The following is a 112,137-nucleotide window of genomic DNA, read 5'->3' on the forward strand; positions in this document are numbered from 1 at the left end:
GGCCTGCTGGTGACCGAGCTGATGGGCCAGGGCCTGAATCTGGTCACTGGCGACTATTCCCGTGGTGCGGCGGGCTTCTGGGTGGAGAACGGCGAGATCCAGTTCCCGGTGCAGGAAGTGACCATCGCCGGCAACCTGCGCGACATGTTCCGCCAGATCGTCGCGGTCGGTCGCGATCTGGAGCGGCGCGGCAATATCTGCACCGGCTCGGTGCTGATCGAGAAGATGACCGTCGCTGGTAGCTGACAGCCGCTGATGCGCGGCCCGACCGGCCGCGCACGTTCTGCCATTGACGATCCCGCTTGAGCGGCGGGTCGCCTTGCACATGAAAGCCCACACATTCTATGTATTGATTATTTTTCTCAAAAGAGAATTAATATCATTAATTGATTGGGTGGGTGTCCATGTTCTATCCCTTTTTCACGCCTTGTCCGAACTGCTGGCGTTGGCAGGGTTTTCTCGTGCGCTGCGCCCTGCGGCCCGATGAGCCGCGCCTGCTCGATTTCCACGAATGGCATGGTCGGCAGCTGGTGGAGCGCGGCCTGCTGGATGCCTGGCGCGTCTCGCGCATCACGCTCGAACTCTTGCTCGACACCGCCTGCGACCCGGCGTTGCCCTGGCACTGGCGCTCCCTTTGCCTGGATCGCGCCTACCGGCCGTTGCGCGTGATGCAGCAGCAGGCACTCGATCCCGCGCGTCAGCGCAGCCTGGGCATGCTGCTCAATCGCCTGGCAACGCTGCGCCTGGAACCCTCCCTCTCTTTCACCGAATCGGCAAAAGGACATCCTTATGAGTGAAACCCTCAGCGGCACCCGCATCGAACGTGACAGCATGGGCGAGCTGGAGGTGCCGAGCGCGGCGCTCTACGGTGCGCAGACCCAGCGTGCGGTGAATAATTTTCCGGTTTCAGGGCAGCGCATGCCGGGGCCCTTCATTCGTGCACTGATCCTGGCCAAGGCCGCTGCAGCGCGGGCCAACGTCGAGTTGCAGCAACTCGATCCGCTGATGGGCGATGCCATTGTGGGTGCCTGTCAGCAGTTGCTCGACGGCGATTTCATGGCGCATTTTCCGGTGGACGTGTTCCAGACCGGCTCCGGTACCAGCTCCAACATGAACGCCAACGAGGTGATCGCCACCCTGGCAAGTCGCATCCTTGGCGATAGCGTCAGTGCCAACGATCACGTCAATTGCGGCCAGAGCAGCAACGACATCATCCCCACGACCATCCATGTCAGCGCAGCCATCGAACTGCATGAACGTCTGCTCCCGGCGCTCGGCCACCTGCTCAAGGTGCTGTGCGAAAAATCCCTGGAGGTTCAGCCGTACATCAAAACCGGGCGCACGCATCTGATGGATGCCATGCCGGTGCGCATGAGTCAGGTGCTGGACGGCTGGGGGCAGCAAATTCAGGCCAATGTCGAGCACCTGCGGGCATTGCAGCCCAGCGTGCAGGCGCTGGCCCAGGGTGGCACCGCGGTCGGTACGGGCGTCAATGCACATCCTCGTTTCGCCGAGCAGTTCTGCCTGGAGTTGGGCCGCCTGACGGGGGTTGATTTCACCTCCGGCAACAACTTCTTCGCGCTGATCGGCTCGCAGGACACGGCCGTGGCCGTATCCGGCCAGCTCAAGACTACCGCCGTATCGCTGATGAAGATCGCCAACGATCTGCGCTGGATGAACTCGGGGCCGCTGGCCGGACTGGCGGAAATCGAGCTGGAAGCCCTCCAGCCCGGCTCCTCGATCATGCCCGGCAAGGTCAATCCGGTGATACCCGAGGCGGTAGCCATGGTGTCGGCGCAGGTGATCGGCAACGACTCGGCCATCGCCATCGCCGGCCAGTCCGGCAATTTCGAACTCAACGTCATGCTGCCGCTGATTGCCGACAATCTGCTCTACAGCATTCAGTTGCTGACCAACGCCAGTCGTCTGCTGGCTGATCGGGCCATTTCCAGCTTCAAGGTCAACCAGCCCAAGCTCAAGGAAGCACTGGATCGCAACCCGATTCTGGTGACGGCGCTGAACCCGATCATCGGTTACCTCAAGGCCGCCGAAGTCGCCAAGTAGGCCTACCGCGAGGGACGGCCGATCATCGAGGTGGCGCTGGAACATACCGACCTGTCGCGAGTGCAGCTCGAGCAGCTGCTCAACCCGGAAAAACTCACTGAAGGCGGCCTCTGAGTCGCTTTCGTCCCGGAAACTGCTCACGTGCCCGCTCGGCCAGACAGCGTGCAGCCGGGCCGGTAAGTCGTGGACGGGTTCTTACCAGGAGGTCTGTCATGGAGCACTGGAAAACCATCATCGAAACCGGCAACCGCTGTTTCAGCGAAGGCGACTGGGTCACGGCCCGCGAACTCTATCTGCAGGCGTTGGCCGAGGCTCAGGTGATGTTCGGGCGCTGGCCTGATCACAACATGGCGGTGGCAGCCTTCGTAATTTCCCATCACAACCTGGCCGATTTGCATTTGGCGCTGGGACAGCCGGAGGAGGCTGCGGAAAACCTCTGCGCCAGTCATGAGCGCCTGTTGCAGACCCTGGCCGACAGCCAGCAGCCGCAGGCTCTGCGCGAAGTCGCCCTGCACCACAGCCGCCGCACCTACGTCGAGCTGTTGCAGTTCATCGGCGAGCACGGCGCCTTCCCTCGCACCGATCGTTTGCTGGGCGCTTCGCAGCGCCATGCCTGGCAGCGCCAGTCGGTCAATCCGGCCAGCCAAGGCCGCCACTATCACTGAAGGAGATCGTCCATGCCCTATAGCCTGCCCGCACTGCCATACGCTTACGATGCCCTGGAACCGCATATCGATGCGCAGACCATGGAAATTCATCACGTCAAACACCACCAGACCTACATCAACAATCTGAACGCGGCCCTGGAAGGGACGTCCTATGCACAAGAGCCGGTGGAAGAGCTGCTGAGCCGCTGGAAGGAATTACCGCAGAACCTGCACGCCGCATTGATCAACCAGGGTGGGGGACATGCCAACCACACACTGTTCTGGACGGTCATGTCGCCTTCTGGTGGGGGTAAGCCCGACGGTGAGCTGGCGACAGCGATCGATGCCGAGCTGGGCGGCTTCACGGCGTTCCAGGACGCCTTTACCAAGGCCGCTCTGAGCCGGTTTGGCAGTGGCTGGGCATGGCTCAGCGTGACGTCGGAGAAAAAACTCGTGGTAGAAAGCAGCGCCAACCAGGACAGCCCCTTGATGCATGGCAACACTCCGATCCTCGGGCTGGATGTGTGGGAGCACGCTTACTACCTGCGCTATCAAAATCGCCGGCCGGAGTACATCGGGGCCTTCTACAACGTCATCGACTGGCGTGAAGTGGCGCGTCGATACCGGCAGGCCCTGAGTTGAATGTACGGATATCCCAGGTGATGCGAGCCCCGCTGACTTCCCTTCCCAGCCTCAATGGCCGAGTTCTGCGTTATTTGCTCGGTGGTGCCATCCTGTTTTGCGGTGGGTTGTTGCTCTTCGTTCAGTCGGCCGCGCTGATCGACCAGAGCGTGCAGCCGCAACTCATGCGAGCGATGCAGGCTGGCCTGCTGTGTGCAACGGGGACAGCGCTGGGCGCCTTGCCGGTGCTGTTCATGGGCGAGCTGTCGCAGCGCTGGCGCGACAGCCTGCTCGGTTTCGGCGGCGGCGTCATGCTGGCAGCGACAGTGTTCTCCCTGCTCACCCCGGCATTGGACGTGGCGGCGGAGCAGGGATTTACGCCTTGGGGGGCGGGCGTCATGGCCAGCATCGGCCTGCTGCTGGGCGCCGCAGCACTGCTGGGCCTGGGTAAGCTGCTCGAGGAACGGCGTTACCTGTCTGATCCACAGGCGGGGCCGGGACCGGGCGCGCTGCTGTTCGTGATTGCCATCATGTTGCACAACGTGCCGGAAGGCATGGCTGTCGGAGTCGCTGCGGGAGCCGGACTGGCTGGCGCCGGTGGCCTGGCGATCGGCATTGCCCTGCAGAACGTCCCCGAAGGGCTAATCGTCGCTTTGGTGCTGGCCAGTGCGGGAGTGAGTCGCGGCAAGGCGGTACTGATCGGTGCCGCGTCCGGATTGGTCGAACCGCTGTTCGCGGTACTCTGCGCATGGCTGGTCAGTGTCTCGCAGGTGCTGTTGCCTTGGGGGTTGGCGCTTGCCGCTGGCGCCATGCTGTTCGCGGTCATTCACGAAATCATCCCCGAGTCGCACGGTAACGGGCACCGTGGCGATGCCAGCCTGGCGCTGACGGCGGGCTTCTGCGTAATGATGGTGATGGATACGGCGCTGGCTTGAGGCGGTCTCGGTGCGCCTCATTCGCCTTCGTCGAAGTAGTTTTCGATGAGGCCGACCAGAGCGTCCATGGCCTGCTGGTCCTGCTCGCCTTCGGTATGCAGGTGCACACAGGTGCCCTTGCCCGCAGCCAGCATCATCACTGCCATGATGCTCTTGCCGTCCACCAGGCTTTCGGCGCTACGGCCGATTCGCACCTGGCAGGGGTAGGTGCTCGCCACGCCGACGAACTTCGCCGCGGCGCGGGCGTGCAGGCCGAGCTTGTTGATGATGGTGATTTCACGTGCGGGCATCGCGGCATGGCTCCTTAGCTGAGGTCGCGGTGGCGCACCTGGACGTTCTTCAGCGAGTCTTTGAGTGCCTGGCTCAGGCGGTTGGCCAGATACACCGAGCGGTGGTGACCACCGGTGCAACCAATGGCGATGGTGACGTACGCGCGGTTGCTGGCGGCGAAGCGCGGCAGCCATTTTTCCAGGTAGGCGAGAATGTCCTGATACATCTCCTCGACCTCCGGTTGCGCCGCCAGGTAGTCGACCACTGGTTGATCCAGGCCGGAATAGTCGCGCAGCTCAGGCTTCCAGTAAGGGTTGGGCAGGCAGCGTGCATCGAACACCAGATCGGCGTCGACCGGCATGCCACGCTTGAAACCGAAGGACTCGACGAGAAAGGCGGTGCCGGTCTGCGTCTGGCCGAGCAGGCGCAGCTTGAGCGTATCGCGCAGCTGATAGAGGTTCAGCCTCGTGGTATCGATCTTCAGATCGGCGCGATCGGTGATCGGTGCCAGCAGCTGACTTTCGTAGGCGATGGCCTCGCCCAGCGAGCGGTTGTCGTTGGTCAGCGGGTGGCGTCTGCGGGTTTCCGAGAAGCGTTTGAGCAGCGTCTCGTCTTCGGCGTCGAGGTAGAGCACGTCGCAGCGGATGTTGCGCTGGCGTACTTCTTCGAGCAGCTCCGGGAAGCGCTTGAGCTGGCTCAGCAGGTTGCGTGCATCGATGGAAACGGCCACCTGCGGCAGCAGCATATCGCTGTGTGGCAGGAAGCGCTCGGCGAGGTCGGGCAGCAGGCCGGCCGGCAGGTTGTCGATGCAATAGAAACCGTTGTCCTCAAGTACATCGAGGGCGGTGCTCTTGCCCGAGCCGGAGCGACCGCTGACGATGATCAGGCGCATGTCATTGACCGTTCTGAATGTCCACCACGACCTGATAGAGATCTTCGCCGCTGTTGGCCTGGCGCAGACGTTCGCGTACTTCCTGGCGATCGAGCATGCTGGCGATCTGGCGCAGCAGTTCGAGGTGCGCGTCGGTTGCCGCTTCCGGCACCAGCAGGACGAACAGCAGATCGACCGGCACGCCGTCGATGGCGTCGAAGTCGACCGCGGTGTCGAGGTGCAACACGGCGCTGATCGGTGCACTGCAGCCGGCCAGGCGGCAGTGGGGAATGGCAATGCCGTTGCCGAAGCCGGTGGAACCGAGCTTCTCGCGGGCGATAAGGCTTTCGAAGATGTCCTGGGCATCCAGGTCGGGCAGGTCGCGGGCAACCAGGTTGGCGATCTGTTCGAGCACGCGTTTCTTACTGCCGCCCGGCACGTTCACCAGGGAACGGCCGGGGGTCAGGATGTTTTCAAGTCGGATCATGGATGGGGAATGTTAGCGGGCCGTGGCGCCTTGCAGACGCTCGAGCTGCTTTTCCTTGTGCTTGATGAGTTGACGGTCGAGTTTGTCGGCCAACAGGTCGATGGCAGCGTACATGTCCTGATGTTCGGCATTGGCGACGACTTCGCCGCCGGCGACATGCAGGGTGGCTTCGATCTTCTGCTTGAGTTTCTCGACCTCCATGGTCACCTGAACGTTGGTGATCTTGTCGAAGTGGCGTTCCAGTCGGCCCAGTTTCTCGCCGATATAGTCACGCAGGGCGTCGGTCACATCCAGCTGATGTCCACTGATGTTGACTTGCATACCGCTTTCTCCTTGTTGCCTTGTGTAAGAGACGGGTCTGGTTCGACCCGCCGCCGGAACACTCTGGCCTGAAGACCCTGGGCCTTCAGTCGATCTGGCCTACATCAGTCGCTTGCGCTCACTGGAGGGCGCGATACCGAGGGACTCGCGATACTTGGCGACCGTCCGACGGGCGACTTGGATGCCTTGTGCCTCCAGTAAACCAGCGATCTTGCTGTCACTCAACGGCTTTTTCGCGTTTTCTGCCGCAACCAGTTTCTTGATGATCGCGCGGATCGCGGTGGACGAGCATTCGCCGCCTTCGGAGGTGCTGACGTGGCTGGAGAAGAAATATTTCAGCTCGTAAATGCCGCGCGGGGTGTGCATGAATTTCTGCGTGGTCACGCGCGAAATGGTCGACTCGTGCATGCCGACCGCTTCGGCGATGTCGTGCAGCACCAGAGGCTTCATCGCCTCGTCGCCGTAATCGAGAAAGCCGCGTTGGTGCTCGACGATCTGCGTGGCCACCTTCATCAGCGTCTCGTTGCGGCTCTGCAGGCTCTTGATGAACCAGCGCGCTTCCTGCAGCTGGTTGCGCATGAAGGTGTTGTCGGCGCTGGAGTCGGCGCGTTTGACGAAGCCGGCATACTGCGGGTTGACCCGCAGGCGCGGCATGGCTTCCTGGTTCAGCTCCACCAGCCAGCGGTCGTTGTGCTTGCGCACGATCACGTCCGGAACGACGTACTCCGGCTCGCTGGATTCGATCTGCGACCCCGGGCGCGGATTCAGGCGCTGGATCAGGTCGATGACCTGGCGCAGTTCGTCTTCCTTGAGCTTGGTGCGGCGCATCAGCTGGGCGTAATCGCGGCTGCCGAGCAACTCGAGATAATCGCTGACGACGCGCTGGGTCTCGTTCAGCCAGCTCGTATTGGCAGGCAGCTGGCGCAATTGCAGCAGCAGGCATTCGCGCAGGTCGCGGGCACCGATACCGGCCGGTTCGAACTGCTGGATGCGGTGCAGCACCACTTCCACTTCGTCCAGCTCGATATCCAGCTCTGGGTCGAAGGATTCGGTCACTTCCTCGAGGGTTTCCTCGAGATAACCATCGTTGTTGATACAGTCGATCAGGGTGGCGGCGATCAGCCGGTCCTTGTCCGACATGGGGGCCAGGTTCAGTTGCCAGAGCAGATGGCTCTGCAGGCTCTCGCCGGTGGAAGTGCGGGTGGTGAAGTCCCACTCGTCATCATCGTTGCTGGGCAGGCTGCTGGCGCTGGTCTGGTAGATGTCTTCCCAGGCGGTATCGACTGGCAACTCGTTGGGGATGCGGTCGCCCCATTCGCCATCCTCCAGGTTATCCACCGTCGGAGTGGTCTCCTGGTAGCTCTCTTCCTTGCTCGGGGCGGGAGCGGCGCTTTCGGCGCCATCAGCCATCGGGTCGCTGTTGTCGAAGTCGTCGCCATCTTCCTGGCGCTCGAGCATGGGATTGGATTCCAGCGCCTCCTGGATTTCCTGTTGCAGGTCCAGGGTCGACAGTTGGAGGAGGCGGATAGCCTGTTGCAGCTGCGGGGTCATCGTCAGCTGCTGGCCCATCTTGAGGACTAGCGATGGTTTCATTGCAGACCTTAATTTACTGGCGAGTTACGCCTTCCACATCAGGGCGCCGAAGCGCCGCCAGGAAGCAAATTATATGCCTGAATTTCTCGTTCTTGCCTAGGGGTTGCAATATTTCTGTAGCGAAATAGCGGCGATCTACAGGCAGTGTGAAGGCGCAGTATTTTCACGCAGCCTGCTACAGGCGGAACTCGTGGCCCAGATAAACTTCCTTCACCGTCTGGTTGGCGAGGATGGTCTCGGCGTCACCTTCGGCGATCAATTGCCCATCATTGACGATGTAAGCGGTTTCGCAGATATCCAGGGTCTCGCGCACGTTGTGATCGGTGATGAGGATGCCGATGCCCTTGGTCTTGAGGTGATGGATGATCTGCTTGATGTCGCCCACCGAAATCGGGTCGACACCGGCGAAGGGTTCGTCGAGCAGGATGAACTTGGGATTGGTCGCCAGGGCGCGGGCGATCTCCACGCGGCGTCGCTCGCCACCGGACAGGCTCATGCCGAGGCTGTCGGCGATGTGGTGGATATGGAACTCCTGCAGCAGGCTGTCCAGTTCCGCCTGCCGCCCGGCGCGGTCCAAGTCCTTGCGCGTTTCCAGAATGGCCATGATGTTGTCGGCCACAGACAGTTTGCGGAAGATCGAGGCTTCCTGCGGCAGGTAGCCGATGCCGGCGCGCGCGCGGCCGTGCATGGGCTGGTGGCTGACGTCGTGGTCGTCGATCAGCACGCGGCCCTGATCGGCGCGCACCAGGCCGACGATCATGTAGAAGCAGGTGGTCTTGCCGGCGCCATTGGGGCCGAGCAGGCCGACGATCTGACCGCTTTCGATGCTCAAGCTGACGTCACGCACGACCTGGCGGCTCTTGTAGCTTTTCGCCAGGTGTTGGGCTTTGAGAATGGCCATTACTGTTGCTGATCCGCGGGTTTGTTCTTCGGCTGGATGACCATGTCGATGCGCGGGCGCGGCGTGCTGACGTTGCCGCCCGTGGCGCGACCGGCATTGACGATCTGGCGGCGGGTGTCATAGACGATCTTCTCGCCTTCGAAGGTATTGCCTTCCTGAATCACCTTGGCCTGGTCGATCAGTACGATGCGCTCGTTGCTGGCGAAGTACTGGATGGTCTTGCCGTAGGCCTTGACGATGTCCTTGTCCACGGCTGGCTTCTGCTCGTAATAGGCCAGGTTGCCCACCGAGGTGAAGACGTCGATATCGCCACTGGCGGTCTGCGTGATGGTCACGGTGTCGCCGGTGATCTTCAGGGTGCCCTGGGTGATGATCACGTCGCCGCGATAAACCGCGACGCCCTGCTTGTCATCCAGTTCGGCGCTGTCGGCCTGGATGCGGATCGGCTGGTCGCGATCCGATGGCAGTGCCCAGGCAGCCGCGCTTCCCAATGCGGCGCTGAGGCTGAGAATCAGGGGGAGGGTATTAACGAACCTCATGCTGGCCTCTTACGTTGGACTGCAGGAGCATCCTGCCGTCATTCAAGTACGCTTTCATTCCTTGTGCCGTGGTCACCCCGTTGGCCGCGACGATTCTAACGGCTTGCTCGGTCTGCGCATATTCCTTGTCGGGAATAACGGTCATGCGGCTACTGGTGATGATGGTTGGACGGTCCTTGGCATCGGTGCGGGCGATGCGCACGTCGTCGATCAGTTCCACCTCGACGCCGCCGGGCGAGACTTCGGCACGCTGGCTGGTCACTTTCCAGGGCAATTCGGTGCCGCGGTAGAGGTCCAGCTTGGGCGTGTCGATCAGGGTGATGTCGGTACTCTTGACGTGTTCGAGCTTGTCCGCGGTCATGCGGTAGTGCAGTTTGCCGTCATCCTGGAACTGCACGGTGCGTGCGCCGACCACATAGAAGTCGATGACATTGTCATCGCCGTTCTGCTGGGCTACGCGGGCGCTGTCCGGCGCGAGGTTCCAGTAGCCGAGAGCGGCCACCACCACTGCGATCAGCGCGAAGATCAGAGTATTGAGAAGTTTACGCGGCATGCTGTTCTCTATAGATAGGCGGCCTGGGCCGCTTCCAGTGTGCCCTGGGCACGCATGATCAGTTCGCAGAATTCCCGCGCCGCACCGTCACCGCCACGCGCCTGGGTCACGCCATGGGCATGCTGGCGCACGAAACTGTCGGCGCTGGCCACGGCCATGCCCAATCCGACACGGCGAATCACCGGAAGGTCCGGCAGGTCGTCGCCCAGATAGGCAACTTCTTCATAGCTTAGGCCGAGTTCGGCGAGCAGGCCGTCGAGCACCACGAGTTTGTCCTCGCGGCCCTGGAACAGGTGCTGGATGCCGAGGTTGTTGGCGCGGCGCTCCACTACCGGGGTCTTGCGGCCGCTGATGATGGCGGTGCGCACGCCCGAGTTGATCAGCATCTTGATGCCGTGACCGTCGAGCGTATTGAAGGTCTTGAACTCGCTGCCGTCTTCGAGAAAGTACAGGCGGCCGTCGGTGAGCACGCCATCGACGTCGAAGATCGCCAGTTTGACGGCGCGGGCGCGTTGCAGCAGGTCGTTCATCACATTACTCCGGCGCGCAGCAGGTCGTGCATGTTGAGGGCGCCGACCGGCTTGTCTTGGTCGTCGACCACCACCAGCGCGTTGATCTTGTGGTCTTCCATGATCTTCAGGGCTTCGGCGGCGAGCATCTCGGCGCGGGCGGTCTTGCCGTGCGGGGTCATGACCTCGTCGATCGACGCCTGGCGTACGTCGATGCCCTTGTCCAGGGTGCGGCGCAGATCGCCATCGGTGAAGATGCCGGCCAGGCGGCCGTCTTCTTCCAGTACCACGGTCATGCCCAGGCCTTTCTGGGTCATTTCCAGTAGCGCGTCGCGCAGGCTGGTGCCGCGGCGCACGCAGGGCAGCGCATCGCCCTTGTGCATGACGTTTTCCACCTTGAGCAACAGGCGACGGCCAAGGGCGCCGCCCGGATGGGAGAAGGCGAAGTCTTCGGCAGTGAAACCGCGCGCTTCCAGCAAGGCGATGGCCAGGGCATCGCCCAGCACCAGGCTGGCGGTGGTCGAGGAGGTCGGCGCCAGGTTCAGCGGGCAGGCTTCCTGCGATACGCGGGCATCGAGATTAACCTCGGCGGCTTTGGCCAGGGGCGAGTCGGGGTTGCCGGTCATGCTGATCAGGCGGATGCCGAGGCGCTTGATCAGCGGCAGCAGGGTGACGATCTCGGCGGTCGAGCCCGAATTGGACAGGGCCAGGACGATGTCGTCCTTGGTGATCATGCCCATGTCGCCGTGGCTGGCTTCGGCCGGATGGACGAAGAATGCCGTGGTGCCGGTGCTGGCCAGGGTCGCGGCGATCTTGTTGCCGATGTGCCCGGACTTGCCCATGCCGACCACGACCACGCGTCCCTTGCAATTCAGAATGAGCTCGCAGGCCTTGATGAAATCGGCATCGATACGGGGCAACAGCTCCTGCACCGCTTCGAGTTCGAGGCGAATGGTGCGCTGCGCGGAGTCGATCAGGTCGCGGGTCTGGTTCATTGGGCTGAGCTGTCGGGCGAAAAAAGACGGGGATTATAACGGGAAAAGCTTTCTGCGCTCACCTCTGCTTTAAGCAGCCTATGTCGAAGCTGTCGCAAGTCTGAACGCCGTATTGTGGCGCTATTGGGCGGCATGTCCGGCAAATGCTATAGTTCGCGGCCATTTTGGCCCCCTCTGGCCGGCGCGTGTCCTGGCATCGGGAGGCGGCGTCTGCAAGGAAGGCCTGGTTTTCGAGGAGTTCAGATGAGCGCCGAGCACGAGTACGTGATCGAGTTGCAGGGCGTCAGCTTTCAGCGCGGCGCGCGGTCGATTTTCGATAAGGTCGACATCCGCATTCCGCGCGGTAAGGTCACCGGCATCATGGGCCCCTCCGGCTGCGGCAAGACTACCTTGTTGCGTCTGATCGCCGCCGAGCTGCGCCCCTCCGCAGGCGATGTTCGCGTCGAGGGCGTGAGCCTGCCGAAGCTGTCGCGGGACGAGCTGTTCGACATGCGCAAGCAGATGGGCGTGCTGTTTCAGAGCGGCGCGCTGTTCACCGATCTCGACGTGTTCGAGAACGTGGCGTTCCCGCTACGTGTGCACACCAAGCTTCCGGAAGAGATGATTCGCGACATCGTCCTGATGAAACTGCAGGCCGTTGGCCTGCGCGGCGCGCTGGAACTGATGCCGGACGAGCTATCCGGCGGCATGAAACGTCGTGTGGCGCTGGCCCGCGCTATCGCTCTCGATCCGCAGATTCTGCTTTATGACGAGCCGTTCGTCGGCCAGGACCCCATCGCCATGGGCGTGCTGGTGCGCCTGATTCGTCTGCTCAACGATGCGCTGGGGATCACCAGTGTAGTGGTCTCTCACGATCTCGCGGAAACCGCCAGCATCGCCGACTACATCTACGTAGTCGGTGACGCTCAAGTATTGGGGCAGGGCACGCCGGCCGAGCTGATGGAGTCGGATAATCCGCGTATTCGTCAGTTCATGAAGGGCATTCCGGACGGCCCGGTGCCGTTCCATTTTCCAGCGCCGGACTACCGCGAAGATCTGTTGGGGAGAGGTTGATGCGTAGAATTTCACCGCTCGAACGGCTGCGGCTGTTCGGTCGTGCGGGTATCGATGTGGTCGCGACGCTGGGGCGCTCGGTGCTGTTCCTGGTCGGCGCGCTGTTCGGCCGCAGTCGCGCCGGCAAGCCGTTGCAACTGTTGATCAAGCAGCTGTTCGCGGTCGGCGTGATGTCGCTGGCGATCATCGTCGTTTCCGGCGTTTTCATCGGCATGGTGCTGGCCCTGCAGGGCTACAACATCCTGGTCAGCTATGGCTCCGAGCAGGCGGTCGGGCAGATGGTCGCCCTGACCCTGCTGCGTGAACTGGGGCCGGTGGTCACTGCGCTGCTGTTCGCCGGTCGCGCAGGTTCGGCGCTGACCGCCGAGATCGGCAACATGAAGTCGACCGAGCAGCTCTCCAGCCTGGAGATGATCGGTGTCGACCCGCTCAAGTACATCGTCGCGCCACGGCTGTGGGCCGGCTTCATCTCGATGCCGCTGCTCGCGATGATCTTCAGCGTCGTCGGCATCTGGGGCGGGGCGATGGTCGCCGTGGACTGGCTGGGCGTCTACGAGGGATCGTTCTGGTCCAACATGCAGAACAGTGTTTCCTTTTATGACGATGTGCTCAACGGCGTGATCAAGAGCATCGTCTTCGCCTTCGTGGTGACCTGGATCGCCGTGTTCCAGGGCTACGACTGCGAACCCACTTCCGAGGGCATCAGCCGCGCGACCACGCGCACCGTGGTGTATGCCTCGCTGGCCGTGCTTGGCCTGGATTTCATTCTGACCGCTTTGATGTTTGGAGACTTCTGATGCAAAACCGCACGCTGGAGATTGGTGTCGGCCTGTTCCTCATGGCCGGTGTGCTGGCCCTGCTGCTGTTGGCCCTGCGCGTCAGCGGCCTGAGCGTCGGCAGTGCAGGCGATACCTACAAGGTCTACGCCTACTTCGACAACATCGCCGGGCTGACCGTGCGCGCCAAGGTGACCATGGCCGGCGTGAGCATCGGCAAGGTCACTGCCGTCGATCTGGATCGCGACAGTTACATGGGCCGAGTGACCCTGGAGCTCGATGGCAACGTCAATAACCTGCCCGAGGATTCCACCGCGTCGATCCTGACTGCAGGTCTGCTCGGTGAGAAGTACATCGGTATCAGCGTCGGTGGTGACGAGGAGGTGCTCAAGGACGGCAGTACCATCCACGACACGCAGTCCTCGCTGGTGCTGGAAGACCTGATTGGCAAATTCCTGCTTAATTCGGTCAATAAAGATGAAGCCAATTGATGAGGGCTCCTGACATGTTCAAGACCGTGCGTAATTCCCTGCTGGCGTTGCTTGCCGCCATGCCGCTGCTAGCCGTCGCCGCGCCAAGCGCCCACGAGGTGGTGCAGCAGACCACCGATACCCTGCTGGCCGACCTCAAGGCCAACAAGGAGCGCTATCGCAGCGATCCCAATGCGTTCTATGAGTCGCTCAACGAGATTCTCGGCCCTGTGGTCGACGTCGATGGCATCTCCCGTGGCGTGATGACCGTGCGCTACTCGCGCCAGGCCTCGCCCGAGCAGATGAGCCGCTTCCAGGAGAACTTCAAGCGCAGCCTGATGCAGTTCTATGGCAACGCCCTGCTCGAATACAACAACCAGGACATCCGCGTACTGCCGGCCAGCGGCAAGCAGGACGCCGAGCGCACGTCGGTCGGCATGGAAATCCGCGACGGCAAGGGCGTGGTCTATCCGCTGTCCTACACCATGGTTTCCCAGGATGGCACCTGGAAGCTGCGCAACGTGGTGATCAATGGCATCAACGTCGGCAAGCTGTTCCGCGACCAGTTCGCCCAGTCGATGCAGAACAACCGCAACGATCTGGACAAGGTCATCGACACCTGGGCCGATACCGTGGCCAGGGCGCGCCAGGCTCGGGGCGAGTCGTGAGTCAGGCGAGCATCAGCGAGCGCGCCGCTGGGCAACTGCAGCTCAGTGGTGTGCTCGATTACCGCACCGGCCCGCAGTTGCGTGAGCAGGGCGCGCGTTTGATCGCCGCCAGCAGCGCCGCGCAGCTGACGCTCGACTGCAGTGCGGTGGAGAAATCCAGCAGCGTCGGTCTGGCGCTGCTGCTGGCGTTCGTTCGCGATGCGCGCAAGGCAGGGCGTGAGCTGTCGATCGGTGCGCTGCCCGAGGACATGCGCGAGATCGCCCAGGTCGGCGGTCTGCTGGAATTGCTGCCGCTGCAACCGTGAAGCGCTTCCCGTCGTTCCGTCAGCACCGCTGCTGGCGGGGTTCGCAGGCGGGAGGCTTTTTTGTATGATGGCCGACCCGCGGGCGTAGGTAGCCCGAATGCGTCAGTCGAGGTCGAGCATGCAGGCTGCAGAAGTAAAAAGCCTCCTAGAGGAAAAACTCCCGAACACCCAGGTGGAAGTCGAAGGCGAAGGCTGCAACTTCCAGCTCAACCTGATCAGCGACGAGCTGGCTGCACTCAGCCCGGTCAAGCGTCAGCAGCAGATCTACGCCCATCTCAATGCCTGGATCGCCAGTGGCAGCATCCACGCCGTGACCATGAAATTCTTCAGCCAGGCCGATTGGGCCGCGCGTTCCTGAGCCTGCGGGCGACGAGATTCCTATGGATAAACTGATCATTACCGGCGGCGCTCGCCTCGATGGCGAAATCCGCATTTCCGGTGCGAAGAACTCTGCGCTGCCGATTCTGGCTGCCACCCTGCTGGGCGACGCTCCCGTCACCATCTGCAACCTGCCGCACCTGCACGACATCACCACCATGATCGAGCTGTTCGGTCGCATGGGCATCGAGCCGGTGATCGACGAGAAGCTGGCGGTGGAAGTCGACGCCCGCGCGATCAAGACTCTGGTTGCACCTTACGAGCTGGTAAAGACCATGCGCGCCTCGATCCTGGTGCTCGGCCCGATGGTCGCCCGTTTCGGTGAGGCCGAAGTGGCGCTGCCGGGCGGTTGCGCCATCGGTTCACGTCCGGTCGACCTGCACATCCGCGGCCTCGAGGCGATGGGCGCGATCATCGATGTCGAAGGCGGCTACATCAAGGCCAAGGCGCCGGAAGGCGGCCTGCGCGGCGCGCACTTCTTCTTCGACGTGGTCAGCGTGACCGGTACCGAGAACATCATGATGGCCGCGACGCTGGCCAAGGGCCGCAGCGTGCTGGAAAACGCCGCGCGCGAGCCGGAGGTGGTCGACCTGGCCAACTGCCTGATCGCCATGGGTGCGAAGATCCAGGGTGCCGGCACCGATACCATCATCATCGACGGCGTCGAGCGCCTGCATGGCGCGCGCTTCAGCGTGATGCCCGACCGTATCGAGACCGGTACCTACCTGGTCGCCGCTGCCGTCACCGGTGGCCGCGTCAAGGTCAAGGATGCAGACCCGTCGACCCTGGAGGCCGTGCTTGCCAAGCTGCAGGAAGCGGGCGCCGAGATCACCACCGGCCCGGACTGGATCGAGCTGGACATGAAGGGCAAGCGGCCGAAGGCCGTCAACCTGCGCACCGCGCCGTACCCGGCGTTCCCCACCGACATGCAGGCGCAGTTCATCGCTCTGAATGCCGTGGCCGAAGGCACTGGCACCATCATCGAAACCGTTTTCGAAAACCGCTTCATGCACGTCTACGAGATGCTGCGCATGGGCGCCAACATCCTGGTCGAAGGCAACACGGCTGTTGTCACCGGCGTCGAGATGCTCAAAGGCGCCCCCGTGATGGCGACCGACCTGCGTGCGTCGGCGAGCCTGGTGCTGGCTGCGCTGGTGGCCGAAGGCGATACTCTGATCGACCGCATCTACCACATCGACCGTGGCTACGAGTGCATCGAAGAGAAACTGCAACTGCTCGGTGCCAAGATCCGCCGAGTGCCGGGCTAAGTCTCCATTGCTGTAAGACCGCACCGATTGGTGCGGCCGCTTCCGCTCAAGGAAACCGTTTCATGCTGACCATCGCCCTGTCCAAAGGCCGCATTCTCGATGACACCCTGCCGCTGTTGGCGGCTGCCGGTATCGAGCCGACCGAGAACCCGGACAAGAGCCGCAAGCTGATCATTCCGACCACTCAGGATGACGTGCGCCTGTTGATCGTGCGTGCCACCGACGTGCCGACCTATGTCGAGCATGGCGCCGCCGACCTCGGCGTGGCAGGCAAGGACGTGCTGATGGAGTACGGTGGCCAGGGCATCTACGAGCCGCTGGATCTGCAGATCGCCAAGTGCAAGCTGATGACCGCCGGCAAGGTCGGTGCGCCGGAGCCGAAAGGACGCCTGCGTGTGGCCACCAAGTTCGTCAACGTTGCCAAGCGCTACTACGCCGAGCAGGGCCGCCAAGTCGATATCATCAAGCTGTACGGCTCGATGGAGTTGGCGCCGCTGGTGGGCCTGGCCGACAAGATCATCGACGTGGTCGACACCGGCAACACTCTGCGTGCCAACGGCCTGGAACCGCAGGAAATGATCGCCACCATCAGCTCTCGGCTGATCGTCAACAAGGCGTCGATGAAAATGCAGCACGCGCGCATCCAGGCGCTGATCGAAACCCTGCGTGGCGCCGTCGAGGCGCGACACCAAGGCTGACTCTTTTCGCGACCTCTGGTCGCGGCAGCCTATCCGTGTCATAGCCATTTTTCTTGGGTGCCCGCACGGTGGGCTTGCTACATTACGGGCGCCCGAGAAAAACGCCATTTAATGAGGCTTTCGCTATGACCGCACCCGTTGCCATCCGCCGACTCAACGCCGCCGACACGGACTTCGCGCGTCATCTGGATCATCTGCTGTCCTGGGAAAGCGTCTCCGACGATGGCGTCAACCAGCGCGTGCTGGAAATCATCCAGGCCGTGCGCGAGCGCGGCGATGCCGCTCTGGTCGAGTACACCCAGCGTTTCGATGGCCTTGAGGTCGCCTCCATGGCCGACCTGATCCTGCCGCGCGAGCGTCTGGAGCTGGCCCTGACCCGCATCAGCGCCGAGCAGCGCCAGGCCCTCGAGGTCGCCGCTGAGCGCGTGCGCAGCTACCACGAGAAGCAGAAGCAGGACTCCTGGCGCTACACCGAAGCCGACGGCACCGTGCTGGGTCAGAAGGTCACGCCGCTGGACCGCGCCGGCCTTTACGTGCCGGGCGGCAAAGCCTCCTATCCGTCTTCGGTGTTGATGAACGCGATTCCTGCCAAGGTCGCCGGCGTGCCCGAGGTGGTCATGGTGGTGCCGACCCCGCGCGGCGAGATCAACGAGATCGTCCTGGCTGCGGCTGCCATCGCCGGCGTCGACCGCGTTTTCACCATCGGTGGCGCCCAGGCCGTCGCCGCGTTGGCGTATGGCACCGAGAGCGTGCCGCCGGTGGACAAGATCGTCGGCCCCGGCAATATCTACGTGGCCACTGCCAAGCGCCACGTGTTCGGCAAGGTGGGCATCGACATGATCGCCGGCCCGTCGGAAATCCTGGTGGTCTGCGACGGCCAGACCGATCCGGACTGGATCGCCATGGACCTGTTCTCCCAGGCAGAGCACGACGAGGATGCTCAGTCGATCCTGGTCAGCCCGGATGCCGCTTTCCTCGACAAGGTTGCCGAGAGCATCGCCAAGCTGCTGCCGACCATGGAGCGGGCCGAGATCATCCGCACCTCGCTGGAAGGCCGTGGCGCGCTGATCCAGGTGGCGGACATGGCCCAGGCCATCAAGGTGGCCAACCACATCGCGCCGGAGCACCTGGAGCTGTCGGTGGCCGACCCGGAAGCCTGGTTGCCGCAGATCCGCCACGCCGGCGCCATCTTCATGGGCCGCTACACCGCAGAAGCCCTGGGCGACTACGTGGCCGGCCCGAATCACGTGCTGCCCACTTCCGGTACTGCGCGCTTTTCCTCGCCGCTGGGGGTGTATGACTTCCAGAAGCGCTCGTCGATCATCTTCTGCTCGCCGGACGGCGCATCGGAACTGGGCAAGAGTGCTTCGGTGCTGGCCCGTGGCGAGTCGCTGACCGCGCACGCACGCAGCGCCGAGTACCGCATCAAAGAGTGACCCGAACCGCGTAGGAGCGAGTTCTGCTCGCGAACGCCATTTTCGCGAGCAAGCTCGCTCCTACAAAAGCAACGCGAACCGCATTCGAGGAGAGAAGGGCAGATGAGCAAATTCTGGAGCCCCTTCGTCAAAGACCTGGTGCCCTACGTGCCGGGTGAGCAGCCCAAGCTGAGCAAGCTGGTCAAGCTCAACACCAACGAGAACCCCTATGGCCCGTCGCCCAAGGCTATCGCGGCGATGCAGGCCGAGGTCAACGACGACCTGCGTCTGTATCCGGACCCCAACGGCGAGCGCCTGAAGCAGGCGGTGGCCGATTACTACGGCGTGCAGCCGGCCCAGGTGTTCGTCGGTAACGGTTCCGACGAAGTCCTGGCGCATGCCTTCCACGGCCTGTTCCAGCACGATGCGCCGCTGCTGTTCCCGGATATCAGCTACAGCTTCTACCCGGTTTACTGCGGCCTGTATGGCATCGACTTCGAGCAGGTGGCGCTGGATGATGAGTTCCAGATCCGCGTTGAGGATTACGCCAAGCCGAACGCCGGCATCATCTTCCCCAACCCCAACGCGCCGACCGGCTGCCTTCTGCCGCTTGAGGCCATCGAGCGTCTGCTGCAGAACAGCCCGGATTCAGTGGTGCTGGTAGACGAGGCCTATATCGACTTCGGCGGCCAAAGTGCCATCGCTCTGGTCGACAAGTACCCGAACCTGCTGGTCACCCAGACCTTGTCCAAGTCGCGTTCGCTGGCCGGTCTGCGCGTCGGCATCGCGGTCGGTCACCCGGATCTGATCGAGGCGCTGGAGCGGATCAAGAACAGCTTCAACTCCTACCCGCTCGATCGCATGGCCATCGCCGGTGCGGCAGCAGCGTTCGAAGATCGTGATTATTTCGAAAAGACCTGCCAGCAGGTGATCGCCAGCCGCGAGGTGGTGGTCGCCGGCTTGCAGGGTCTGGGCTTCGACGTACTGCCGTCAGCGGCCAACTTTGTCTTCGCCCGTCATCCGGGCAAGGATGCCGCGAGTCTGGCGGCAGGATTGCGCGAGCAGGGCGTGATCGTGCGTCACTTCAAGCAGCAGCGCATCGCTCAGTTTCTGCGTATCACCATCGGTACGGCGGAGCAGAATCAGGCTCTGCTGGACGCCCTGCAAGGCCTGTAAGCCAGGCAGCAGGTTGCAAAAAAGCCGGTGACGCTCACGCGCCACCGGCTTTTTCATGCGCTTTCCGCGGGGATCACTCGTGATGCGGTTCGCCGAGGAAAGTCAGCGAGGTGAACAGACCGCGGCTTTCGATGTTCGGATCGTTCTTCACCGGCAGGTAGACCGAAGCGCTGATGATGTTCAACCCTTCGTTGCGCACCATGACCTGAGCGCGGCCCTCGGCATCGGTCTTGGCGCTGACCTGGTGCGGCGCGCCACGGTAATCACCAACCAGCTCGACGCCTGCGAGCGGCTTGCCGTCGGCCAGCACGCGTACCGGCAGCGGCTTGCCCGGGCCGACCTTGAGCGGATCGGTCTCCGGAACGATGACCAGTTTCAGCGCCTTGAGATCGGGGAGCTTGGCGCCTTCGGCGTAGATCGCCAGGCTGTATTTGTAGGTGTGCAGTGACTCGGTGGAGTCCGGCACCTGGCTGCGACCCTGGTTGACCCACTTGCCGTCGGGGGTTTTCGACCAGGCGCCATTGTCCAGCGCCACACCGAGCACGGCGGGTTTCTTCAAGGGCTGCAGGCGGGCGTGGTCGGCCAGGCGTTCGACGGTTACCGGAATCATCTTGCCGGCAACATCGTAGGCCCAGGCGCCGCTGATCTTTTCTGCCTTGAAGGCGTTATCTTCGGCACCGTGGCCATAGACCACTTCGATGTTGCCGCGTCGCTCTTCGGTCCACAGGCCGTGGGCGAGAGCGCCGCTGCTGGCGAACAGGCCGGCGAGGAGCAGGTAGGCAGGAATACGCATGTGAATCTCCGATTCAGAGGTTGAGGGTCAGGCTGACACTGAGGTTGCGTGGGTCGCCGGGTATTACCCAGACGTTGTTGAACGCGCGTTCGTAGTACTTGCGGTCGAACAGGTTATTGAGATTCAGGCCCAGGCTCAGATCGTTCGTCGCCTGCCAGCGGGCGAGCAGGTCGACCGTGGTGTAGGCCGGCAATTCGAAATCGCTGCCGGTCTGCCCGGAACGGTCGCCAACGTAGGTGATCGCTGCCCCCAGTTCGGAACCCTGCAGCGCGCCGCCCTGGAATTGGTAAACGCTCATCAGGCTGGCGCTGTTGCGAGCGATACCAAGCAGGTCGCTGCTCTCGGGGATGCTGTTGTCCTTGGTTACCTCGGCGTCGATATAGGCGTAGGCGCCGATCACCCTTAGGGCGTCGCTGAGCTGGCCGCTGACCTGCAGATCCAGGCCCTGGCTGCGGGCCTTGCCGGCGGCGACACTGTCGCCGGGGTTGTTCGGGTCGGCGGTCAGCACGTTTTCCTTTTCGATATGGAACAACGCCACGGTGGCGCCGATGCGCCCGTCTGCCAGGTCGAGCTTCAGGCCGGTCTCGTAGCCGAGACCTTTCTCCGGCTTGAACACCTGGCCCTGGGCACCGATGGCGTTGGGCTTGAACGACATCGAGGCGTTGGCGAACACGCCGACTTCCGGAGTCAGCTGATAGAGCACGCCGGCGCGCGGTGTGGCGACATCCTTGCTCTGCTCGTTGCTGACCCGTGTGCTGCGGTTCAGCGCGGTCTGCTCGAAACGCTCCAGACGCACGCCGAGCAGGCCGCTCCAGCGCTCGCTGAAGCTGATCTGGTCCTGCAGGTTGAGGGCGTAGCTTTCCGTGTGCTCGTGAAAGTCGTTGGGGTTTACGATGGGGGGCTTGGGCTGGCCGTAGATCGGGTTATAGATGTCCAGACCGTAGCCCAGGCCGGTGACGCTTTGCGGGTATTTCTGGCTGTTACGGTAGTTCTCGTATTCGAGGCCCAGCAGCGTCTGGTGCTGCCAGCCGGCCCAGTCGAACTGACCGTGCAGCTCGGCCTGGGTGATGCTGTCGTTCCACTCGAAGCTGCGCTCGCGGTAAAAACGAGTGACCTGATCACCGATCAGCCGCGACGTCTCGGAGCTGTTGCCATCCAGCGTGCCCTGGCTGTAATGGCTGGCCAGACGCATTTTCCAGGCATCGTTCAGGTAGTGTTCGAGGCTCACCTGCAGCAACTGGTTGTCGTTGCGAATCTTGCCGTCGTTGGGCTCGCCGAGGAAGGTAGAGCGCTTGACCACTCCCGTCTTGCCGTCGACGGCGGGAATGCCACGGTCGAATACCGCATCGGTGCGCGAGAACTCGCTGTCGATCATCAGCAGGGTGTCAGGCGACAGTTGCCAGCTGAATGTCGGGTTGACGATCTGCCGTTGATTGCCGACGTGATCGCGAAAGCTGCCGTTGTCCTCCACCGCCAGGTTGACCCGCGAGAGCAGCGTGCCCTCATCGTTCAGCGGGCTGTTGACGTCGAGGCTGCTGCGGTAGCGATCCCAGCGCCCGGCACTGGCCTTGAACTGAGTGAAAGCTTCGAGCTGCGGGCGCTTGGTGACGATGTTGACCAGCCCGCCGGGATCGCCACGCCCGTACAGCGCGGCGGCCGGCCCCTTGAGCACTTCCAGGCGCTCGATGGCCGAGGCGTCCGGCGAGCTGTAGCTGCCGCGGTTGATGGCGAAGCCGTTGCGATACAGCTCGCCAGTGGTGAAGCCGCGCACGCTGTAGTTGAGAAAGGTCAGGCCGCCAAAGTTGTTCTGCCGCGACACGCCGCCGGCGAAGTCCAGGGCGCGATCGATACGGCTGCTGCCAAGATCTTCCAGCACCTGCGCGGGCACCACGCTGATGGCCTGAGGAATCTCGCTGATCGGCGTATCGGTGCGGGTGGCGCTGGCCGAGCGTTTGGCGCGGTAGCCCTGCACCGGCCCATCGGCCTGTTCGCTGGGGGCGCTGATGATGCTGTCAGCGAGTTGGGCCGGAGATTCTGCGGCAACGACCCAAGGTGTTAGCAGGCTGCCGGCAAGCAGGGCGGTGGTGGCGCGCAAGGGAATCTCCCGAGAATTGTAATTAATGTAATAACATTACAATAACCTCAACCGAGAAAAGTTCCCACCTGAAAATGCTGGTTGATCAGTTGCCGTTAACGGGAGGGCGGATACCGATCTCGGCGGTCAGCTGCAGCGGCTTGCCGTTGCGTAGCACCTCAATGCTGATCTTGTCACCTGGCTTGGTGCGCGCCACCTGGTTCATCGAGCGGCGGCCGTCGCTGGCCGGTTCGCCATCGATGCTGAGAATCAGGTCGCCCGGTTGCAGACCGGCCTTCTGTGCCGGGCCGTCACGGTAGACGCCAGCGACGACGATGCCGGGGCGGCCATCGAGGCCGAAGGATTCGGCCAGTTCCGGCGTCAGCGGCTGCACCTCGACCCCCAGGTACCCACGAATTACCTGGCCATGCTCGATGATGGCGCGCATCACCTCCATCGCCAGCTTCACCGGGATGGCGAAACCGATGCCCTGCGAGCCGCCGGACTTGGAGAAGATCGCCGTGTTGATGCCAACCAGGTTGCCGTGCGCATCGACCAGCGCGCCGCCGGAGTTGCCCGGGTTGATGGCCGCGTCGGTCTGGATGAAGTCTTCGTAGGTGTTGAGGCCCAACTGGTTGCGCCCGGTGGCGCTGATGATGCCCATGGTCACGGTCTGGCCCACGCCGAAGGGGTTGCCGATGGCCAGGGTGACGTCGCCGATGCGAATGCTGTCGGAGCGGCCTAGGGTGATGGCCTGCAGATTGGGCAGGTCGATCTTCAAGACTGCCAGATCGGTTTCCGGGTCGTTGCCGATCACCCGCGCCAGGGTTTCGCGCCCGTCCTTGAGGGCCACGACGATCTGATCGGCGCCACTGACCACATGGTTGTTGGTCAGCAGGTAGCCTTCCTTGCTCATCAGCACCGCTGAGCCCAGGCTCGACTCCATACGCTGCTGGCGTGGCAGGTTGTCGCCGAAGAAGCGGCGGAATGTCGGGTCTTCGAACAGTGGGTGCGCCGGTTTGCTCACCAGCTTGGTGGTGTACAGGTTGGCTACCGCCGGCGAAGCAGTGTCGACGGCCTCGGCGTAGGACACCGGCCCTTCCTGCAGGCGGCTGTAGATGGGTGCCTGCACCAGTTGCACGTCCTGGCTTGGCAAGCCTACCCATTGCGGGTAGCGCTGGATCAGCAGCAGTGCGAGCAGCACACCAACCAGCAGGGGCCAACCGAGAAAACGCAGTGCCTGGGGCATCGAGACAATCCTGAGAGTTGCAGGGGCCAAATTCGGCCCTTAAGGTGGCGCATTATAGTGAGGTGCTCGCCAATTAGGCAGCGGCCCGCAACAGCTTGAGAGGAATCTTAATGGCCATTGCCCTGTCCACGTTGGTGGAAGAAGCTGACGCTTTTCTGAACGCGTCGCGCATCAGCGATTACTGCCCTAACGGCCTGCAAGTCGAGGGGCGTCCGCAGGTCAGTCGTATCGTCAGCGGCGTCACCGCCAGCCAGGCTCTGATCGAAGCCGCCATCGACGCCGAGGCCGATGTGCTGCTGGTCCATCACGGCTATTTCTGGAAGGGTGAAAACCCCTGCGTCACCGGCATGAAACAGCGTCGTCTGAAAGCGTTGCTGGCTCATGACATCAGCTTGCTGGCCTATCACCTGCCGCTCGATGTTCATCCCGAAGTGGGCAATAACGTGCAGCTCGCTCGGCAGTTGGGCATCGTCGTCGAGGGCCCGCTGGAGCCGGAAAACCCGCGCACCGTTGGCCTCGTCGGCTCGCTGACAGAGCCGATGAGTGCTATCGATTTCGCCCGTCACGTACAGCAGGCGCTGGGGCGTGAGCCGCTGCTGGTGGAAGGCGAAGGCCTGATCCGCCGGGTCGGCTGGTGCACGGGGGGCGGGCAGGGCTATATCGATCAGGCGATCGCCGCTGGTGTCGATCTTTACCTGACCGGCGAAGCCTCGGAGCAGACATTCCACAGCGCGCGGGAGAATGGCGTGAGCTTCATCGCTGCAGGCCACCATGCCACAGAGCGCTATGGCGTGCAGGCGCTGGGCGATTATCTGGCGCGGCGTTTCGCCCTTGAACACCTGTTCATCGACTGCCCGAATCCGGTCTGAAGCGTCTGAACGCGCAGGTATAACCCTAGATCGTTTCGGTCTAACCAGCGTCCTGAGTATAAGCAGACGCTGTGATAGAGTGCGCGCTCGTCCACGGCCCGCCGGCCCCATAACAGCAAACCGTGAGTAGCCATGCTCGACAAACTGACGCACTTGAAACAGCTCGAGGCGGAAAGCATCCACATCATTCGTGAAGTGGCCGCCGAATTCGACAACCCGGTGATGCTCTATTCCATCGGCAAGGATTCAGCCGTGATGCTGCACCTGGCCCGCAAGGCATTCTTCCCCGGCAAGCTGCCGTTCCCGGTGCTACACGTCGATACGCGCTGGAAATTCCAGGAGATGTACCGCTTTCGCGAAAAGATGGTCAGTGAATACGGCCTGGATCTGCTGACCCACATCAACCCCGACGGTGTGGCACAGGACATGAACCCCTTCACCTACGGCAGTGCCAAGCACACCGACGTGATGAAGACCGAAGGTCTCAAGCAGGCGCTGGACAAGTACGGCTTCGATGCCGCCTTCGGTGGCGCGCGCCGCGACGAAGAGAAGTCGCGCGCCAAGGAGCGCGTGTATTCCTTCCGCGACAGCAAGCACCGTTGGGACCCGAAGAACCAGCGCCCCGAGCTGTGGAACGTGTACAACGGCAAGGTCAAGAAGGGCGAGTCGATCCGCGTCTTCCCGCTGTCGAACTGGACCGAGCTGGACATCTGGCAATACATCTACCTGGAGCAGATCCCAATCGTGCCGCTGTACTTCGCTGCCGAGCGCGAAGTGATCGAGAAGAACGGCACGCTGATCATGATCGATGACGAACGCATCCTCGAGCACCTCACCGACGAGGAAAAGGCGCGCATCCAGAAGAAGAAAGTGCGTTTCCGCACCCTGGGCTGCTACCCGCTGACCGGCGCGGTGGAGTCCGAGGCGGAAAGCCTGACCGACATCATCCAGGAAATGCTCCTGACCCGGACTTCCGAGCGCCAGGGCCGCGTGATCGATCACGACGCCGCCGGGTCGATGGAAGAGAAGAAACGTCAGGGCTATTTCTGAGGATCACGCACCATGAGTCACCAATCCGATTTGATCAGCCAGGACATTCACGCCTACCTGGCTCAGCACGAGCGCAAGGAACTGCTGCGCTTCCTCACCTGCGGCAACGTCGATGACGGCAAGAGCACGTTGATCGGCCGCCTGCTGCACGACTCCAAGATGATCTATGAAGATCACCTGGAAGCCATCACCAAGGATTCCAAGAAGAGCGGCACCACCGGCGAGGAAGTCGACCTGGCGCTGCTGGTCGACGGCCTGCAGGCCGAGCGCGAGCAGGGCATCACCATCGATGTCGCCTACCGCTACTTCTCCACCGCCAAGCGCAAGTTCATCATCGCCGACACCCCCGGCCATGAGCAGTACACGCGCAACATGGCCACCGGCGCCTCGACCTGCGACCTGGCCATCATCCTGATCGACGCCCGTTATGGCGTGCAAACCCAGACCAAGCGCCACAGCTTCATCGCGTCCTTGCTGGGCATCAAGCACATCGTCGTCGCCGTCAACAAGATGGATCTGAAGGATTTCGACCAGGGCGTGTTCGAGCAGATCAAGGCCGACTACCTGGCCTTCGCCGAGAAGATCAACCTGCGTCCGACCACCCTTGAGTTCGTGCCGATGTCGGCGCTCAAGGGCGACAACGTGGTCAACAAATCCGAGCGCTCGCCCTGGTACAGCGGCCAGTCGCTGATGGAAATCCTCGAAAGCGTGGAAGTGGCGGGTGATCGCAACTTCGACGACCTGCGCTTCCCGGTGCAGTACGTCAACCGCCCGAACCTCAACTTCCGCGGTTTCGCCGGCACCCTGGCCAGCGGCATCGTGCGCAAGGGCGATGAGGTCATGGCGCTGCCTTCGGGCAAGACCAGCAAGGTCAAATCCATCGTCACCTTCGAGGGCGAGCTGGAGCATGCCGGCCCGGGCCAGGCGATCACTCTGACTCTGGAAGACGAGATCGACGTTTCACGCGGCGACATGCTGGTGCATGCCGACAACCGCCCGCAGGTCACCGACAGCTTCGAGGCCATGCTGGTGTGGATGGGCGAAGAGCCGATGCTGCCGGGCAAGAAATACGACATCAAGCGCGCCACCAGCTACGTGCCCGGCTCGATCCCCAGCATCGTTCATCGCGTTGACGTGAACACCCTGGAGCAGGGCGCGGCAAGTGAGCTGAAGCTCAACGAGATCGGCCGGGTGAAGATCGCCCTGGACGCGCCGATTGCCCTGGATGGCTACGAGTACAACCGCACCACCGGTGCCTTCATCGTCATCGATCGCCTGACCAATGGCACCGTCGGCGCCGGCATGATCATCGCCGATCCGGTCGCCCATGGCGGCGGTCAGCATGGCCGTCTGGCCCATGTGTCGACCGAGGAGCGCGCCTCGCGCTTCGGCCAGCAGCCGGCCACCGTGCTGTTCAGCGGCCTCTCCGGCGCGGGCAAGAGCACCCTGGCCTATGCGGTCGAGCGCAAGCTGTTCGACATGGGCCGCGCCGTGTACGTGCTCGACGGGCAGAACCTGCGCCATGACCTGAACAAGGGTCTGCCGCAGGATCGCGCCGGCCGCGCCGAGAACTGGCGCCGTGCCGCCCATGTAGCGCGCCAGTTCAACGAGGCGGGGCTGATCGCCCTGGCAGCGTTCGTCGCCCCGGATGCCGAGGGCCGCGAGCAGGCCAAGGCGCTGATCGGCAGCGAGCGTCTGGTCACCGTCTACGTCCAGGCCTCTCCGCAGATCTGCGCCGAGCGTGACCCGCAGGGGCTGTATGCCGCCGGTGGCGACAACATCCCCGGTGAAGGCTTCCCCTATGACGTACCGCTGGATGCCGATCTGGTGATCGACACCCAGACTCAGTCGGTCGAGGAGGGCGTCAAGGCGGTGCTGGATCTGTTGCGTAGCCGCGGCGCGATCTGACGGTCGCCTGCTGAACGAAAGCCCCGCCCTCGTGCGGGGCTTTTTCGTTCTGGGGGGCGGTGAGGATGCAGTGCAGGGGGGCCGACAGGCGTGCGGCAACCCTCTAGCGCCTAGGGCACTATCGATGGGCCGACGAGCATTCGCGGACAAGTCCGCTCCCACAACAGCACCACCGCTCCCCCTGTGGGAGCGGACTTGTCCGCGAAGGTCATGGCGCCTGGCTGGAGGCTGAGGCTGTTCTTGCAGGGGGCGCGGCGATCCGCTTTTCCACAGACTCTTTGAGCGGATGACCGGGATGAAGCTGCGCGCGACTGCGGATGACCCGCCGCCGGTGCCAACGAAAAAGCCCCGCATTGCGGGGCTTTGTGTTCTAGCCGGACGTGCAGGTTGGTTACTTCTTCAACCCGTAGCTTTCGTCCAGCATGCCGGGGCCATCGCTCTTCGGCGCATAGTCCTTGGGCATTTCGTGGTTCTTCGGCGGCGTCAGGCGCTCGCGCTTTTCACTCGAGTCTGTGCTGTTCAGGGTGGCCAGCAGGCGCTGGCGGGTCAGTTCGTCCAGGGCCAGGCGGTTGGCACCGTCGGACAGGTGCTCCTGCACGTCCTGATAGCTCTGGGTAAGTTTCTTAACCAGGCTGGCGGTGGTGTTGAAGTGGGTCACCACTTCGCTCTGGTAGGCCTCGAAGCGCGCCTGCATTTCATCCATCTGCCGCTGCGTACGGCCAGGTGCAGCATTGGGGGCCAGGCGGGCGAGCACAAAGCCCACGGCGATGCCGACCACCAGGGTCAGAGCGGGTATCAACCAGGCTGTAACGGTCTGTTCCACGAGTCCTTCCTCTCAAAACGGCTTTGCTTTACGTTAGCGGCTTGAGCCTGTGCTGTATACGACCAGAACCTGCTCGGAGTTTATTGCATGTTGGCAATGCTGGGTAAAAACAGGTTCGGAATGCTCATGTACAACAGTACACTGCGTTTCCTCTCCTGTTTTGCCTTGCATTGCGCGAGCGTGTGAAACGCTGAACAGGGTCATTTGCCGCACAGGCAGTTTGCTAGACGAGTCGACCCGATGTGGGGTCACGGAGTTCAGTGTTGCTCAGTCGCGAAACCCCTCTTTTCATTCAGGGCCCGGTAGGCCAACTCGAAGCCCTTCTACTGGAGGTGCCTGACGCCCGGGGCGTGGCGTTGGTCTGCCATCCCAACCCGGTACAGGGCGGCACCATGCTCAACAAGGTGGTGTCCACGCTGCAGCGTACCGCGCGTGACTGTGGTTATCACACGCTGCGGTTCAACTACCGCGGTGTTGGCGCCAGTGCCGGCAGTCACGACATGGGCACTGGCGAAGTGGACGACGCCGAAGCCGTCGCTGCCTGGCTGCAGGAAAAGTACCCGAATCTGCCTATCACCCTGCTGGGCTTCTCCTTCGGCGGTTTCGTGGCGGCTGCGCTGGGCGCTCGCCTGGAGGCACAGGGCGTTACGCTCAGCAAGCTGTTCATGGTCGCACCGGCGGTGCATCGTCTGACGGCCGATACGCCACCGGCCAGCCAGTGTCCGCTGGTGGTGATCCAGCCTGACGCCGACGAAGTGGTCGAGCCGCAGGCGGTCTACGAGTGGTCGGCCAATCTCGGGCGTGCCCACGAGCTGTTGAAAGTGGCAGAATGCGGTCACTTTTTTCACGGCAAGCTGACGGATCTGAAGGATCTGCTGTTGCCTCGACTGTAAGTTTTCCAGCCATTTCTAAGCGAACGTCATGACCACCCGTATCCTTACCGGTATCACCACCACCGGCACGCCGCACCTGGGCAATTATGCCGGCGCCATCCGCCCGGCCATTGCGGCCAGCCGCGACCCGCAGATGGACTCGTTCTACTTCCTCGCCGACTACCACGCGCTGATCAAGTGCGATGACCCGGCGCGCATCCAGCGCTCGCGTCTGGAGATCGCCGCCACCTGGCTGGCGCTGGGCCTGGATACCGACAAGGCGACTTTCTACCGTCAGTCCGACATTCCCGAGATTCCCGAGCTGTGCTGGCTGCTGACCTGCGTCGCCGGCAAGGGCCTGCTCAACCGTGCCCATGCCTACAAGGCCTCGGTGGACAAGAATATAGAAGCCGGTGAAGACCCGGACGCCGGCGTGACCATGGGCCTGTTCAGCTACCCGGTGCTGATGGCGGCGGACATTCTGATGTTCAACGCGAAGAAGGTGCCGGTGGGGCGCGACCAGATCCAGCACGTGGAAATGGCCCGTGACATCGGCCAGCGCTTCAATCACCTGTTCGGCAAGGGCAAGGACCTTTTCGTGCTGCCCGAGGTGGTGATCGAGGAGGAGGTGGCGACGCTACCGGGCCTCGACGGGCGCAAGATGAGCAAGAGCTACGACAACACCATCCCGCTGTTCGGCACCGCGAAGCAGCTCAAGGATGCCGTGGCGCGCATCGTTACCGATTCCAGGCTGCCGGGGGAACCCAAGGACGCCGAAGGCTCGCACCTGTTCACCCTGTACCAGGCCTTCGCCAGCCAGTCGCAGCAGGCCGAGTTCCGCGCTGACCTGGAAGGTGGCCTGGCCTGGGGCGAGGCGAAGAATCGCCTGTATCAGCTGCTCGAAGACACTCTGGGCGAGGCGCGCGAGCGCTACAACGCGCTGATCGCCAAGCCGGCCGATTTGGAGGACATTCTCCTCGCCGGCGCCGCCAAGGCGCGCAAGATCGCCACACCATTCCTCGGCGAACTGCGCGAGGCGGTGGGCTTGCGCTCGTTCCGTGAGCAGGTGCAGGTGGCTACTGGCGAGAAGAAGAAAGCCAGCAAGAGCGCACGCTTCGTCAGCTTCCGCGATGACGACGGCAGCTTCCGCTTCCGTCTGCTGGATGTCGATGGCGAGCAACTGCTGTTGTCGAAATCCTTCGCCGATGGCAAGTCGGCCGGTATGGTCAACAAGCGCCTGCAGTCCGGCGAAGCGCTGGATGTGCGTGCCGATGGTCTGGCGTTCTCGGTATGGATTGACGGTGAAAACGTGGCAGGCAGCCCCGAATTTGCCGACGGTCAGGCCGTGGAAGCTGCCATCGCCCGCCTGCGTGAGGCGCTTGCGCCGCAGGATTGAAGTAGCCTGGATGAAATCCGGGGCGGGTACCGCCAAGACTCCCGGATTGCATCCGCGCTACGGCCATGATTGCCAACAAACGGGGGCGTCGCTAAAGTGACGCCCCCGTTTTTACTTGCCGGCCGAGAGCCTGTTTAAAGGCTCGCGAGCTAGAGGCATGCAAGGCAGAGACAGGCGAGGACGCGGAGTGTACTGGTGTACATGAGCATTCGACCGGGCTGGCGTTCCAGACTGTTTCTAACGCAGCAGGCCCGACGCGCAGCAGACTTTGAACAGGCTCTAACGAATCATGACCCCTCTCGAGCGTTATCAGGCCGACCTCAAGCGGCCCGACTTCTTCCATGATGCGGCCCAGGAAAATGCCGTCCGCCATCTGCAGCGTCTATACGACGATCTGATCGCGCGCGACCAGGGCAAGTCCGGGCTGATGGGCAAGCTGTTCGGCAAGAAGCCGCAGGGGCCGGTCAAGGGCCTTTACTTCTGGGGCGGCGTGGGACGCGGCAAGACCTATCTGGTCGACACCTTCTTCGATGCGCTGCCGTTCGAGCAGAAGATGCGCACCCACTTCCACCGTTTCATGAAGCGCGTGCACGAGGAAATGAAGACCCTCAAGGGCGAGAAGAATCCGCTGACCATCATTGGCAAGCGTTTCGCCGACGAGGCGCGGGTGATCTGCTTCGACGAGTTCTTCGTCAGCGACATCACCGACGCGATGATCCTCGCCACACTGCTCGAAGAGCTGTTCAAGAACGGTGTGTCGCTGGTCGCCACCTCCAACATCGTTCCGGACGGCCTGTACAAGGATGGCCTGCAGCGTGCGCGCTTCCTGCCAGCCATCGCTTTGCTCAAGGAACATACCGATATCATCAACGTCGACAGCGGCGTCGACTACCGCCTGCGTGCACTGGAGCAGGCCGAGCTGTTCCACTACCCACTCGGGCCGACGGCGGAGGAGAGCCTGCGCAAGAGCTTCCAGAGCCTGCTGCCCGACTGCACGCACATGGTGGAGAACGAGGCGCTGATGATCGAGAACCGCGCGATCAACGCCGTACGTGTGTGCGAGGACGTGGCCTGGTTCGAGTTCCGCGAACTCTGCGACGGCCCGCGCAGCCAGAACGACTACATCGAGCTGGGCAAGATCTTCCACGCGGTGATTCTGGCCAACGTCGAGCAGATGGGCGTGGCCAAGGACGACATGGCGCGGCGCTTCATCAATCTGGTGGACGAGTTCTACGACCGCAACGTCAAGCTGATCATCTCTGCCGAGGTGGAGCTCAAGGATCTCTACACCGGCGGCCGCCTGAGCTTCGAGTTCCAGCGTACGCTGAGCCGTCTGCTGGAAATGCAATCGCACGAGTTCCTCTCGCGGCCACACCGCCCCTGAGAAACTGACGAGCCACGATAAATAGCGACCAAGTCAACGCTGTTCACCAAGGCTGCATGTGCCTGGCTCCCCTCGCCCGTTTGTGGGAGAGGGGTTGGGGGAGAGGGCTGAAATACAGCAAGGCTGTCAGTTCCTCCGCCCCAACCCTTTTTCCGAAGAGGTGAGGGACTGATCGCGTTCGGCCGCTTACGTGAACAGCGTTACGCCTGCGGGCGTGCCTTACGGCCTTCGGTTTCTCGCTAGCTTCTGCTGAGGCTAAGCCAGCAGATTTGCACATAAGCCATTTCCCGCTTCCATGGCAGTGGCCGCCTTGCTCGTTGCCGCGAGTTGTCTTTGCTGTCGCCTTACACCTACGTCAGATAGCTGGCGAACTCGACGGGCAGGGCGACGCTTACTCCTGTTTTTCCTTCTGCTGAAATTGCCGGCGGTACTGGTTCGGCGACAGGTCGGTGTGCTGGCGGAACAGGCGTGCGAAGAAGCTGGCGTCGTCGTAACCAACTTCGTAGCTGATGGTCTTGATGCTCTTGCGTGTGGAGGAGAGCAGGCTCTTGGCGGTTTCGATGCGCAGGCGCTGCAGGTAGTGCAGCGGTTTGTCGCCGGTAGCGCCCTGGAAGCGGCGCATGAAGTTGCGGATGCTCATGCCATGTTCACGGGCAACATCCTCGAAGCGGAACTTGTCGGCGTAGTGCTCCTCTAGCCAATGCTGGATCTGCAGCACAGTGACGTCCTGATGCAGCTTCTGCCCGCCGAAGCCGATGCGTCCCGGCGTATAGCTGCGCTGCACCTCGTAGAGGATGTCGCGTGCCACGCCTTGGGCCACGCCTGCGCCGCAGTAACGCTCGATCAGATAGATGTACAGATCGCAGGCCGAAGTTACGCCGCCGGCGCAATACAGGTTGTCGGCATCCGACAGATGCTTGTCCTGGTTGAGCAGGACCTTGGGGAAGCGCTCGGCGAACTCGCGGAAGAAGCGCCAGTAGGTAGTGGCCTCCTTGCCGTCGAGCAGGCCAGCTTCGGCCATCCAGAATACGCCGCTGGCTTCCCCGCAGATCGCCGTGCCGCTTGCATGCTGACGCTTGAGCCAGTCCAGCACCTGCGGGTAACGACGGCTGAGCGCATCGAAGTCGTCCCAGAAGGCCGGCAGGATGATCACATCGCAGGCGTCCAGGCCGCTATCGACCGAAACGCGTACATTGCTGAAGCTGTTCACCGGCTGGCCGTCGGGGCTGACCAGGTGGATTTCGAAAGGCGGCTTAAGGTCAAGACCCTGTTGCTTGGCATAGCGAACGCCAGCCATGTGGAAAAAGTCTTTGGCTTGCATCACCGTAGAGGCGAACACACCGTCGGTGGCGAGAATGCTGACGCGCCGTAAGGCGCCTGACTGATGATTAACCATATGTTGTTTTTATAAAGGCTAAGTGGTCACTGGGTGGCTGGATCGTCTTATTTTTTGGCGCTTGTGTCCAGTGTAAGCAAGCGTTTGCTTGGCTAAAGTCGAGCGCTGATTCCTCGATGACTACAGGTAGCGCCATGATTCCCAGAACCCTATTCAGCTCCGACCATGAACTGTTCCGAGACAGCGTGCGCAAGTTTCTCGAGCAGGAAGCGGTGCCTCATCATCATCAGTGGGAGAAGGACGGCCATATCGATCGGGCGCTGTGGAACAAGGCGGGTGAGGCCGGCATGCTCTGCTCGCATATCCCCGAAGAGTACGGCGGCATGGCCGCTGACTTCCTCTACAGCACCGTGGTGATCGAGGAGATCGGTCGTCTGGGGCTGACCGGTATCGGCTTCTCGCTGCACTCGGACATCGTCGCGCCGTACATCCTGCATTACGGCAGCGAGGCGCTGAAGCAGCGCTACCTGCCCAAGCTGGTGAGCGGCGAGATGGTCACCGCCATCGCCATGACCGAGCCGGGCGCCGGCTCCGACTTGCAGGGTGTGAAGACCACCGCTGTGCTCGATGGCGACGAGTACGTCATCAACGGCTCGAAGACCTTCATCACCAACGGCTGGCTGGCCGATCTGGTCATCGTCGTGGCCAAGACCGACCCCAAGGCCGGCGCCAAGGGCACCAGCCTGTTCCTGGTAGAAGCCAGCACGCCGGGCTTCTCCAAGGGCAAGCGCCTGGAAAAAGTCGGCATGAAGGCGCAGGACACCTCCGAGCTGTTCTTCCAGGATGTACGCGTACCCAAGGAAAACCTGCTGGGTCAGCCGGGCATGGGCTTCGCCTACCTGATGCAGGAATTGCCGCAGGAGCGTCTGACCGTCGGCATCGGCGCGCTGGCTTCGGCCGAGGCGGCGCTCAAGTGGACACTGGACTACACCCGCGAGCGCAAGGCTTTCGGCAAGGCCGTGGCGGATTTCCAGAACACACGCTTCAAGCTTGCCGAGATGGCGACCGAAATTCAGGTCGGCCGGGTGTTCATCGACCGTTGTCTGGAGCTGCACCTGCAGGGCAAGCTCGACGTGCCGACTGCGGCGATGCTCAAGTACTGGACCACAGACCTGCAGTGCAAGGTGCTCGACGAATGCGTGCAGCTGCACGGCGGCTACGGCTTCATGTGGGAGTATCCGATTGCGCGCGCCTGGGCTGATGCGCGGGTGCAGCGTATCTATGCCGGTACCAACGAGATCATGAAGGAGATCATTTCCCGCTCGTTGGTGTAATGGGGTAGTGGTTCACGGGGCGAACTCAGGCGTCGCCTCGCGGCTCCAAGGCAGAAATGCCTGGAGAACCTCATGACCCGATTGAGTGATCTGGCCGCCGCCCCCTTCGCCGATTGGGACGGCAGTCCGGCGACTGCCCGCGAATTGCAGACGCAACTGGCCCGGCAAGTACGGCTGGAGGACGATTATCCGCCGCTACGGCGCCTGGCGGGCGTGGATGTCGGCTTCGAGGAGGGCGGCGCCATCACTCGCGCTGCCGCAGTGCTATTGGACGCCGATACTCTCGAACCGCTGGCCGAATGCGTGGCGCGCATCCCCACCAGCATGCCCTACGTGCCGGGGTTGCTGTCCTTTCGCGAATTACCCGCTTTGCTTCGAGCATTGGCTGATCTGCCGCAGGAGCCGGATCTGGTCTTCGTCGACGGTCACGGCATCGCCCATCCGCGCGGCCTGGGCATCGCCGCGCACCTGGGCGTGGTCAGCGGCTTGCCGACCATTGGCGTGGCCAAGAAGATTCTCACCGGACATCACGCCGAGCTGGATGAGGCGCGTGGTGCGCGCGTCGAGCTGCTGAGCAGGAGAGGCGAGCGAATCGGCTGGGTGTTGCGCAGCAAGGATGGTGTGCGACCGCTGATCGTCTCTCCGGGCAATCGGGTCAGTCTCGAGCGAGCGCCGGAGCTGGTCATGGCCTGCGTCAGGCGCCACCGCCTGCCCGAGCCGACCCGCCTTGCTGATCGCCTGGCCTCGCGACGCGATGCCAGGAACGATCAGCCCTCTCTTTTTTAGGGCGCGGGGTTGGGCTGCGCCTTGTGAATCGCCTCGATACCGGCAAGCACCTCTTCGGAGAGTTTCAACCCGGCGCTGGCGATGTTGCTGTCCAGCTGCTCCAGGCTGGTGGCACCGATGATGTTGCTGGTCACGAACGGCTGTGCGGTAACGAAAGCCAGGGCCATCTGCGCCGGGTCCAGGCCATGCTCGCGGGCCAGGGTCACGTAGCGGGAGGTGGCTGCGATGCTCTGCGCATTGTTGTAGCGCTGGAAACGTTCGAATAGTGTCAGGCGCGCGCCGGAGGGTTTCTCGCCACCTTCGTACTTGCCGCTGAGCATGCCGAACGCCAGCGGTGAATAGGCCAGCAGACCGCATTGTTCACGGATGGCCACTTCGGCCAGGCCGACCTCGAAGCTGCGGTTGAGCAGGTTGTACGGGTTCTGGATCGATACCGCGCGCGGCCAGCCGCGGCTCTCGGCCAGTTGCAGGAATTTCATGGTGCCCCAGGGTGTTTCGTTGGACAGGCCGATGTGGCGAATCTTGCCGGCCTTGATCTGCTCGTCGAGCACTTCGAGCGTTTCTTCCAGCGGCGTGAAATCAACGTCCTTGTGTTTGTAGTCGAGCTGACCGAAGAAGTTGGTCGGGCGCTCAGGCCAGTGCAGCTGATACAGGTCGATCCAGTCGGTCTGCAGGCGCTCGAGGCTGGCATCCAGCGCGGCGACGATGTGCTGGCGGTTGAATTTGAGCTGGCCATCGCGGATGTGGCTGATGCCGTTGCCGGGGCCGGCGATCTTGCTGGCCAGAATCCAGTCGGCTCGGTCGCCGTGGCGCCTGAAATAGCTACCGATGATCTGCTCGGTCTTGCTATAGGTTTCGGCGCGTGGCGGTACCGGGTACATCTCTGCGGTATCGATGAAATTGATGCCGCTGGCCTTGGCCCGCTCGATCTGGGCATGGCCTTCGCTCTCGCTGTTCTGCTCGCCCCAGGTCATGGTGCCCAGGCACAGTGCGCTGACATCGAGATCGGTTCGGCCTAGCTTGCGGTATTCCATGAAGTGCTCCTTGGCTAAAAGAGTCATACAAGCAGGTTGAAATTTTTTTCGCAATCCGGATAATCCGGCACCTCTTTCTGCGGTGGAAGTGATGCGCCGCCTGCCGAAGAATCTTGCCGTATTGTGGACGCGCTGACCCGAGCCCCCGATAGCGTCCGTATGCGGCTGCCTTTGACTTGTCAAAGTACGCACTATCCAGTAAGATCCGCCGTCTATTTTTGCTGGGCGGCCCCTGAGGCTATAAAGAATGAAAACTTTTACTGCTAAACCGGAAACAGTAAAACGCGATTGGTTCGTCGTTGATGCTGCTGGTCAGACCCTGGGTCGTCTGGCCACCGAAATCGCGAGCCGTCTGCGTGGCAAGCACAAGCCTGAGTACACCCCGCACGTTGATACCGGCGACTACATCGTCGTGATCAATGCCGAGCAGGTGCGTGTAACTGGTGCCAAAGCCAGCGACAAGAAGTACTACTCCCACTCCGGTTTCCCGGGCGGCATCAAAGAGATCAACTTCGAGAAGCTGATCGCTCGTGCTCCTGAGCGCGTGATCGAGACCGCGGTCAAAGGCATGCTGCCGAAGAACCCGCTGGGTCGCGACATGTACCGTAAGCTGAAGGTGTACAAGGGTGCCGCTCACCCGCACACCGCTCAGCAGCCCCAAGAACTGAAGATTTAACGGAATAGTTCATTATGTCGGCGACTCAAAACTACGGCACTGGCCGTCGCAAGACCGCAACCGCGCGCGTTTTCCTGCGTCCGGGCACTGGTAACATCTCGATCAACAATCGCAACCTGGATACCTTCTTCGGTCGCGAAACCGCTCGCATGGTCGTGCGTCAGCCGCTGGAGCTGACCGAGACCGTCGAGAAGTTCGACATCTTCGTCACCGTTGCCGGTGGTGGTGTCAGCGGCCAGGCCGGTGCCATCCGTCACGGCATCACCCGCGCTCTGATCGAGTACGACGAGACCCTGCGCAGCCCGCTGCGTAAAGCCGGTTACGTCACTCGTGACGCCCGTGAAGTCGAGCGTAAGAAAGTCGGTCTGCGCAAAGCGCGTAAGCGTCCGCAGTACTCGAAGCGTTAATCGCGTCTACGCTTCCAAAAGCGCCCAGTTTCCTTACGGAGCTGGGCGTTTTTTATGGGTCTGGATAATTGCTGCGACAACGTGCCGCATACGCGCAAGCCGCACGCGCCAAGGCTTTCGCCAGTCTCTTCGGGGGTAATTACCTTGTCAGAAAAGGGGCTTTTCTTTACCATTTGGCGAATTTTTTGCGCGGCCCGATTTTTACTTAGTAGAGGCCTGAACAACAGGCCACAAAGCTGATGGGAGACGACTGAATGAGCAATGACGGCGTGAATGCAGGCCGGCGTCGCTTCCTGGTTGCAGCCACCTCCGTGGTGGGTGCAGCAGGGGCGGTAGGTGCTGCGACTCCGTTCGTGGGGTCATGGTTCCCCAGTGCCAAGGCCAAGGCGGCCGGTGCACCGGTGAAGGTGAACGTCGGCAAGATCGAAGCAGGTCAGCAGATGGTTGCTGAATGGCGCGGTCAGCCGGTGTTCATCGTGCGCCGTACCGAGGAGATTCTGGCCAACCTGACCAAGATCGAAGGTAGCGTTGCGGATCCCGAGTCGGCTGCTTCCGTGCAGCCTGAGTACGTGGATAAGAAAACCCGCTCGATCAAGCCGGAACTGCTGGTGCTGGTAGGTCTTTGCACCCACCTTGGCTGTGCGCCGTCCTTCCGCCCGGAAGTCGCCCCGGCTGACTTGGGCCCGGACTGGGTAGGTGGCTATTTCTGCCCCTGCCACGGCTCGCGTTACGACCTCGCCGGCCGCGTGTACAAGGCCCAGCCTGCACCGCTGAACCTGCCGGTGCCGCCGCACACCTACGAAACGGATGATGTAATCGTCATCGGTGTGGACCAGGAGAACGCGTGATGAGCAAATTCATGGAATGGGTGGATGCGCGCTTCCCCGCCACCAAGATGTGGGAAGACCATCTCTCCAAGTACTACGCCCCGAAGAACTTCAACTTCTTCTACTTCTTCGGCTCGCTGGCACTGCTGGTGCTGGTCAACCAGATCGTTACCGGTATCTGGCTGACCATGAGCTTCGAACCTTCGGCCGAAGGCGCTTTCGCCTCCGTCGAATACATCATGCGTGACGTCGAATACGGCTGGATCCTGCGCTATCTGCACTCCACCGGCGCTTCGGCGTTCTTCGTGGTGGTCTACCTGCACATGTTCCGCGGTCTGCTCTACGGCTCCTATCAGAAGCCGCGCGAGCTGGTGTGGATCTTCGGCATGCTGATCTATCTGGTGCTGATGGCCGAAGCCTTCATGGGCTACCTGCTGCCGTGGGGCCAGATGTCCTACTGGGGTGCCCAGGTGATCATCTCGCTGTTCGGTGCCATCCCCGTGATCGGTGACGACCTGACCCAGTGGATCCGTGGTGACTACCTGATTTCCGGCATCACCCTGAACCGCTTCTTCGCCCTGCACGTGATCGCGCTGCCGATCGTCCTGCTCGGCCTGGTGGTGCTGCACATCCTGGCGCTGCACGAAGTCGGCTCGAACAACCCGGACGGCGTCGACATCAAGAAGTTCAAAGACGAGAACGGCGTGCCGCTGGACGGTATCGCGTTCCACCCGTACTACACCGTGAAGGACATCGTCGGCGTAGTGGTCTTCCTGTTCGTGTTCTGCTTCGTGGTGTTCTTCTTCCCGGAAATGGGCGGTTACTTCCTCGAGAAGCCGAACTTCGAAGCGGCCAACCCGTTCAAGACCCCTGAGCATATCGCTCCGGTTTGGTACTTCACTCCGTTCTACGCGATTCTGCGTGCGGTACCGGACAAGCTGCTCGGCGTCATCGCTATGGGTGCTGCCATCGCCGTGCTGTTCGTGCTGCCTTGGCTCGACCGCAGCCCGGTCAAGTCGATGCGCTACAAGGGTTGGCTGAGCAAGATCTGGCTGGTGGTGTTCTGCATCTCCTTCGTCATCCTGGGCGTGCTGGGTGTGCTGGCTCCGACCCCGGGTCGTACCCTGCTGTCGCAGGTGTGCACCTTCCTGTACTTCGCGTACTTCATCCTGATGCCGTTCTACACCAGGATGGAGAAGACCAAACCGGTTCCGGAAAGGGTGACTGGCTGATGAAAAAGCTCTTTGCTGCATTTGTTTTCGCTGCGCTGCCGGCCCTCAGCTTTGCCGCCGGTGGTCATGATGTGCAACTGGACAAGGTCGACATCGACCTGACCGACAAGGCTGCCATGCAGGACGGCGCACGTACTTTCGCCAACTACTGCATGGGCTGCCACTCGGCCCAGTACCAGCGTTACGAGCGCGTTGCCGATGACCTCGGCATCCCGCATGAAATCATGCTGGACAACCTGGTGTTCAACGACGCCAAGATCGGCGACCACATGAAGATCGGCATGAAGCCGGACGATGCCAAGGCCTGGTTCGGCGCAGCGCCGCCTGATCTGACCCTGGTCGCTCGTGTGCGTGGCAACGACTGGCTATACACCTACCTGCGTACTTTCTACGCCGACCCGACCCGTCCGCTGGGCTCCAACAACAAGGTGTTCCCGAACGTCGGTATGCCTAACGTGCTGGTCGGCTTGCAGGGCAATCAGGTCATCGGTTGCAAGCAGGTTCAGGTCGTCACCGACGGCAAGAAGCAATTCGACCCGCTGACCGGTGCGCCGATCACTCACGAGGCCTGCGATCAGCTCACCATCGAGCCGAACACCGGCAAGCTGAGCGAGGCGGAGTTCGACGAGAAGATCAAGAACCTGGTGACCTTCCTGGCCTACTCGGCCAACCCGGTCAAGCTGAAATCCCAGCGCATCGGCACCTACGTGCTGCTGTACCTGGCGTTCTTCTTCGTGTTCGCCTACCTGCTCAAGCGTGAGTATTGGAAGGACGTTCACTAAGTCGTTCGAGCTGCATGAGACCTGCGCGCCCTGAGGGGCGCGCAGGTTTTTCTGCCCTGCCATTTCTGGCGGCTGCCTTAGGGCACCGTGTCTGCGACGAAAAAATTGCTCCGGCAATTTTTCCTGTTTCTGAATAATCAAAAAGCGAGGAGGATCGCCATGGCGGTGACCAACAGGTTGACCTGCTACTCCGACCCCGCCGACCACTATTCCCATCGCGTGCGTCTGGTGCTCGCCGAGAAAGGTGTCAGCGTCGAGATCATCGATGTCGAGCAGGGCCGCTGTCCGCCCAAGCTTGCCGAAGTCAATCCCTATGGCAGTTTGCCGACCCTAGTCGACCGTGACCTGGCGCTGTACGAGGCGTCCGTGGTGATGGAGTATCTCGACGAGCGCTATCCGCATCCACCGTTGTTGCCGGTCTATCCGGTGGCGCGGGCCAATAGTCGCCTGCTGATGCACCGCATCCAGCGCGACTGGTGCGTGCTGGTCGATCGTATTCTCGACAAGCGCAGCAAGGAGGCTGAGCGCCAGCTGGCGCGCAAGGAGCTGCGCGAGAGCCTGACAGGTGTATCGCCACTGTTCGCGGACAAGGCATTCTTCCTCAGCGAGGAGCTGAGTCTGGTGGATTGTTGTCTACTGCCCATTCTCTGGCGTTTGCCGGTGCTGGGTATCGAGCTGCCGCGTCCGGCCAAGCCGCTGCTCGACTATATGGAGCGCCAGTTCGCCCGTGAGGCCTTTCAGGCCAGTCTTTCCGCAGCCGAGCGCGCAATGCGCTGAGAAGGAGGAACTCATGAATTCCAGTCGTCCCTACCTGGTTCGCGCCCTGTACGAATGGATCGTCGATAACGATTGCACGCCGCACCTGCTGGTCAATGCCGAGCACCCCGGGGTGCAGGTGCCATCTGGCTTCGCCAGTGACGGCCAGATCGTGCTCAATGCCTCGCCCAGTGCCGTGCGCCATCTGCACATGGACAATGAGGCGGTGAGCTTTGAAGGGCGCTTCGGCGGTGTGGCGCACAGTCTCTATATCCCTGCTGCAGCGATCCTGGCGATCTATGCGCGGGAGAACGGTCAGGGCATGGTTTTCGATATGGAGCCGTCGATTGCTGGCGGCCCGGAGGAGCCGGGGCCGGATGATGACGGTCCGTCCGGTGACGAGCCGCCGCGTCCCAGCGGCCGACCCAGCCTCAAGGTGGTGAAATAGGGTTGGAGCGTAATGCTGTTCACATAAGAAAATGGTCGAGCGCGATCAGTCCCTCGCCCCTCTGGGGAGAGGGTTAGGGCGGGCCGCGTTCGGCGAGGGGAAAGCTAGTAGTTTGCGGTGCTGTCAGCCCTCTCCCCCAGCCCCTCTCCCATAAATGGGAGAGGGGAGCCAAACGCATGCAATCTTAAGTGAACAGCGTTAGGGTAGGAGCGAGCTCTGCTCGCGAATCCGCTCGACGCAAAAGCTTCGCGAGCAGAGCTCGCTCTTTCAAGAAGCAATCTTTGCCGCACACGAAAACGGGCGCCCTAGGGCGCCCGTTCTTGTTCCGCAGCTTAAGACGGCTTCAGTTGGTGTATTCGAACAGGCGCACGACCCGCTGTACGCCTGATACACCCTGTACGACGCGGGTGGCAGCGTTGGCTTCTTCACGCGTCACCAGGCCGAGCATATAGACGATGCCGTTCTCGGTGACGACCTTCACGCGTGCGCTCGGCACATTACTGTCGGCCAGCATCTGGGTCTTGATCTTGGTGGTCAGCAGCGAGTCGTTGCTGCGCGCCAGCAGGGATGCCGGTTGCTGCACCTGCAGTTCGTTATAGACCTTCTTCACGCCCTGTACGCCACGAGCGGTCTGCGCGGCGCGATCCTTGAGCTCACTGCGTGGGGTTTGCCCGGCGAGCAGAATCACGCCGTTGTAGCTGGTGACCACGATGCGCGAGGTCGGGCTGGACAAGTCGGCATGAGCGTTGCTGATACGCGAGGCGACCTCCGGGCCGAGGAACTGGTCGTCGATCTTGTTGCCGATGCTGCGGCTGCCGCAGCCCGCCAGGCTCAGGGTAACGGCCAGGGCGGCCAGAATCAGGGCGGAACGCTTCATTCTTCACTCCCAAACAATTGACTGTCGATCAGGTCGCACAAGCAGTGGATGGTCAGCAGGTGGACTTCCTGGATGCGTGCGGTGGCTTTGGCTGGAACGCGGATCTCGACGTCTTCCGGCAGCAGCAGCGAGGCCATGCCCCCGCCATCGCGGCCGGTGAGGGCGACGACGATCATTTCGCGGTCATGCGCAGCTTGAATGGCCTGGATGACATTGGCCGAGTTGCCGCTGGTGGAAATTGCCAGCAGCACGTCGCCGGGTTGGCCGAGCGCGCGGATCTGTTTCGAAAAAACCTCGTTGTAGCTGTAGTCGTTGGCGATCGAGGTGATGGTCGAGCTGTCGGTGGTCAGGGCAATGGCCGGCAGGCTCGGGCGCTCACGCTCGAAGCGATTGAGCAGCTCGGAGGAAAAGTGCTGGGCATCGCCGGCAGAACCGCCGTTGCCGCAGGAAAGAATCTTGCCCTCGTTGAGCAGCGCCTGGACCATCACCAGGCTGGCGTGCTCGATATAGGGTGCCAGGACTTCCATGGCCTGTTGCTTGGTGTCGATGCTGGCTTGGAAGAGCTGGCGGATTCGGGATTGCATGTCCATCGGTTAAACCTTGAATGTACGGCCGTCAGGCGTCGAAGGCGTTCTTGATCCAGTCGAGGCGAGTGGCGCCGTCAGTGCTGATGGCGACCACATCGAAGCGGCAGGAGTAGCGGGCCCAGCGTGAGTGTTGCTGGAGGAAGAGTTCTGCGGCGATGACCAGCTTGCCACGCTTGCGCGCATCGATGCTCTCCAGGGCGCCGCCCCAGGCGCTGTGGCGGCGGGCGCGGACTTCGACGAATACTACTGTATCGCCGTCGAGCATGACCAGATCGAGCTCGCCACGCCGACAGCTCCAGTTCTGTTCGATCAGGCGCAGGCCGTTACGTTCCAGATGCTGACGAGCCGCCTGTTCGGAGGCTCGGCCCAGATCGTTGTGTGTGCTCAATTGATGCTGTCGGGTAGGCGCTGAACCTGGCCGTCACGGAACTCGGCCCAGGGCAGCTGGCGTTCGATGCGCTGCGTGGCATTGAGGCTGAGACTGCCGGACAGGCCGTCGATGCGCGACTCAGGCAGCGCCTTGAGCTGGCCCAGGCGCGGGGCCAGGCGATAGGCGTCGACGCCCATGGCGTACAGGCGACCCAGGCTGCCGCCTGCCTGCGGCCACTGGTTCATGACTTCCTGGCGCAGCGGTGCGTGAGTGTCGAGCAGCCAGGGGGTTTCGCAGAAGCGAATGCCTTCGAGGTCCTGATACTGAGCCTGGCTGTGCGCGCCGGTGAACAGGTGCGAGGTGGCGTAGACCGGCACGTCGCCGGCGTACTGGAAGGCCAGGGTGGGCTTGATCTGCTGCGCCTGTTGCGGTGTGGCGGCAAGGAAAATGAAGTCGATGTCCTGGCGGCGCGCCGGTTGCGCGTCCAGGCTGGTGCCCAGGGTGTTTTGCAGGCGGCGTGCACGGGCCTCGCTCTCGCGCAGTTGGAACAGGTCGGCGATCTGGCGGGCCAGCTCCACGGGCTGGTCGACGTGCTCGGCGGCGATCAGCGTACCGCCCTGGGCTTGCCAGCTCTGGCGGAAGGCATCCAGTACACGATCACCCCAATCACCACGCGGCACCAGGGCGACGGCGCGGCGCATGCCGTCGTTCCAGGCGCGGCGCGCGACCTCGCGGGCCTCGTCCTCGGCCGCCAGGCCGAACTGGAACAACTGCGCGGGGCCTTCCTGGCCAGCATCGCTGTAGTTCAGGGCGAGGGTGGTGATGGGCAGTTGCTCGCGATCGCTGAGTTGCTTAACCAGTGGTTTTTCCAGTGGGCCGACCACCAGTTGCACGCCGTCGGCCTGCGCCTGCTGGTAGAAGGCGTCAAGCGAGCCGATGCGCGAACTGTCATAGAGTTTGATATCCGGCGGGTTCTGTCCGGCCTGCTGGGCTTCGTAATGTGCGGCGAGGAAACCGTCGCGCAGTGCGCGGGCAACACTGGCAAGCTGACCTTCCTGTGGCAGCAGCAGGGCGATGCGGGTCAGCGGCTGGCTGGCCAGTTCGCGCAGCTTGCCCAGTGCTTCGGGCAGTTGCTCGGCAGCCGGGTGCTGCGGGTTCTGCGCGACCCACTGGTCGATGGCGGCTTGCTGCTGTTCGAGCGTGGCGCTGCTCTTGGTCAGCTGAGCCAGCGCCAGCCAGCCGGCCAGGTCGCTGTCGGCGCCGGCAGAGGTTTGCGCTGGCAGAGTGGACACCAGTGCCCAGATATTCTCGTGGTTGTCATGGGCGGCCTGGCCACTCAGCAGTGGGGCGATGAACACGCGTTCGCGGGCGGCGGCCAGAGTCTGGCCGTCGGCTTCCAGGGCGCGTGCGCGAACCAGCTGGGTGCGAATCTGTTGCTCGACCGGCAATTCGCCCAGGCGCTCCAGGCTGGGATGCTGCAGCGCTTTCAGCGCGCTTTGCGGTTGCCGGCGGGCCATGGCCAGCTCCGCCTTCAGGGTACTGGCGAAGATCTGCTGCGCGGGCTGCAGGCTGGTGATATCGAGCTGCTCGAGAATGCGTGTGGCACGCGCCACGTCATTTTGCTGGTAGCTCTGGTCGGCTGCCGACAGGCGCAGCAGGGCGGCCTGTTCCGGTTTGCTCTCGGCGGCTTGCTGGAGCATCTGCTCGATGCTCGCTTGTGGCGTACGCGGCAACTGGCCCAGGTCGTTGGAGGGCGAGCTGGCGCAGGCGGCGAGCAGGCCAGCCAGGAAAAGAGCGGAAAGAGGACGCAGGCTAGCGATCATCGGGTCATCCTGATACTTGAGCAAATCAAGCGGCGATTGTACCCAAGCCCCGAGATCGGTGCGATGCCGCAGGGGCGGAACCGGCTAGAATGAGCGCTCATTCAATTAACGAGGTGTTTCCAGTGAGTCAGCCCGCAGTCGCAAGCGTCCAGCCCGGCAGCCTTTATGTGGTCGCCACGCCGATCGGCAACCTGGATGACATCAGTGCGCGGGCCTTGCGGATTCTGCGCGAGGTAGCGCTGATCGCCGCGGAGGACACTCGGCATTCGGCGCGCCTGCTGCAGCACTTCGGCATCGCAACGCCGTTGGCTGCCTGCCATGAGCACAACGAGCGCGACCAGGGCGGCCGCTTTCTGGCGCGATTGCAGGCAGGGGAAGATGTGGCGCTGATTTCCGATGCCGGTACGCCGCTGATTTCCGATCCGGGCTATCACCTGGTGCGCCAGGCGCGTGCCGCCGGCTTCGCAGTGGTACCGGTGCCGGGTGCCTGCGCGCTGATCGCGGCGCTGTCGGCCGCTGGTCTGCCATCCGATCGCTTCATCTTCGAAGGTTTCCTGCCAGCCAAGGCGGCAGGTCGCCGGGCGCGCCTGGAGCAGGTGCGCGAGGAGCCGCGCACGCTGATCTTCTATGAGGCGCCGCACCGTATTCTGGAGTGCCTGCAGGATATGCGCGACGTATTCGGCGCCGAGCGCCTGGCATTGCTGGCGCGTGAGCTGACCAAGACCTTCGAGACTCTGCAGGGGCTGCCGCTGGCCGAACTGTGCGAGTGGGTGGGCGCAGACAGTAATCAGCAGCGTGGCGAGTGCGTGGTGCTGGTGGCGGGCTGGCAGGCGCCGGAAGGCGAGGAGGCGGTCAGCGCCGAAGCGCTGCGCGTGCTCGATCTGCTGATGGCGGAAATGCCCCTCAAGCGGGCGGCAGCGCTGGCGGCGCAGATCACCGGCGTGCGTAAGAACCTGCTGTATCAGGTGGCGCTGGAGCGCCAGCTGTAGGAGCGGCTTTAGCCGCGAATAGGGCAGGAGCGATGGTGGCCCATTCGCGGCTGAAGCTGCTCCTACGCCAATGGTCGCGGCGTGCTTTTTCTTGCAGCTTGTAGCTTGGCGCTTGCCGCTTTGTTACCCTTGCCGGCGGAGAGTCGATCGGACAGTCGCTGCCTTCGCAAGAAGGGGGAGGAAAGTCCGGGCTCCATAGGGCAGAGTGCCAGGTAACGCCTGGGAGGCGTGAGCCTACGGAAAGTGCCACAGAAAATAACCGCCTAAGCGTTTCGGCGCCGGTAAGGGTGAAAAGGTGCGGTAAGAGCGCACCGCACGGCTGGCAACAGTCCGTGGCTAGGTAAACCCCACTCGGAGCAAGACCAAATAGGGTTCCATCGGCGTGGCCCGCGCTGGAACCGGGTAGGTTGCTAAAGGCGTGCAGTGATGTACGTCGTAGAGGAATGGCTGTCCTCGACAGAACCCGGCTTACAGATCGACTCTCCTCCTTCCTCCCTTCTTGTTTTGCGCTTCTATCCCTCGCTGTTCTGATACCGAAAAATTCTTACTCTTAATAAATTACTTTAAGTTCGATTTTCAGCTCGCTGGAATGGCTGGAATTTGCCTGTCCTAGGCCGGCCCTGGCATCCCTTTTCCCCTCGCTTTTGTTCGCTAAATCTCCGTCCTGTAAGGATTTTTCCCTTTCGTGGCGCCTTGACGGTGGGGCGTAGGCGTTTCTATAGTGTGCGCAAGTGGTGAAAAGTGGCATGAAGTGGGTTTTTATGGGCAAGGAAAGCTAATTACAGGGGAAGCGCAGCCGTGTTTCGCGGAGCTAACGCCATCAGTCTCGACGCCAAAGGGCGCCTCGCGATGCCGAGTCGGTATCGTGACGAGCTCGTTTCGCGTTGTGCAGGCCAGCTCATCGTAACCATCGACATCAATGACCCCTGCCTGAACATCTATCCCCTGGTCGAGTGGGAGCGGATCGAGGAAAAGCTCAGCGTGCTGGCCTCTCTGGATGAGAAGAACCGGATCCTGCAGCGCCTGCTGGTGGGGAACGCGGTAGATCTCGAAATGGACGGCAGTGCGCGCATCCTGATCCCGCCGCGCCTGCGTGAGCACGTCAAGCTGGACAAGCACGCAATGCTGGTCGGCCACCTGAACAAGTTCCAGTTGTGGGATGAAGAAACCTGGAATGCCCAAGCTGCAAACGACCTGGCCGCCATCAAGCTGCCGGGAGCCCTTTCCGATGAACTGCGTAGCCTGATCCTGTGACCATGACCGACAGCAACTTCCGCCATATCACCGTGCTGCTCGACGAAGCCGTCGAGGGGCTCGCCGTGCGCGCTGATGGTTGCTATATGGATGGCACCTTCGGACGAGGGGGGCATAGCCGGCTGATCCTGCAGAAGCTCGGGCCGGGAGGGCGGCTACTGGGGTTCGACAAGGATCCCCTGGCGATAGCCACCGGGGAAGCATTGGCGGCCGAAGACGGCCGCTTTGTCGTTGTGCAGCGCAGTTTTGCGGAACTCGGCGACGAAGCTGTTGTCCGCGATCTTCGCGGTCAGGTCTCCGGCATCCTTCTGGACCTCGGTGTGTCCTCGCCGCAACTGGATGACCCGGAACGCGGCTTCAGCTTTCTCAATGACGGCCCGCTGGACATGCGCATGAATCCGGATGCCGGCGTGAGTGCCGCTGACTGGATCGCCACGGCGGATGAAGACGAAATCGCCCGCGTGATGAAGGACTACGGCGAGGAGCGTTTTGCCAAGCGCATGGCGCGCGCTGTGGTGCAGCGCCGTGCCGAGCAGCCGTTCACCCGCACCGCTGATTTGGCGAAAGTCCTGACCGATGCCAATCCCGCCTGGGAAAAGGGCAAGAACCCGGCGACTCGCGCTTTTCAGGGTATCCGCATTCACGTCAACAACGAGCTCGGCGATCTCGAGCGCGGGCTCGAGGCTGCGCTGGAAACGCTGGAGGTGGGCGGCCGTCTGGTGGTGATCAGCTTCCATTCGCTGGAAGACCGTATCGTCAAGCAGTTCATGAAACGCCAGGCCAAGGGCGAAGCGGACAAACTGCCGCGCGACCTGCCGATCATCCCGAAAGCCTTCGAGCCGCGTCTGAAGCTGATCGGCAAGCCGGTCTATGCCGCCGAAGCCGAACTCAAGGCCAACCCGCGCTCGCGCAGCGCGGTGATGCGCATCGCGGAGAAGTTGCGGTGAGCCGCCGGCTGATCAAATCCATGCCCAATGGCAGCTTTCTGATGCTGCTGTTGTTCGTCGCCATTCTGGTTTCTGCCGTGGCCGTGGCCTACAGCGCGCACTGGAATCGCGTATTGCTCAACGAGCTGTATGGCGAGCTGAGCGTGCGCGACAAAACCCAGGCCGAGTGGGGCCGGCTGATTCTCGAGCAAAGCACCTGGACTGCGCACAATCGCATCGAGGCTTTGGCCAGCGAACAGCTGAAAATGCACATTCCCGACCCTGCCGCCGTGCGCATGGTGCGTCCATGATCGGTCTCGAAGGCGCACTCTATCCCTGGCGTTTCCGCCTGGTGCTGGTGCTGCTGGCACTGATGGTCGGTGCCATCGCCTGGCGCATGCTCGATCTGCAGGTGCTCGACCATGATTTCCTCAAGGCTCATGGCGATGCCCGTAGTGTTCGGCATATCCCGATTCCTGCCCACCGCGGCCTGATCACCGACCGCAACGGGGAGCCGCTGGCGGTCAGTACGCCGGTGACCACCTTGTGGGCAAATGGCAAGGAGCTTCAGGTCGGTCGTGAGCAGTGGCCGGCGCTGGCTGCGGCCCTGGGTCAGGACCCGGCCAACTTCGCCGCGCGCCTGGAGCAGAACAAGGAACGCGAGTTCATGTACCTGGTGCGCGGCCTGACCCCGGAGAACGGTCAGCGCGTGCTGGACCTGAAAGTGCCGGGCGTCTATGCCATCGAAGAATTCCGCCGTTTCTACCCTGCAGGCGAAGTTGCCGCACATGTCGTCGGCTTCACCGACATCGACGATCGTGGTCGCGAGGGTATGGAGCTGGCCTACGAAGACTGGCTGGCCGGTGTGCCGGGCAAGCGCCAGGTGCTCAAGGACCGTCGCGGCAAGCTGATCAAGGATGTACAGGTCGCGCAGAACGCCAAGGCTGGCAAGGCCCTGGCGTTGTCCATCGACCTGCGCCTGCAGTACCTCGCCCATCGCGAGCTGCGCAATGCGCTGCTGGAAAACGATGCCAAGGCCGGCAGCCTGGTGATGGTCGACGTGAAAACTGGCGAAGTGCTGGCGATGGTCAACCATCCGACCTACAACCCGAACAACCGCCGCAGCCTGACACCGGCCGCCATGCGCAACCGCGCCATGATCGACGTGTTCGAACCCGGCTCTACCATCAAGCCGCTGTCGATGGCCGCTGCCCTGGAGTCCGGCCGCTGGAAGCCCAGCGATATCGTCCAGGTCGGCAATGGCACCCTGCAGATCGGTCGCTACAGCATTCGCGACGTTTCCCGTACTCAAGGTCCGGCGCTGGATCTGACCGGCATCCTGATCAACTCCAGTAACGTCGGCATGAGCAAGATCGCCTTCGACGTAGGCGGAGAGAACATCCATCACGTACTGAGCAACCTTGGCTTCGGCCGTGACACCGGCCTGGGTTTCCCAGGTGAGCGGGTCGGCAATCTACCCAATCACCGTCAGTGGCGTCAGGCGGAAACGGCCACGTTGTCCTACGGCTATGGCCTGTCGGTGACCGCCGTGCAGCTGGCGCATGCCTATGCAGCACTGGCCAACGGTGGCGGCATGACGCCGCTGTCGATGATTCGTGTGGACAGCAAGCCGAGCGCGTTGCAGGTGGTGCCGCCTGAGGTGGCCAAGACCCTGCAGGGCATGTTGCAGCAGGTGGTCGAGGCGCCGCGTGGTGTGTTCCGCGCTCAGGTGCCGGGCTACCACGTCGCTGGCAAGAGCGGCACGGCGCGCAAGACCAACGCCGGGGCCAAGGGCTACCAGACCAACTCCTATCGCTCCCTGTTCGCGGGCTTCGCCCCGGCACAGGACCCGCGCATTGCGCTGGTCGTGGTGATCGACGAGCCCGGCAAGGGCGCCTATTACGGCGGCCTGATCTCCGCTCCGGTGTTCAGCCGGGTGATGGCCGGCTCGCTGCGCTTGATGAACATTGCGCCGGACAATCTGCCGCCGCCCGAGCAGAAGATGGCGGCCGCTGGCCAGGGAGGGCGCAACTGATGCCCATGCCACTCAACCAGTTTCTGCCGGCTGCCGAGAGCAGCGTGCTGATTCGTGAACTGACTCTGGATAGCCGCAAGGTGCGTCCGGGTGATCTGTTCCTGGCCGTGCAGGGTACCCAGCAGGATGGTCGCGTGCATATCGCCGATGCCATCGCCCGTGGCGCAGCCGCCGTCGCCTTTGAGGCAGAAGGCGCCCCGGCTCTGCACGCCGATAGCACCGTGCTGATCCCGGTAAAAGGTCTCGCCAAACAGCTTTCGGCCATCGCCGGGCGCTTCTACGGTGAGCCGAGCCGTGCCCTGTATCTGGTCGGCATTACCGGGACCAACGGCAAGACCAGTGTCAGCCAGTTGCTGGCGCAGGCGCTGGATCTGCTCGGCCAGCCGTGCGGCATCGTTGGTACTTTGGGCAACGGTTTCCATGGCGCGCTGGAGCAAGGCAAGCACACAACGCCCGATCCGGTCGGCGTGCAGGCCACTCTCGCGTCGCTCAAGCAAGCCGGTGCCCGCGCCGTGGCCATGGAAGTGTCTTCCCATGGTCTGGACCAGGGCCGTGTCGCCGCACTGGAGTTCGACGTTGCGGTGTTCACCAACCTGTCGCGTGATCACCTCGATTACCACGGCAGCATGGAGGCTTATGGCGCAGCCAAGGCCAAGCTGTTCGCCTGGCCAAATCTGCGTTGCCGGGTGATCAACCTCGATGACGCCTTCGGCCGTGAGCTGGCGGCGCAAACGCACGAGTCGCGCCTGATCGGCTACAGCCTGAACGATGCTGGCGCCTTCCTTTATTGCAGCGAAGCGCACTTCGATGATCACGGCGTGCGCGCGCGGCTGGTGACGCCGCGTGGCGAGGGCGTGCTGCGCAGCAATCTGCTCGGCCGTTTCAACCTGAGTAATCTGCTGGCCGTGGTCGGTGCGCTGCTCGGGCTGGACTACGCACTCGACGAGATTCTCAAGGTTCTGCCGCAGTTGCAGGGCCCGGCTGGCCGCATGCAGCGCCTCGGTGGCGGCGACAAGCCGCTGGTAGTGGTCGATTACGCACACACCCCCGATGCTCTGGAGAAAGTCCTCGAAGCCATGCGCCCGCATGTGGAAGGGCGTCTGGTTTGTCTGTTCGGCTGTGGCGGCGATCGCGATAGTGGCAAGCGTCCGTTGATGGCCGCCGTTGCCGAGCGCCTGGCCGATGTGGTGTGGGTGACTGATGACAACCCGCGTACCGAAGAGCCGGCGCAGATCGTTGCCGATATCCGCGCGGGCTTCGCAGCACCGGAGCAGGTGCAGTTCATTCACGGTCGTGGCGATGCCATTGCGCGTCTGATCGCCCAGGCCGAGGCTGCCGACGTGCTGGTGCTGGCAGGCAAGGGTCACGAGGATTACCAGGAAATCATGGGTGTGCGTCAGCCGTTCTCCGACCTGATCGAAGCGAACAAGGCCCTGGCGGCCTGGGAGGCGGCTCATGCTTAAGCCCTGGCTGCTTAGCGAAGTCGCCGCGGACCTAAATGCGAGCGTGATTGGCGCCGATGTCGCGTTTTCCGCCGTGGGCACCGACAGCCGCACCATCACCGCTGGCCAGTTGTTCGTGGCGCTGACCGGGCCGCGTTTCGACGGCCACGACTACCTGGCCGAAGTCGCCGCGAAGGGCGCAGTTGCTGCACTGGTCGAGCGTGAAGTGGAGGGAGCACCGCTGCCGCAGTTGCTGGTGGCAGATACCCGCATGGCGCTCGGTCAACTGGGCGCGCTGAATCGCCAGGCCTTCACCGGCCCGCTGGCGGCTGTTACCGGCTCCAGTGGCAAGACCAGCGTCAAGGAAATGCTCGCGTCCATTCTGCGCGCCGGCCTGAACGGTGCGGTGCTGGCCACCCGTGGCAACCTCAACAACGATCTCGGCGCACCGCTGACCCTGTTGGAGTTGGCACCGGAGCATCGCGCCGGCGTGATCGAACTCGGCGCCAACCATGTCGGCGAGATCGCCTACACCGTCAGCCTGACCCGGCCGCAGGTGGCGATCATCACCAATGCCGGCAATGCCCATGTCGGCGAGTTCGGCGGTCCGGAAAAGATTGTCGAGGCCAAGGGCGAGATTCTCGAGGGCCTGCCGAACGATGGCGTGGCCGTGCTCAACCTGGATGACAAGGCCTTTATCACCTGGCAGCGCCGCGCGGCTGGCCGACAGGTATGCAGCTTCGCGCTGCGCGATACCCGCGCCGACTTCCACGGCAGCGATCTGGCACGCGACGAGCGTGGTTGCCAGGGCTTCACTCTGCGCAGCCCGCTGGGCAGCGCGCGTATTCAACTCAACCTGCTGGGCGAGCACAACGTGGCCAATGCACTGGCTGCCTGCGCCGCGGCTCATGCCCTTGGCATGCCGTTGGTCGCCATGGTTCAGGGGCTGGAAAATCTGCAGCCGGTCAAGGGCCGCGCCGTAGCGCAGCTGGCGCCGAACGGCGTTCGGGTTATCGATGACAGTTACAACGCCAACCCCGTGTCTATGTGCGCGGCGGTGGATATACTCGCCGGCTTCTCCGGTCGCACCGTCCTGGTGCTGGGAGACATGGGCGAGCTGGGCGAATGGGCCGAACAGGGTCATCGCGATGTCGGCCGCCATGCCGCGGGCAAGATCGATGCGCTGTATGCCGTCGGCCCGCTGATGCGTTTTGCTGTCGAGGAGTTCGGCTCAAAAGGCCGCCACTTCGTCGAACAAGCCGAGCTGATCGAAGCGCTTCACGCCGAGCAGGCCGGCAGCACACTACTAATCAAGGGTTCACGCAGCGCAGCCATGGACAAGGTCGTGGCGGCGCTGTCTGGCATATCTGTATCTGGGGAGAGTCACTAAATGCTGCTGCTGCTGGCAGAGTACCTGCAACAGTTTTACAAGGGCTTCGCGGTCTTTCAGTACCTGACCCTGCGCGGCATCCTTGGCGTGCTCACCGCCTTGGCGCTGTCGCTGTGGCTCGGTCCGTGGATGATCCGCACCCTGCAGGTGCGTCAGATCGGCCAGGCCGTGCGTAACGACGGCCCGCAATCGCACCTGTCGAAGAAAGGCACGCCGACCATGGGCGGCGCGCTGATCCTCACCGCCATCGCCGTCAGCACCCTGCTCTGGGCCGACCTGTCCAACCGCTACGTGTGGGTGGTGCTCGCCGTTACCCTGGCGTTCGGCGCCATCGGCTGGGTCGATGACTACCGCAAGGTGATCGAGAAGAATTCGCGCGGCTTGCCGAGTCGCTGGAAGTACTTCTGGCAGTCGGTGTTCGGCCTGGGCGCTGCCTTCTTCCTTTATATGACCGCGCAGAATCCGGTGGAAACCACGCTGATCCTGCCGCTGCTGAAAGACGTCAGCATTCCGCTGGGCATCGGTTTCGTGGTGCTGACCTACTTCGTCATCGTTGGCTCGAGCAACGCGGTGAACCTTACCGACGGCCTCGATGGCCTGGCCATTCTGCCCACCGTGATGGTTGGCGGCGCCCTGGGTATCTTCTGCTACCTGTCGGGCAACGTGAATTTCTCCGAGTACCTGCTGATCCCCTACGTGCCGGGTGCCGGTGAGCTGATCGTGTTCTGCGCCGCGCTGGTTGGCGCCGGCCTGGGCTTTCTGTGGTTCAACACCTATCCGGCGCAGGTCTTTATGGGCGACGTCGGTGCGCTGGCGCTGGGCGCCGCACTGGGCACCATCGCCGTGATCGTGCGCCAGGAAGTGGTGCTGTTCATCATGGGCGGCGTTTTCGTCATGGAAACCCTGTCGGTGATCATCCAGGTCGCCAGCTTCAAGTTGACCGGCAAGCGCGTGTTCCGCATGGCGCCGATCCATCACCATTTCGAACTCAAGGGCTGGCCCGAGCCACGCGTGATCGTCCGTTTCTGGATCATCACCGTGATTCTCGTGCTGATCGGCCTCGCCACCCTGAAACTGAGGTAATTGAGCGTGTCGTTGATCGCTTCCGACCAGTTCCGCATCGTTGTCGGTCTCGGCAAGAGCGGCATGTCCCTGGTGCGCTTCCTGGCGCAGCAGGGCGTGCGCTTCGCCGTGGCCGATACGCGCGCGAACCCGCCGGAGCTGGAAACGCTCAAGCGCGATTACCCGCAGGTGGAAGTACGTTGCGGTGAGCTGGACGTGGATTTCCTCTGCCGCGCCTCGGAGCTGTACGTGAGCCCGGGCCTGGCCGTGGCCACGCCGGCATTGGCCGAAGCCGCTGTGCGTGGGGTGAAACTGTCCGGCGACATCGACCTGTTCGCGCGTCATGCCAAGGCGCCGATCATCGCCATCACCGGCTCCAACGCCAAGAGCACCGTCACCACCCTGGTGGGCGAAATGGCGACTGCCGCCGGTAAGCGCGTGGCCGTAGGCGGCAACCTCGGCACGCCGGCGCTGGACCTGCTGGCCGACGACGTCGAGCTGTACGTGCTGGAGCTGTCCAGCTTCCAGCTGGAAACCACCGATCAGCTCAACGCTGAAGTAGCCACCTGCCTGAACATCAGCGAAGACCACATGGACCGCTACAGCGGCCTGCCGGCTTATCACCTGGCCAAGCACCGGATCTTCCGTGGCGCTCGTCAGGTGGTGATCAACCGTGACGACGCGCTGTCGCGTCCGCTGATCGCCGACCAGGTGACCAGCTGGGAATTCGGCCTGGGCAAGCCCGACTTCAAGCGCTTCGGCCTGCTCGAAGAGAGCGGCGAAAAGTGCCTGGCGTTTCGTTTCGAGGCGCTGCTGCCGGTGAGCGAATTGAAGATTCGCGGCGCACACAACCAGTCCAACGCCCTGGCAGCCCTGGCGCTCGGTCACGCCGTCGGCCTGCAGATGGAGGCGATGCTCGCCACGTTGCGTCAGTTCGCCGGTTTGCCGCACCGCTGCCAATGGGTCGGTGAGCGCGCCGGGGTGAACTACTACGACGACTCCAAGGCCACCAATGTCGGTGCTGCACTGGCGGCCATCGAAGGCCTCGGCGCGGATATCGCCGGCAAGCTGGTGCTGATCGCAGGTGGCGATGGCAAGGGTGCAGATTTCTCCGCACTGAAGGCGCCGGTTACGCGCTTCTGCCGCGCCGTTGTGCTGCTGGGTCGTGATGCCGAGCGCCTGGCCGGGGCATTGGGCGATGCTGCGCCGCTGGTGCGGGTGGCAACGCTCGATGAAGCCGTGCAGCGCTGCAGCCAACTGGCCGAGGCCGGCGATGCCGTGCTGTTGTCGCCAGCTTGCGCCAGCCTGGACATGTTCAAGAACTTCGAAGAGCGCGGACGCCTGTTCGCCCAGGCCGTGGGAGGGCTGTCCTGATGCTGGCCTTCCTGCGCGTTCGCCCTTCGCCGCTGCTGGGTCGCGGCTTCGATGTCGACTTCCCGATGCTGGCTGGTTGCCTCGGCCTGCTCGGCCTGGGCCTGGTTATGATCACCTCGGCTTCGTCGGAAGTGGCGGCGGCGCTGTCCGGCAACCCGCTGTATCACATGATTCGCCACCTGGTTTATCTGGTCATCGGTCTCGGCGCAGCCGGCATCGTGCTGATGATTCCGATGAGCTTCTGGCAGCGCTATGGCTGGATGCTCCTGCTGGCGGCGTTCGGCCTGCTGGTGTTGGTGCTGATCCCCGGTATCGGCCGAGAGGTCAACGGTGCGCGGCGCTGGATTGGCTTCGGCGCCTTCAACGTGCAGCCATCGGAAATCGCCAAGGTCTTCGTGGTGGTCTACCTGGCCGGCTATCTGGTGCGTCGCCAGGAAGAAGTGCGCGAAAGCTGGATGGGCTTCTTCAAGCCGTTCGTGGTGCTGCTGCCGATGGCTGGCCTGCTGCTGCTGGAGCCGGACTTCGGTGCCACCGTGGTGATGATGGGCTCGGCCATGGCCATGCTGTTTCTCGGCGGCGTCGGCATGCTGCGCTTCGGTTTGATGGTGGCCTTGGCGGTCGGTGCCGTGTTCGTGCTGGTGCAGACCCAGGAATATCGCCTGCAGCGTCTGATCACCTTTACCGACCCCTGGGCCGACCAGTATGGCTCGGGCTACCAGCTGACCCAGGCGCTGATCGCCTTCGGTCGCGGCGAATGGTTCGGCGTGGGCCTGGGCAACAGCATCCAGAAGCAGTTCTACCTGCCGGAAGCGCATACAGACTTCGTTTTCTCGGTCCTGGCCGAGGAGCTGGGCTTTGTCGGCGCGCTGGCGACCCTGGCGCTGTTCGTCTTCGTCTGCGTGCGCGGCCTGTATATCGGTTTGTGGGCGGAGAAGGCCAAGCAGTTCTTCTCCGCCTATGTGGCCTACGGCCTGTCCTTCCTGTGGATCGGCCAGTTCCTGATCAATATCGGGGTGAACACCGGTCTGCTGCCGACCAAGGGCCTGACCCTGCCGTTCCTCAGCTACGGCGGCTCGTCGCTGGTGATCTGCTGCGTCAGCCTGGCGGTTCTGCTGCGTATCGAATGGGAACGGCGCAACGTACTGGGCAACGAGGATATCGAGTTCAGCGAAGAGGATTTCGCCGAGCCGAACAAGGAGGTCGCCCATGCGCGGTAATGTCCTGATCATGGCTGGCGGCACCGGCGGCCACGTGTTCCCGGCGCTGGCCTGCGCGCGCGAGTTCCAGACCCGCGGTTACAGCGTGCACTGGCTAGGCACGCCGCGTGGCATCGAGAACGAACTGGTGCCGCAAGCCGGCTTGCCGCTGCACCTGATCAACGTCAGCGGTCTGCGTGGCAAGAGCAAGCTGTCCCTGCTCAAGGCGCCGTTCCAGTTGCTGCGCTCGCTGCTGCAGACGCGCCGAATCGTGCGCGAGCTGCAGCCGGTATGCGTGCTGGGCATGGGCGGCTATGTCACCGGCCCAGGTGGTCTGGCTGCGCGTATGGCCGGAGTGCCGCTGGTGATCCACGAGCAGAACGCCGTGGCCGGTACCGCCAACCGCGTGCTGTCGCGTATCGCCACGCGCATCTGCGAAGCCTTCCCGAATACCTTCGGCGCATCCGACAAGCGGCGCACCACCGGTAATCCGGTGCGTGAAGAGCTGTTCCTGGAAACGCCGCGCGAGCCGCTGGTCGGTCGCAAGCCGAAACTGCTGGTCCTCGGCGGTAGCCTGGGGGCCGAGCCACTGAACAAACTGTTGCCGGCCGCGCTGGGGAAAATTGCCGCTGACGTTCGTCCGCAGGTGTTCCACCAGGCCGGTAAACAACATGCCGAAATCACTGCGGAGCGTTATCGCGATGCTGCGGTCGAAGCCGAGGTCGCGCCCTTCATCAAGGACATGGCTCGCGCCTACGGTTGGGCCGATCTGGTGGTTTGCCGCGCTGGCGCACTGACCGTCAGCGAGCTGGCCGCCGCAGGTCTGCCGTCGTTTCTGGTGCCGCTGCCGCACGCGATCGACGACCACCAGTCCCGCAATGCCGAATACCTGGCGAAGGAGGGCGCAGCTGTCCTTCTTGCGCAACATGCCACTGACGCGGACACGCTTGCCGCGCAGCTCACCGAGGTTCTGATGCACCTGGAAAAACTCAATGTCATGGGCGCCACCGCGCGTCGCCTGGCCAAGCCCGATGCAACCCGCACGGTGGTCGACATCTGCCAGGAGGTGATGCGTGGCTAAGTCGCCTGCTGCGGTCAAGGCTGAAGTGCGGCGCATGCGTCGTATCCGCCGCATTCACTTCGTCGGTATCGGCGGCGTCGGCATGTGCGGGATCGCCGAAGTGCTGCTCAACCTAGGTTACGAAGTGTCCGGCTCGGACCTCAAGGCCTCGGCCGTGACCGAGCGCCTGGAAAAGTTCGGCGCGACCATTTTCATCGGGCATCGCGCAGAGAATGCCGAGCAGGCTGACGTGCTGGTGGTCTCCAGCGCCGTCAACACCAGCAACCCGGAGGTTGCCACCGCACTGGAGCGCCGTATTCCCGTGGTGCCGCGCGCCGAGATGCTCGCCGAACTGATGCGCTACCGCCACGGTATCGCGGTGGCCGGCACCCATGGCAAGACGACCACCACCAGCCTGCTGGCTTCGGTGTTCGCCGCCGGCGGCCTGGACCCGACCTTCGTCATCGGTGGCCGCCTGAATGCGGCCGGTACCAATGCCCAGCTCGGCTCCAGCCGCTTCCTGATCGCAGAAGCGGACGAGAGCGACGCCAGTTTCCTGCATCTGCAGCCGATGGTTTCGGTGGTCACCAACATCGACGCCGACCACATGAGCACCTATGGCGGCGACTTCAACAGGCTGAAGAAGACCTTCGTCGAGTTCCTGCACAACCTGCCGTTCTATGGCCTGGCCGTGCTCTGCGTCGACGACCCGGTGGTGCGCGAGCTGCTGCCGCAGGTCGGTCGCCCGACCGTGACCTATGGCTTCTCCGAAGATGCTGATATACGTGCGATCAACGTACGTCAGCAAGGCATGCGCACCTATTTCACCGTGCTGCGCCCGGACTGCGAGCCGCTCGACGTGTCGGTGAACATGCCGGGCAATCACAACGTGCTCAATGCACTGGCAACCATCGCCATCGCCAGCGACGAAGGCATCGACGATGCCGCCATCGTCAGCGGCCTGGCGGACTTCCAGGGCGTCGGCCGGCGCTTCCAGGTCTACGGCGAACTGCCGGTGGATGGCGGCAGCGTGATGCTGGTGGACGACTACGGTCATCACCCGCGTGAAGTGGCTGCGGTGATCAAGGCCGTACGCGGCGGTTGGCCGGAGCGTCGCCTGGTCATGGTCTACCAGCCGCACCGCTACAGCCGTACCCGCGATCTGTACGACGACTTCGTGCAGGTGCTCGGTGAGTCCAACGTGCTGTTGCTGGTTGAGGTGTACCCGGCCGGCGAGGAGCCGATTCCGGGCGCCGACAGCCGTCAGCTGTGCCACAGCATTCGTCAGCGCGGCAAGCTCGACCCGATCTACGTCGAGCGTGGCGCCGACCTGGCGCCGCTGCTCAGACCCCTGCTGCGCGCCGGCGACATTCTGCTGTGCCAGGGCGCTGGCGATATCGGCGCGGTGGCGCCGCAATTGATCAAGCACCCACTGTTCGTGGGGGAGTCGAAATGAGTTTGCACAGTACCCTCGATCCCAAGGCGTTCGGCCGCGTCGCCGTGCTGTTCGGTGGCAAGAGCGCCGAGCGCGAGGTGTCGCTGAAATCCGGTAATGCGGTGCTCAGCGCCCTGCAGGCGGCTGGCGTGGACGCCTTCGGCATCGATGTGGGTGATGATTTCCTGGCTCGCCTGAACAGCGAGAAGATCGACCGTGCGTTCATCGTGCTGCACGGTCGCGGTGGTGAGGACGGCTCCATGCAGGGCCTGCTCGAATGCGCCGGCATTCCCTACACCGGTAGCGGCATCCTCGCTTCGGCGCTGGCCATGGACAAGCTGCGCACCAAGCAGGTCTGGCACAGCCTCGGCCTGCCGACGCCGCGTCACGCCGTGCTGACCTCGCAGGCCGATTGCGAAGCCGCCGCGGCAGAGCTGGGCTTCCCGCTGATCGTCAAACCGGCCCATGAGGGCTCGAGCATCGGCATGGCCAAGGTGGAAAGCCTGGAGGCGTTGATCGCTGCCTGGCAGGACGCCGCCCGCTATGACAGCCAGGTGCTGGTCGAACAGTGGATCGCCGGCCCCGAGTACACCATCGCCGTGTTGCGTGGTGAAGTGCTGCCGCCCATTGGTCTCGGCACTCCGCACACCTTCTACGACTACGACGCCAAGTACCTGGCCGATGACACCCAGTACCGCATTCCTTGTGGCCTGTCCGCCGAGAAGGAAACCGAGCTTAAGGCGCTGACCGCACGCGCCTGCGAGGCCGTGGGCACTCAGGGCTGGGCGCGCGCAGACGTGATGCAGGACGCCAGCGGCCAGTTCTGGTTGCTGGAAGTGAACACCGTACCGGGCATGACCGATCACAGCCTGGTGCCGATGGCCGCACGCGCTGCGGGTCTGGATTTCCAGCAACTGGTGCTGGCGATCCTGGCCGACAGCGTTGAGGCGAGGGGTTAAGTCATGATAGTGGCTTTGCGTCACCAGGACACGCTGAGGGCTCCGCTGCGCGGTAAGCCCGCGCCGCGTGGCGCCAGCCGTCTGGTGGCCAAGGAGCCGATGCGCCTGCGCATGCCCAAACCGGATTTCTCCTGGGTCGGGCGTGTGCTCTGGCCGCTGCTGCTGGTCGGTTTGGGCTTTGGCGCCTACGAAGGTGCACAGCGGCTGCTGCCTTACGCTGACCGCCCGATCGCGCGCATCAGCGTGCAGGGTGATCTGGCTTACGTCAGTCAGCAGGCGGTACAGCGGAGGATCGCGCCGTTCATCGAGGCGAGCTTCTTCAGCGCCGACCTGCGCGGCATGCGCGAGGAACTGGAGCGCATGCCCTGGATAGCCCACGCCGAAGTGCGTCGCGTTTGGCCGGATCAGATCGACGTGCGCCTGGAAGAACAACTGCCCATCGCTCGTTGGGGTGACGAGGCGCTGCTCAACAACCAGGGCCAGGCGTTCGCGCCGCAGGAGCTGGACAACTACCAGCACCTGCCGCAGCTGTCCGGCCCCAAGCGCGCGCAGCCGAAGGTGATGCAGCAATATCAGATGCTCAGCCAGCTGCTGCGGCCGATGGGCTTTACCGTGGTCGGGCTGCAACTGCGTGAGCGCGGCAGCTGGTTCCTCTCGGCTACCGAGAATGCCAGCGGCCAGCGTATCGACATCCTGTTGGGGCGTGATCACGTGGTGGAAAAAATGCGTCGGTTCGCCGCCATCTACGAGCGGGAGCTGAAGGAACAGAGCGCGAACATCGCGCGCATCGACCTGCGTTATGCCAACGGTCTGGCCGTGGCCTGGCGTGAGCCGGTGGAGCCGGCTGCGGCCGAGCAGAAAGTGAATTGAGAAGAGGCAGGACTAAATGAGTAGCGCGCAGAGCGGCAAGATGATCGTTGGCCTGGACATCGGCACCTCCAAGGTGGTGGCGCTGGTGGGCGAGGTGACGGCCGACGGCCAGCTGGAAATCGTCGGCATCGGCACCCATCCGTCGCGCGGGCTGAAGAAAGGCGTGGTGGTCAATATCGAGTCCACCGTGGCCTCGATTCAGCGCGCCGTGGAAGAGGCGCAGCTGATGGCCGGTTGCCGCATCCATTCGGCGTTCGTCGGCGTGGCCGGCAATCATATCCGCAGCCTCAACAGCCACGGCATCGTCGCCATCCGCGATCGAGAAGTGAGCCCGGCCGATATCGAGCGCGTGCTCGACGCTGCACAGGCCGTGGCCATCCCGGCGGACCAGCGGGTATTGCACACCCTGGCGCAGGATTACGTGATCGATAATCAGGAAGGCGTGCGCGAGCCGCTGGGCATGTCCGGCGTGCGCCTGGAAGCCAAGGTGCACGTGGTCACCTGCGCCGTGAACGCCGCGCAGAACATCGAGAAGTGCGTGCGCCGCTGTGGCCTGGAAGTCGATGACATCATCCTCGAGCAGCTTGCATCCGCTTATTCGGTGCTGACCGAGGACGAGAAGGAGCTGGGCGTGTGCCTGGTGGACATCGGCGGTGGCACCACCGATATCGCCATCTTCACCGAAGGCGCGATTCGCCATACCGCAGTCATCCCGATCGCTGGTGATCAGGTGACCAACGACATCGCCATGGCCTTGCGTACGCCGACCCAGTACGCCGAGGAGATCAAGATCCGCTACGCCTGCGCGCTGGCTAAGCTGGCCGGTGCCGGCGAAACCATCAAGGTGCCGAGCGTCGGTGATCGTCCGCCGCGAGACCTGTCGCGTCAGTCCCTGGCTGAAGTTGTCGAGCCGCGTTACGACGAGCTGTTCACTCTGGTTCAGGCCGAGCTGCGTCGCAGTGGCTACGAAGACCTGATTCCAGCCGGCATCGTCATGACTGGCGGTACGGCGAAGATGGAAGGCGCGGTGGAGCTGGCCGAGGAAATCTTCCACATGCCGGTACGCCTCGGCGTGCCGCACAGCGTCAAGGGCATGGCCGATGTCGTGCGCAACCCGATTTATTCCACCGGTGTGGGCTTGCTGATGTACGGGCTGCAGAAGCAGAACGACGGCATTTCCATGTCGGTGGGTAGTCCTTATCAGGACGAGAGCAAAACCCCGGTACTCGAACGCATCAAGCGTTGGGTGCAAGGCAATTTCTAAATTTTGCAGTAGGCGTTACACAACTAGAAAGGAAGGAGAGGGATCATGTTCGAACTAGTAGACAACATTCCACAAAGCGCGGTGATCAAAGTCATCGGTGTCGGTGGTGGCGGCGGTAACGCGGTCAATCACATGGCTGTCAGCAACATCGAGGGCGTCGAGTTCATCTGCGCCAACACCGATGCGCAGGCGCTGAAGAACATCGGTGCGCGCACCGTGCTGCAGCTCGGCCCGGGCGTGACCAAGGGCCTGGGTGCTGGCGCCAATCCGGAAGTCGGTCGTCAGGCCGCGCTGGAAGATCGCGAGCGCATCGCCGAAGTGCTTTCCGGCACCGACATGGTGTTCATCACCACCGGCATGGGTGGTGGTACCGGTACTGGCGCCGCGCCGGTCATCGCTGAAGTGGCCAAGGAGCTGGGCATTCTCACCGTGGCCGTGGTTACCCGTCCGTTCCCGTTCGAAGGCAAGAAGCGCATGGTCATCGCCGATGAAGGCATCCGTGCGCTGGCCGAGAGCGTCGACTCGCTGATCACCATCCCCAACGAAAAACTGCTGACCATCCTCGGCAAGGATGCCAGCCTGCTGTCCGCCTTCGCCAAGGCTGACGACGTGCTGGCCGGTGCCGTGCGCGGTATCTCCGACATCATCAAGCGCCCGGGCATGATCAACGTCGACTTCGCCGACGTGAAGACCGTGATGAGCGAAATGGGCATGGCGATGATGGGCACCGGCTGCGCCAGCGGTCCGAACCGTGCGCGTGAAGCCACCGAGGCGGCCATCCGCAACCCGCTGCTGGAAGACGTCAACCTGCAGGGCGCTCGCGGCATCCTGGTCAATATCACTGCCGGTCCGGATCTGTCCCTGGGCGAGTACTCCGACGTGGGTAGCATCATCGAGCAGTTCGCTTCCGAGCAGGCCACCGTCAAGGTCGGCACCGTGATCGACGCCGACATGCGTGATGAGCTGCACGTTACCGTGGTTGCCACTGGTCTCGGCGCGCGCATGGAAAAACCGGTCAAGGTGGTCGACAACACCGTGCAGGTCGCCGTCAGCCAGCCGGTTGCCCAGCAGCCCGTCGCGCAGCCGCGCAGCGAGCAGTCGGTCAACTACAAGGACTACGAGCGTCCGACCGTGCAGCGTCAGAGCCACAGCGGCGCGGCCACTGCAGCCAAGCTCAATACCCAGGACGATCTCGATTACCTGGATATTCCGGCTTTCCTGCGTCGCCAGGCTGATTGATGAAATTTATCAGGAGTATATGGGTGATTGGTGTTCAGCAAAGGTCGGTTCTGCTATCATTCCCGACCATTGTTGAAAACAGTTCGCAACTAGCGATATAGCGGCCAAGCCATGATCAGACAACGCACCCTGAAGAACATTATCCGTGCCACCGGCGTTGGCCTGCATTCGGGGGAAAAGGTTTACCTGACCCTGAAGCCGGCTCCGGTGGACACCGGTATCGTGTTTCGTCGCACCGATCTCGACCCGATCGTGGAAATCCGCGCATTGGCCGGGAATGTCGGTGAAACCACCATGTCGACCACGTTGATCAATGGTGATGTCAAGGTGGACACGGTAGAGCATCTGCTTTCGGCCATGGCAGGCCTGGGCATCGATAACGCCTACGTCGAGCTCTCCGCGTCCGAAGTACCGATCATGGATGGCAGCGCCGGTCCCTTCGTATTCCTGATTCAATCCGCCGGCCTGCAGGAGCAGGAAGCGCCGAAGAAGTTCATCCGCATCCTGCGTGAGGTAACCGTGGAGGAGGGCGACAAGCGCGCCACCTTCGTACCTTTCGACGGGTTCAAGGTGAGCTTCGAGATCGACTTCGATCACCCTGTGTTCCGCAACCGTACGCAGAGTGCCAGTGTGGATTTCTCCAGCACGTCTTTCGTCAAAGAAGTCAGCCGGGCCCGCACTTTTGGCTTCATGCGTGACATCGAGTTCCTGCGTTCGCAGAACCTGGCGCTCGGTGGCAGTGTGGAAAACGCCATCGTGGTCGACGAGTATCGCGTGCTTAACGAGGACGGCCTGCGTTACGAGGACGAATTCGTCAAACACAAGATTCTCGACGCCATCGGCGACCTGTACCTGCTGGGTAACAGCCTGATCGGCGAGTTCAAGGGCTTCAAGTCCGGTCACGCACTGAACAATCGTTTGCTGCGCACCCTGATCGAGCAGACCGATGCCTGGGAAATGGTGACCTTCGAGGACGCCAAGCTCGCACCGATCTCTTACATGCGCCCGGTTGCGGCAGTGTAAACCTACTCTCTTTCCAGCTTTATTTGAGGCCACCTTCGGGTGGCCTTTTTTATGGTTCTTCGCATAGTTTGGGGAAGTTGCGGTTTGACACCGTACTGGCAAGCTTGTGTGCGTATCGCTTACTGACTTAGCACTATTACCGCGTGCGTTGAGCGTTTGGCTTTTGCCCTTGAAGCGCGATCTCATAGACGACGCACAAGTCCCCTTCAGGAGGCCGAGTGGAATCGCCGTGGAAGGGGGTGAGCGACATGGATGTCGCGAGAGCCGTGATGGGCCAGGGATGGCCCTTCACGGCGTGCCCCTGGAGCGGTGATGGAGCGAGGGAACCCCGGCGCAGCCGAGGCCGGATGGCGGGGTGCCCTTCTCTTTGGTTACTTTCTCTTGGGCAAGCAAGAGAAAGTGACTCGCCCGTAAGGGGCGAAACCCATCAGATCAGGCGACGCGCCAATGGATAGTGCCAACACCGAAAGCACACATTTATTTGCCAGTCTTGTGGCAAGCCTAATAATTGTAGGGAAATTTCTGGCGCCATTTGCCTGGCGTAGGGCGCGAGCGGGAGTTTGCCGACGAACGGAGCGAGGCGTTATTCGCCTTTCTGGGTATGACTGGCCAGGCGCTCCAATGCGGCGCGCAGCCTGGGGTCGCTGATACCTTCGGCGGTCGCCTGAATGCTTTGGGCGGCGCTATTGGACAAGTGCAGGGTGCGACCGGTTCCACGATTCTGGCCGCCTTGAGGTTGCACCTTGAACAGGATTTTCGTTAAGGTCGCGAATTCTTCGAGTGCCTGCAGTTGTCGTTGCAGCCTTCTTTGCTGATAACGCAGGCGTGTTGCCCAGTGGCCATCGGTCACGATCAATAGCAGACAGCCTTCACGCCAGGACGCTACATGACAGTGTTCCCGGGCAGCTGGTTGTAGCTGGCTTTCGACAAGACGCTGCAGGTGGGTAAGGCGTTGCGCCTGACCGAACAGCGCTTTCAGGGGCTTGGCTTCGCGTAACAGCTTAGCGGGTGCCTGAGCCGGCAAGGGACGAAACGTCATGGCAGGAGGCCTTTGATTGCAGAGCCGTCATGGTAGCAGAGCGTGCTGCCGGCCTGTGTTCTGCGAAATGGGGAAACCATGCATATCATTCTGCTCAACAGCCGTCACGGTTCGGCGCGAACGATCCATCTAAACCTGCGCTGGTTGCTGCTGTCGGCCGTCCTATTGCTGGTCATGAGCCTGGGCGCTGGTGCCGCGCTGGGCGCCAAGTGGCTGACAGCCGAGCCTGTGGTCGACGCCTCGCTGGTAGACGCGCTCGACCAGCAGCGCGAGCAGGTCGGTGCAGTACGTAAGGACGCCCAGCGTCAGCTCGATGCGTTCGCCGTGCACGTCGCCGAACTGCAGGCGCGCCTGACCCGGCTCGATGCCCTGGGCGAGCGCCTCACCGAGCTGGCAGAGCTGGATGCCGGCGAGTTCGACTTCTCCCTGAGCGTTGGCCAGGGCGGTGCGGAAGATGCCCTCGGCGCTTCGGCGTACACGCCGCCACCCTTCATGAACGCGCTGGATGAACTCGCCCTGCGTGTCGAAAGCCGCGAACAGCAGCTGGAAGTGCTGGAGCAATTGCTTGGCGAACGTCGCCTGAACGAAGCTGAAACACTGTCCGGACGTCCGGTTTTGCAAGGTTATGTGTCGTCGCCTTTCGGCCGGCGCGTGCATCCGCTGACCGGCCGTTCGAGCATGCACAAGGGCATGGATTTCGCCGCCAAGCCCGGTAGCGATGTGGTTTCCGTGGCGGCGGGGGTGGTGACCTTCTCGGGCAAGAAGAGCGGTTACGGCAATACCGTGGAAATCAGCCACGCCGATGGCTACGTCACGCTCTATGCGCACAACCAGAGCAACACCGTGCAGATCGGTGATCTGGTGCAGCGCGGTCAGACCATCGCCAAGGTCGGTCGCACGGGGCGCTCCACCGGTTATCACGTGCATTTCGAGGTCAGCAAGGATGGCCGTCAGGTCAACCCTGCGCTGTACATCGCGCGTGCCAGCAGCGTCGAGTGAGCATGCCGCTTTTGCGCTGCCCTTGAATTGCCAGCATGCGACCCTCATATAACGTTTCGCGCCGCGCCCCCGGTTCGCTGGGGATGCGTGGCCTGCGCCATCACGCGGCAGCAATGGGCTGACAACGTCACTTTCCTCACCGGGTTTTCCGGGTAGAATGCCCCCTTCGCCCGCAGCCATGCAGGCTGCCAGGTCGCGATTTGCGCCGACCTCCATCCATTCGCCGGAAGATCCTGTCGATATGTTTGCGCCTCTGTTTAAAAAACTTTTCGGAAGCAAGAATGAGCGTGAAGTCAAACGCATGCTCAAGGCGGTGCAGTCCGTCAATGTCCTCGAAGAGCAGATGATCGCCCTCTCGGACGAGCAGCTGCGTGGCAAGACCGAAGAGTTCAAGGGCCGTCTGGCCAAAGGCGAAACCCTCGACAAACTGCTCCCCGAAGCTTTCGCCGTGGCCCGTGAGGCCGGCAAGCGGGTCATGGGCATGCGCCACTTCGATGTGCAGCTGATCGGCGGTATGACCCTGCATGAAGGCAAGATCGCCGAGATGCGTACCGGTGAGGGCAAGACCCTCGTAGGTACCCTGGCGGTCTACCTCAACGCACTGTCCGGCAAGGGCGTGCACGTGGTCACGGTCAACGAATACCTGGCCCGCCGCGACGCCAACTGGATGCGTCCGCTGTACGAATTCCTCGGCCTGTCCGTGGGCATCGTCACCCCCTTCCAGCCGCCGGAAGAGAAGCGCGCCGCCTACGCTGCCGACATCACCTACGGCACCAACAACGAATTCGGTTTCGACTACCTGCGCGACAACATGGCCTTCAGCCTGGAAGACAAATTCCAGCGCGAGTTGAATTTCGCCGTGATCGACGAAGTCGACTCCATTCTCATCGACGAAGCCCGTACCCCGCTGATCATCTCCGGTCAGGCCGAAGACAGCTCCAAGCTGTACATCGAGATCAACAAGCTGATCCCGCGCCTCAAGCAACACATCGAGGAAGAAGAGGGCGTGGTGACTCAGGAGGGCCATTACAAGGTCGACGAGAAATCGCGCCAGGTCGAACTCAACGAGGCCGGCCACCAGTACGTCGAGGAGATGCTCACCGCAGCCGGCCTGCTGGCCGAGGGCGAAAGCCTCTACTCTGCGCACAACCTCGGCCTGCTTACACACGTCTACGCCGGCCTGCGTGCGCACAAGCTGTTCAATCGCAATGTCGAATACATCGTGCAGAACGGCCAGGTGATCCTGATCGACGAACACACCGGCCGTACCATGCCGGGTCGCCGCCTCTCCGAGGGCCTGCACCAGGCCATCGAAGCCAAGGAGGGGGTGAACATCCAGGCCGAGAGCCAGACGCTGGCCTCGACCACCTTCCAGAACTACTTCCGTCTCTACAACAAGCTGTCCGGTATGACCGGTACCGCCGATACCGAGGCGTTCGAATTCCGCCAGATCTACGGTCTGGACGTGATGGTGATCCCGACCAACAAGGCGATCGCGCGCAAGGACTTCAACGACCTGGTCTACCTGACCCAGGAAGAGAAGTACCAGGCGATCATCGCCGACATCAAGGACTGCCAGGCTCAGGGCCGGCCGATCCTGGTCGGTACCGCGACCATCGAGACCTCCGAATACGTCAGCCTGCTGCTGAACAAGGAAGGTATCGAGCACAAGGTGCTTAACGCCAAGTTCCACGACAAGGAAGCGGAGATCATCGCCCAGGCCGGCCGTCCGGGTGCGCTGACCATCGCCACCAACATGGCCGGTCGGGGTACCGACATCCTCCTAGGTGGCAACTGGGAAGTGGAAGTCGCTGCCCTGGAGAACCCCACCGACGAGCAGATCGCGCAGATCAAGGCCGAGTGGCAGAAGCGTCACCAGCAGGTGATCGAGGCTGGCGGCCTGCACGTGATCGCATCCGAGCGTCACGAATCGCGCCGTATCGACAACCAGCTGCGTGGCCGTGCCGGTCGACAGGGCGACCCGGGTTCGAGCCGCTTCTACCTGTCGCTGGAAGACAACCTGATGCGTATCTTCGCCTCGGATCGGGTGAAGAACTTCATGAAGGCCCTGGGCATGCAGTCCGGTGAGGCCATCGAGCACCGCATGGTCACCAATGCCATCGAGAAGGCCCAGCGCAAGGTCGAAGGCCGCAACTTCGACATGCGCAAGCAACTGCTCGAATTCGACGACGTGGCCAACGAGCAGCGCAAGGTGATCTATCACATGCGCAACAGCCTGCTGGCTGCCGATAACGTCGGTGACACCATCGCCGAGTTCCGCGAGGAAGTGCTGACCGCCGCGGTCAACAACCACATTCCGCCGCAGTCGATGCCGGAGCAGTGGGACGTCGCCGGCCTTGAGTCCACCCTGCAGAGCGACTTCGGCATCAAGCTGCCGATCCAGCAGTGGCTGGACGAAGACCACAAGCTGTACGAGGAAACCCTGCGCGAGCGCATCCTCGCCGAGCTGCTGGCGGCGTACAACGAGAAGGAAACTCAGGCCAGCGCCGAGGCCCTGCGCACCTTCGAGAAGCAGATTCTGCTGCGCGTACTGGACGACCTGTGGAAAGACCACCTGTCGACCATGGACCACCTGCGCCACGGTATCCATCTGCGTGGCTACGCGCAGAAGAACCCCAAGCAGGAATACAAGCGCGAGTCCTTCGCCCTGTTCCAGGAACTGCTGGAATCGATCAAGCGCGATGCCATCCGCGTGCTCAGCCACGTTCAGGTGCGTCGCGAAGATCCGGCCGAGGAAGAAGCCCGTCTGCGTCGCGAGGCCGAAGCCATGGCCGAGCGTATGCAGTTCCAGCACGCCGATGCCTCGGCGCTGGCGGCTGAAGAGAATGAAGGCGAAGAGGGCGATGTCGCCGTGGCTGCCGCGCCGGTGCGCGCCGAGCCGAAGGTAGGGCGCAACGAGCCGTGCCCTTGTGGCTCGGGCAAGAAGTACAAGCACTGCCACGGTCAGATCGGCTGATCACGGCAGGTGAGCGCCGCCAAGGCGCTTGCAGTAGAAGGGGCTTCGGCTATGCTGTTGCCGCCCCGATGACGCCGCGACGGCTCTGCCGCTCGCGGCGTTTTAACATCTTTCAGACCGCCTGGCGGTCGGTAATGTCTCACAAGGAGCTCACCTTATGGCTGTTGGTCTTGGCCCGCTGTCTACCCTGCACCCGGTTCCTGGTTTCGAGTTGGGCATCGCCTCGGCCGGCATCAAGCGCCCCGGGCGCAAGGATGTGGTGGTGATGCGCTGCGCCGAGGGCTCGCGTATCGCCGGGGTGACCACCACCAATGCGTTCTGCGCTGCGCCCGTGTTGATCACCCGTGAGCGTCTGGGTGGCGAGGTGCGTTACCTGCTGACCAATACCGGCAATGCCAACGCCGGTACCGGTGCGGACGGCCTAGCCCGTGCGCGCCGCGCCTGTGCGCGTCTGGCCGAATTGACCGGCGTTACCGAAGGCGCCGTGCTGCCATTCTCCACCGGTGTGATCGGCGAGCCGCTGCCGGTGGAGAAGATCGAATCCGCGCTGCAGGCCGCGCTGGATGACCTCAAGGTCGACAACTGGGAAGCCGCCGCCACCGGCATCATGACCACCGACACCCTGCCCAAGGGTGCCAGCCGTCAATTCCAGCACGATGGCGTGACCATCACCGTCACCGGCATCTCCAAGGGCGCGGGCATGATCCGTCCGAACATGGCCACCATGCTCGGCTACATCGCTACCGACGCCAAGGTTGCCCAAGGCGTGCTGCAGGATCTGGTGCGCGACGCGGCGAACAAGTCGTTCAACCGCATCACCATCGACGGCGACACCTCCACCAACGACTGCTGCATGCTGATCGCCACCGGCCAGGCCGCGCTGCCGGAGATCAGCGAGGCTTCCGGTGAGCTGTTCACCAAGCTCAAGCAGGCGGTGTTCGACGTGTTCATGGAAGTGGCGCAGGCCATCGTGCGTGACGGCGAAGGTGCGACCAAGTTCGTCACCGTGCAGGTCAACGGCGGCGGCACCCATCAGGAATGCCTGGACGTGGCTTATGCCGTGGCCCACTCGCCGCTGATCAAGACCGCGCTGTTCGCCTCCGACCCGAACTGGGGACGCATCCTCGCGGCTGTCGGTTATGCCGGCGTGCCGCAACTGGACGTGAGTAAGATCGACGTATTCCTCGGTGAGGTCTGCATCGCCAGCAAGGGCTGCCGTGCCACCACCTACACCGAAGAGCAGGGCGCAGCGGTGATGGCCCGTGAGGAGATCACCATCCGCATCGAGCTGGGTCGCGGCACCTGCAGCGAGACCATCTGGACCACCGACCTGTCCCACGAGTACGTCAAGATCAACGCCGAATACCGGACATAAGCGGTTACAAGCTGCAAGCCACAAGCGGCAAGTTAGAGCCAGGGCCTTGAGCCCGAGTTGGGAACGGCACTCGCTGATTAGCTTGCAGCTGTTCTGTCATTCCCGCGCCTCATGACCCCATGACGCGCGGGAATTTGCTATTCGGAGGACGGGCTTTTAACGTCGAGCGACTTCAGATCATTTCCAAGACCCTAGGCGAGGACGCGCAAGATGGCACTGCAACTGGTGATTGGCGACAAGAACTATTCCTCCTGGTCGCTGCGTGCGGCGTTGGCGGTCGATCTGGCCGGAGCCGACTGCGAAGAGCTGCGGGTACGTTTGTTTCAGCCGGACAGTCGCGCACAACTGTTGCGCTATTCGCCCACCGGTAAAGTGCCGGTTCTGCTGACTGAGCAGGGCGCCGTCTGGGATTCCCTGGCGATTGCCGAGTATCTGGCCGAATGTTATCCCGAGTCGCAGCTGTGGCCGCAGGAGCGTCAGGCTCGCGCGCTGGCGCGCAGCATTTGCGCTGAAATGCACAGCGGTTTCAGCGCGCTGCGCAGCCACCTGGCCATGGACCTGGCGCGAGACAAGGCACTGGCCGAACTGCCTGACGCGGCGCAGGCCGATATAGACCGCATCTGCGCGATCTGGGCCGGCTGCCGCGAGCGTTACGCCAGCGCCGGCAACTACCTGTTCGGCCAAGCCGGCATCGCCGACGCCTTCTATGCGCCGGTCGCCGCGCGACTGCGCAGCTATCGTGTGGCGCTGCCGACAGCAGCAGCGGCCTATGTCGAAACCATCTATCGCTGGCCGGCGTTCCAGCGCTGGTATCAGGCGGCATTGCAGGAGGTGAAGGGTTGAAGCGTGTGCATGTCGCCGCAGCGGTGATTCGGGGTGTCGATGGACGCATCCTGATCGCCAGGCGGCCCGAGGACAAACATCAGGGCGGCCTGTGGGAATTTCCCGGCGGCAAGGTGGAAGAGGGCGAGGCGGTGCGTGTCGCTCTTGATCGCGAACTGGAGGAGGAGTTGGGCATTCGTCCACAAGCGGCGCGTCCGTTGATCCAGATTCGCCACGACTACCCGGACAAGCAGGTGTTGCTGGATGTTTGGGAAGTCTCGGCCTTCGGTGGCGAGCCGCATGGCGCAGAAGGCCAGCCGCTGGCCTGGGCCAGCGAGCGGCAGTTGCTGGAATATGAGTTCCCGGCTGCCAACAAGCCCATAGTCGCCGCCGCGCGCCTGCCGGATCGCTACCTGATCACCCCGGATGGCCTGGAGCCGAGTGAGCTGCTCGCCGGTATCCGCAGTGCTCTGACGCAGGGAGTACGGTTGATTCAGTTGCGCGCGCCGAACATGTTCGATCCGCAGTATCGCGACCTGGCTGTCGACGTGCAGGGTCTGTGCGCCGGCAAGGCGCAACTGATGCTCAAGGGGCCGCTGGAGTGGCTGGGAGACTTTCCTGCTGCCGGCTGGCACCTGACTGCCGAGCAAATTCGCAAGTATGCCGCGGGTGGCCGGCCTTTCCCGGAGGATCGCTGGCTGGCGGCCTCCTGCCACAGTGCCGAGGAGCTGGCGCTGGCGGCGCAGATGGGTGTGGATTTCGTCACCCTGTCGCCGGTGCAGGCGACCGCGACGCACCCTGAGGCACAGCCGCTGGGCTGGGAGGCTGCGCGCGAAATGCTGACCCATTTCAACCTGCCTGCCTATCTGCTGGGCGGCGTTGCCCCGGCCGATATCGAACGCGCCTGGCAGACCGGCGCGCAAGGTGTAGCGGGTATCCGCGCGTTCTGGCCGGCTAACAATGGTCTGTAGGAGCGAGCTCTGCTCGCGAACATCGGCTATGTCCAAGAAGCTTCGCGAGCAGAGCTCGCTCCTACCGTCTATATCTGAGGTATCGGACACGCTGGAGGCAAGGAATGCCCCGTTACCATACGTCTCATCTGCGAAGCGGCCGCTTTTCTGAGTCTGGTCGCATATATTCGATTACAGCCGTTACCCACCGGCGACAGCCGTGGTTTCACGACTTTTTTGTGGGGCGGCTTGTGATCGACGAATTACGTCTAGCTGAGGAGCAAGGGCTAGCCAACTCGCTGTGCTGGGTTGTTATGCCGGATCACTTTCACTGGTTGCTTCAACTGAGGCAGTGCGACTTGGAGAGGCTGTTGCAGCAGGTCAAGTCGCGCAGTGCCAAGGCGATCAACCAGCGTTTACAGCGCAGTGGCAAGATATGGCAATCCGGCTACCACGACCGGGCTTTACGCCGGGAGGATGATGTACGTGACATCGCTCGGTATATCGTCGCCAACCCTTTGCGCGCCGGCTTGGTCAAGCAGCTCGCCAATTATCCCTTGTGGGACGCCGTATTCCTGTAGGAGCGAGCTCTGCTCGCGAACGTCGGCGAGTCTAAGAAACTTCGCGAGCAGAGCTCGGTCCTAACCCTCTCCAAATTTGAGGTTTCAGGCGTATCGGGCTGTCCCTAAGGCTTGTCAACCGCCTTCCACAGTACCTCGGCAACGCCCTGGCGTCTGGCAATCAGACGGGCGGCCACGAACAGCAGGTCGGAAAGACGGTTGACGTAAGCCAGGCTCTCGGCGCGTAGCGGCTCGACGGCGTTGAGGTGCTGGCAGCGGCGCTCGGCGCTGCGGGCGAAGCTGCGGCAGACATGGGCCTGAGCGATCAGTCTCGAGCCGCCAGGCAGGATGAAGTTTTCCAGTGGCCCCACCTCTTCGTTCCAACGGTCGATAACAGCCTCCAGGCGTTCGATTTCCCCCGCTTGCAGCGCCTGGTACTCAGGCATCGCCAGTTCGCCGCCAAGATCGAACAGGCGGTGCTGGCAGGGGCTCAGCACCTCGCTGATCTCCTTGAAGCCCGGTCTGGTCGCTGCCGCTTCATCCAGGTCGGCGAGCAGCAGGCCGAGCTGGCTGTTGAGCGTGTCCAGCTCGCCGATGGCGTCGATACGTGGGTGGTCCTTGCCGACTCGGCGGCCATCGGCCAGGCCTGTTTCCCCTTTGTCGCCGGTGCGGGTGTAGATCTTCGAGAGGCGAAAGCCCATGGCTCAGAGTCCTGTGTTCTCGGGCAGCGAGGCCAACGGCAGGCGCAGGGTGAAGCAGGTGCCCTGGCCCGGCGTGGAGTGCACCTCCATCTGCCCCTTGTGATTGTTGGTGACGATGAAATAGGAGACCGCCAGGCCGAGGCCTGTGCCCTGGCCGACCTCCTTGGTGGTGAAGAACGGCTCGAAGATGCGCTTGCGCACCGCTTCGTTCATGCCTGTGCCGTTGTCTTCCACCTGAACTTCCGCCCAGTTGCCGGCTTGCCGGGTGCGCAGAATGATGCGGCCGGGCTCGGCCTCGTCATCGCGCTGATGGATGGCCTGGGCAGCGTTCTTCAGCAGGTTGAGCAGCACCTGCTCCAGTTCGTTGGCGGTACCGGCTACCGGTCCCAGCATCGGGTCGAACTGGCGCACGATCTCCAGTGTTCTGAAATCGAAGCTGTCGGCCAGGTCGAAGTCGTTGCCGGCGATATCCAGAGCCTGATCGATCAGCGCCGGCAGGTCGCAGGGCGAGAGCTGGCGGTCGCTACGTCGGCTGAAACTGAGCATGTGGCTGACGATCTTGGCGGCGCGCTGGCCGGCCTGCTGGATGCCGTCGAGCAGGCGCGGTATCTCGCGCGCCGTCATGTAGTGCTGGATGACGGCCAGGCTGACGCCAGCCTGCTCGGCCTGTTCGAGGTTCCTTTCCAGGTCCGGTGACAGGCGTCGGCGAATGTTCTGCACGTTGTGCAGGATGGCGCCGAGCGGGTTGTTGATCTCGTGCGCCATGCCCGCGGCCAGGCCGCCGACCGACAGCATCTTCTCCGACTGCACCATCATTTCCTCGAGGGCCAGGCGCTGGGTGATGTCGTCGATACGGATCACCACACCGCGCCCGGCGCTGCCCATCAGCGGATAGAAGGTCAGCGCGTAGTGGTGGGGATCCTCGCCCCTGTGCCAGGTCACGCGCTCGATCTTTTCCACCCTGTGCTGTTCGGCGGTGTGCTTGAGTTGCGAGAGAAACGGCTTGAGCGGTGGGAATGCGAGAAAGAACGGTTGGTTCAGCGCCTCCTCCAGGCGGGTGCCGGACAGGGCGCTGGCCTCCTGATTCCATTGCGTCACGTAGAGCTGTTCGTCGAGGGCGATCAGCGCCGAAGGCATGGAGTCGATGATGCTGTTGAGGTAGTTCTGAAAACCGGTGAGCTTCTTCTCGATCTTGCTGCGCACCTGTACTTCCAGCTCCAGCTTGCGATTGGAGTGGCGGGTTTCCTCGGCCAGGCTCTGCGCCTGGTCGAAGGCCTGCTGGGCGTCGTCGCGGGCGCGCTTGAGCTGCTGCTCGCGTGCCTCCATACGCATCAGCATGGTGTTGAAGGCGTCGGCCAGGCTGCCGATTTCATCCTGATTGCCGCGATTGGCACGCAGTGCATAGTTCTCTTCGCGGGTGACCTGGCGTGAGAGCTCTTCCAGACGCCGGATGGGTTTGGTCACCAGGCGTTTGATCTGTTTGGCCACCAGCAGCCAGAGCAGCACGCTGAAGGCCAGGATGACCAGGCTGGCGGTCAGGGTGCCGGTATAGAACGCGCCAGGCAGCTCGCTGGAGGCGACCAGCAACAGCGCTCCGGGGCGGCCGCTTGGATGCGGCAGCTCGACCAGCAGGTTGGTACGGAAGGCGGTTACGCGCCAGTTCTGCAGTTCGTCGAGCTCTTGCGGCAGCTGCAGTTTTTCACCGCGCTGCAACTGCGCCACGCTGTTGCCGTTGCCGTCGTAGATCACCGCGGCACGCAGCGGCGCGTATTCGTCCAGGCGTTTTAGTAGTGCTTCGGCCGAGTCCGGCGAGCGCAGCGCCTGCGCGCTCAGCGCCGGGCTGGCGATGAGCCGGCCGAGGGTGTGCAGGGCCTGTGGCGCCATGCTCTCCTGAGTGATCCAGTACGCCGCGCTGATAAAGGCCAGGTTGGCCACCAGCATCACCGCGGCGAGCAACACCAGCAGCGCAGCGAGCAGTTTACGGCCAACCGGCAGGTTTTCCAGGCGCTGACGCAGTCTCATGAGGTTATCGCTGTGGTGAATGAAAAGGGCAGGTTAGCGCGCCGGGGCAGCCATTGCCACGGCCTGGGCCGCTAGTTCACGGGCAGGCCGCGTGCTTGCAGGTGGCCGAGCAGGCGTTGTTGCAGGTGCTGCAGGTGTGGCAAGTGCAACTGATGGCGCTGCGCCGCGGCGCAGGCGTAGCCCAGCAGATAGCTGATCTCGGTGCGGCGACCCTGGGCTACGTCCTGATGCATGGACGAGTAGTTCGCCGCGGTGGCGTGAATCACTCGCCGTACTTCCTCGAGCAGATCTTCCGCCGCAGCCGGTTGGCCACAGCGCTGCAGCAGCTCGGCGAGTTCGGCGCATAGGGTGGCGACCTCGGCCGGATGTTCGGCCAGCCCGCCGTTGCGGCAGTCGTGCAATACGGTGAGCGGATTGATCGCGCAATTGAGCGCGAGCTTGCGCCACAGGCGCGCGAGGATGTCCGGGCTCCACTGGTGGGCGATGCCGGCGCGCTGCAGCTCGTTCAGCCAGGTGGGCGGCTGGGGATTGCCCGGGTCGCCCAGCCAGTTGTGGCCATGTCCGGCGAACTCCACCTGGAAGTCGGCAGGGCGAAAGGCGCCTTCGGTGCTGGAGACGAACAGGCAGCGCTGGCCGGGTAGACGTTGCGCGACCTCATCCTGGCTGCCCAGGCCATTTTGCAACAGCAGCAGCTCGGCACCGGGGGCCAGACGCGTGGCGATACTGGTCACCGCGTCCTGCGCGCCATAGGCCTTGCAGGCGAGCAGCAGGCGTTGGATTGGCGTGTCCGTCTGTGGCAGTTCCGCGGCAATCGCGTACTGCTGGGCGTGGCCCGCTTCGATCAGCGTCAGGCCGCCGGCCTGGCGATAGGCTTCGAGGCGTCGCCGGTTGCGCAGGATCAGCCTGACCGGCAAGCCGGCGCGGGCCAGGCGAGTGGCCCAGAGACTGCCGAGGCTGCCGGCGCCGAGGATGTGCCAGGTCACGGCAGAGGCAGGCGCATGGCGGCGACCCGGCCGCTGGCGTAGGACTCTGCGAGCAACTTCTCCGCGTGCTGGATCAGCTGCTCGGGGTCGGTTGGCAGGGCCTTGGCGTCCAGCCCGACCAGGCTGATACCGGCCTTGAGGGTGATGAAGCCCTCGCTGGTCTTGAATGCCTTGAGATTTAGCCCCTCATGCAGGCGTTTGAAGCTACTCGGCGAGCATTCGTGCAGGTCTTCGAGCAGGGTGATCAGGCCGAAGTGGTTGTCATCCAGGCGGGTCAGCACGTCCAGTGGCCGCACCAGTTGCTGCAGGCGGCGCGCGACGCCATGCAGCAATTCGTTGAAGAACCGGTCGCCATACTGGCTGCGCAGCTGCCCGGCATCCTGCAGGCCGATCAGCAGGTAGCACACGGCGCCGCCGCGCGATTCGATCTGGCGCAGGCTGTCGCCGAGCTTCTGGCGCAGGTAGCGCGGGTTGCCCAGGCCGGTGAGCGGGTCGACCAGATTGCGCCGCTCCAGGCTGGCGATGTTCTGCGTCAGCATGCGGTTCTCGTGCAGCAGGCGCTGCAAGGTATTGCACAGCCGGTCGGCGGCGTAGACGCGTGGCACCAGTTGCTCGTTCATCGCCGCCTTGCTGATGAAGTCATCGACGCCACGGTCGAAGGCTTCGCCGAGGACGTTTTCGCCTTCCTTGCCGGTCAGCAGGATGATGTAGGTGTAGTGATCGGCCGTCTCGTCCAGCTGGCGCACCCGCGCGGTCAGCTCCAGGCCGTCGATCTCGGGCATCAGCCAGTCGGCCAGCAATACGCTGGCCGGGCGCTGCTCCAGCAACTGCAGCGCTTCGCTGGCGCTGCTGGCGAAGCGCACGTCCTGGTAGCCGGCCTGGCTCAGGGCACGACCGATCATGGCACTGGAAAACTTGGCGTCGTCCACCACCAGGATGCTGAGATGGGGGTTGGGCATGGTGCAGGCTCGCAGGCAGAGAGGAAGGACGCCAAGCGGCGTATATCAGACTGGGTATAATGGGCCCGCCAAAGTTATCGTCAAGTCAGGCGCGCTCACTCCGTGAAGAGGATCGCGCCGTCCATCAGGAGCCCACTCATGCCTTCGTTCGACGTCGTGTCTGAACTGGACAAACACGAACTGACCAATGCGGTCGACAACGCCATCAAGGAACTCGACCGCCGTTTCGACCTGCGCGGCAAGTGCAGCATCGAGAGCAAGGACAAGGCGCTGACCTTGACCGCCGAAGCCGAGTTCATGCTCGAGCAGATGCTCGACATCGTGCGCAGCAGCCTGATCAAGCGCAAGATCGACTGCCAGTGCATGGAAACCAAGGAACCTTACGCCTCCGGCAAGGTGATGAAGCAGGAAGTCACCTTCCGCGAGGGCATCGACAAGGAGCTGGCGAAGAAGATCGTCGCCCACATCAAGGACGCCAAGCTCAAGGTGCAGGCCGCCATCCAGGGCGAGCAGGTGCGTGTCACCGGCAAGAAGCGCGATGACCTGCAGGAGGCCATCGCCCATCTGCGTGGTCACGAATTCGGCATGCCGCTGCAGTTCAATAACTTCCGCGATTGAATGGGTGATTGAACCCGCGCGTCTGCCCGGCGTCGCATTCATCATGCCCATAACGCCATGGCTGTAGGCGCAGCCATGGCGTTGTCGTTTCGCCCCAACCAAGGAGCAATCCCTATGGATCTCAATGCTGAAATCGATCAGCTCCTGCGTGAATCGCAAACGTGGATCCCTCTGATCATGCAATACGGCAGCAAGCTGCTGTTGGCCCTGGTAACCCTGCTGATCGGCTGGTGGTTCATCAATCGTCTGACCGGCAACATCAGCAAGCTGCTGGCCGCGCGCAAGGCCGATCCGGCGCTGCAGGGCTTCATTGGCAGCATGGCCAATATCATCCTCAAGGTGCTGCTGATCATCAGCGTGGCCTCGATGGTCGGCGTGGAAACTACGTCCTTCATCGCTGCGATCGGTGCTGCAGGCCTGGCGATTGGTCTGGCCTTGCAGGGCAGCCTGGCGAACTTCGCTGGCGGTGTGTTGATCCTGCTGTTCCGCCCGCTGCGTATTGGTGACTGGATCGAGGCTCAGGGCGTGATGGGCACGGTCGACAGCATTCAGATCTTCCATACCGTGCTGCGTACCGGCGACAACAAGACGGTCATCGTGCCGAACGGCAACCTGTCCAACGGCATCATCACCAACTACAACCGTCAGCCGACGCGCAAGGTAGTGTTCGATGTGGGCGTTGATTACGAGGCCGATCTGCAGGCAGCCCGTGAAGTGCTGCTGGAGCTGGCACAGGACGAGCGTGTGCTCAGGGAACCGGCGCCGGTTGTGGTAGTGAGCGCCCTGGGTGACAGTGCCATTACCGTGTCCCTGCGTCTTTGGGTCGATACGCCCAACTATTGGGATGTGATGTTCATGCTCAACGAGCAGGCCCGTGACCGACTCAAGATGCGTGGCATCGGCATCCCATTCCCGCAGCGGGTGGTGCATATGGTGCACGAGAGCGCGCCAGCCGAATAAGCGCGTCTATTGCGGCAGAACGAGACCGGCCAGGCGAGATTTGGCCGGTTTTTTTATGCCTGTTTTCGAGACTGCCAGTGCTCTTGCGGCAGGTGCCGTGGCGCATGTGCGGTGGCGCCTAGCTTTGTCTGCTCTGGCGCTGCCACTGCAGCAGGATCAGCAGCAGCGTCGGAATGCCCATCAGCGCCGTGGTTAGGAAGAAGTTGGCGTAGCCGAGGTGCTCCACCATCACCCCGGAATAACCGCCGATCAGACGTGGCAGCAGCAGCATGATGGAGCTGAGCAGGGCGTACTGGGTAGCGGAGAACTTCAGGTTGGTCAGGCTCGACAGATAGGCGACGAACGCTGATGTAGCCAAACCTGCACTGAAGTTGTCGCAGCTGATGGTGACGATCAGCATGTTTAGGTGCGGGCCCATGCCCACCAGCAGCATGAACAACAGGTTGGTCGCGGCCGACGCCGCCGCGCCGATCAGCAGGATCGGCATAATGCCGAAACGTACGATCAGCAGGCCGCCTACACCTGCGCCGAGCAGGGTCATCACCAGGCCGAAGACCTTGCTGACACTGGCGATCTGCTCCTTGGTGAAGCCCTGGTCGATGTAGAACACATTGGCCATCACGCCCATTACCGTGTCGGAAAGGCGATAGGTGGCGATCAGGCTCAGCAGCAGCAACGCCTGCCAGCGATAACGCACGATGAAGTCGTTGATCGGTGTGAGCACCGGGGCCATGCCGCCCCAGAACAGGCTGGATATCGACAGGCCGGTGAGCAGGGTATAGAGCAGTGCGCGAAGGAAGGCTCGGTCGTAATACAGCAGGTCCTGCAGGCTCATCTGGCCCTGGAACAGCAGCGGCAGGTCGCTTTCGTAGAACTGGGTGACCATCGCCGGAATGGAAATCAGCAGGATGATCAGCAGCAGCACGGAAAGTAGCTGGTGGAAGAAACCGTATTTCGCCGCGGCGGTTTTCAGCACCGGCGCCAGCCCGCCCCAGAACAAGCCGGAGGCGCACACGCAGGCCAGTGTGCTGTAGAGCATGGCGCGCAGGAAGGCGCGGTCGTTGTAGAGCAGCTCCTGCATGCTGACATCGCCGAGCAGCATGAGCATCAGGTCGCTTTGGTAGAACTGGATGAACATGGTCGGCACGGCGATGACCAGTACGATCACCGCGAGGATCGCCAGCAACTGATGGAAGAAGCCGTGCTTGGGCGGTGCGACATGAATGTGTGGTGGCGCCGGCGGCTCACGCATCCACAGGGAGGTAAGCAGCCCAGGCAGCATGAGCAGGGCAAAGACCAGGTAGGTGCCGGTCCAGGCGCCGAACTGGTAATCCTTGGCGGTCGAGCCGAAGCCTTCGGCGAAGTACAGCGCGCCGGCGGTGGCCAACAGTGCGGCGACGCGGTAGCCGGTCATGTAGGCGGCGGCCAGCGCAGCCTGATGTTCGTCGCCGAGAATCTCCAGGCGATAGGCGTCGACGGCGATGTCCTGGGTGGCCGAGGCGAAGGCCACCAGCACGGCGAGGGCGATCAGCGAGGACAGGTGCGTTTGCGGGTCGTAATTGGCCATGCCGATCAGGCCAATGGCGACCAGGCCTTGCGAAAGCACCAGCCAGGAGCGACGGCGGCCGAGCTTGCCGAGCAGCGGCAGGCGCCACTGGTCGAGCATCGGCGCCCAGACCCACTTGAAGGCATAGGCCAGGCCGATAAGGCTGGCGAAACCGATGGTCTCGCGCGCCACACCGGCTTCGCGCAGCCATACCGAAAGGGTCGAGAACACCAGCATGTAGGGCAGGCCGGCGGCGAAACCCAGAAGCAGAAGAGCCAGTGTGGCGGGATTGGCATAGGTGGCGAGGGCTTCTCGCCAGGATTTGCGTGGCATCAGGCTCGAATCTGGGCAGGGGTGGTTCGTAGGGCGCACTCTAACTGCTGTGCTCCATCGGGCGCCAGCCGTGACGACGCATATCCACACGTTCGTTCAGGATGCTGATGCCTTCTGCGCGCAGGCGCGCGCGTTGTTCCGCGCCAGAAGGGCTCCCGGCCGCCAGACTGAGGCGACCGCCCGCGGCGATTACCCGGTGCCAGGGCAGGGTGGTGCCGTCGGGCAACTGGCTTAGCGTGCGGCCGACCCAGCGCGCTGCGCGGCCAAGGCCGGCCAATTGCGCCAGCTCGCCATAGCTGACGACCTTGCCTTGCGGAACCTGCGCCAACACCAGGTACAGCGCTTCGCGGCGCGCCTCCACGCTTGCCGGTGGCGATGCCGGCCATGCAGACTCTGGCGGTTTCGTCTTGCCCATAGGGTGTGCCCTCATCATGCGCGTACTGATCGCCTTGTTCCTGTTTACCCTGGCAGCCCCGCTCTGGGCCGATACCGTATGGTTGAACAACGGTGATCGCCTCAGCGGCGAGATCATCCTGCTCGATGGCGGCAAGCTGGCCCTGAAAACCAAATACGCCGGCCAGGTGCTGATCGACTGGAAGGATATCGATACCCTCAGTTCGGACAAGCCCCTGCTGGTGCGGCGCAGCGGTTTCGACAGCGAGCGCAGCGAAAGGTTGGCCGCGGCCGGAGCGGGCATGGTCCGGGTGCAGGGAGAGCGCGAGTACACCCTGCCTCTAGCAGAGATCAAACGCTTGGTGCCGCCACGGCCGCTGCTGGAGGATCACCTCTGGGAGGGCAACCTAGACGCCAAGCTGGACATGAAGCGCAACCAGAACGATGTCGATGAGTGGAAGCTCAAGGGCAATACCCGTTTTGAGCACGGCCGCTGGCGTCATGTGCTCAGCGGCGAGCTGGAGCGCGAAACCAAGAACGACAGAAAGGTCGAGGACAATTGGGAGCTGGAGTACGACCTTGATCGCTTTTTCACCGAACACTGGTTCTGGCGGGTCGGGGTTGAGCAAGCCGAGGATGAGTTCGAGACGGTCGATCGCCAGCGCATCGCCGGTACTGGCCCCGGCTATCGCTTTTGGGACGATGAACTGGGGCGCTTTGATCTGATCGGCCAAGTCAATCGCGTACGCCTGGAGTCGGATGTCGCTGACCTGGCCTTCAGCACCACATCGCTGGAGTTGGACTACAAGCGCTTGCTTTGGGGCACGCGGCTGGAGTTTTACGCTAACGCCGAATTGCAGATTCCGCATGTCGATGAGATCGACTACGTGCTCGATAGCGAGTTCGGTCTGCGCTACCGACTCAATCAGTGGGCGCGGCTGTCGCTCCTGTATGAGCTGGATCAATTGCGGGGGCAGGGGCAGACCGTTTCAGATCGACATTATCTGATCGGTATTGGCGTGGGCTGGTGAAGTCGCCCCGCGAAATGCCGCCCAGCGGAAAAACCTGAACTCTAGCTGTCTGGATCGGTCAGCTGTTGCTCTGGCGTCGGGCTTGCGGATAATGCCCGGCTTTCGCTCACGAACCTCTATATCTCCCTTATGCCTCGCTCTACATCGCTGTCCCTGCTCGGGTTGAGCATCGCCTTGTGCAGTTCAGTTACCTTCGCCGATACCGTCTGGTTGAAGAACGGTGATCGCCTGACTGGCACCATCCGCTTCTTCGACGGCAGCAAGCTGTTGCTGGAAACCGACTACGGCGGCTCCATCCCGCTGGACTGGAAGAAGATCGCCACCCTGGAAAGCGAGCATGAGCTGCTGGTCAAGCTCGGCCCCGTAGATGGTGAGCGCGCCAAGTCGCTGCTGGCCGCCGAGCCCGGCAAGGTGACGCTGGCCAATGGCGAGGCGCCCAAGACCATCGAACTGACGCAGATCGAGCAGATCATGAAGCCCAAGCCGTTGGTGGAAGATTTCACCTGGAAGGGCAATATCGATCTCGGTCTGGACTACAAGCGCGGCGAGCGCGATTCCGACGATTACGATGTCGATCTGAAGACCCAGGCCCGTCACGGTCTTTGGCGGCACAATGCGCTCGCCGATTACAACCGTGAGTTGAAGGATGACGTCGTCAGCACCGACAACTGGAGCGCCGAATACGCGCTCGATCGCTTCCTTACCGAGAAATGGTTCTGGCAGGGGCGCTTCGAATACAAGCGCGACCGCATCGAAGAGGTCGAGCGTCAGCGCACCCTCGGTACCGGCCCCGGTTACCAGTTCTGGGATGACGAGCTGGGCGCCTTCTCTGTTGCCACCCTGGCCAACCGCAGCGACTACCGCTATAGCAATGGCGAACAGGATCGCTTCTACGCCATGAGCGTGAAGTGGGACTACAACCGCTATCTGGTCGGCAAGACCGTCGAATTGTTCAGCGTCGGCGAAGTCGGTCGCCCGCTGAGCGGTGCGGCCGATTACAGCCTGGATGCCGAGATCGGCCTGCGCTACAAGGTGACCGACTGGGCTTCGCTGAACGTGAAAGCCGAGAAGGACATGGTCAGCGGCGCCGAGGGTGACCTGGATGAAACCCGCTACACCTTGGGCTTCGGCGTTGGCTGGTAAGTCGTAACGCCGTGCAGACGAAAAGCCCGCGATGATCGCGGGCTTTTTCATTGGGCGACGGAATCAGGCTTCTTCCACGTCCCGCTTGCGCCAGCCGGCGCTGCCCGGCAACACCAGATTGAGCAGCAGGGCGCTGATCGCGCACAGGGATATCCCCGACAGGGCGAATTCCTTGCCGCCGATGACCATGCCGCCGATGCCGAACACCAGGGTCACCGAAACGATGATCAGGTTACGCGCTTCGGACAGATCGACCTGGTGACGAATCAAAGTGTTCAGGCCGACCACGGCGATGGAGCCGAACAGCAGGCAGAGAATGCCGCCCATCACCGGTACCGGAATGCTCTGCAGGGCCACGCCGAACTTGCCGATAAAGGCCAGGGCGATGGCGAATACCGCAGCCCAGGTCATGATCTTCGGGTTATAGCTCTTGGTCAGCATCACCGCGCCGGTGACTTCGGCATAGGTGGTATTGGGCGGGCCACCGAACATGCCGGCGGCCGAGGTGGCGAGTCCATCACCCAGCAGGGTGCGGTGCAGCCCGGGGTTCTTGACGAAGTTCTTGCCGGTGACGTTGCCGATGGCGACCACGCCACCGATGTGCTCGATGGCCGGCGCCAGGGCCACGGGCACCATGTACAGGATGGCGCCCCAATGCAGCTCCGGTGCGATGAAGTTGGGCACGGCGAGCCAGGAGGCCTGGCTCACGGCGCTAGTATCGATCACCCCGAGCACGGCGGCGATGGCGCAACCAACCGCGATACCGGCGAGGATCGGCACCAGGCGAAAGATGCCGCTGCCCAGCACGGCCACCAGCAGCGTGGTGATCAAAGCTGGCATCGAGATCATCATCGCGGTGTTGTACGGCACCAGCTCGACGCTGCCGTCACCAGCTTTGCCCATGGCCATGTTCACCGCCACCGGCGACAACGCCAGACCGATGGAAATGATCACTGGTGCGATCACCACCGGGGGCAACAGACGGTCGATGAAGTTGGGACCGCGCAGTTTGACCAAAAGCGAAAGCAGGATGTAGACCAGACCAGCGGCGATCACACCGCCCATCACGGCAGGCAGGCCGAACTCGCCCTTGGCTGCCAGGATCGGCGCGATGAAGGCGAAGCTGGAGGCGAGGAAAACCGGAACCTGACGCTTGGTCACCAGCTGGAACAGCAGGGTGCCGATACCTGCGGTGAACAATGCCACGTTGGGGTCCATGCCGGTGATCAGCGGCATCAGCACCAGGGCGCCGAAGGCCACGAAGAGCATCTGTGCGCCGGCAATGCCCTGGCGCCACAGCGGATCGTTGAAGTCCGTCTGCGACATGTCAGGCGTCCTTCTGCTTGGTGCCGAAGATCTTGTCGCCGGCATCACCCAGCCCCGGAATGATGTAGCCGTGCTCGTTCAGACGCTGATCGACGGAGGCGGTGAAAATGGTCACGTCCGGGTGAGCCTGCTCGACCGCCTCGATGCCCTCGGGGGCGGCGACCAGTACCATGGCGCGAATGTCCTTGCAGCCGGCCTTCTTCAGCAGGTCGATGGTGGCGACCATCGAGCCGCCGGTGGCCAGCATCGGGTCGATGATCAGGGCCAGACGCGAGTCGATTTCCGGTGCGAGCTTCTCCAGGTAGGTGTGCGCCTCGAGGGTTTCCTCGTTGCGCGCGACGCCCACGGCGCTGACCTTGGCACCTGGAATCAGGCTGAGCACGCCATCGAGCATGCCGATGCCGGCACGCAGGATGGGCACGACGGTGATCTTCTTGCCGGCGATCTTCTCGACCTGCACGGTGCCGGCCCAGCCTTCGATGTTGTAGGCTTCCAGCGGCAGGTCATTGGTGGCTTCATAAGTCAGCAGGGCGCCCACTTCCTGGGCCAGCTCACGGAAATTCTTGGTGCTGATATCGGCGCGGCGCATCAGGCCGATCTTGTGACGGATCAGCGGGTGGCGGATCTCGCGAGTGGGCATGGGCTGGGATCTCCAACGGGGCTCTGGGAAAAATCGCGTTAGATTAAAGCATTGCTCATGCCAAGTGGTGGGTGATTGATAAGTCACGACGTCCGGCATGGCGCATCGGCTACGCTGGTCTGCCGATACTTGGCAAGCGCTGCACGGGTCTGTACCTTTGCCCGCTTTTATTTGACGAGTCGATCAGCTTTCAGGCTGCTCGCCGCCATTCATCCGCCCGATCAAGAGAGAGTCTCATCATGTCCGCCGATCTCGCGCACATTCGCCAAGTCATGGCGGAAGCCGACTGCCTGTACACCGAAGCCGAGGTGGAAGCGGCCATCGACAAGGTCGCCAGCCAGATCAACGACGAGCTGGCCGAGCGCAACCCGGTGGTGTTCTGCGTGATGAACGGCGGCCTGATCTTCTCCGGCAAGCTGCTGACCAAGCTGAACTTCCCGCTTGAGGCGTCCTACCTGCACGCGACCCGTTACCGCAACGAAACCAGCGGTGGCGAACTGTTCTGGAAAGCCAAGCCGGAAGTGTCGTTCATCGATCGCGACGTGCTGATCATCGACGACATTCTCGATGAAGGGCACACCCTCGGTGCGATCATCGATTTCTGCCGCCATGCCGGCGCACGTGCCGTGCATACCGCGGTGCTGATCGACAAGGATCACGACCGCAAGGCACGTCCCGACCTGAAAGCCAATTACGTAGGCCTGCAGTGCATCGATCGCTACATCTTCGGTTACGGCATGGACTACAAGGGCTACTGGCGCAACGCCGCCGGCATCTTCGCGGTCAAGGGCCTGTAACCCGCCTCTATTTTGTAGGAGCGAGCTCTGCTCGCGATCTTGGGCCATGACGAGGCCGTGTGCGCCGCGCATTGGTCTTTTCCGTGCGCATGGCGCACGACGCCTACCCGGGGTGTGCCGCTTCCGGCGTACCATCCAGCCAGCGCAGGGCTTTCTCCCGCGCCTGCGGCAAATCATGAACGTAAGCCAACTGCCCGGCGCGTCGGTGAATGCCGGCGCGGCGCAGTTGCAGTCGCACCTGTGCTGAGGGACCCGCGAGGATCAGGGCAATGCCCTGTTGGTGATAGTCACGCAGCACATTGTCCAGCGCGGCGATGGCGGTCATGTCCAGCAGCGGCACCGCGCTGATTTCGACGATCACGACTCGCACCCCTGGGGTGAAGCGGCGTAGCACGCTCAGCGCCTTTTCGGCCGCGCCGAAGAACAGTGGGCCGCGGATGGCGTAGGCCAGCACATGCTCGGGCAGGTCCTGCAGCGCCTCGCGCTGATTCCGATTCAGTGCCGCGGTATCGGTCAGTTCGCTCATACGCTTGATGAACAAGCCGGCCGCCAGCAGCAGGCCGACGCCCACGGCAAGCACCATATCGAACAGCACCGTCAGCACCAGGCAGGTGAGCAGCACCAGCACATCGCTGCGTGGTGCGATGCGCAGGGTGTGGGCGACATGCTGCGGCTCGCTCATGTTCCACGCCACCATCAATAGCAGCGCGGCCAGGGCGGCCATCGGCAGGTAGCTGAACAGCGGCGCGAGCAGCAGAATCGCTGCGAGTACCACGCCGGCATGAACCAGCGCCGCCAGTGGGGAAAACGCGCCGGCACGCACGTTGGCTGCCGTGCGTGCAATGGCCGCGGTGGCGGTGATGCCGCCGAAGAACGGCGCAGCGAGATTGCCCAGGCCCTGGCCGATCAATTCGGCGTTGGGGTCATGCTTGCTGCCGGTCATGCCATCGGCCACCACTGCGCACAGCAATGACTCGATGGCGCCGAGCATGGCGATGGCGAAGGCCGGGGCGAGCAGTTGGCGGATCAGTTCGAACGACAATATCAGTGGTTGGCCGTCAGGGCCCGGTAGGTTCCAGGGGAGCGCGAGGTCCGGCAGGAAAGGCGGGATGCCGGGATGCTCGATGCCATCGAGCTGATAGCTGAAGCGCTCGCCCAGTGTCGCCACCGGCATTCCCAGGTGCTCCAGCGCCAGTGCCAGCACTGCGCCGATCGCCAGGGCTACCAGATGCGCAGGGATCTTCGGCACCAGGCGCGGCCAGATCAGCAGTATCGCCAGGCACGCGGCGCCAACCAGCGTGTCGCCGGGCTGCAAGCCGGGAAGTGCACGTACCAGTAGATTCAGCTGTTCCAGCAGGTGTTGCGGCGCTTCGGCCAGGTGCAGGCCGAACAGGTCCTTGATCTGCAGAACGGCGATGACAATGCCGATACCGGCGGTAAAACCCAGCGTCACCGGGTAGGGCACGAATTCGATCAGGCGACCGGCGCGCAGCAGGCCCAGGCAGATCAGGATGACGCCGGCCATCAAGGTGCACAGCAGTAATCCGCCGAGTCCGTACTGTTGGGTGATCGGCAGCAGAATCACCACGAAGGCGGCAGTGGGACCGGATATGTTGAAGCGCGAGCCGCCGCACAGTGCGATCAAGGGCGCGGCGATCAGGACGGTATAAAGACCGTGCTGCGGCGCCACGCCTACGGCAATGGCCAGCGCCATGGCCAGCGGAATGGCGATGATGCCGACCGTCAGGCCAGCGCTCAGATCCCCGCGCAGGGCCTTCCAGGAATAGCCCGTACGCAGGGTCTGGCGCCAGGCGGCGAACAGCGGTAACGATGGGCGTGACATGCTGGCTCCCTAATGGCTTGGCGCATTATAGGGGGCGGTTTGCGTGTCGCGGCATGACCTAGGTCGGCTGTCGCGTCGATTGTTTGCGTGTTAGCTTGCCCGGCTGCGCGTTGAGCCGCGCGCGGCTCGGCGGTAAACTGCCGGCCCTCTGTAATGCTGGCGGGAGCGGGCGATGCGTAAAGACAAGAAGCAGGTGATTGGCGAAGAAATCAGCGATGACTCGATCAAGCTGTTCCTTGCGGTGGAACCAGCGGACGCCACGCCGCCTTCGCTGCACAAGCTGATCAAGGCTTACCGCGGTCTGCGTGTCGATGACTTCGAGCGTTTCGTGGGTTTCTTCAAAGCCGAAGGCTACGACCTCTTTGCCACCGATGCGCAGGGCAATGATTTCATTGCGCTGATTCATGATCAGCGCAACGCCGAGCCTTATATCGAGGTGATCAAGGCCGCTCGCGGCTGATCTGTCCTGATAATGAAAATGCCCGCTCTCCATCGAGGAAGCGGGCATTTTTTTGCTTTTGTGCGGACTCTGACTGCTACTCGTGAGCGCGGGCCAGGCTGTTTGTGGGAGCGGACTTGTCCGCGAATCGTGGCAGCAAAAGCTTCGCGGTCAAGACCGCTCCCACGGGGAACGGGTAAGCCGGCAGACCAAGGGGCAGGTCGAGCTCAGGCTTTTTGTAGGAGCGGGTTTGCCCGCGAATCGCGACAGCAGAAGCTTCGCGGTCAAGACCGCTTCCACGGGGTTCGGGTAAGCTGGCAGACCAAGGGGCAGGTCGAGCCCAGGCTTTTTTGTAGGAGCGGACTTGTCCGCGAATCGCGGTACCAAGAGCTTCGCAGTCAAGACCGCTCCCACGCGATTCGGGTAAGCCGGCAGACCAAGGGGCAGGTCGAGCCCAGGTTTTTTGTAGGAGCGGACTTGTCCGCGAATCGCGGTAGCAAGAGCTTCGCGGTCAAGACCGCTCCCACGCGATTCGGGTAAGCCGGCAACCCTGGACGCAGATCGATCCTGGCTTCTCGACAAAATGCAGGCAATAAAAAACCGGCCTCAAGGGCCGGTTTTTCAAGAACCTGTCGCGATTAGGCGGCAGCAGCTTCGCCCAGCGCCTTGATGTGCGCGTTCAGGCGGCTCTTGTGACGAGCGGCTTTGTTCTTGTGGATGATGCCTTTGTCAGCCATGCGGTCGATGACCGGAACGGCTGCAGTGTAAGCGGTCTTGGCAAGCTCGAGATCCTTGGCAGCAATAGCCTTGACCACGTTCTTGATGTAGGTACGAACCATCGAGCGCAGGCTGGCGTTATGGCTACGGCGCTTCTCAGCCTGTTTGGCGCGTTTTTTGGCAGAAGGTGAGTTGGCCACCGTCAAGCTCCTCGAAAACTGGGGGGTTACGACAAATAAGGCCGCGAATCATGCCGACCCATCTGCCTGCTGTCAAGTCCGATGACGCTTTCCTGTGCTGGCCTGACCAGTGGTGGCTCGCTACACTCGTCGCCTTCGTTGGGTGGCGGATTGTCCGCTACTGCAACCCTTTATGGAAGCCGAACCCCCCATGAATTTGCTCAAGTCCCTGGCTGCCGTCAGTTCCCTGACAATGGTCTCGCGCGTGCTGGGGTTCGTGCGCGATACCACCATCGCCCGTACCTTCGGCGCTGGCGTGGCGTCCGATGCCTTCGTGGTGGCGTTCAAGCTACCCAACCTGTTGCGCCGCATCTTCGCCGAGGGGGCCTTCTCCCAGGCCTTCGTGCCCATTCTCGCCGAATACAAGATGCAGCAGGGGGAGGAGGCCACACGCACCTTCATCGCCTACGTTTCCGGTTTGCTGACGCTGGTGCTGGCGCTGGTCACGGCTCTTGGCGTGCTTGCCGCGCCCTGGATCGTCTGGGCTACGGCGCCGGGTTTCGCTGACGAGGCCGAGCGCTTCGATCTGACCGTCGACCTGCTGCGGGTGACCTTTCCTTATATATTGCTGATATCCCTGTCATCGCTGGCTGGGGCTGTGCTCAATACCTGGAATCGTTTCTCGGTACCGGCATTCGTGCCGACGCTGCTGAACGTCAGCATGATTGTCTTCGCATTGTTCCTGACGCCTTATTTCGATCCGCCAATCATGGCGCTGGGGTGGGCGGTGCTGGCCGGTGGTTTGGCGCAGTTGCTCTGGCAACTGCCGCACCTGAAGAAGATCGGCATGCTGGTGCTGCCGCGCCTGAGTTTCGGCGATCTGGGCGTCTGGCGTGTGCTCAAGCAGATGGGGCCGGCGATCTTCGGCGTGTCGGTCAGCCAGATTTCGCTGATCATCAACACGATTTTCGCCTCCTTCCTGGTGGCCGGCTCGGTGTCCTGGATGTATTACGCCGACCGCCTGATGGAGCTGCCTTCGGGCGTATTGGGCGTGGCGCTGGGCACCATCCTGTTGCCGGCGCTTTCCAAGACCTACGCAAGCAAGAACCGCGACGAATACCAGCGCCTGCTCGATTGGGGCCTGCGCCTGTGCTTTTTGCTGGTGCTGCCCTGCACCCTGGCGTTGGCGATCCTCGCCGAGCCGCTGGTGGTCTCGCTGTTCCAGTACGGCAAGTTCACCGCCAACGACTCGCTGATGACCCAGCAGGCGCTGATGGCCTACGCGGTCGGCCTGTTGGCGTTGATTCTGGTGAAGATCCTTGCGCCGGGCTTCTATGCGCAGCAGAACATCAAGACGCCGGTACGGATTGCCGTGGTCAGCCTGTTGGCGACCCAGGCGATGAACGCGCTGTTCGTTTTCGGCCTGGAGATGGCGCACGTCGGCCTGGCGCTGGCGATCAGCCTGGCGGCCTGTCTCAATGCCGGCCTGCTGTACTGGCAACTGCGCCGCGCCGACATCTTCCAGCCGTTGCCGGGCTGGGGCGTGTTCCTGTTCAAGCTGGTGGTCGCAGTCGCGGTGATGGTCGCCGTGTTGCTGGGGCTGCTGCAGGTCATGCCGGCCTGGGCGGAAGGCGAGATGTACGTGCGCCTGTTGCGTTTGGGCGCCCTGGTGGCGGCTGGGCTGGTCGCCTACTTCGGCATGCTGCTGCTATTGGGATTCCGCCCGCGCGATTTTGCCCGACGGGCGTTGTAGCGGTTTCAGGCGTCGCGATGCCTGTTGTGCATGGCCTGCTGTGCGTATAATCGGCCACTTTGTGAACAAGAAGCGTGCTATGCAGCTGGTTCGAGGTCTTCATAACCTGCAGCCCCAGGCGCGGGGCTGTGTGGTCACCATCGGTAATTTCGACGGCGTTCATCGTGGGCACCAGGCCATCCTGGCGCGTCTGCGCGAGCGCGCCGCGGAACTGGCCGTGCCCAGCTGCGTGGTGATCTTCGAGCCGCAACCGCGTGAATTCTTCGGTCCCGACACTGCGCCAGCGCGCCTGACCCGCCTGCGTGACAAGCTTGCGCTGCTGGCCGCCGAAGGCGTCGACATGGTGCTGTGCCTGGCCTTCAACCGCCGCTTGCGCGAGTTGTCGGCCGCCGAGTTCGTCCAGCGTGTGCTGGTCGACGGGCTTGGCGTCAAGGACCTGGAGATCGGCGATGATTTCCGCTTCGGCTGCGACCGGGCCGGCGATTTCGAGTTTCTCAAGGCCGCAGGCCTTCGCCACGGTTTCAGCGTCGAGGCCTCCACCACGGTGGAAGTGCTGGGCGGCCGGGTCAGCAGCACGCGTGTGCGTCAGGCCCTGGCCGATGGCGATTTCGCTCTGGCGGAAGCCTTGCTCGGCCGACCGTTCCGCATCGCCGGTCGGGTGTTGCACGGGCAGAAGCTCGGCCGCCAGCTCGACGCACCAACAGCCAACATCCAGCTCAAGCGGCGCAAGGTGCCGCTGACCGGAGTCTATTTGGTGAGCTGTGAAATCGATGGCGTGATTCAACCGGGCGTCGCCAACATCGGCGTGCGCCCCAGCGTTGCCGGTGACGGCCGCGCCCATCTGGAAGTGCACCTTCTGGATTTTGCCGGTGATCTTTATGGCCGGCGCCTCTCGGTGGCTTTCCACCACAAGCTGCGTGATGAGCAGCGTTTCGCCTCGCTGGAGGCCTTGAAGGCGGCGATTGCCGCTGATATCGCCGCTGCCCGTGAATACTGGCAGAGCCACCCGCTGATGAAGAGCCCGAAATGACCGACTACAAAGCTACGCTGAATCTGCCCGATACCCCGTTCCCGATGAAGGCCGGCCTGCCGCAACGCGAGCCGCAGACCCTGCAGCGCTGGAACGAGATTGGTCTGTATAGCAAGCTGCGCAAGATTGGCGAAGGTCGGCCGAAGTTCGTCCTGCACGACGGCCCGCCCTATGCCAACGGCAGCATTCATATCGGTCATGCGCTGAACAAGATTCTCAAGGACATCATCACCCGCTCCAAGACCATGGCCGGCTTCGACGCGCCTTACGTGCCGGGCTGGGACTGCCACGGCCTGCCGATCGAGCACAAGGTGGAGACCACCTTCGGCAAGAACCAGCCGGCGGACCTGACCCGTGAGCGCTGCCGTGCCTATGCCGCCGAGCAGGTCGAGGAGCAGAAGGCCAACTTCATCCGTCTTGGTGTGCTGGGCGATTGGGACAACCCTTACCTGACCATGAACTTCGCCAACGAGGCCGGCGAGATCCGCGCCCTGGCGGAAATGGTCAAGAACGGCTTCGTGTTCAAGGGCCTCAAGCCGGTCAACTTCTGCTTCGACTGTGGCTCGGCGCTGGCCGAGGCCGAAGTCGAGTACATGGACAAGAAGTCCGAAGCCATCGACGTGGCCTTCCCGGTCGAGGACGCAGGCAAATTGGCCGCAGCCTTTGGTCTGTCCAGCCTGAGCAAACCGACCGCCATCGTTATCTGGACCACCACGCCCTGGACCATCCCGGCCAACCAGGCGCTCAACGTGCACCCGGAATTCACCTACGCGCTGGTGGACGTGGGCGACCGCCTGCTGCTGCTGGCCGAGGAAATGGTCGAGAGCTGCCTGCAGCGCTACAACCTGCAAGGTCAGGTGATCGCCACCGCGCCGGGCGCAGCGCTGGAGTTGATCCGTTTCCGTCATCCGTTCTACGAGCGTTTTTCGCCGGTGTATCTGGCCGAATACGTCGAGCTGGGCGCCGGTACCGGCATCGTCCACTCTTCGCCGGCCTACGGTGAGGACGACTTCCGCACCTGCAAAGCCTACGGCATGAGCAACGACGAGATCCTTAACCCGGTGCAAAGCAACGGTGTGTACGTCGACTCGCTGCCGTTCTTCGGCGGCCAGTTCATCTGGAAGGCCAACCCGGCCATCATCGTCAAGCTTGAGGAAGTCGGTGCGCTGCTCAAGCACACCACTATCAGCCACAGCTACATGCACTGCTGGCGCCACAAGACGCCGCTGATCTACCGCGCCACCGCGCAGTGGTTCGTAGGCATGGACAGTCAGCCAAAAGAGGGCGGCACCCTGCGTGAGCGCTCCCTGGCAGCTATCGAACAAACCAAGTTCGTCCCGGCCTGGGGCCAGGCGCGTCTGCACAGCATGATCGCCGGGCGCCCGGACTGGTGCATCTCACGTCAGCGCAACTGGGGCGTGCCGATCCCGTTCTTCACTCATAAGGAAAGCGGCGAGCTGCACCCGCGCACCGTCGAGCTGATGGAAGAAGTTGCCAAGCGTGTCGAGCAGGAAGGCATCGAAGCCTGGTTCAAGCTCGATGCCGCCGAACTGCTCGGCGCCGAGGCCGATCAGTACGACAAGAGCCGTGACACCCTGGACGTTTGGTTCGACTCCGGCACCACTCACTGGCACGTGCTGCGCGGCTCCCACGCCGAGCTGGCGCATGCCGATGGCCCGGTTGCCGATCTGTACCTGGAAGGTTCCGACCAACACCGCGGCTGGTTCCACTCATCCTTGCTGACCGGCTGCGCCATCGATGGCCACGCGCCGTACAAGGAGCTGCTGACTCACGGCTTCACCGTCGACGAGCAGGGCCGCAAGCAGTCCAAGTCCCTGGGTAACGTGGTCGCGCCACAGAAGGTGATCGACAGCATGGGGGCCGACATCCTGCGCCTGTGGGTCGCTTCCACCGACTACTCCGGTGAAATGGCTGTCTCCGACCAGATTCTGCAGCGCAGTGCCGATGCCTACCGGCGTATCCGTAACACCGCACGCTTCATGCTGGCCAACCTCAATGGTTTCAACCCGGCGAAGGACCTGCTGCAACCCGAGCAGATGCTCGACCTCGACCGCTGGGCGCTGGATGCCACTGCGCGCCTGCAGGAAGAGATCATCGAAGCCTACGCCGACTACCGTTTCTGGAACGTCTACTCCAAGGTGCACAACTTCTGCGTGCAGGAGCTGGGTGGCTTCTACCTGGACATCATCAAGGACCGTCAGTACACCACCGCTGCCGACAGCGTCGCGCGTCGCTCCTGCCAGAGCGCGCTGTATCACATCAGCGAGGCGCTGGTGCGCTGGATCGCGCCGATCCTGGTGTTCACTGCCGAGGAGATCTGGCAGTTCCTGCCGGGCGAGCGCGACGAATCGGTGATGCTCAACACCTGGTACGCCGGTCTGGAGCGCCTGCCGGAAGGCTTTGAGCTTGATCGCGCCTACTGGGATCGGGTCATGGAGGTCAAGGCTGCAGTCAACAAGGAGCTGGAGAACCTGCGCTCGGCCAAGGCCATCGGCGCGAGCCTGCAGGCCGAAGTCACCCTGTTCTGCGACGAGGCCAAGCAGGCCGACCTGGCCAAGCTCGGCGACGAGCTGCGCTTCGCTCTAATCACCTCGGCGGCGCAGACCGCGCCGCTGGCCGACGCACCAGCCGACGCGGTGGTGACCGAGGTCGAAGGCCTGAAGCTGAGGATCCTCAAGTCTGCCCATGCCAAGTGCGGCCGCTGCTGGCACTTCCGCGCCGATGTCGGCAGCCATGCCGAGCATCCAGAGCTGTGCAGCCGTTGCGTGAGCAACATCGAAGGCGAGGGTGAGGTGCGCAAGCATGCCTGAGTCCTCGCGTTTCGGGCACCTGCCCTGGCTGCTGTTGAGCGTGCTGATCCTAGTCGCCGACCGGGTGACCAAGGACATTTTCGAGGGCGGCCTGAGCATGTATCAGCGCATCGAAGTGATCCCGGGCTATTTCGACTGGACCCTGGCCTACAACACTGGCGCGGCGTTCAGCTTCCTCGCCGATGCCGACGGCTGGCAGCGCTGGTTCTTCGCCGCCATCGCCATCGTCGTCAGCGTCGTGCTGGTGGTCTGGCTCAAGCGCCTCAAGCGTCATGAAACCCTGCTGGCCGTGGCCCTGGCCATGGTCCTGGGCGGTGCGCTGGGTAATCTGTATGACCGCGTGGTGCTCGGCCACGTGGTCGACTTCATTCTGGTGCACTGGCAGAGCCGCTGGTTCTTCCCGGCCTTCAACCTGGCCGACACCTTCATCACTATCGGTGCCATCCTGCTGGCACTGGATATGTTCAAGAGCGACAAGTCCGCGAAGGAGGCTGCGCAATGACAGACGTACGCATTGGTCCGGACAGAGAAGTGACCCTGCACTTCGCCCTCAAGCTGGAAAACGGCGATGTGGTCGACAGCACGTTCGACAAGCAGCCGGCGATCTTCAAGGTCGGCGACGGCAACCTACTGCCCGGTTTCGAGCAGGCGTTGTACGGTTTCAAGGCCGGCGACAAGCGCAGCGTCCAGGTGCAGCCGGAGCAAGGCTTCGGCCAGCCCAACCCACAGAACGTGCAGATCATGCCGCGCAGCCAGTTCGAGGGTATGGAGCTCTCCGAAGGGCTGCTGGTGATCTTCAACGATGCCGCCAATGCCGAGCTGCCGGGCGTGGTCAAGGCATTCGATGACAAGCAGGTCACCATCGACTTCAACCATCCGTTGGCTGGCAAGACCCTGCAGTTCGACGTGGAAATCATCGAGGTCAAGGCGCTCTAGTCTGCAGGGGCGCTCTTGTAGGAGCGGCTTTAGCCGCGAAGTGCTTCTTGCAGCCTGCGCATATCCCGCGCAGGCTGTACCTCCGGGATCGACACATCGCCATGTCGATCCCCGATCAATACCGAGACAGCCAGCATGCATATCAAACTCGCCAACCCCCGCGGCTTCTGCGCCGGCGTCGATCGTGCCATCGAAATCGTCAACCGCGCCCTGGAAGTCTTCGGCCCACCGATCTACGTGCGCCATGAAGTGGTGCACAACAAATTCGTGGTCGAGGATCTGCGCGCACGCGGTGCGGTATTCGTCGAAGAGCTGGATCAGGTGCCGGACGATGTCATCGTCATCTTCAGTGCACATGGCGTTTCCAAGGCCGTGCGCGACGAGGCGGCAAGGCGTGGCCTGAAAGTCTTCGACGCCACTTGCCCGCTGGTGACCAAGGTGCATATGGAAGTGGTGCGCTACAGCCGTGAAGGCCGTGAGTGCATCCTGATCGGTCACGAAGGCCACCCGGAAGTCGAAGGCACCATGGGCCAGTACGACGCCAGCAACGGTGGCGCCATCTATCTGGTAGAAGACGAGGCCGACGTCGCCGAGCTGCAGGTGCGCAATCCCGAGAACCTCGCCTTCGTCACCCAGACCACCCTGTCGATGGACGACACCAGCAAGGTCATCGATGCCCTGCGCGGCAAGTTCCCGGCCATCGGCGGCCCGCGCAAGGACGACATCTGCTACGCCACGCAGAACCGCCAGGACGCGGTCAAGCAACTGGCCAGCGAGTGCGACGTGCTACTTGTGGTCGGCAGCCCCAACAGCTCCAACTCCAACCGCCTGCGCGAACTGGCCGAACGCATGGGCACCCCGGCCTACTTGATCGATGGGGCTGAAGACCTCAAGCACGAGTGGTTCGAAGGAGTGGGCGGCATTGGCATAACAGCTGGTGCCTCTGCGCCGGAAGTACTAGTGCGGGGGGTAGTTGATCAACTGCACGCTTGGGGAGCAGTGGGGGAGACGGAGTTGGATGGAAGGCCGGAGAACATTACGTTCTCGATGCCGAAGGAGCTGAGGGTGAAGGCCATATAGGAAAAAGCCCGAGCAGTCGCTCGGGCTTTTTTATCTTCCGTGTCCCGTCCTGAATAAGGTTTACACCTTTCGTCCGAGACTCTGGAGGTTTCGATGGAGCAAGGTGTTAAGCGTACGCAGCGTGATTATTCGCTGACTTTTAAATGGCCGTGGTCGATCAGGTCGAAAAGGGCGAGTTGACCTACAAGCAGGCCCCGGATCTTTATGGCATCCAAGGCCGGTCCACCGTTTTGGTATGGTTGCGTAAGCATGGTCGGCCGGATTGGAGCCAGGGGGCCTCGCTTCGCGCCGATAGGAGCCAAACCATGACCGATCCCAAAGACCTGACGCCTGAGCAACGCATCAAGGAACTGGAGCAGCAGCTGCAGTTCATAAGCCAGAAGGCCCAGTTCTTCGAAGCCGTGGTCGATGTGTTGAAGAAGGATTACGGCGTTTCGATCGTAAAAAAGCGACCCGGCAAGTCCTCTCGCAAGTCCAAGGGCTGACTGTCGTTAGGGCTTGCCAGTTTCTGTCCGTCAGCCGCCAGGCTTACTATAAGTGCAACCGTGTTGCCGACCAGCGTCATAGACAGGGTGAACAGGTCGCGCAGTATGTCCGGTTCCTAAGGCTGCGCCAGCCGCGGATCGGCACGCGCAAGTTGCATCACCTTCTGCGCAGCCAGTCCAACGCCAGCCTGAAGGTCGGTCGTGACTGGCTATTTACGATCCTGGCCGAGCACGGCGGCAGCGCCTGAGCATGTGTGAGTGGCGGATATCACGTATCTACCGGCGCGAAGCGGCCCTTTGTATCTGAGCTTGGTCACTGACGTCTACTCACGAAAGATCGTCGGCCATCATGTCCATGAGAGTTTGCATGCCGAGTCGGCGCCACGGTGTGCAGTGCTCGATGACCGACGGCTACAACTGCTATCAGAACGCGCTTGCGGAACGGGTCAATGGAATCCTCAAGCATGAGCTACTGCTGCGCAGGCCCAATGACTTGGAGCAGGCCAGATCAATGGTCAGCGAGGCAATCAGGATCTATAACACAGAGCGGCCACATCTGGCCCTGAATACAGAACGCCCGGCGCAGTGCATCGGGCGTTCTAGGTACCGCAAATCTAGCTGAAACGGTGTAAACCTATTTCAGGACTAGACACCGTGCTCTTACGCACGGATCTATTTCCAGCAATCCTCAACGCTTTTTCCACTGCCGGAGCGGTCCTTCTTGCCCAGCGCATTTAGGCTCAGGTCACCACATTTCGTATCACCAAATGCTTCTTCCGCGGTCAAGGTATAACCACCGTCATCATCAACACTGGCGACGGAAAGATTGTACTTACCGGTTTCTGATGCTGTTCCGCCAAGCCCAAGCTTATCCAGGTCATCGTTGTCGGTGATGTATGCATTGTTTTGCGCAAAGTAGCGCTCCTGGCGGGCGGAGGCGTCAGCCAGTAATGCCTGGCCTTCGCTTCGGTTGGCGCGCTGCACGTACTCCGTATAGCTCGGGTAAGCGATCGCGGCCAGAATACCTATGACCACGACCACGATCATGACTTCAATCAGTGTGAAGCCGTTTTGAGCGGGTTTCATCGAATACTCCCTGGGCTGTCTGTTTGTCTTCATTCCTGTTCGACTCTCCGCCAGCTCTGACGTCCAATGCTGGAGGGGTCTGGGTAAATATTGGTGCATTCTTGCCCTGTGCAGTATTGGAACGAATTGTCAGAGTTTTGCGAAAGCGTGCCGCCGCCCTCACCATCCTGGCGAATGGCCGAGATATTGTCGGTACCAACATCTGACGTAGGTTTGTAATCGAAAGCGTTGTGCGGTGTTCTCCCGCCCGTGAATGGATTGATGGCGAAGGTCCAGTTGGTTGCACCGTCACCACAGGGATCATCGTTAGGGATGAGGGTCTGGAAGAAAACTGTACGACCCAACTGGGACATGTTCTCGACCACCATTTCACCGTCGTTCTGGCGAAGATCGAGCCACCAGCCATTTTGTGCGCTTTGAGTATCTGAGCCGTACCAGTCTACCGCGTTGTTGCTGATGACTAGCCCTTGGCGGGATGAGCCATCGGCTGCCACTGTTACCTGGGTAGTAATTTCCTGCTCTTGCAGGCTGCTTCGGCTGATATTTGGATCGCTTGCTTCCTCGCCAAGCGTTTGCTTGTCCCAGATGCCATAAACGGTCTGGGGCATCGTTTTGTCACCATCCTTGTCATTGGTTTCGAAGAACTTACCCGTTCCGAAGATCACTAGGTATCCGCTACCAGTCGGATGGCGAACCAAACTTGGTGCGGAAGTAATGGGTTGACGGCTATCGTTGTTACTGGAGGTCGCGCTAAACAATGGCTCACCGCCATAGGCCACTTCGAAGTCACCAATAGCCGACTCCCCATCATCTTCCCGAGTGAAGGGGGCGCTGTCGCTGCGACCGTTTCGCAGCAGGTCGAAACGCCAGATATTACCTTGCAGGTCGCCCGCATAGGCGTAATCCGCTACGCCATCGGCGTTATAGTCACCAAGTTTGGGTGTTGAAAGCCCGTTGGCTACACCCTCTGCTCCTGAAACTTCCAGGCGTTTGAGAAGGGTACCTTCCATTGCGTCGACGATGAACAGCGCAGCTTTGCCGTTAGTGTTATTGGAGCTTTCGTAGCCGTTGCCGAACACAACTGCCCATGTGCCGGTGTGTAGGCGAGCGATGGTGGGTTGAGAAAAGCTGTAGCCCATCTTGACTTGAGCGTCTGCTGGCAGGTCAGTGTCATCGAACTCCCAGAGGAGCTTTTCTTGTCCGGGGGTTGTCACATCCAGGGCGAATATGGATTTGCCGCCGGCCTTGAGTGTACCCACCAAGATGGTGCGCCACTCAGTACCATCGAACACATCCGCAACAGTGGGCGGGCCATCGACATAGAATTCGTGGCTGTAATTGGTGCCGGTAAGCTTGTTCAATTTTGGGAACACAGCGGTCGGGATGAACGCAAACTCTTCAACGCCGGTGGTGGCATTGAATCCATGCAGCATACCATCGTTGCCGCCCACGTAGACCCGCGGCCGTCGCTGCGCAATGCTCTCTGCAAAGTCACTGTAGGCTGCGTTGCCTTCCAGTTGGTTGGAAAAATTGATCAGATAGCGTGGTCCGGAAACCACCGCAGGCGTCGAGGAATAGAAGTCTCCCAGCACACCACTGCGCTGGCGAAACGTAGTGCCTTCACCTGTACGGACTCCACGCAAGTAACTGAGCCGTAGGGACCCTCTATTATCCACGACGTTGCCATTTTCTGGATCACGGCTCAGGAAATAGGCGAGCGTACCGACGGTTGTGCTTGTACCCGCATTCGCCCAAACGAAATCCGCGAGCCCACTATTAGTGTTACCAGCAATCTTGATCGTTCGGCTTGCTGCGCCAGGAACCTGGGCCTTCGCGCTCCAGATTTCTTGCGTCTCGAAGGCATTGGTTTGTGAATTCCATCCTTTCTCGAAGCGTTTTACATCTCCAGACCAGTTGTCATCGCTGGCATAGGAGGTTTGATAAGAAACTGTTTTTACGACGCCATTTTCATTTTCATCCGTGCTGATTTGCCCTGAGTTCACCGCTGGGCGAGCGGCCGTAGACTTACGGTCGGCGATACGGGAAAGGACATCATCGAAAGCCTGAACCATTGCCTCAGGGCTGTCGGCACTAAAGAACTCTCCGCGAGAGTTGATGGCAGAGTGCCATAGATCGTAGACATTGTTATTGCTACCGCTGGATGCTTGTGGCCAGTTCACCGTTCCTGCGGAAAGAGCCTCATAACCTGCTCCTGAATATGTACTGCCCGCCCATGGAATATTAGAATTATTCAGAGAGTTAGTTAAGCCCAGTCCCATGATGAAGTTAGACATGTGCTGCCAAGTTGCAGGGTCGTTACGAGCATCCCAGTAATCCGTGGTGCTGTTTCCACTTTTAAAAGGGATATAAGCAGGAAGATTATTGTCTAGGTTCGGGTTGAGGTCGGTTGCCCAATAATGCATAGCCAAGTCTGCAAGTGTGCTGCCTTGGTTGTCACGATAAGGGTGCTGGCCTGTATACCGCTTACCATCCGGGAGGTCTATGTTTGTCGCATCGTGGCGGAATGGGTTGGGATCGCTAGTTGTGGTATTCCACATGCCATCAGTCATTAGGATGTGGTAGCTGGCTCGGCAGGCATAGGTGTTGTCAGCTGTATTTCTATCCGCAGAGTTACGGCTGTTTGGGTACTTGTACCAAGCAACATCTTGCTTTAGAAATTCACCTGCTCTTTTCAGTGCTCCAGGAAGTGGCGTCCCACTGTTGAAATAAATGTCTTTCAACCAGCTGTAAAACTGCCCTTTGTGTTGTGCGTCATATTGCCGGAGTCGGTTGTCTTTACAGTTTGTTGTGTCGCCGCCATTGAGTGTGGTGCATGTAGCAAGGTTTTGCCAGGTCATACGGATCGCTGGTGAAAGCTCCGCAAATGACAAGCTGGTGGCAGAGAGAGTTGCAAGAGCTCTGGTTCTATAGAAGGAATACCAAACGGCAAAGTTTTGCTTTTCGCTCTCTGTAACAAAGGTAAGTTTGTAGCAGCTTGCATTTGTTGTTGAGTTGTTGCAATTTGATAGCGTGCGGTCGAATGTGTAGTAGTAAGCCGGGGTTCTGGCTGTATATGTATTGTTATTTCTTGTGCAGGAAAAATTTGTGGTGTCTGTGACCGGTCCGGATGCACTGATTTGGCAAGTATAGGTGTATGAGTTGGATCGTCCTGACCTTGTTACTTGAAATCTAATTCCTGCTGCGCTCGTTGCGCTTAAAGTCGTGTTTGATGAGAATGCTATATCGACTTGGAAGTCAGCGCTGGGGCCATTGAGTCGGTTGTGAGCGCCACTGGGCATGCGATACTCCTTGCCCGTTGGTCGATAGTAGTTGGAAAGGTCAAGTGTTCCGTCATTAGGTCTGAAGCCGTTGATAGGGGCGTTGGTAAAGCTAGTGGATAGTTGTACTTCACTGCCATTGACGTCAAAAAATGGCGGGATTGTGTATTTGGTGTTGGGGTTGTAATACATTGGGTTAAATGTATTAGCCGCATAGAGTCGGGTAATATTTGAACCACTGATTACACTGTTCTCAATCGAGTCAGGAACGTATCCCCAAGACATACTGCCAGATTCGTCCAATGTCAGAATAAGATTTGGCGGAACGCCAACAGTAAGGCTCAGCGGGCTTTGCGAGACAGTTGCATAAGCATCGGCAGCGCTCAACAGCGCAGTGCCAAGCAGAGCATATGAAATTGTCTTGGCGCGAGGGGAATTAAGAAAACGGTTCATGATATCGGCGCTCAGTTGTTGATGCCAAGGTAGATGTTGGCGTTTGTCGACTGCAGAAACAGTGTTTCTCCAGCCTTGCCATTGTTCATGTAAAAATAGGTGCCCTGGCCTTCGGCGACCATTCCATATTCGGCATTGACTGCGGCATTACCCGCTTCGCCAGCTCGGATGCTGTTCCAATGAGCGTCTGCCTGTGCGCTCGCTTGCGTGCTCTCTTGGGCATCGGTACCGCGATAGGGCATCCAAAGCAGGCCACCCGATGAGTCATCGCCGAGGTAATCATCAGTCGCCCCATCAGGGTGATTCACAAAGTCGAGTAATTCGTCGATCTGGATGGCAAGAAGACACGGCTTGTTAATGCCATTTACATTCAATGTATTATCCGTGCTGCAGTTGGCTGCTTTAGGCTCAAGCTTGTCTGGAATATTGCCTGGGCCGTAATAACGGAACTCGGCCTCACGTAAAGCTGCGTCGGCGACGTTGATCAGCTTTGTTTCCTGAGCGCGATTTGCAGTAATACGTGTTTCTAAGGTTACACCGCGCATACTGTTGATTGCCAATAATGTCAGGACCAGTAACATGACAAGGGCGATAAATAAAACCGCACCTTTTTGTTTTTGATACGTTATAGCTGTCATGGCATGAGATTCCTGACGGTTTGGGTGCTACTCATTACTTGGTACAAACGCCGGCTATCGGCTGTTTGTAAACGTGTCTTATCGTCGTCTGTTGCCGTTGCCAGCCAATCGTCCAAAATCTTCGAGTCATCGCTATCACGTTGACCGCTTCGGCTGGCCATTAGCAGGGAATAACGCACGCTTCGTATTGAGCCGCTTGCGGGCGTCCAGTCTTCTTGAGGAACGTAGCTGGAAACTTCTTTTTCTAGAACGTCGGAGTTACCAACCCCAAAATCCAGGCGCATATCGGCAACCCCGCGAAGCAACTCACCATACTGAGGGGACGAAACGTTCAGGCTCTTGCAAAGCAGACGACCTTTGGGAAGTTCATTGTCGGTGCTAGGTTCATACTTGAATGCCAGTACTATGAGGCTTGATGTCGGAGGTGATGAAAAGGCTACCTCGTCATTAAAGCTCGCACTGGCTGCACCCTGACAATCCAGCTCGCCACTGGTTTTTGGTTGATAGCGTATGCAAAAGCCTCGGCCCTCATCTGGGTCCAAGCCGGTAATAGAATGCCCTGCACCGAATGCTTGGCAATCACCGCCGGCATTTCTGCTGGGGAACGCTTCTTCAACCAATATCACCGGATCACGTCTATATCCGGCTTTGCCTAAATATTCGTTCAGCATCAAGCCGGCAAAGCGGCCGTTCTCCAGATTCCCGGCCTGATTCTGCTGGAAGACGTAGTTGCGCTTGTTGTCGATGTAGACCTGGGTAATGCCAAGTATCAACAGACTGCTAATAGCCAAGGCAATCAACAGCTCGATAAGCGAAAGTCCACGCTGGCGTTTTATTGTATTCATGGTTCTACCCGAACGGTGTAGGTACATACAGTGGCGTCTGGATCTTCAGCATCTAGGCACGCGCCATCGCGGACTTGCCAGGCAAGACGGATTTCGAGCATCGAGCCTGCCCCGTCACAGTCGCCAGGGCTCGAACTACGGCAGATGCTGACATCGCTTTCGAATACAGCGGCTCCACCAGGCAGCATTGCTTCAACCTTGTCGGCCCAGCAGTCGCGTTGCTCCTTCGGGGTTTCGGCAAGGCGCGTTTTGGTAGTGACGCACGTGTCGCGGTCCGCGAAGTCGTCGCCTTTCTCCTTGTAAAAAAGAGAGTCCTCTTTCATTCCACTATTAATCGGGAATTTCGGGACCGGCGAGTTGTAGAGCTCTTGCGGATTTGCTCGCGCTATTTCAATCAGTTCATTGGCCAGCGAAACGGCCGTGTTGCGCTGCACCGAATCCTGTGTGTACTGAATGCTGCGTCCTTGCAAGGCGACCATGCCAAGCACGCCGATGGTGGTTAGCAGGAGGGCTACAAGTACCTCGATGAGGCTGAAACCTTTGTTATTGCTCATATGCATCCTCATAAGGTGCAACTGTCGAGAGCTGTGTGACTGGTATCCTTTTCCCCTGGCAGGTAGAGGCTGGTTGCACCGCTGGCTTGGATTTCCAGGAAGTACCCCCGAGTAGGATCGTCGTCGTGGCAGACGGTGAACGTCGCTGCGGTTGCCGTACCATTGCCTCTGAAGGTGATTGTCTCTGCACTCGAGCGAATCGTTGCTAGCTCAGGGTTGTGCTCGAACTGACGAATGGTGGTACCGCCTCGCTCGATAACCCACGCTTCTTCGTCATCCGTCTCGACGGTGACGGTTGATCTCAGGGTTACAGCCTCGCCCCGGGCATAGGCGAGAAACGACCTAAGTTCTTCTGCCTGACTCTGCAGGCGATTGCGTTCGATCATGTCGGTAAAGCTCGGTGCTGCGATCAGCGCAACGATAGCGAGCAGTGCGATGACGATCATCAATTCGACCAGGGTGAATCCGCTGGCTCCCGTTTTGCCTGGCATGACTGACTCCACTCATAACTTTGAGGGAATGATTGCCGATAGGGATCAGGGAAGTCCCGCGCAGCAGGACGGTTGGCTTCTTTGGAATGACGGTCGGTTGTCTGCTTCGCGGTTGTGTGCTCCAGTTCACGCTGGCTGTGGCGGTGTAAATCAGTTGCAACGGTGGGCGTCTTTGATATCTTCCCTGGCGTCCGACCGTCGAATACGACCCTGCCGGCTAATGATCAGTTGCCATGCCAAACCGTGCTGGGTACATAGAAAAAAACGACCGTTGCCTGTGGGGCTGGTGCCGTCGCTTCTGAATAGAATCTCTTTCCGATATCCCGTCCAGTGCAGTATCCCGTCAAGCCCTGAGAGCTTGTCTCGACTCAGTATTTCGTCGCTTGTCGGTGACTTCAGGATCCATCCCTCATTCCAATCTTCCATGCACTCGACATTGGATGAGGGGCAGAGCAGCACCGCTCTGTTTTCCGCAATTGCTTTGGTTCTGGCAATTTGCAGATGGCGTAATAGCAGGTCCCCCGAAGCCTGTAGTCGGTTTTTTTCGATCAACCGAGTCGTGTGGGGAATTGCAATGGTCGCCAGAATGGCGAGCACGGTGAGGGCCGTGAGGAGCTCGGGCAGGCTAAAGGCGCTTTGTTGAGAATGGCGCATCTCTGCATCCTTGTATGTATGTTTACCGTCCTGGTGTTGAAAGGTTTAGACCGGCAGCATGGAAAGGGCAAGATGGAGTTTCGATGTCGGAAAAAATTCTGATTGTGGGTGGCGGTGCTATTGGCATGCTCTCAACACTATTGCTTGCGCGAAGTGGGGCAGATGTGTGTTTGCTTGAGGGGCGGGCTCTAGGGCGCGAATCCTCCTGGGCCGGCGGCGGTATCGTTTCTCCGTTGTATCCTTGGCGCTACAGCGCGGCAGTGACGGCGTTGGCGCATTGGTCGCAGGATTTCTATCCGGGATTCGCTCAGCGCTTGCTGGATGAGACTGGTGTCGATCCCGAGGTGCATGTCACCGGGTTGTATTGGCTGGATCTGGATGATGAGGCCGAGGCACTGGTCTGGGCGCAGCGTGAGGGACGTCCGCTTTACTCGGTGGATATTGCCGAGGCTTATCGGGATGTGCCTGTGCTGGGCAGCGGTTTCGAGCGCGCCGTTCATATGCCGGGTGTGGCCAATGTGCGTAACCCGCGTTTGGTGAAGGCGCTGCGGGCGGCGCTGGCGGCCATGCCGAATGTGGAGTTGCGTGAGCATTGTCCGGTCACCGGCTTTATCCAAGAGCGCGGGCAGATTTGTGGTGTGACCACGGCTGATGGCGAGATTCGCGCTGATCGCGTGCTGCTTGCTGCCGGCGCCTGGAGCGGCGAGTTGCTCGAGACGTTGGGGCTGGAGTTGCCAGTCGAGCCGGTGAAGGGGCAGATGATTCTCTACAAGTGCGCCGAGGACTTTTTGCCGAGTATGGTGCTGGCCAAGGGGCGTTATGCGATCCCGCGGCGCGACGGGCATATTCTGGTTGGCAGCACGCTGGAGTACGCCGGGTTCGACAAGACGCCGACCGACACCGCGCTGGACAGCCTCAAGGCTTCAGCCGAGGAGTTGCTGCCTGCGCTCAAGGGCGCGGAAGTGGTAGGGCACTGGGCCGGTTTGCGGCCTGGCTCGCCGGAGGGCATTCCTTTTATCGGCGAGCTGCCTTCGCATCCCGGCTTGTGGCTCAACTGCGGGCATTTCCGCAATGGTTTGGTGCTGGCGCCGGCGTCATGCCAGCTGCTGGTCGACCTGATGCTCGGCCGCGAGCCGATCATCGATCCGGCGCCTTATGCTCCGGCGGGGCGGTTGGGGCAATAGTCTGGAGAGGGCGTCAATCGATGCCCAGTTTCTTCAGGCGATAGCGCATCGAACGAAAGGTCAGGCCCAGGCGCTGGGCCGCGGCCGTGCGATTCCAGCGCGTCTCTTCCAGTGCCTGCATGATCAGCTTGCGTTCGATCTCCTCGAGATAGTCCTCGAGGTTGTCAATCTGCGCCAGGCTGGCTTCGCCGCCTTCGATGCTCGGCCCGCTCGCGTCGGCCAGGCGCAGGTCGCCGGGCGTGATCTGGTCGTCCTCGCAGAGGGTGTAGGCGCGCTCGAGCATGTTTTCCAGCTCGCGCACGTTGCCCGGGAAGCGATAGTTCTTCAGCTTCTCCAACGCATCGGCGTGCAATTTTGCGGCAGCCAGGCCGGTGCCTTCGGCCAGGCGCGCGAGCATCACCTCGGCCAGTTGTGCGATGTCTTCGCGGCGCTCGCGCAGCGGGGGCACGCGCAGTTCGATGACGTTGAGGCGGTAGTAGAGGTCCTGGCGGAAACGCCCGGCGGCGACTTCGGCAGCCAGATCCTTGTGAGTGGCGCAGAGGATGCGCACATCGACCACCACTTCCTGCTGGCCACCGACGGCGCGCACTGCCTTTTCCTGAATCGCGCGCAGCAGTTTGACCTGCATCGGCAGCGGCAGATCGGCCACTTCGTCGAGGAACAGCGTGCCGCCATTGGCGGCCTGGAACAGGCCCTGCTTGTCTTCGATGGCGCCGGTGAAGCTGCCTTTCTTGTGGCCGAAGAACTCGCTTTCCATCAGTTCCGAGGGGATGGCGCCGCAGTTGACCGGCACGAAGGGCTGTTCGATACGTGGGCCCTGTTCATGGATCAGGCGGGCCACCAATTCCTTGCCGCTGCCCGATTCGCCGCTGATGTAGACCGGCGCCTGGCTGCGCGAGAGCTTCTGGATCTGTTTGCGCAGCGACTTCATCGGCGGCGAGTCACCGAGCAGGCGGCTGTCGACCGGGGTTTCCTCGCCCTCCGGGGAGCGAATGCGCAAGGCGGTGGCGACCAGCTCGCGCAGACGGCCGAGGTCCACCGGTTTGGTGAGGAAGTCGAAGGCCCCGGCCTTGAGCGAGTTGATCGCGGTATCCAGGCTGCCGTAGGCGGTGATCATCGCCACCGGCACTTGCGGGTGGCGCTGCTGGATATGTTGCACCAGGTCCAGGCCGGTGCCGTCGGGCAGGCGCATGTCGGTCAGGCACAGGTCGAAGGGCTCGCGCGCCAGCCACTCGCGCGCTTCCTTGACGTTGCGGGCACTACGCGTGTCCAGCTTCATGCGTCCGAGGGTGATTTCCAGCAGCTCGCGGATATCGGGTTCGTCGTCGACGATCAGGGCTCTCTGACGGTTCATGTTCAGCTCAGTTTGCGCGGATGGGCGAAGGTGATGCGGAAGCAGCTGCCGCCGCCGTCACGAGTTTTATAGTCGAGGCGGGCCTGGTTGCTCTGGCACAGCTCGCGGGAGATATACAGGCCGAGGCCGGTGCCCTTGTTCTCGGTGGTGTAGAAGGGCTCGAAGATGTGCTGTTCCTGCTCGGGCGGCACGCCGGGCCCGTCGTCGAGAATCTCCAGCACCGGCAGGTCGCTGGCCTCGTCGCGGAACAGGCGCAGCCAGACCTGACCGAGTCGGTGTTTCTGCGCGCTGTAGCGCAAGCCGTTCTGCACCAGGTTGGTCAGCACCTGAGTCAGCTGGTGTGGGTCCATGCGCGTTTGCAGGCTGCCACCCTGGGTTTCCAGGTGGATCTGCCGGTCAGTCGGTGCCGAACTGCGGAACTCGCTGGCAAAACGGTGCAGCCAGTACTTCAGGTCCAGCAGTTGTGGCTCGGCCTGGCGCCGACGCGACAGTTGCAGGACGTTCTCGATCACCAGGTTCATGCGCTTGGAGTGATCCTGGATGATCTGCGCCAGACGCTGGTCCGGCCCCTGCAGGTCTTCCGACTCCTGCAGCAACTGCGCGGCATGGCTGATCGCGCCGAGCGGGTTGCGGATCTCGTGGGCGATGCCGGCGGTCAGGCGGCCCAATGATGCCAGTTTGAGCTGTTGCGCCTGCTGGGCGATTTGCGAGATGTCGTCGAGAAACACCAGGATGTGCTGCTGCTCGCCGCGCTGCAGGGAAATAAAGCTGGGTTGCAGCATCGGGCCATCGACTTGCGCCTGCAGGCTGTCCGGGCGCAGGGTCGGGTTGTGCAGCCACTGTTGCAGACGCTTGACCAGCTCGGGGCAGTGCGGGTCGATGATCTTGCCGCTTAGCTCGCCGCGCCCCAGCAATTGCGTGGCGCCCTGGTTAGCCAGCAGCACCCGATGCTGGGTGTCGAGCACCAGGATGCCGGTGCGCATGCGCTGCAGGATCTGCTCGTTGAGTTCTTCCAGGTTGGCGACGTCGGCCGCGCGTTGCTCGGCCAGGCTTTCGCTGACCTGCAGGCGGCGGGTGATGCCCTGGATGAACAGCGCGCCGGCGAAGCACAACGCGCCGAGGGCACCGGCCTGCACGTATTGGGCGGCAGCGGCGGGGCGGCTGAGGCTGAGATAGAAGGTCAGGTAGATCAGTGCGATGGCGGCGATGGCGGCGATCAGCAGGCCGACGCGGCCGCGCAGCAGGATGTTGGCGATGGCCACCGCCACCACCAGCAGGTTGCCGATGCCGCTGGGCGTGCCGCCGGCCGCGTAGAACAGCGCGGAGAGGAAAATCACGTCCACCAGCGCCAGGCTGAACAGCTGCATCAGGTGCTTGGGCTTTTGCACCAGCACGGCGATGAAGATATTGAGGATCAGGTAGACCCAACTGCCGGTCCGAAACAGCTCGATATGCACCACATCCAGAAACTGTTCATCGAGGTTGCTGGAGATCAGCAGGATCAGCGCCAGACCGATGCTCAGGCGATAGAAATGATAGAGCCTGAGGATGCGCCGCCCCTGAATTCCGCCTTGCAGGCTGAACTCAGCGGTCACCGGCGTGCGGGCCTTGTTGCAGATGGGCCTGGCTGCAATACCAATGCTGATCATGGCTCAGGGCCTGAGGCTTGGGCACATGCACGCCGCAGTGAGCGCAGCGCACCATTGGGGCGGCGGCGCCTTCGGTGGGACGAGTGCGTTCAGGTTTGCTGATGTAGCGGCGCCAGATCCAGATCGCGGCGAAGATGACGGCGACCCAGAACAGCAGGCGAAAAAGACCCATATCGTGCTCTTTTGTTCGTTCAAAGCCGGCAGTTTAGCCAAGCCGAGTGCATCGGCACAGTATCGGCGTGGCAGCCTGTGCGCTGTTTCCGAGCTGGATGGCTGGCCTCAAGGGCGCCCCATGCCGGGAACGGGCGACAGAAACGCCAGGCAATAAAAAGGGAGGCCGTGGCCTCCCTTATCAATAACGCTGCGATCAGTCGAACAGACCGAAGGTCAGGTAGCTCCAGATCGAACGCTTTTTCGCGGTTTCGCCGGTCTTGGCGTCCTGCTGCAGTTCGGCCGGGATCTGTTGCTCGGCGTCTTCGTACTGGCGGATCACGTCCTGGCTGGCGCGGGTTTCGCCTGGCGGCAGCGGCGTGTCGGTTTCGATCAGGCCCAGGGTGGCCTTTGCCAGCCACGAACGGTTGTCGGCTTCTTCTTCACGCGGGACGAATTCGCCGCTTTCCAGCGACGGGTGGTCAGGGTAGTTGAGCTTGAGGGTTTCCAGGCTGGTGGCAGCCAGGTCGTCCATGGACAGGCGCTGGTAGGCCTCGGTCATGATCGCCAGGCCGTCACCGACCGCCGGGGTTTCCTGGAAGTTTTCCACCACGTAGCGGCCGCGATTGGCAGCGGCGACATAGGCCTGGCGGGTCAGGTAGTAGTGGCCGACGTGTACTTCGTAGGCGGCCAGCAGGTTGCGCAGGTAGATCATGCGCTGCTTGGCGTCCGGGGCGTAGCGGCTGGTCGGGTAGCGGCTGGTGAGCTGGGCGAACTCGTTGTAGGAATCGCGCGCGGCGCCCGGGTCACGCTTGGTCATGTCCAGCGGCAGGAAGCGCGCCAGCAGGCCGCGGTCCTGGTCGAACGAGGCCAGGCCCTTGAGGTAGTAGGCGTAGTCGACGTTGGCGTGCTGCGGGTGCAGGCGGATGAAACGCTCGGCCGAGGATTTGGCAGCCTCCGGCTCGGCGTTCTTGTAGTAGGCGTAGATCAGCTCCAGCTGCGCCTGCTCGGCATAACGACCGAACGGGTAGCGCGATTCCAGCGCCTTGAGCTTGGAAATGGCCTGGGTGTAGCTGCGGTTGTCCAGGTCGGCCTGGGCCTGCTGGTACAGCTCCACCTCGCTGAGGTTTTCATCGACCTCCGGCTGCTTGGAAGAGCAGGCGGCGGTAAGGGCGAGGATGGCGATCAGCAGCAGGTGTTTCACTTGCATGGCGGCTTGCGTCCCTGTGACGGCCGCGCGGCCGTCCTGTTATGATGAGCGCCCCCGGAAAACCCTGGGGCAAAGACGCCGTATTTAACCACAAGCCTGTCGCCGAAACCAAAGGCCAGGCTCCCGCCGTTGCCGAACATGACTTCTATAGACAAACAGCTTATTCAACTTCAAGCCGTCGTCCCCTTCGAACAGGGCGGTCAACGCCTCGACCAGGTGGCTGCGCAGCTGTTTGGCGAGTACTCCCGTTCGCGTCTTTCCACCTGGATCAAGGAAGGTCGGCTGACCGTCGATGGCGCCGTGGCACGTCCGCGCGACACCGTGCACGCCGGCTCGACCCTGGCGCTGGACGCCGAGCAGGAAGCGCAGGGCGAGTGGGTGGCGCAGGACATCGAGCTGA

Annotated in this window: 108 protein-coding genes, 1 other RNA gene and 3 pseudogenes (1 of these 112 running past the window's edge); 70 read left to right on the top strand and 42 right to left on the bottom strand. The window is 62.1% G+C overall.

Annotated features, from left to right (window positions below; genetic code table 11):
* The 6 genes and pseudogenes from B2U07_RS19430 to B2U07_RS19455 all read left to right on the top strand — a co-directional run.
* The coding region (locus B2U07_RS19430; RefSeq protein ID WP_296277555.1) for a metallopeptidase TldD-related protein at positions 1 to 246 on the top strand (246 nt) is incomplete at its 5' end.
* 158 nt (positions 247 to 404) lie between these two features.
* Positions 405 to 797, top strand: coding sequence for a FagA protein (locus B2U07_RS19435; RefSeq protein ID WP_275547017.1), 393 nt, complete (start codon positions 405 to 407; stop codon positions 795 to 797).
* Positions 790 to 2,178, top strand: a pseudogene (locus B2U07_RS19440) (class II fumarate hydratase). The gene B2U07_RS19435 and the pseudogene B2U07_RS19440 overlap by 8 nt, the downstream one beginning before the upstream one ends.
* A gap of 98 nt (positions 2,179 to 2,276) precedes the next feature.
* On the top strand, positions 2,277 to 2,729 hold the full coding sequence (locus B2U07_RS19445) for a tetratricopeptide repeat protein (RefSeq protein WP_275547019.1): 453 nt from the start codon (positions 2,277 to 2,279) through the stop codon (positions 2,727 to 2,729).
* Positions 2,730 to 2,741: 12 nt separating this feature from the next.
* The gene (locus B2U07_RS19450) at positions 2,742 to 3,353 is read left to right on the top strand and encodes a superoxide dismutase (RefSeq protein ID WP_275547020.1); all 612 of its coding nucleotides are present in this window, start codon (positions 2,742 to 2,744) and stop codon (positions 3,351 to 3,353) included.
* Positions 3,354 to 3,373: 20 nt separating this feature from the next.
* The gene (locus B2U07_RS19455; RefSeq protein WP_197857621.1) at positions 3,374 to 4,267 is read left to right on the top strand and encodes a ZIP family metal transporter; all 894 of its coding nucleotides are present in this window, start codon (positions 3,374 to 3,376) and stop codon (positions 4,265 to 4,267) included.
* A gap of 17 nt (positions 4,268 to 4,284) precedes the next feature.
* Here B2U07_RS19455 and B2U07_RS19460 read toward each other — a convergent pair whose 3' ends face one another.
* The 10 genes from B2U07_RS19460 to B2U07_RS19505 form a co-directional block, all read right to left on the bottom strand.
* Positions 4,285 to 4,557 (bottom strand): HPr family phosphocarrier protein, encoded by a 273-nt coding sequence (locus B2U07_RS19460; RefSeq protein ID WP_197857567.1) that lies wholly within the window; start codon positions 4,555 to 4,557, stop codon positions 4,285 to 4,287.
* Between the two features lie 14 nt (positions 4,558 to 4,571).
* Entirely contained in the window at positions 4,572 to 5,429 is an 858-nt protein-coding gene (gene rapZ / locus B2U07_RS19465) for an RNase adapter RapZ (protein ID WP_296277557.1), read from the bottom strand.
* Between the two features lies 1 nt (position 5,430).
* Complete coding sequence (gene ptsN / locus B2U07_RS19470) at positions 5,431 to 5,895, bottom strand: PTS IIA-like nitrogen regulatory protein PtsN (protein ID WP_197857565.1); 465 nt, start codon at positions 5,893 to 5,895, stop codon at positions 5,431 to 5,433.
* A gap of 12 nt (positions 5,896 to 5,907) precedes the next feature.
* Positions 5,908 to 6,216, bottom strand: a complete 309-nt coding sequence (hpf, locus tag B2U07_RS19475) for a ribosome hibernation-promoting factor, HPF/YfiA family (protein WP_003242873.1) — start codon at positions 6,214 to 6,216, stop codon at positions 5,908 to 5,910.
* Positions 6,217 to 6,315: 99 nt separating this feature from the next.
* Complete coding sequence (locus tag B2U07_RS19480; protein ID WP_275547022.1) at positions 6,316 to 7,809, bottom strand: RNA polymerase factor sigma-54; 1,494 nt, start codon at positions 7,807 to 7,809, stop codon at positions 6,316 to 6,318.
* 175 nt (positions 7,810 to 7,984) lie between these two features.
* Positions 7,985 to 8,710: an LPS export ABC transporter ATP-binding protein gene (lptB, locus tag B2U07_RS19485; RefSeq protein WP_197857563.1), complete on the bottom strand. Its 726-nt coding sequence runs from the start codon at positions 8,708 to 8,710 to the stop codon at positions 7,985 to 7,987.
* Positions 8,710 to 9,249: a lipopolysaccharide transport periplasmic protein LptA gene (gene lptA / locus B2U07_RS19490; protein ID WP_197857562.1), complete on the bottom strand. Its 540-nt coding sequence runs from the start codon at positions 9,247 to 9,249 to the stop codon at positions 8,710 to 8,712. Before lptA ends, lptB begins: the two co-directional genes overlap by 1 nt.
* Positions 9,236 to 9,802 (bottom strand): LPS export ABC transporter periplasmic protein LptC, encoded by a 567-nt coding sequence (gene lptC / locus B2U07_RS19495; protein WP_197857554.1) that lies wholly within the window; start codon positions 9,800 to 9,802, stop codon positions 9,236 to 9,238. The genes lptA and lptC overlap by 14 nt, the downstream gene beginning before the upstream one ends.
* Before the next feature lie 8 nt (positions 9,803 to 9,810).
* Complete coding sequence (locus B2U07_RS19500) at positions 9,811 to 10,332, bottom strand: KdsC family phosphatase (RefSeq protein ID WP_197857552.1); 522 nt, start codon at positions 10,330 to 10,332, stop codon at positions 9,811 to 9,813.
* The gene (locus B2U07_RS19505) at positions 10,332 to 11,306 is read right to left on the bottom strand and encodes a KpsF/GutQ family sugar-phosphate isomerase (protein ID WP_197857551.1); all 975 of its coding nucleotides are present in this window, start codon (positions 11,304 to 11,306) and stop codon (positions 10,332 to 10,334) included. The genes B2U07_RS19500 and B2U07_RS19505 overlap by 1 nt, the downstream gene beginning before the upstream one ends.
* A 243-nt stretch (positions 11,307 to 11,549) precedes the next feature.
* On the opposite strand from B2U07_RS19505, the gene B2U07_RS19510 reads away from it, so the two are divergent.
* The 10 genes from B2U07_RS19510 (at position 11,550) to hisC (ending at position 19,513) form a co-directional block, all read left to right on the top strand.
* Positions 11,550 to 12,359 (top strand): ABC transporter ATP-binding protein, encoded by an 810-nt coding sequence (locus tag B2U07_RS19510; protein ID WP_296277560.1) that lies wholly within the window; start codon positions 11,550 to 11,552, stop codon positions 12,357 to 12,359.
* On the top strand, positions 12,359 to 13,156 hold the full coding sequence (gene mlaE, locus B2U07_RS19515; RefSeq protein WP_197857542.1) for a lipid asymmetry maintenance ABC transporter permease subunit MlaE: 798 nt from the start codon (positions 12,359 to 12,361) through the stop codon (positions 13,154 to 13,156). Before B2U07_RS19510 ends, mlaE begins: the two co-directional genes overlap by 1 nt.
* Complete coding sequence (gene mlaD / locus B2U07_RS19520; RefSeq protein WP_197857541.1) at positions 13,156 to 13,626, top strand: outer membrane lipid asymmetry maintenance protein MlaD; 471 nt, start codon at positions 13,156 to 13,158, stop codon at positions 13,624 to 13,626. Before mlaE ends, mlaD begins: the two co-directional genes overlap by 1 nt.
* A 14-nt stretch (positions 13,627 to 13,640) precedes the next feature.
* Complete coding sequence (locus tag B2U07_RS19525; RefSeq protein WP_275547025.1) at positions 13,641 to 14,273, top strand: MlaC/ttg2D family ABC transporter substrate-binding protein; 633 nt, start codon at positions 13,641 to 13,643, stop codon at positions 14,271 to 14,273.
* A complete protein-coding gene (locus tag B2U07_RS19530) occupies positions 14,270 to 14,578 on the top strand; it encodes an STAS domain-containing protein (protein WP_296277562.1) in 309 nt (102 codons plus the stop codon). Before B2U07_RS19525 ends, B2U07_RS19530 begins: the two co-directional genes overlap by 4 nt.
* 118 nt (positions 14,579 to 14,696) lie before the next feature.
* A complete protein-coding gene (locus B2U07_RS19535; RefSeq protein ID WP_197857538.1) occupies positions 14,697 to 14,936 on the top strand; it encodes a BolA family protein in 240 nt (79 codons plus the stop codon).
* A gap of 22 nt (positions 14,937 to 14,958) precedes the next feature.
* Positions 14,959 to 16,224 (top strand): UDP-N-acetylglucosamine 1-carboxyvinyltransferase, encoded by a 1,266-nt coding sequence (gene murA, locus B2U07_RS19540; RefSeq protein ID WP_197857537.1) that lies wholly within the window; start codon positions 14,959 to 14,961, stop codon positions 16,222 to 16,224.
* Between the two features lie 62 nt (positions 16,225 to 16,286).
* Positions 16,287 to 16,922 carry an ATP phosphoribosyltransferase gene (gene hisG, locus B2U07_RS19545; RefSeq protein ID WP_061240588.1) on the top strand — a complete coding sequence of 212 codons (636 nt, stop codon included), beginning with the start codon at positions 16,287 to 16,289 and terminating at the stop codon, positions 16,920 to 16,922.
* 125 nt (positions 16,923 to 17,047) lie between these two features.
* Positions 17,048 to 18,358: a histidinol dehydrogenase gene (hisD, locus tag B2U07_RS19550; RefSeq protein ID WP_275547028.1), complete on the top strand. Its 1,311-nt coding sequence runs from the start codon at positions 17,048 to 17,050 to the stop codon at positions 18,356 to 18,358.
* A gap of 102 nt (positions 18,359 to 18,460) precedes the next feature.
* On the top strand, positions 18,461 to 19,513 hold the full coding sequence (hisC, locus tag B2U07_RS19555) for a histidinol-phosphate transaminase (protein ID WP_275547029.1): 1,053 nt from the start codon (positions 18,461 to 18,463) through the stop codon (positions 19,511 to 19,513).
* A gap of 73 nt (positions 19,514 to 19,586) precedes the next feature.
* Here the strand turns inward: hisC and B2U07_RS19560 are convergent, their stop codons facing one another.
* The 3 genes from B2U07_RS19560 to algW form a co-directional block, all read right to left on the bottom strand.
* Positions 19,587 to 20,306: a DUF4198 domain-containing protein gene (locus tag B2U07_RS19560; protein WP_296277563.1), complete on the bottom strand. Its 720-nt coding sequence runs from the start codon at positions 20,304 to 20,306 to the stop codon at positions 19,587 to 19,589.
* Between the two features lie 13 nt (positions 20,307 to 20,319).
* A complete protein-coding gene (locus B2U07_RS19565) occupies positions 20,320 to 22,314 on the bottom strand; it encodes a TonB-dependent siderophore receptor (protein ID WP_296277636.1) in 1,995 nt (664 codons plus the stop codon).
* Between the two features lie 172 nt (positions 22,315 to 22,486).
* Positions 22,487 to 23,629 carry a Do family serine endopeptidase AlgW gene (gene algW / locus B2U07_RS19570; RefSeq protein ID WP_296277564.1) on the bottom strand — a complete coding sequence of 381 codons (1,143 nt, stop codon included), beginning with the start codon at positions 23,627 to 23,629 and terminating at the stop codon, positions 22,487 to 22,489.
* 110 nt (positions 23,630 to 23,739) lie between these two features.
* On the opposite strand from algW, the gene B2U07_RS19575 reads away from it, so the two are divergent.
* The 3 genes from B2U07_RS19575 to cysN all read left to right on the top strand — a co-directional run bounded on the left by B2U07_RS19575 (position 23,740) and on the right by cysN (position 27,456).
* The gene (locus tag B2U07_RS19575; protein ID WP_275547031.1) at positions 23,740 to 24,498 is read left to right on the top strand and encodes a Nif3-like dinuclear metal center hexameric protein; all 759 of its coding nucleotides are present in this window, start codon (positions 23,740 to 23,742) and stop codon (positions 24,496 to 24,498) included.
* A gap of 132 nt (positions 24,499 to 24,630) precedes the next feature.
* Positions 24,631 to 25,548 (top strand): sulfate adenylyltransferase subunit CysD, encoded by a 918-nt coding sequence (cysD, locus tag B2U07_RS19580; RefSeq protein WP_275547032.1) that lies wholly within the window; start codon positions 24,631 to 24,633, stop codon positions 25,546 to 25,548.
* Between the two features lie 12 nt (positions 25,549 to 25,560).
* Positions 25,561 to 27,456: a sulfate adenylyltransferase subunit CysN gene (cysN, locus tag B2U07_RS19585; protein ID WP_275547033.1), complete on the top strand. Its 1,896-nt coding sequence runs from the start codon at positions 25,561 to 25,563 to the stop codon at positions 27,454 to 27,456.
* 391 nt (positions 27,457 to 27,847) lie between these two features.
* Here cysN and B2U07_RS19590 read toward each other — a convergent pair whose 3' ends face one another.
* Positions 27,848 to 28,279: a YhcB family protein gene (locus tag B2U07_RS19590; RefSeq protein ID WP_197857517.1), complete on the bottom strand. Its 432-nt coding sequence runs from the start codon at positions 28,277 to 28,279 to the stop codon at positions 27,848 to 27,850.
* 263 nt (positions 28,280 to 28,542) lie between these two features.
* Here B2U07_RS19590 and B2U07_RS19595 point away from each other — a divergent pair, with 263 nt between their 5' ends.
* From B2U07_RS19595 to zapE, 3 genes are all read left to right on the top strand, one after another.
* Positions 28,543 to 29,172: an alpha/beta hydrolase gene (locus tag B2U07_RS19595; protein ID WP_275547034.1), complete on the top strand. Its 630-nt coding sequence runs from the start codon at positions 28,543 to 28,545 to the stop codon at positions 29,170 to 29,172.
* A 28-nt stretch (positions 29,173 to 29,200) separates the two neighbouring features.
* On the top strand, positions 29,201 to 30,547 hold the full coding sequence (locus B2U07_RS19600) for a tryptophan--tRNA ligase (RefSeq protein WP_275547035.1): 1,347 nt from the start codon (positions 29,201 to 29,203) through the stop codon (positions 30,545 to 30,547).
* 289 nt (positions 30,548 to 30,836) lie between these two features.
* Positions 30,837 to 31,931: a cell division protein ZapE gene (gene zapE / locus B2U07_RS19605; protein ID WP_296277565.1), complete on the top strand. Its 1,095-nt coding sequence runs from the start codon at positions 30,837 to 30,839 to the stop codon at positions 31,929 to 31,931.
* A 391-nt stretch (positions 31,932 to 32,322) separates the two neighbouring features.
* Here zapE and B2U07_RS19610 read toward each other — a convergent pair whose 3' ends face one another.
* Positions 32,323 to 33,228 carry a GlxA family transcriptional regulator gene (locus B2U07_RS19610; protein ID WP_296277637.1) on the bottom strand — a complete coding sequence of 302 codons (906 nt, stop codon included), beginning with the start codon at positions 33,226 to 33,228 and terminating at the stop codon, positions 32,323 to 32,325.
* 233 nt (positions 33,229 to 33,461) lie between these two features.
* On the opposite strand from B2U07_RS19610, the gene B2U07_RS19615 reads away from it, so the two are divergent.
* Positions 33,462 to 34,601 carry an acyl-CoA dehydrogenase family protein gene (locus B2U07_RS19615; protein WP_419096358.1) on the top strand — a complete coding sequence of 380 codons (1,140 nt, stop codon included), beginning with the start codon at positions 33,462 to 33,464 and terminating at the stop codon, positions 34,599 to 34,601.
* Positions 34,602 to 34,673: 72 nt separating this feature from the next.
* The gene (gene nfi / locus B2U07_RS19620) at positions 34,674 to 35,387 is read left to right on the top strand and encodes a deoxyribonuclease V (protein WP_296277566.1); all 714 of its coding nucleotides are present in this window, start codon (positions 34,674 to 34,676) and stop codon (positions 35,385 to 35,387) included.
* On the opposite strand, the gene B2U07_RS19625 is transcribed toward nfi, so the two are convergent.
* Positions 35,384 to 36,421, bottom strand: coding sequence for an NADP(H)-dependent aldo-keto reductase (locus B2U07_RS19625; RefSeq protein WP_296277567.1), 1,038 nt, complete (start codon positions 36,419 to 36,421; stop codon positions 35,384 to 35,386). The genes nfi and B2U07_RS19625 overlap by 4 nt on opposite strands.
* Positions 36,422 to 36,668: 247 nt before the next feature.
* On the opposite strand from B2U07_RS19625, the gene rplM reads away from it, so the two are divergent.
* The 7 genes from rplM (at position 36,669) to B2U07_RS19660 (ending at position 41,549) form a co-directional block, all read left to right on the top strand.
* Positions 36,669 to 37,097, top strand: coding sequence for a 50S ribosomal protein L13 (gene rplM, locus B2U07_RS19630; protein ID WP_003242947.1), 429 nt, complete (start codon positions 36,669 to 36,671; stop codon positions 37,095 to 37,097).
* Positions 37,098 to 37,111: 14 nt separating this feature from the next.
* Positions 37,112 to 37,504 carry a 30S ribosomal protein S9 gene (rpsI, locus tag B2U07_RS19635; protein ID WP_161864970.1) on the top strand — a complete coding sequence of 131 codons (393 nt, stop codon included), beginning with the start codon at positions 37,112 to 37,114 and terminating at the stop codon, positions 37,502 to 37,504.
* 254 nt (positions 37,505 to 37,758) lie between these two features.
* On the top strand, positions 37,759 to 38,352 hold the full coding sequence (petA, locus tag B2U07_RS19640; RefSeq protein WP_296277568.1) for a ubiquinol-cytochrome c reductase iron-sulfur subunit: 594 nt from the start codon (positions 37,759 to 37,761) through the stop codon (positions 38,350 to 38,352).
* A complete protein-coding gene (locus tag B2U07_RS19645) occupies positions 38,352 to 39,563 on the top strand; it encodes a cytochrome b (RefSeq protein WP_143506930.1) in 1,212 nt (403 codons plus the stop codon). The genes petA and B2U07_RS19645 overlap by 1 nt, the downstream gene beginning before the upstream one ends.
* Positions 39,563 to 40,345, top strand: coding sequence for a cytochrome c1 (locus B2U07_RS19650; RefSeq protein WP_161864972.1), 783 nt, complete (start codon positions 39,563 to 39,565; stop codon positions 40,343 to 40,345). The genes B2U07_RS19645 and B2U07_RS19650 overlap by 1 nt, the downstream gene beginning before the upstream one ends.
* Positions 40,346 to 40,504: 159 nt before the next feature.
* On the top strand, positions 40,505 to 41,122 hold the full coding sequence (locus B2U07_RS19655; RefSeq protein WP_013714134.1) for a glutathione S-transferase N-terminal domain-containing protein: 618 nt from the start codon (positions 40,505 to 40,507) through the stop codon (positions 41,120 to 41,122).
* Positions 41,123 to 41,135: 13 nt separating this feature from the next.
* Positions 41,136 to 41,549, top strand: a complete 414-nt coding sequence (locus B2U07_RS19660; RefSeq protein WP_197857499.1) for a ClpXP protease specificity-enhancing factor — start codon at positions 41,136 to 41,138, stop codon at positions 41,547 to 41,549.
* 343 nt (positions 41,550 to 41,892) lie between these two features.
* On the opposite strand, the gene B2U07_RS19665 is transcribed toward B2U07_RS19660, so the two are convergent.
* From B2U07_RS19665 to B2U07_RS19680, 4 genes are read right to left on the bottom strand one after another with little or no spacing between them, the layout of a single operon-like run.
* Positions 41,893 to 42,426, bottom strand: coding sequence for a BON domain-containing protein (locus B2U07_RS19665; protein ID WP_275547041.1), 534 nt, complete (start codon positions 42,424 to 42,426; stop codon positions 41,893 to 41,895).
* Positions 42,423 to 43,016, bottom strand: a complete 594-nt coding sequence (locus tag B2U07_RS19670; protein WP_197857497.1) for a phosphoheptose isomerase — start codon at positions 43,014 to 43,016, stop codon at positions 42,423 to 42,425. The genes B2U07_RS19665 and B2U07_RS19670 overlap by 4 nt, the downstream gene beginning before the upstream one ends.
* 25 nt (positions 43,017 to 43,041) lie before the next feature.
* A complete protein-coding gene (locus tag B2U07_RS19675) occupies positions 43,042 to 43,401 on the bottom strand; it encodes a YraN family protein (protein WP_275547042.1) in 360 nt (119 codons plus the stop codon).
* Positions 43,398 to 45,206: a penicillin-binding protein activator gene (locus B2U07_RS19680; protein WP_275547043.1), complete on the bottom strand. Its 1,809-nt coding sequence runs from the start codon at positions 45,204 to 45,206 to the stop codon at positions 43,398 to 43,400. The genes B2U07_RS19675 and B2U07_RS19680 overlap by 4 nt, the downstream gene beginning before the upstream one ends.
* A gap of 89 nt (positions 45,207 to 45,295) precedes the next feature.
* On the opposite strand from B2U07_RS19680, the gene rsmI reads away from it, so the two are divergent.
* The 18 genes from rsmI (at position 45,296) to lpxC (ending at position 64,724) form a co-directional block, all read left to right on the top strand.
* Positions 45,296 to 46,195: a 16S rRNA (cytidine(1402)-2'-O)-methyltransferase gene (gene rsmI, locus B2U07_RS19685; RefSeq protein WP_296277569.1), complete on the top strand. Its 900-nt coding sequence runs from the start codon at positions 45,296 to 45,298 to the stop codon at positions 46,193 to 46,195.
* A gap of 139 nt (positions 46,196 to 46,334) precedes the next feature.
* An RNA gene (gene rnpB, locus B2U07_RS19690) (RNase P RNA component class A) lies at positions 46,335 to 46,682 on the top strand.
* A gap of 311 nt (positions 46,683 to 46,993) precedes the next feature.
* The gene (mraZ, locus tag B2U07_RS19695) at positions 46,994 to 47,449 is read left to right on the top strand and encodes a division/cell wall cluster transcriptional repressor MraZ (RefSeq protein ID WP_092380073.1); all 456 of its coding nucleotides are present in this window, start codon (positions 46,994 to 46,996) and stop codon (positions 47,447 to 47,449) included.
* A 2-nt stretch (positions 47,450 to 47,451) separates the two neighbouring features.
* Complete coding sequence (gene rsmH, locus B2U07_RS19700; protein WP_092380075.1) at positions 47,452 to 48,396, top strand: 16S rRNA (cytosine(1402)-N(4))-methyltransferase RsmH; 945 nt, start codon at positions 47,452 to 47,454, stop codon at positions 48,394 to 48,396.
* The gene (gene ftsL, locus B2U07_RS19705) at positions 48,393 to 48,686 is read left to right on the top strand and encodes a cell division protein FtsL (RefSeq protein WP_092380077.1); all 294 of its coding nucleotides are present in this window, start codon (positions 48,393 to 48,395) and stop codon (positions 48,684 to 48,686) included. Before rsmH ends, ftsL begins: the two co-directional genes overlap by 4 nt.
* A complete protein-coding gene (locus B2U07_RS19710; RefSeq protein ID WP_279920712.1) occupies positions 48,683 to 50,410 on the top strand; it encodes a peptidoglycan D,D-transpeptidase FtsI family protein in 1,728 nt (575 codons plus the stop codon). Before ftsL ends, B2U07_RS19710 begins: the two co-directional genes overlap by 4 nt.
* Positions 50,410 to 51,873 carry a UDP-N-acetylmuramoyl-L-alanyl-D-glutamate--2,6-diaminopimelate ligase gene (gene murE / locus B2U07_RS19715; protein ID WP_296277570.1) on the top strand — a complete coding sequence of 488 codons (1,464 nt, stop codon included), beginning with the start codon at positions 50,410 to 50,412 and terminating at the stop codon, positions 51,871 to 51,873. The genes B2U07_RS19710 and murE overlap by 1 nt, the downstream gene beginning before the upstream one ends.
* Positions 51,866 to 53,242: a UDP-N-acetylmuramoyl-tripeptide--D-alanyl-D-alanine ligase gene (locus B2U07_RS19720; RefSeq protein ID WP_296277571.1), complete on the top strand. Its 1,377-nt coding sequence runs from the start codon at positions 51,866 to 51,868 to the stop codon at positions 53,240 to 53,242. The genes murE and B2U07_RS19720 overlap by 8 nt, the downstream gene beginning before the upstream one ends.
* Positions 53,243 to 54,325, top strand: coding sequence for a phospho-N-acetylmuramoyl-pentapeptide-transferase (gene mraY, locus B2U07_RS19725; protein ID WP_197857487.1), 1,083 nt, complete (start codon positions 53,243 to 53,245; stop codon positions 54,323 to 54,325).
* Positions 54,326 to 54,331: 6 nt separating this feature from the next.
* Positions 54,332 to 55,678, top strand: a complete 1,347-nt coding sequence (gene murD, locus B2U07_RS19730) for a UDP-N-acetylmuramoyl-L-alanine--D-glutamate ligase (protein WP_296277572.1) — start codon at positions 54,332 to 54,334, stop codon at positions 55,676 to 55,678.
* Positions 55,678 to 56,895: a putative lipid II flippase FtsW gene (ftsW, locus tag B2U07_RS19735; RefSeq protein WP_143498171.1), complete on the top strand. Its 1,218-nt coding sequence runs from the start codon at positions 55,678 to 55,680 to the stop codon at positions 56,893 to 56,895. Before murD ends, ftsW begins: the two co-directional genes overlap by 1 nt.
* On the top strand, positions 56,885 to 57,955 hold the full coding sequence (murG, locus tag B2U07_RS19740) for an undecaprenyldiphospho-muramoylpentapeptide beta-N-acetylglucosaminyltransferase (protein WP_296277573.1): 1,071 nt from the start codon (positions 56,885 to 56,887) through the stop codon (positions 57,953 to 57,955). The genes ftsW and murG overlap by 11 nt, the downstream gene beginning before the upstream one ends.
* A gap of 34 nt (positions 57,956 to 57,989) precedes the next feature.
* Complete coding sequence (gene murC / locus B2U07_RS19745; RefSeq protein WP_296277638.1) at positions 57,990 to 59,390, top strand: UDP-N-acetylmuramate--L-alanine ligase; 1,401 nt, start codon at positions 57,990 to 57,992, stop codon at positions 59,388 to 59,390.
* On the top strand, positions 59,387 to 60,328 hold the full coding sequence (locus B2U07_RS19750) for a D-alanine--D-alanine ligase (RefSeq protein ID WP_296277574.1): 942 nt from the start codon (positions 59,387 to 59,389) through the stop codon (positions 60,326 to 60,328). Before murC ends, B2U07_RS19750 begins: the two co-directional genes overlap by 4 nt.
* A 3-nt stretch (positions 60,329 to 60,331) precedes the next feature.
* Positions 60,332 to 61,198 (top strand): cell division protein FtsQ/DivIB, encoded by an 867-nt coding sequence (locus tag B2U07_RS19755; RefSeq protein WP_296277575.1) that lies wholly within the window; start codon positions 60,332 to 60,334, stop codon positions 61,196 to 61,198.
* A 16-nt stretch (positions 61,199 to 61,214) separates the two neighbouring features.
* Positions 61,215 to 62,462 carry a cell division protein FtsA gene (gene ftsA / locus B2U07_RS19760; protein WP_147810556.1) on the top strand — a complete coding sequence of 416 codons (1,248 nt, stop codon included), beginning with the start codon at positions 61,215 to 61,217 and terminating at the stop codon, positions 62,460 to 62,462.
* 45 nt (positions 62,463 to 62,507) lie between these two features.
* Positions 62,508 to 63,701 (top strand): cell division protein FtsZ, encoded by a 1,194-nt coding sequence (ftsZ, locus tag B2U07_RS19765; protein ID WP_197857471.1) that lies wholly within the window; start codon positions 62,508 to 62,510, stop codon positions 63,699 to 63,701.
* A gap of 111 nt (positions 63,702 to 63,812) precedes the next feature.
* Positions 63,813 to 64,724, top strand: coding sequence for a UDP-3-O-acyl-N-acetylglucosamine deacetylase (gene lpxC / locus B2U07_RS19770; RefSeq protein ID WP_024307034.1), 912 nt, complete (start codon positions 63,813 to 63,815; stop codon positions 64,722 to 64,724).
* A 583-nt stretch (positions 64,725 to 65,307) separates the two neighbouring features.
* Here lpxC and B2U07_RS19775 read toward each other — a convergent pair.
* The gene (locus tag B2U07_RS19775) at positions 65,308 to 65,763 is read right to left on the bottom strand and encodes a DUF721 domain-containing protein (protein ID WP_041976983.1); all 456 of its coding nucleotides are present in this window, start codon (positions 65,761 to 65,763) and stop codon (positions 65,308 to 65,310) included.
* A 78-nt stretch (positions 65,764 to 65,841) separates the two neighbouring features.
* On the opposite strand from B2U07_RS19775, the gene B2U07_RS19780 reads away from it, so the two are divergent.
* From B2U07_RS19780 to B2U07_RS19805, 6 genes are all read left to right on the top strand, one after another.
* A complete protein-coding gene (locus B2U07_RS19780) occupies positions 65,842 to 66,762 on the top strand; it encodes a M23 family metallopeptidase (protein WP_296277576.1) in 921 nt (306 codons plus the stop codon).
* Between the two features lie 241 nt (positions 66,763 to 67,003).
* Complete coding sequence (secA, locus tag B2U07_RS19785; protein WP_296277577.1) at positions 67,004 to 69,739, top strand: preprotein translocase subunit SecA; 2,736 nt, start codon at positions 67,004 to 67,006, stop codon at positions 69,737 to 69,739.
* A 157-nt stretch (positions 69,740 to 69,896) separates the two neighbouring features.
* The gene (gene argJ, locus B2U07_RS19790) at positions 69,897 to 71,114 is read left to right on the top strand and encodes a bifunctional glutamate N-acetyltransferase/amino-acid acetyltransferase ArgJ (protein WP_275547053.1); all 1,218 of its coding nucleotides are present in this window, start codon (positions 69,897 to 69,899) and stop codon (positions 71,112 to 71,114) included.
* Between the two features lie 210 nt (positions 71,115 to 71,324).
* Positions 71,325 to 71,957, top strand: a complete 633-nt coding sequence (locus B2U07_RS19795) for a glutathione S-transferase family protein (RefSeq protein WP_296277578.1) — start codon at positions 71,325 to 71,327, stop codon at positions 71,955 to 71,957.
* Complete coding sequence (locus B2U07_RS19800; protein ID WP_296277579.1) at positions 71,954 to 72,907, top strand: Nudix family hydrolase; 954 nt, start codon at positions 71,954 to 71,956, stop codon at positions 72,905 to 72,907. Before B2U07_RS19795 ends, B2U07_RS19800 begins: the two co-directional genes overlap by 4 nt.
* 104 nt (positions 72,908 to 73,011) lie before the next feature.
* Positions 73,012 to 73,467 (top strand): REP-associated tyrosine transposase, encoded by a 456-nt coding sequence (locus B2U07_RS19805; RefSeq protein WP_296277580.1) that lies wholly within the window; start codon positions 73,012 to 73,014, stop codon positions 73,465 to 73,467.
* A gap of 104 nt (positions 73,468 to 73,571) precedes the next feature.
* On the opposite strand, the gene B2U07_RS19810 is transcribed toward B2U07_RS19805, so the two are convergent.
* From B2U07_RS19810 to B2U07_RS19825, 4 genes and pseudogenes are all read right to left on the bottom strand, one after another.
* The gene (locus B2U07_RS19810; RefSeq protein ID WP_296277581.1) at positions 73,572 to 74,147 is read right to left on the bottom strand and encodes a cob(I)yrinic acid a,c-diamide adenosyltransferase; all 576 of its coding nucleotides are present in this window, start codon (positions 74,145 to 74,147) and stop codon (positions 73,572 to 73,574) included.
* 3 nt (positions 74,148 to 74,150) lie between these two features.
* Complete coding sequence (locus B2U07_RS19815) at positions 74,151 to 76,169, bottom strand: ATP-binding protein (protein ID WP_296277582.1); 2,019 nt, start codon at positions 76,167 to 76,169, stop codon at positions 74,151 to 74,153.
* A gap of 71 nt (positions 76,170 to 76,240) precedes the next feature.
* Positions 76,241 to 77,152 carry a putative 2-dehydropantoate 2-reductase gene (locus B2U07_RS19820; RefSeq protein ID WP_296277583.1) on the bottom strand — a complete coding sequence of 304 codons (912 nt, stop codon included), beginning with the start codon at positions 77,150 to 77,152 and terminating at the stop codon, positions 76,241 to 76,243.
* Positions 77,149 to 78,114, bottom strand: a pseudogene (locus B2U07_RS19825) (response regulator); the annotation flags it as partial. The gene B2U07_RS19820 and the pseudogene B2U07_RS19825, both read right to left, overlap by 4 nt.
* A 135-nt stretch (positions 78,115 to 78,249) precedes the next feature.
* On the opposite strand from B2U07_RS19825, the gene B2U07_RS19830 reads away from it, so the two are divergent.
* Complete coding sequence (locus tag B2U07_RS19830) at positions 78,250 to 78,729, top strand: YajQ family cyclic di-GMP-binding protein (protein WP_275547060.1); 480 nt, start codon at positions 78,250 to 78,252, stop codon at positions 78,727 to 78,729.
* 114 nt (positions 78,730 to 78,843) lie between these two features.
* Positions 78,844 to 79,689 (top strand): mechanosensitive ion channel family protein, encoded by an 846-nt coding sequence (locus B2U07_RS19835; protein WP_275547061.1) that lies wholly within the window; start codon positions 78,844 to 78,846, stop codon positions 79,687 to 79,689.
* Between the two features lie 118 nt (positions 79,690 to 79,807).
* Here B2U07_RS19835 and B2U07_RS19840 read toward each other — a convergent pair whose 3' ends face one another.
* Both B2U07_RS19840 and B2U07_RS19845 read right to left on the bottom strand, forming a co-directional pair.
* Positions 79,808 to 81,568 (bottom strand): AmpG family muropeptide MFS transporter, encoded by a 1,761-nt coding sequence (locus B2U07_RS19840; protein WP_296277585.1) that lies wholly within the window; start codon positions 81,566 to 81,568, stop codon positions 79,808 to 79,810.
* Between the two features lie 40 nt (positions 81,569 to 81,608).
* On the bottom strand, positions 81,609 to 81,983 hold the full coding sequence (locus B2U07_RS19845) for an MGMT family protein (RefSeq protein ID WP_197857446.1): 375 nt from the start codon (positions 81,981 to 81,983) through the stop codon (positions 81,609 to 81,611).
* Between the two features lie 16 nt (positions 81,984 to 81,999).
* Here B2U07_RS19845 and B2U07_RS19850 point away from each other — a divergent pair, with 16 nt between their 5' ends.
* Positions 82,000 to 82,992, top strand: coding sequence for a DUF481 domain-containing protein (locus tag B2U07_RS19850; RefSeq protein WP_197857445.1), 993 nt, complete (start codon positions 82,000 to 82,002; stop codon positions 82,990 to 82,992).
* A 129-nt stretch (positions 82,993 to 83,121) separates the two neighbouring features.
* Positions 83,122 to 84,135, top strand: coding sequence for a DUF481 domain-containing protein (locus B2U07_RS19855; protein WP_275547063.1), 1,014 nt, complete (start codon positions 83,122 to 83,124; stop codon positions 84,133 to 84,135).
* A gap of 63 nt (positions 84,136 to 84,198) precedes the next feature.
* On the opposite strand, the gene B2U07_RS19860 is transcribed toward B2U07_RS19855, so the two are convergent.
* Positions 84,199 to 85,461 (bottom strand): uracil-xanthine permease family protein, encoded by a 1,263-nt coding sequence (locus tag B2U07_RS19860; protein ID WP_296277586.1) that lies wholly within the window; start codon positions 85,459 to 85,461, stop codon positions 84,199 to 84,201.
* A 1-nt stretch (position 85,462) separates the two neighbouring features.
* Complete coding sequence (gene upp, locus B2U07_RS19865; RefSeq protein ID WP_296277587.1) at positions 85,463 to 86,101, bottom strand: uracil phosphoribosyltransferase; 639 nt, start codon at positions 86,099 to 86,101, stop codon at positions 85,463 to 85,465.
* A gap of 239 nt (positions 86,102 to 86,340) precedes the next feature.
* Between upp and B2U07_RS19870 the strand changes: the two genes are divergently transcribed.
* Positions 86,341 to 86,898 carry a hypoxanthine-guanine phosphoribosyltransferase gene (locus B2U07_RS19870; protein ID WP_296277588.1) on the top strand — a complete coding sequence of 186 codons (558 nt, stop codon included), beginning with the start codon at positions 86,341 to 86,343 and terminating at the stop codon, positions 86,896 to 86,898.
* A 103-nt stretch (positions 86,899 to 87,001) separates the two neighbouring features.
* On the opposite strand, the gene dauA is transcribed toward B2U07_RS19870, so the two are convergent.
* Positions 87,002 to 88,741 (bottom strand): C4-dicarboxylic acid transporter DauA, encoded by a 1,740-nt coding sequence (dauA, locus tag B2U07_RS19875; protein WP_296277589.1) that lies wholly within the window; start codon positions 88,739 to 88,741, stop codon positions 87,002 to 87,004.
* A gap of 172 nt (positions 88,742 to 88,913) precedes the next feature.
* On the opposite strand from dauA, the gene B2U07_RS19880 reads away from it, so the two are divergent.
* Positions 88,914 to 89,201, top strand: coding sequence for a PA4642 family protein (locus B2U07_RS19880; protein ID WP_296277590.1), 288 nt, complete (start codon positions 88,914 to 88,916; stop codon positions 89,199 to 89,201).
* A gap of 617 nt (positions 89,202 to 89,818) precedes the next feature.
* Here B2U07_RS19880 and rpsT read toward each other — a convergent pair.
* Positions 89,819 to 90,097 carry a 30S ribosomal protein S20 gene (gene rpsT, locus B2U07_RS19885; RefSeq protein ID WP_003243036.1) on the bottom strand — a complete coding sequence of 93 codons (279 nt, stop codon included), beginning with the start codon at positions 90,095 to 90,097 and terminating at the stop codon, positions 89,819 to 89,821.
* Positions 90,098 to 90,287: 190 nt separating this feature from the next.
* On the opposite strand from rpsT, the gene murJ reads away from it, so the two are divergent.
* From murJ to B2U07_RS19920, 7 genes and pseudogenes are all read left to right on the top strand, one after another.
* Positions 90,288 to 91,829 carry a murein biosynthesis integral membrane protein MurJ gene (gene murJ, locus B2U07_RS19890; protein ID WP_296277591.1) on the top strand — a complete coding sequence of 514 codons (1,542 nt, stop codon included), beginning with the start codon at positions 90,288 to 90,290 and terminating at the stop codon, positions 91,827 to 91,829.
* Positions 91,830 to 91,908: 79 nt separating this feature from the next.
* Positions 91,909 to 92,859, top strand: coding sequence for a bifunctional riboflavin kinase/FAD synthetase (gene ribF / locus B2U07_RS19895; protein ID WP_296277592.1), 951 nt, complete (start codon positions 91,909 to 91,911; stop codon positions 92,857 to 92,859).
* Complete coding sequence (gene ileS / locus B2U07_RS19900) at positions 92,856 to 95,690, top strand: isoleucine--tRNA ligase (protein WP_296277593.1); 2,835 nt, start codon at positions 92,856 to 92,858, stop codon at positions 95,688 to 95,690. Before ribF ends, ileS begins: the two co-directional genes overlap by 4 nt.
* Positions 95,683 to 96,192 carry a signal peptidase II gene (gene lspA / locus B2U07_RS19905; RefSeq protein ID WP_197857418.1) on the top strand — a complete coding sequence of 170 codons (510 nt, stop codon included), beginning with the start codon at positions 95,683 to 95,685 and terminating at the stop codon, positions 96,190 to 96,192. Before ileS ends, lspA begins: the two co-directional genes overlap by 8 nt.
* Positions 96,189 to 96,626: an FKBP-type peptidyl-prolyl cis-trans isomerase gene (locus B2U07_RS19910; RefSeq protein ID WP_296277594.1), complete on the top strand. Its 438-nt coding sequence runs from the start codon at positions 96,189 to 96,191 to the stop codon at positions 96,624 to 96,626. The genes lspA and B2U07_RS19910 overlap by 4 nt, the downstream gene beginning before the upstream one ends.
* A 135-nt stretch (positions 96,627 to 96,761) precedes the next feature.
* Positions 96,762 to 97,706: a 4-hydroxy-3-methylbut-2-enyl diphosphate reductase gene (gene ispH, locus B2U07_RS19915; RefSeq protein WP_296277595.1), complete on the top strand. Its 945-nt coding sequence runs from the start codon at positions 96,762 to 96,764 to the stop codon at positions 97,704 to 97,706.
* Positions 97,707 to 97,799: 93 nt separating this feature from the next.
* Positions 97,800 to 98,794 (top strand): annotated as a pseudogene (locus B2U07_RS19920) (integrase core domain-containing protein).
* Positions 98,795 to 98,863: 69 nt separating this feature from the next.
* Here the strand turns inward: B2U07_RS19920 and B2U07_RS19925 are convergent.
* The 7 genes from B2U07_RS19925 to B2U07_RS19955 form a co-directional block, all read right to left on the bottom strand.
* Positions 98,864 to 99,277 carry a type IV pilin protein gene (locus tag B2U07_RS19925; protein ID WP_296277596.1) on the bottom strand — a complete coding sequence of 138 codons (414 nt, stop codon included), beginning with the start codon at positions 99,275 to 99,277 and terminating at the stop codon, positions 98,864 to 98,866.
* Between the two features lie 29 nt (positions 99,278 to 99,306).
* Positions 99,307 to 103,008, bottom strand: a complete 3,702-nt coding sequence (locus B2U07_RS19930; protein ID WP_296277597.1) for a pilus assembly protein — start codon at positions 103,006 to 103,008, stop codon at positions 99,307 to 99,309.
* Between the two features lie 11 nt (positions 103,009 to 103,019).
* Positions 103,020 to 103,646, bottom strand: coding sequence for a pilus assembly PilX family protein (locus B2U07_RS19935; protein WP_296277598.1), 627 nt, complete (start codon positions 103,644 to 103,646; stop codon positions 103,020 to 103,022).
* A complete protein-coding gene (locus B2U07_RS19940; RefSeq protein ID WP_296277599.1) occupies positions 103,643 to 104,491 on the bottom strand; it encodes a PilW family protein in 849 nt (282 codons plus the stop codon). The genes B2U07_RS19935 and B2U07_RS19940 overlap by 4 nt, the downstream gene beginning before the upstream one ends.
* A complete protein-coding gene (gene pilV, locus B2U07_RS19945; protein ID WP_296277600.1) occupies positions 104,488 to 105,045 on the bottom strand; it encodes a type IV pilus modification protein PilV in 558 nt (185 codons plus the stop codon). The genes B2U07_RS19940 and pilV overlap by 4 nt, the downstream gene beginning before the upstream one ends.
* 8 nt (positions 105,046 to 105,053) lie before the next feature.
* A complete protein-coding gene (locus B2U07_RS19950; RefSeq protein ID WP_296277601.1) occupies positions 105,054 to 105,536 on the bottom strand; it encodes a GspH/FimT family pseudopilin in 483 nt (160 codons plus the stop codon).
* Positions 105,537 to 105,686: 150 nt separating this feature from the next.
* The gene (locus tag B2U07_RS19955) at positions 105,687 to 106,190 is read right to left on the bottom strand and encodes a GspH/FimT family pseudopilin (RefSeq protein ID WP_296277602.1); all 504 of its coding nucleotides are present in this window, start codon (positions 106,188 to 106,190) and stop codon (positions 105,687 to 105,689) included.
* 83 nt (positions 106,191 to 106,273) lie between these two features.
* On the opposite strand from B2U07_RS19955, the gene thiO reads away from it, so the two are divergent.
* A complete protein-coding gene (gene thiO / locus B2U07_RS19960) occupies positions 106,274 to 107,374 on the top strand; it encodes a glycine oxidase ThiO (protein WP_296277639.1) in 1,101 nt (366 codons plus the stop codon).
* A 13-nt stretch (positions 107,375 to 107,387) separates the two neighbouring features.
* Here the strand turns inward: thiO and B2U07_RS19965 are convergent, their stop codons facing one another.
* The 4 genes from B2U07_RS19965 to B2U07_RS19980 all read right to left on the bottom strand — a co-directional run bounded on the left by B2U07_RS19965 (position 107,388) and on the right by B2U07_RS19980 (position 111,737).
* Positions 107,388 to 108,728, bottom strand: a complete 1,341-nt coding sequence (locus B2U07_RS19965; protein ID WP_296277603.1) for a sigma-54-dependent transcriptional regulator — start codon at positions 108,726 to 108,728, stop codon at positions 107,388 to 107,390.
* 2 nt (positions 108,729 to 108,730) lie between these two features.
* Complete coding sequence (locus B2U07_RS19970) at positions 108,731 to 110,377, bottom strand: two-component system sensor histidine kinase NtrB (protein WP_419096359.1); 1,647 nt, start codon at positions 110,375 to 110,377, stop codon at positions 108,731 to 108,733.
* On the bottom strand, positions 110,313 to 110,549 hold the full coding sequence (locus B2U07_RS19975) for a PP0621 family protein (protein ID WP_296277604.1): 237 nt from the start codon (positions 110,547 to 110,549) through the stop codon (positions 110,313 to 110,315). Before B2U07_RS19975 ends, B2U07_RS19970 begins: the two co-directional genes overlap by 65 nt.
* A 195-nt stretch (positions 110,550 to 110,744) precedes the next feature.
* Entirely contained in the window at positions 110,745 to 111,737 is a 993-nt protein-coding gene (locus tag B2U07_RS19980) for an outer membrane protein assembly factor BamD (RefSeq protein WP_197857397.1), read from the bottom strand.
* A 138-nt stretch (positions 111,738 to 111,875) separates the two neighbouring features.
* Between B2U07_RS19980 and rluD the strand changes: the two genes are divergently transcribed.
* On the top strand, positions 111,876 to 112,137 hold the 5' portion of the coding sequence (gene rluD, locus B2U07_RS19985; RefSeq protein WP_275547081.1) for a 23S rRNA pseudouridine(1911/1915/1917) synthase RluD. Its footprint extends 713 nt past the window's final position; only the first 262 of its 975 coding nucleotides appear in the window; its start codon is at positions 111,876 to 111,878; its stop codon lies beyond the right edge, outside the window.

Source organism: Pseudomonas sp. UBA7530 (assembly GCF_002479365.1).
Classification (GTDB): Bacteria; Pseudomonadota; Gammaproteobacteria; order Pseudomonadales; family Pseudomonadaceae; genus Aquipseudomonas.

Coding starts and splice junctions, on each gene's coding strand:
- B2U07_RS19435 (WP_275547017.1), top strand. CDS start 405: ATGTTCTATCCCTTTTTCACGCCTTGTCCGAACTGCTGGCGTTGGCAG.
- B2U07_RS19445 (WP_275547019.1), top strand. CDS start 2,277: ATGGAGCACTGGAAAACCATCATCGAAACCGGCAACCGCTGTTTCAGC.
- B2U07_RS19450 (WP_275547020.1), top strand. CDS start 2,742: ATGCCCTATAGCCTGCCCGCACTGCCATACGCTTACGATGCCCTGGAA.
- B2U07_RS19455 (WP_197857621.1), top strand. CDS start 3,374: ATGCGAGCCCCGCTGACTTCCCTTCCCAGCCTCAATGGCCGAGTTCTG.
- B2U07_RS19460 (WP_197857567.1), bottom strand. CDS start 4,557: ATGCCCGCACGTGAAATCACCATCATCAACAAGCTCGGCCTGCACGCC.
- rapZ (WP_296277557.1), bottom strand. CDS start 5,429: ATGCGCCTGATCATCGTCAGCGGTCGCTCCGGCTCGGGCAAGAGCACC.
- ptsN (WP_197857565.1), bottom strand. CDS start 5,895: ATGATCCGACTTGAAAACATCCTGACCCCCGGCCGTTCCCTGGTGAAC.
- hpf (WP_003242873.1), bottom strand. CDS start 6,216: ATGCAAGTCAACATCAGTGGACATCAGCTGGATGTGACCGACGCCCTG.
- B2U07_RS19480 (WP_275547022.1), bottom strand. CDS start 7,809: ATGAAACCATCGCTAGTCCTCAAGATGGGCCAGCAGCTGACGATGACC.
- lptB (WP_197857563.1), bottom strand. CDS start 8,710: ATGGCCATTCTCAAAGCCCAACACCTGGCGAAAAGCTACAAGAGCCGC.
- lptA (WP_197857562.1), bottom strand. CDS start 9,249: ATGAGGTTCGTTAATACCCTCCCCCTGATTCTCAGCCTCAGCGCCGCA.
- lptC (WP_197857554.1), bottom strand. CDS start 9,802: ATGCCGCGTAAACTTCTCAATACTCTGATCTTCGCGCTGATCGCAGTG.
- B2U07_RS19500 (WP_197857552.1), bottom strand. CDS start 10,332: ATGAACGACCTGCTGCAACGCGCCCGCGCCGTCAAACTGGCGATCTTC.
- B2U07_RS19505 (WP_197857551.1), bottom strand. CDS start 11,306: ATGAACCAGACCCGCGACCTGATCGACTCCGCGCAGCGCACCATTCGC.
- B2U07_RS19510 (WP_296277560.1), top strand. CDS start 11,550: ATGAGCGCCGAGCACGAGTACGTGATCGAGTTGCAGGGCGTCAGCTTT.
- mlaE (WP_197857542.1), top strand. CDS start 12,359: ATGCGTAGAATTTCACCGCTCGAACGGCTGCGGCTGTTCGGTCGTGCG.
- mlaD (WP_197857541.1), top strand. CDS start 13,156: ATGCAAAACCGCACGCTGGAGATTGGTGTCGGCCTGTTCCTCATGGCC.
- B2U07_RS19525 (WP_275547025.1), top strand. CDS start 13,641: ATGTTCAAGACCGTGCGTAATTCCCTGCTGGCGTTGCTTGCCGCCATG.
- B2U07_RS19535 (WP_197857538.1), top strand. CDS start 14,697: ATGCAGGCTGCAGAAGTAAAAAGCCTCCTAGAGGAAAAACTCCCGAAC.
- murA (WP_197857537.1), top strand. CDS start 14,959: ATGGATAAACTGATCATTACCGGCGGCGCTCGCCTCGATGGCGAAATC.
- hisG (WP_061240588.1), top strand. CDS start 16,287: ATGCTGACCATCGCCCTGTCCAAAGGCCGCATTCTCGATGACACCCTG.
- hisD (WP_275547028.1), top strand. CDS start 17,048: ATGACCGCACCCGTTGCCATCCGCCGACTCAACGCCGCCGACACGGAC.
- hisC (WP_275547029.1), top strand. CDS start 18,461: ATGAGCAAATTCTGGAGCCCCTTCGTCAAAGACCTGGTGCCCTACGTG.
- B2U07_RS19560 (WP_296277563.1), bottom strand. CDS start 20,306: ATGCGTATTCCTGCCTACCTGCTCCTCGCCGGCCTGTTCGCCAGCAGC.
- algW (WP_296277564.1), bottom strand. CDS start 23,629: ATGCCCCAGGCACTGCGTTTTCTCGGTTGGCCCCTGCTGGTTGGTGTG.
- B2U07_RS19575 (WP_275547031.1), top strand. CDS start 23,740: ATGGCCATTGCCCTGTCCACGTTGGTGGAAGAAGCTGACGCTTTTCTG.
- cysD (WP_275547032.1), top strand. CDS start 24,631: ATGCTCGACAAACTGACGCACTTGAAACAGCTCGAGGCGGAAAGCATC.
- cysN (WP_275547033.1), top strand. CDS start 25,561: ATGAGTCACCAATCCGATTTGATCAGCCAGGACATTCACGCCTACCTG.
- B2U07_RS19600 (WP_275547035.1), top strand. CDS start 29,201: ATGACCACCCGTATCCTTACCGGTATCACCACCACCGGCACGCCGCAC.
- zapE (WP_296277565.1), top strand. CDS start 30,837: ATGACCCCTCTCGAGCGTTATCAGGCCGACCTCAAGCGGCCCGACTTC.
- B2U07_RS19610 (WP_296277637.1), bottom strand. CDS start 33,228: ATGGCTGGCGTTCGCTATGCCAAGCAACAGGGTCTTGACCTTAAGCCG.
- B2U07_RS19615 (WP_419096358.1), top strand. CDS start 33,462: ATGATTCCCAGAACCCTATTCAGCTCCGACCATGAACTGTTCCGAGAC.
- nfi (WP_296277566.1), top strand. CDS start 34,674: ATGACCCGATTGAGTGATCTGGCCGCCGCCCCCTTCGCCGATTGGGAC.
- B2U07_RS19625 (WP_296277567.1), bottom strand. CDS start 36,421: ATGGAATACCGCAAGCTAGGCCGAACCGATCTCGATGTCAGCGCACTG.
- rplM (WP_003242947.1), top strand. CDS start 36,669: ATGAAAACTTTTACTGCTAAACCGGAAACAGTAAAACGCGATTGGTTC.
- rpsI (WP_161864970.1), top strand. CDS start 37,112: ATGTCGGCGACTCAAAACTACGGCACTGGCCGTCGCAAGACCGCAACC.
- petA (WP_296277568.1), top strand. CDS start 37,759: ATGAGCAATGACGGCGTGAATGCAGGCCGGCGTCGCTTCCTGGTTGCA.
- B2U07_RS19645 (WP_143506930.1), top strand. CDS start 38,352: ATGAGCAAATTCATGGAATGGGTGGATGCGCGCTTCCCCGCCACCAAG.
- B2U07_RS19650 (WP_161864972.1), top strand. CDS start 39,563: ATGAAAAAGCTCTTTGCTGCATTTGTTTTCGCTGCGCTGCCGGCCCTC.
- B2U07_RS19655 (WP_013714134.1), top strand. CDS start 40,505: ATGGCGGTGACCAACAGGTTGACCTGCTACTCCGACCCCGCCGACCAC.
- B2U07_RS19660 (WP_197857499.1), top strand. CDS start 41,136: ATGAATTCCAGTCGTCCCTACCTGGTTCGCGCCCTGTACGAATGGATC.
- B2U07_RS19665 (WP_275547041.1), bottom strand. CDS start 42,426: ATGAAGCGTTCCGCCCTGATTCTGGCCGCCCTGGCCGTTACCCTGAGC.
- B2U07_RS19670 (WP_197857497.1), bottom strand. CDS start 43,016: ATGGACATGCAATCCCGAATCCGCCAGCTCTTCCAAGCCAGCATCGAC.
- B2U07_RS19680 (WP_275547043.1), bottom strand. CDS start 45,206: ATGATCGCTAGCCTGCGTCCTCTTTCCGCTCTTTTCCTGGCTGGCCTG.
- rsmI (WP_296277569.1), top strand. CDS start 45,296: ATGAGCGCTCATTCAATTAACGAGGTGTTTCCAGTGAGTCAGCCCGCA.
- rsmH (WP_092380075.1), top strand. CDS start 47,452: ATGACCGACAGCAACTTCCGCCATATCACCGTGCTGCTCGACGAAGCC.
- B2U07_RS19710 (WP_279920712.1), top strand. CDS start 48,683: ATGATCGGTCTCGAAGGCGCACTCTATCCCTGGCGTTTCCGCCTGGTG.
- murE (WP_296277570.1), top strand. CDS start 50,410: ATGCCCATGCCACTCAACCAGTTTCTGCCGGCTGCCGAGAGCAGCGTG.
- B2U07_RS19720 (WP_296277571.1), top strand. CDS start 51,866: ATGCTTAAGCCCTGGCTGCTTAGCGAAGTCGCCGCGGACCTAAATGCG.
- mraY (WP_197857487.1), top strand. CDS start 53,243: ATGCTGCTGCTGCTGGCAGAGTACCTGCAACAGTTTTACAAGGGCTTC.
- ftsW (WP_143498171.1), top strand. CDS start 55,678: ATGCTGGCCTTCCTGCGCGTTCGCCCTTCGCCGCTGCTGGGTCGCGGC.
- murG (WP_296277573.1), top strand. CDS start 56,885: ATGCGCGGTAATGTCCTGATCATGGCTGGCGGCACCGGCGGCCACGTG.
- murC (WP_296277638.1), top strand. CDS start 57,990: ATGCGTCGTATCCGCCGCATTCACTTCGTCGGTATCGGCGGCGTCGGC.
- B2U07_RS19750 (WP_296277574.1), top strand. CDS start 59,387: ATGAGTTTGCACAGTACCCTCGATCCCAAGGCGTTCGGCCGCGTCGCC.
- B2U07_RS19755 (WP_296277575.1), top strand. CDS start 60,332: ATGATAGTGGCTTTGCGTCACCAGGACACGCTGAGGGCTCCGCTGCGC.
- ftsA (WP_147810556.1), top strand. CDS start 61,215: ATGAGTAGCGCGCAGAGCGGCAAGATGATCGTTGGCCTGGACATCGGC.
- ftsZ (WP_197857471.1), top strand. CDS start 62,508: ATGTTCGAACTAGTAGACAACATTCCACAAAGCGCGGTGATCAAAGTC.
- lpxC (WP_024307034.1), top strand. CDS start 63,813: ATGATCAGACAACGCACCCTGAAGAACATTATCCGTGCCACCGGCGTT.
- B2U07_RS19775 (WP_041976983.1), bottom strand. CDS start 65,763: ATGACGTTTCGTCCCTTGCCGGCTCAGGCACCCGCTAAGCTGTTACGC.
- B2U07_RS19780 (WP_296277576.1), top strand. CDS start 65,842: ATGCATATCATTCTGCTCAACAGCCGTCACGGTTCGGCGCGAACGATC.
- secA (WP_296277577.1), top strand. CDS start 67,004: ATGTTTGCGCCTCTGTTTAAAAAACTTTTCGGAAGCAAGAATGAGCGT.
- argJ (WP_275547053.1), top strand. CDS start 69,897: ATGGCTGTTGGTCTTGGCCCGCTGTCTACCCTGCACCCGGTTCCTGGT.
- B2U07_RS19795 (WP_296277578.1), top strand. CDS start 71,325: ATGGCACTGCAACTGGTGATTGGCGACAAGAACTATTCCTCCTGGTCG.
- B2U07_RS19805 (WP_296277580.1), top strand. CDS start 73,012: ATGCCCCGTTACCATACGTCTCATCTGCGAAGCGGCCGCTTTTCTGAG.
- B2U07_RS19810 (WP_296277581.1), bottom strand. CDS start 74,147: ATGGGCTTTCGCCTCTCGAAGATCTACACCCGCACCGGCGACAAAGGG.
- B2U07_RS19815 (WP_296277582.1), bottom strand. CDS start 76,169: ATGAGACTGCGTCAGCGCCTGGAAAACCTGCCGGTTGGCCGTAAACTG.
- B2U07_RS19830 (WP_275547060.1), top strand. CDS start 78,250: ATGCCTTCGTTCGACGTCGTGTCTGAACTGGACAAACACGAACTGACC.
- B2U07_RS19835 (WP_275547061.1), top strand. CDS start 78,844: ATGGATCTCAATGCTGAAATCGATCAGCTCCTGCGTGAATCGCAAACG.
- B2U07_RS19840 (WP_296277585.1), bottom strand. CDS start 81,568: ATGCCACGCAAATCCTGGCGAGAAGCCCTCGCCACCTATGCCAATCCC.
- B2U07_RS19845 (WP_197857446.1), bottom strand. CDS start 81,983: ATGGGCAAGACGAAACCGCCAGAGTCTGCATGGCCGGCATCGCCACCG.
- B2U07_RS19850 (WP_197857445.1), top strand. CDS start 82,000: ATGCGCGTACTGATCGCCTTGTTCCTGTTTACCCTGGCAGCCCCGCTC.
- B2U07_RS19855 (WP_275547063.1), top strand. CDS start 83,122: ATGCCTCGCTCTACATCGCTGTCCCTGCTCGGGTTGAGCATCGCCTTG.
- B2U07_RS19860 (WP_296277586.1), bottom strand. CDS start 85,461: ATGTCGCAGACGGACTTCAACGATCCGCTGTGGCGCCAGGGCATTGCC.
- upp (WP_296277587.1), bottom strand. CDS start 86,101: ATGCCCACTCGCGAGATCCGCCACCCGCTGATCCGTCACAAGATCGGC.
- B2U07_RS19870 (WP_296277588.1), top strand. CDS start 86,341: ATGTCCGCCGATCTCGCGCACATTCGCCAAGTCATGGCGGAAGCCGAC.
- dauA (WP_296277589.1), bottom strand. CDS start 88,741: ATGTCACGCCCATCGTTACCGCTGTTCGCCGCCTGGCGCCAGACCCTG.
- B2U07_RS19880 (WP_296277590.1), top strand. CDS start 88,914: ATGCGTAAAGACAAGAAGCAGGTGATTGGCGAAGAAATCAGCGATGAC.
- murJ (WP_296277591.1), top strand. CDS start 90,288: ATGAATTTGCTCAAGTCCCTGGCTGCCGTCAGTTCCCTGACAATGGTC.
- ribF (WP_296277592.1), top strand. CDS start 91,909: ATGCAGCTGGTTCGAGGTCTTCATAACCTGCAGCCCCAGGCGCGGGGC.
- ileS (WP_296277593.1), top strand. CDS start 92,856: ATGACCGACTACAAAGCTACGCTGAATCTGCCCGATACCCCGTTCCCG.
- lspA (WP_197857418.1), top strand. CDS start 95,683: ATGCCTGAGTCCTCGCGTTTCGGGCACCTGCCCTGGCTGCTGTTGAGC.
- B2U07_RS19910 (WP_296277594.1), top strand. CDS start 96,189: ATGACAGACGTACGCATTGGTCCGGACAGAGAAGTGACCCTGCACTTC.
- ispH (WP_296277595.1), top strand. CDS start 96,762: ATGCATATCAAACTCGCCAACCCCCGCGGCTTCTGCGCCGGCGTCGAT.
- B2U07_RS19925 (WP_296277596.1), bottom strand. CDS start 99,277: ATGAAACCCGCTCAAAACGGCTTCACACTGATTGAAGTCATGATCGTG.
- B2U07_RS19930 (WP_296277597.1), bottom strand. CDS start 103,008: ATGAACCGTTTTCTTAATTCCCCTCGCGCCAAGACAATTTCATATGCT.
- B2U07_RS19935 (WP_296277598.1), bottom strand. CDS start 103,646: ATGACAGCTATAACGTATCAAAAACAAAAAGGTGCGGTTTTATTTATC.
- B2U07_RS19940 (WP_296277599.1), bottom strand. CDS start 104,491: ATGAATACAATAAAACGCCAGCGTGGACTTTCGCTTATCGAGCTGTTG.
- pilV (WP_296277600.1), bottom strand. CDS start 105,045: ATGAGCAATAACAAAGGTTTCAGCCTCATCGAGGTACTTGTAGCCCTC.
- B2U07_RS19950 (WP_296277601.1), bottom strand. CDS start 105,536: ATGCCAGGCAAAACGGGAGCCAGCGGATTCACCCTGGTCGAATTGATG.
- B2U07_RS19955 (WP_296277602.1), bottom strand. CDS start 106,190: ATGCGCCATTCTCAACAAAGCGCCTTTAGCCTGCCCGAGCTCCTCACG.
- thiO (WP_296277639.1), top strand. CDS start 106,274: ATGTCGGAAAAAATTCTGATTGTGGGTGGCGGTGCTATTGGCATGCTC.
- B2U07_RS19965 (WP_296277603.1), bottom strand. CDS start 108,728: ATGAACCGTCAGAGAGCCCTGATCGTCGACGACGAACCCGATATCCGC.
- B2U07_RS19970 (WP_419096359.1), bottom strand. CDS start 110,377: ATGATCAGCATTGGTATTGCAGCCAGGCCCATCTGCAACAAGGCCCGC.
- B2U07_RS19975 (WP_296277604.1), bottom strand. CDS start 110,549: ATGGGTCTTTTTCGCCTGCTGTTCTGGGTCGCCGTCATCTTCGCCGCG.
- B2U07_RS19980 (WP_197857397.1), bottom strand. CDS start 111,737: ATGCAAGTGAAACACCTGCTGCTGATCGCCATCCTCGCCCTTACCGCC.